This window comes from Intrasporangium sp. DVR (assembly GCF_040365325.1).
Classification (GTDB): Bacteria; Actinomycetota; Actinomycetes; order Actinomycetales; family Dermatophilaceae; genus Intrasporangium.
The window spans coordinates 113,333-219,755 of sequence record NZ_BAABZW010000015.1 but is presented as its reverse complement, the minus strand read 5'-3'; the positions used below and the strand labels follow the sequence as shown (position 1 = coordinate 219,755).

Annotated in this window: 94 protein-coding genes, 3 pseudogenes and 1 riboswitch (1 of these 98 only partly in view); of the genes and pseudogenes, 26 read left to right on the top strand and 71 right to left on the bottom strand. The window is 70.9% G+C overall.

Going from position 1 to position 106,423, the window contains the following annotated elements:
• On the top strand, window positions 1-604 hold a 604-nt coding region (locus ABWV20_RS12070), incomplete at its 5' end, for a peptidylprolyl isomerase (RefSeq protein ID WP_353355406.1).
• A 38-nt stretch (window positions 605-642) separates the two neighbouring features.
• Here ABWV20_RS12070 and ABWV20_RS12065 read toward each other — a convergent pair.
• A complete protein-coding gene (locus ABWV20_RS12065; protein WP_353355405.1) occupies window positions 643-1,149 on the bottom strand; it encodes an iron chaperone in 507 nt (168 codons plus the stop codon).
• Between the two features lie 178 nt (window positions 1,150-1,327).
• Here ABWV20_RS12065 and ABWV20_RS12060 point away from each other — a divergent pair, with 178 nt between their 5' ends.
• Window positions 1,328-2,143, top strand: coding sequence for a tyrosine-protein phosphatase (locus ABWV20_RS12060; protein WP_353355404.1), 816 nt, complete (start codon window positions 1,328-1,330; stop codon window positions 2,141-2,143).
• A gap of 145 nt (window positions 2,144-2,288) precedes the next feature.
• On the opposite strand, the gene lepA is transcribed toward ABWV20_RS12060, so the two are convergent.
• The gene (lepA, locus tag ABWV20_RS12055) at window positions 2,289-4,133 is read right to left on the bottom strand and encodes a translation elongation factor 4 (protein WP_353355403.1); all 1,845 of its coding nucleotides are present in this window, start codon (window positions 4,131-4,133) and stop codon (window positions 2,289-2,291) included.
• A gap of 288 nt (window positions 4,134-4,421) precedes the next feature.
• Between lepA and ABWV20_RS12050 the strand changes: the two genes are divergently transcribed.
• A complete protein-coding gene (locus ABWV20_RS12050) occupies window positions 4,422-4,775 on the top strand; it encodes a cupin domain-containing protein (RefSeq protein ID WP_353355402.1) in 354 nt (117 codons plus the stop codon).
• Window positions 4,776-4,852: 77 nt separating this feature from the next.
• On the opposite strand, the gene ABWV20_RS12045 is transcribed toward ABWV20_RS12050, so the two are convergent.
• The 3 genes from ABWV20_RS12045 to ABWV20_RS12035 all read right to left on the bottom strand — a co-directional run bounded on the left by ABWV20_RS12045 (window position 4,853) and on the right by ABWV20_RS12035 (window position 8,525).
• Window positions 4,853-5,890, bottom strand: coding sequence for an ABC transporter ATP-binding protein (locus ABWV20_RS12045; protein ID WP_353355401.1), 1,038 nt, complete (start codon window positions 5,888-5,890; stop codon window positions 4,853-4,855).
• Window positions 5,887-7,236 carry an ABC transporter permease gene (locus tag ABWV20_RS12040; RefSeq protein WP_353355400.1) on the bottom strand — a complete coding sequence of 450 codons (1,350 nt, stop codon included), beginning with the start codon at window positions 7,234-7,236 and terminating at the stop codon, window positions 5,887-5,889. Before ABWV20_RS12040 ends, ABWV20_RS12045 begins: the two co-directional genes overlap by 4 nt.
• Window positions 7,237-7,496: 260 nt before the next feature.
• Complete coding sequence (locus ABWV20_RS12035; RefSeq protein ID WP_353355399.1) at window positions 7,497-8,525, bottom strand: extracellular solute-binding protein; 1,029 nt, start codon at window positions 8,523-8,525, stop codon at window positions 7,497-7,499.
• Between the two features lie 189 nt (window positions 8,526-8,714).
• Between ABWV20_RS12035 and ABWV20_RS12030 the strand changes: the two genes are divergently transcribed.
• Window positions 8,715-9,221 (top strand): type II toxin-antitoxin system PemK/MazF family toxin, encoded by a 507-nt coding sequence (locus ABWV20_RS12030; protein WP_353355398.1) that lies wholly within the window; start codon window positions 8,715-8,717, stop codon window positions 9,219-9,221.
• A 96-nt stretch (window positions 9,222-9,317) separates the two neighbouring features.
• Here ABWV20_RS12030 and rpsT read toward each other — a convergent pair whose 3' ends face one another.
• The 3 genes from rpsT to ABWV20_RS12015 all read right to left on the bottom strand — a co-directional run bounded on the left by rpsT (window position 9,318) and on the right by ABWV20_RS12015 (window position 13,167).
• Window positions 9,318-9,578 (bottom strand): 30S ribosomal protein S20, encoded by a 261-nt coding sequence (gene rpsT / locus ABWV20_RS12025; RefSeq protein WP_353355397.1) that lies wholly within the window; start codon window positions 9,576-9,578, stop codon window positions 9,318-9,320.
• A gap of 213 nt (window positions 9,579-9,791) precedes the next feature.
• Window positions 9,792-10,751: a DNA polymerase III subunit delta gene (holA, locus tag ABWV20_RS12020; protein ID WP_353355396.1), complete on the bottom strand. Its 960-nt coding sequence runs from the start codon at window positions 10,749-10,751 to the stop codon at window positions 9,792-9,794.
• 175 nt (window positions 10,752-10,926) lie between these two features.
• Window positions 10,927-13,167 (bottom strand): ATP-dependent DNA helicase, encoded by a 2,241-nt coding sequence (locus ABWV20_RS12015; RefSeq protein WP_353355395.1) that lies wholly within the window; start codon window positions 13,165-13,167, stop codon window positions 10,927-10,929.
• A gap of 118 nt (window positions 13,168-13,285) precedes the next feature.
• Between ABWV20_RS12015 and ABWV20_RS12010 the strand changes: the two genes are divergently transcribed.
• Window positions 13,286-14,992: a formate--tetrahydrofolate ligase gene (locus tag ABWV20_RS12010; RefSeq protein WP_353355394.1), complete on the top strand. Its 1,707-nt coding sequence runs from the start codon at window positions 13,286-13,288 to the stop codon at window positions 14,990-14,992.
• A 149-nt stretch (window positions 14,993-15,141) separates the two neighbouring features.
• Here the strand turns inward: ABWV20_RS12010 and ABWV20_RS12005 are convergent, their stop codons facing one another.
• Window positions 15,142-16,185: a GNAT family N-acetyltransferase gene (locus tag ABWV20_RS12005; protein ID WP_353355393.1), complete on the bottom strand. Its 1,044-nt coding sequence runs from the start codon at window positions 16,183-16,185 to the stop codon at window positions 15,142-15,144.
• Between the two features lie 126 nt (window positions 16,186-16,311).
• On the bottom strand, window positions 16,312-17,799 hold the full coding sequence (gene hflX / locus ABWV20_RS12000; RefSeq protein WP_353355392.1) for a GTPase HflX: 1,488 nt from the start codon (window positions 17,797-17,799) through the stop codon (window positions 16,312-16,314).
• A 75-nt stretch (window positions 17,800-17,874) separates the two neighbouring features.
• Here hflX and ABWV20_RS11995 point away from each other — a divergent pair, with 75 nt between their 5' ends.
• Window positions 17,875-18,489: a class I SAM-dependent methyltransferase gene (locus tag ABWV20_RS11995; RefSeq protein ID WP_353355391.1), complete on the top strand. Its 615-nt coding sequence runs from the start codon at window positions 17,875-17,877 to the stop codon at window positions 18,487-18,489.
• Here ABWV20_RS11995 and ABWV20_RS11990 read toward each other — a convergent pair.
• From ABWV20_RS11990 to miaB, 7 genes are all read right to left on the bottom strand, one after another.
• Window positions 18,473-19,702, bottom strand: coding sequence for a cysteine desulfurase-like protein (locus ABWV20_RS11990; RefSeq protein ID WP_353355390.1), 1,230 nt, complete (start codon window positions 19,700-19,702; stop codon window positions 18,473-18,475). The genes ABWV20_RS11995 and ABWV20_RS11990 overlap by 17 nt on opposite strands.
• A gap of 78 nt (window positions 19,703-19,780) precedes the next feature.
• The gene (gene dapF / locus ABWV20_RS11985) at window positions 19,781-20,632 is read right to left on the bottom strand and encodes a diaminopimelate epimerase (protein WP_353355389.1); all 852 of its coding nucleotides are present in this window, start codon (window positions 20,630-20,632) and stop codon (window positions 19,781-19,783) included.
• 5 nt (window positions 20,633-20,637) lie between these two features.
• Window positions 20,638-22,404 carry a SulP family inorganic anion transporter gene (locus tag ABWV20_RS11980; protein WP_353355388.1) on the bottom strand — a complete coding sequence of 589 codons (1,767 nt, stop codon included), beginning with the start codon at window positions 22,402-22,404 and terminating at the stop codon, window positions 20,638-20,640.
• Entirely contained in the window at window positions 22,401-22,748 is a 348-nt protein-coding gene (locus tag ABWV20_RS11975; RefSeq protein ID WP_353355387.1) for an ArsR/SmtB family transcription factor, read from the bottom strand. The genes ABWV20_RS11980 and ABWV20_RS11975 overlap by 4 nt, the downstream gene beginning before the upstream one ends.
• A gap of 108 nt (window positions 22,749-22,856) precedes the next feature.
• Window positions 22,857-23,768 carry a tRNA (adenosine(37)-N6)-dimethylallyltransferase MiaA gene (gene miaA, locus ABWV20_RS11970; RefSeq protein WP_353355386.1) on the bottom strand — a complete coding sequence of 304 codons (912 nt, stop codon included), beginning with the start codon at window positions 23,766-23,768 and terminating at the stop codon, window positions 22,857-22,859.
• Window positions 23,765-24,415 carry a peptide deformylase gene (def, locus tag ABWV20_RS11965; protein WP_353355385.1) on the bottom strand — a complete coding sequence of 217 codons (651 nt, stop codon included), beginning with the start codon at window positions 24,413-24,415 and terminating at the stop codon, window positions 23,765-23,767. Before def ends, miaA begins: the two co-directional genes overlap by 4 nt.
• Before the next feature lie 150 nt (window positions 24,416-24,565).
• Entirely contained in the window at window positions 24,566-26,092 is a 1,527-nt protein-coding gene (miaB, locus tag ABWV20_RS11960) for a tRNA (N6-isopentenyl adenosine(37)-C2)-methylthiotransferase MiaB (protein ID WP_353355384.1), read from the bottom strand.
• 227 nt (window positions 26,093-26,319) lie between these two features.
• Between miaB and ABWV20_RS11955 the strand changes: the two genes are divergently transcribed.
• On the top strand, window positions 26,320-26,922 hold the full coding sequence (locus ABWV20_RS11955; RefSeq protein WP_353355383.1) for a YceI family protein: 603 nt from the start codon (window positions 26,320-26,322) through the stop codon (window positions 26,920-26,922).
• Between the two features lie 118 nt (window positions 26,923-27,040).
• Here ABWV20_RS11955 and ABWV20_RS11950 read toward each other — a convergent pair whose 3' ends face one another.
• The 6 genes and pseudogenes from ABWV20_RS11950 to ABWV20_RS11925 form a co-directional block, all read right to left on the bottom strand.
• Window positions 27,041-27,562 carry a regulatory protein RecX gene (locus ABWV20_RS11950; RefSeq protein WP_353355382.1) on the bottom strand — a complete coding sequence of 174 codons (522 nt, stop codon included), beginning with the start codon at window positions 27,560-27,562 and terminating at the stop codon, window positions 27,041-27,043.
• A 175-nt stretch (window positions 27,563-27,737) separates the two neighbouring features.
• Window positions 27,738-28,295, bottom strand: a pseudogene (locus ABWV20_RS11945) (intein-containing recombinase RecA); the annotation flags it as partial.
• Between the two features lie 111 nt (window positions 28,296-28,406).
• Window positions 28,407-29,276: pseudogene (locus ABWV20_RS11940) on the bottom strand (LAGLIDADG endonuclease); the annotation flags it as partial.
• Window positions 29,268-29,882 (bottom strand): annotated as a pseudogene (recA, locus tag ABWV20_RS11935) (recombinase RecA); the annotation flags it as partial. The pseudogenes recA and ABWV20_RS11940, both read right to left, overlap by 9 nt.
• A gap of 225 nt (window positions 29,883-30,107) precedes the next feature.
• Window positions 30,108-30,653, bottom strand: a complete 546-nt coding sequence (locus ABWV20_RS11930; RefSeq protein ID WP_353355381.1) for an O-acetyl-ADP-ribose deacetylase — start codon at window positions 30,651-30,653, stop codon at window positions 30,108-30,110.
• Window positions 30,650-30,904, bottom strand: coding sequence for a DUF3046 domain-containing protein (locus ABWV20_RS11925; protein ID WP_502901783.1), 255 nt, complete (start codon window positions 30,902-30,904; stop codon window positions 30,650-30,652). Before ABWV20_RS11925 ends, ABWV20_RS11930 begins: the two co-directional genes overlap by 4 nt.
• 148 nt (window positions 30,905-31,052) lie before the next feature.
• Here ABWV20_RS11925 and ABWV20_RS11920 point away from each other — a divergent pair, with 148 nt between their 5' ends.
• Window positions 31,053-32,630 (top strand): DUF3352 domain-containing protein, encoded by a 1,578-nt coding sequence (locus ABWV20_RS11920; protein WP_353355379.1) that lies wholly within the window; start codon window positions 31,053-31,055, stop codon window positions 32,628-32,630.
• A gap of 55 nt (window positions 32,631-32,685) precedes the next feature.
• Here ABWV20_RS11920 and ABWV20_RS11915 read toward each other — a convergent pair whose 3' ends face one another.
• The 4 genes from ABWV20_RS11915 to rimO are packed head-to-tail and all read right to left on the bottom strand — an operon-like array spanning window position 32,686 to window position 35,712.
• Window positions 32,686-32,982: a helix-turn-helix domain-containing protein gene (locus ABWV20_RS11915; protein WP_353355378.1), complete on the bottom strand. Its 297-nt coding sequence runs from the start codon at window positions 32,980-32,982 to the stop codon at window positions 32,686-32,688.
• Between the two features lie 54 nt (window positions 32,983-33,036).
• On the bottom strand, window positions 33,037-33,576 hold the full coding sequence (locus ABWV20_RS11910) for a CinA family protein (RefSeq protein WP_353355377.1): 540 nt from the start codon (window positions 33,574-33,576) through the stop codon (window positions 33,037-33,039).
• Window positions 33,577-33,583: 7 nt separating this feature from the next.
• Window positions 33,584-34,246 carry a CDP-diacylglycerol--glycerol-3-phosphate 3-phosphatidyltransferase gene (gene pgsA / locus ABWV20_RS11905; RefSeq protein ID WP_353355376.1) on the bottom strand — a complete coding sequence of 221 codons (663 nt, stop codon included), beginning with the start codon at window positions 34,244-34,246 and terminating at the stop codon, window positions 33,584-33,586.
• Entirely contained in the window at window positions 34,243-35,712 is a 1,470-nt protein-coding gene (rimO, locus tag ABWV20_RS11900; protein WP_353355375.1) for a 30S ribosomal protein S12 methylthiotransferase RimO, read from the bottom strand. The genes pgsA and rimO overlap by 4 nt, the downstream gene beginning before the upstream one ends.
• 37 nt (window positions 35,713-35,749) lie before the next feature.
• Here rimO and ABWV20_RS11895 point away from each other — a divergent pair, with 37 nt between their 5' ends.
• Window positions 35,750-36,943, top strand: a complete 1,194-nt coding sequence (locus tag ABWV20_RS11895) for a dipeptidase (RefSeq protein ID WP_353355374.1) — start codon at window positions 35,750-35,752, stop codon at window positions 36,941-36,943.
• A gap of 8 nt (window positions 36,944-36,951) precedes the next feature.
• On the opposite strand, the gene ABWV20_RS11890 is transcribed toward ABWV20_RS11895, so the two are convergent.
• Together ABWV20_RS11890 and ABWV20_RS11885 are read right to left on the bottom strand one after the other, a co-directional pair.
• Window positions 36,952-37,701, bottom strand: a complete 750-nt coding sequence (locus tag ABWV20_RS11890) for an ion channel (protein WP_353355373.1) — start codon at window positions 37,699-37,701, stop codon at window positions 36,952-36,954.
• 45 nt (window positions 37,702-37,746) lie between these two features.
• Window positions 37,747-40,740: a DNA translocase FtsK gene (locus tag ABWV20_RS11885; RefSeq protein WP_502901782.1), complete on the bottom strand. Its 2,994-nt coding sequence runs from the start codon at window positions 40,738-40,740 to the stop codon at window positions 37,747-37,749.
• A 187-nt stretch (window positions 40,741-40,927) separates the two neighbouring features.
• A riboswitch (SAM riboswitch) is annotated at window positions 40,928-41,054 on the top strand.
• 34 nt (window positions 41,055-41,088) lie between these two features.
• Between ABWV20_RS11885 and ABWV20_RS11880 the strand changes: the two genes are divergently transcribed.
• Window positions 41,089-42,531 carry an aminotransferase class V-fold PLP-dependent enzyme gene (locus tag ABWV20_RS11880; RefSeq protein ID WP_353355372.1) on the top strand — a complete coding sequence of 481 codons (1,443 nt, stop codon included), beginning with the start codon at window positions 41,089-41,091 and terminating at the stop codon, window positions 42,529-42,531.
• A gap of 19 nt (window positions 42,532-42,550) precedes the next feature.
• Here the strand turns inward: ABWV20_RS11880 and ABWV20_RS11875 are convergent, their stop codons facing one another.
• From ABWV20_RS11875 to paaA, 10 genes are all read right to left on the bottom strand, one after another.
• Window positions 42,551-43,561 carry an endonuclease/exonuclease/phosphatase family protein gene (locus ABWV20_RS11875; protein WP_353355371.1) on the bottom strand — a complete coding sequence of 337 codons (1,011 nt, stop codon included), beginning with the start codon at window positions 43,559-43,561 and terminating at the stop codon, window positions 42,551-42,553.
• Window positions 43,558-45,243: a ribonuclease J gene (locus ABWV20_RS11870; RefSeq protein ID WP_353355370.1), complete on the bottom strand. Its 1,686-nt coding sequence runs from the start codon at window positions 45,241-45,243 to the stop codon at window positions 43,558-43,560. The genes ABWV20_RS11875 and ABWV20_RS11870 overlap by 4 nt, the downstream gene beginning before the upstream one ends.
• A 108-nt stretch (window positions 45,244-45,351) precedes the next feature.
• Entirely contained in the window at window positions 45,352-46,236 is an 885-nt protein-coding gene (dapA, locus tag ABWV20_RS11865; protein ID WP_353355369.1) for a 4-hydroxy-tetrahydrodipicolinate synthase, read from the bottom strand.
• 179 nt (window positions 46,237-46,415) lie between these two features.
• A complete protein-coding gene (locus tag ABWV20_RS11860) occupies window positions 46,416-46,880 on the bottom strand; it encodes a dihydrofolate reductase (RefSeq protein ID WP_353355368.1) in 465 nt (154 codons plus the stop codon).
• A 63-nt stretch (window positions 46,881-46,943) separates the two neighbouring features.
• Window positions 46,944-47,759, bottom strand: coding sequence for a thymidylate synthase (locus ABWV20_RS11855; protein WP_353355367.1), 816 nt, complete (start codon window positions 47,757-47,759; stop codon window positions 46,944-46,946).
• 110 nt (window positions 47,760-47,869) lie between these two features.
• Window positions 47,870-48,991 carry a 1,2-phenylacetyl-CoA epoxidase subunit PaaE gene (paaE, locus tag ABWV20_RS11850; RefSeq protein WP_353355366.1) on the bottom strand — a complete coding sequence of 374 codons (1,122 nt, stop codon included), beginning with the start codon at window positions 48,989-48,991 and terminating at the stop codon, window positions 47,870-47,872.
• Window positions 48,992-49,495: a 1,2-phenylacetyl-CoA epoxidase subunit PaaD gene (paaD, locus tag ABWV20_RS11845; protein ID WP_353355365.1), complete on the bottom strand. Its 504-nt coding sequence runs from the start codon at window positions 49,493-49,495 to the stop codon at window positions 48,992-48,994.
• Between the two features lie 14 nt (window positions 49,496-49,509).
• Window positions 49,510-50,286, bottom strand: a complete 777-nt coding sequence (gene paaC / locus ABWV20_RS11840; protein WP_353355364.1) for a 1,2-phenylacetyl-CoA epoxidase subunit PaaC — start codon at window positions 50,284-50,286, stop codon at window positions 49,510-49,512.
• A complete protein-coding gene (gene paaB / locus ABWV20_RS11835; protein WP_353355363.1) occupies window positions 50,283-50,603 on the bottom strand; it encodes a 1,2-phenylacetyl-CoA epoxidase subunit PaaB in 321 nt (106 codons plus the stop codon). Before paaB ends, paaC begins: the two co-directional genes overlap by 4 nt.
• Complete coding sequence (paaA, locus tag ABWV20_RS11830) at window positions 50,600-51,655, bottom strand: 1,2-phenylacetyl-CoA epoxidase subunit PaaA (protein WP_353355362.1); 1,056 nt, start codon at window positions 51,653-51,655, stop codon at window positions 50,600-50,602. The genes paaB and paaA overlap by 4 nt, the downstream gene beginning before the upstream one ends.
• Before the next feature lie 80 nt (window positions 51,656-51,735).
• On the opposite strand from paaA, the gene ABWV20_RS11825 reads away from it, so the two are divergent.
• Genes ABWV20_RS11825 through ABWV20_RS11810 form a run of 4 tightly spaced genes read left to right on the top strand, consistent with a single transcriptional unit; the run spans window position 51,736 to window position 53,829 of the window.
• The gene (locus ABWV20_RS11825; protein ID WP_353355361.1) at window positions 51,736-52,356 is read left to right on the top strand and encodes a GNAT family N-acetyltransferase; all 621 of its coding nucleotides are present in this window, start codon (window positions 51,736-51,738) and stop codon (window positions 52,354-52,356) included.
• Entirely contained in the window at window positions 52,353-53,096 is a 744-nt protein-coding gene (locus ABWV20_RS11820) for an AzlC family ABC transporter permease (protein ID WP_353355360.1), read from the top strand. Before ABWV20_RS11825 ends, ABWV20_RS11820 begins: the two co-directional genes overlap by 4 nt.
• Window positions 53,093-53,407, top strand: a complete 315-nt coding sequence (locus tag ABWV20_RS11815) for an AzlD domain-containing protein (protein WP_353355359.1) — start codon at window positions 53,093-53,095, stop codon at window positions 53,405-53,407. The genes ABWV20_RS11820 and ABWV20_RS11815 overlap by 4 nt, the downstream gene beginning before the upstream one ends.
• Entirely contained in the window at window positions 53,407-53,829 is a 423-nt protein-coding gene (locus ABWV20_RS11810) for an MmcQ/YjbR family DNA-binding protein (RefSeq protein WP_353355358.1), read from the top strand. The genes ABWV20_RS11815 and ABWV20_RS11810 overlap by 1 nt, the downstream gene beginning before the upstream one ends.
• A gap of 132 nt (window positions 53,830-53,961) precedes the next feature.
• Here the strand turns inward: ABWV20_RS11810 and dapB are convergent, their stop codons facing one another.
• The 3 genes from dapB to rpsO all read right to left on the bottom strand — a co-directional run bounded on the left by dapB (window position 53,962) and on the right by rpsO (window position 57,623).
• On the bottom strand, window positions 53,962-54,726 hold the full coding sequence (gene dapB, locus ABWV20_RS11805; protein WP_353355357.1) for a 4-hydroxy-tetrahydrodipicolinate reductase: 765 nt from the start codon (window positions 54,724-54,726) through the stop codon (window positions 53,962-53,964).
• A 210-nt stretch (window positions 54,727-54,936) separates the two neighbouring features.
• Window positions 54,937-57,192, bottom strand: coding sequence for a polyribonucleotide nucleotidyltransferase (locus ABWV20_RS11800; protein WP_353355356.1), 2,256 nt, complete (start codon window positions 57,190-57,192; stop codon window positions 54,937-54,939).
• Between the two features lie 161 nt (window positions 57,193-57,353).
• Window positions 57,354-57,623 carry a 30S ribosomal protein S15 gene (rpsO, locus tag ABWV20_RS11795; protein ID WP_353355355.1) on the bottom strand — a complete coding sequence of 90 codons (270 nt, stop codon included), beginning with the start codon at window positions 57,621-57,623 and terminating at the stop codon, window positions 57,354-57,356.
• Between the two features lie 306 nt (window positions 57,624-57,929).
• Here rpsO and ABWV20_RS11790 point away from each other — a divergent pair, with 306 nt between their 5' ends.
• The 5 genes from ABWV20_RS11790 (at window position 57,930) to ABWV20_RS11770 (ending at window position 63,339) form a co-directional block, all read left to right on the top strand.
• Complete coding sequence (locus ABWV20_RS11790) at window positions 57,930-58,088, top strand: DUF6131 family protein (RefSeq protein WP_353355354.1); 159 nt, start codon at window positions 57,930-57,932, stop codon at window positions 58,086-58,088.
• Window positions 58,089-58,233: 145 nt separating this feature from the next.
• The gene (locus tag ABWV20_RS11785; protein ID WP_353355353.1) at window positions 58,234-58,707 is read left to right on the top strand and encodes an NAD(P)H-dependent oxidoreductase subunit E; all 474 of its coding nucleotides are present in this window, start codon (window positions 58,234-58,236) and stop codon (window positions 58,705-58,707) included.
• Complete coding sequence (locus tag ABWV20_RS11780) at window positions 58,704-60,251, top strand: NADH-ubiquinone oxidoreductase-F iron-sulfur binding region domain-containing protein (protein WP_353355352.1); 1,548 nt, start codon at window positions 58,704-58,706, stop codon at window positions 60,249-60,251. Before ABWV20_RS11785 ends, ABWV20_RS11780 begins: the two co-directional genes overlap by 4 nt.
• The gene (gene fdhF / locus ABWV20_RS11775; RefSeq protein ID WP_353355351.1) at window positions 60,248-63,085 is read left to right on the top strand and encodes a formate dehydrogenase subunit alpha; all 2,838 of its coding nucleotides are present in this window, start codon (window positions 60,248-60,250) and stop codon (window positions 63,083-63,085) included. The genes ABWV20_RS11780 and fdhF overlap by 4 nt, the downstream gene beginning before the upstream one ends.
• Entirely contained in the window at window positions 63,082-63,339 is a 258-nt protein-coding gene (locus ABWV20_RS11770; RefSeq protein ID WP_353355350.1) for a formate dehydrogenase subunit delta, read from the top strand. The genes fdhF and ABWV20_RS11770 overlap by 4 nt, the downstream gene beginning before the upstream one ends.
• A 99-nt stretch (window positions 63,340-63,438) precedes the next feature.
• On the opposite strand, the gene lpdA is transcribed toward ABWV20_RS11770, so the two are convergent.
• The 12 genes from lpdA to ileS all read right to left on the bottom strand — a co-directional run bounded on the left by lpdA (window position 63,439) and on the right by ileS (window position 77,263).
• Window positions 63,439-64,836, bottom strand: a complete 1,398-nt coding sequence (lpdA, locus tag ABWV20_RS11765; RefSeq protein WP_353355349.1) for a dihydrolipoyl dehydrogenase — start codon at window positions 64,834-64,836, stop codon at window positions 63,439-63,441.
• Window positions 64,837-64,913: 77 nt separating this feature from the next.
• A complete protein-coding gene (locus ABWV20_RS11760; protein WP_353355348.1) occupies window positions 64,914-66,047 on the bottom strand; it encodes an FUSC family protein in 1,134 nt (377 codons plus the stop codon).
• Window positions 66,048-66,072: 25 nt separating this feature from the next.
• Entirely contained in the window at window positions 66,073-68,037 is a 1,965-nt protein-coding gene (gene mrdA / locus ABWV20_RS11755; RefSeq protein ID WP_353355347.1) for a penicillin-binding protein 2, read from the bottom strand.
• A gap of 34 nt (window positions 68,038-68,071) precedes the next feature.
• The gene (locus tag ABWV20_RS11750) at window positions 68,072-68,572 is read right to left on the bottom strand and encodes a rod shape-determining protein MreD (protein WP_353355346.1); all 501 of its coding nucleotides are present in this window, start codon (window positions 68,570-68,572) and stop codon (window positions 68,072-68,074) included.
• Complete coding sequence (gene mreC / locus ABWV20_RS11745; RefSeq protein WP_353355345.1) at window positions 68,569-69,411, bottom strand: rod shape-determining protein MreC; 843 nt, start codon at window positions 69,409-69,411, stop codon at window positions 68,569-68,571. The genes ABWV20_RS11750 and mreC overlap by 4 nt, the downstream gene beginning before the upstream one ends.
• 7 nt (window positions 69,412-69,418) lie before the next feature.
• Window positions 69,419-70,453, bottom strand: coding sequence for a rod shape-determining protein (locus ABWV20_RS11740; protein ID WP_353355344.1), 1,035 nt, complete (start codon window positions 70,451-70,453; stop codon window positions 69,419-69,421).
• A 114-nt stretch (window positions 70,454-70,567) separates the two neighbouring features.
• Complete coding sequence (ndk, locus tag ABWV20_RS11735; RefSeq protein ID WP_353355343.1) at window positions 70,568-70,990, bottom strand: nucleoside-diphosphate kinase; 423 nt, start codon at window positions 70,988-70,990, stop codon at window positions 70,568-70,570.
• Entirely contained in the window at window positions 70,987-71,436 is a 450-nt protein-coding gene (locus tag ABWV20_RS11730) for a DUF4233 domain-containing protein (RefSeq protein WP_353355342.1), read from the bottom strand. The genes ndk and ABWV20_RS11730 overlap by 4 nt, the downstream gene beginning before the upstream one ends.
• Window positions 71,412-71,858: a hypothetical protein gene (locus ABWV20_RS11725; RefSeq protein ID WP_353355341.1), complete on the bottom strand. Its 447-nt coding sequence runs from the start codon at window positions 71,856-71,858 to the stop codon at window positions 71,412-71,414. The genes ABWV20_RS11730 and ABWV20_RS11725 overlap by 25 nt, the downstream gene beginning before the upstream one ends.
• 133 nt (window positions 71,859-71,991) lie before the next feature.
• Window positions 71,992-73,380 (bottom strand): bifunctional folylpolyglutamate synthase/dihydrofolate synthase, encoded by a 1,389-nt coding sequence (locus ABWV20_RS11720; RefSeq protein ID WP_353355340.1) that lies wholly within the window; start codon window positions 73,378-73,380, stop codon window positions 71,992-71,994.
• Entirely contained in the window at window positions 73,377-73,970 is a 594-nt protein-coding gene (locus tag ABWV20_RS11715) for a GNAT family N-acetyltransferase (RefSeq protein WP_353355339.1), read from the bottom strand. The genes ABWV20_RS11720 and ABWV20_RS11715 overlap by 4 nt, the downstream gene beginning before the upstream one ends.
• A complete protein-coding gene (gene ileS, locus ABWV20_RS11710; protein ID WP_353355338.1) occupies window positions 73,967-77,263 on the bottom strand; it encodes an isoleucine--tRNA ligase in 3,297 nt (1,098 codons plus the stop codon). The genes ABWV20_RS11715 and ileS overlap by 4 nt, the downstream gene beginning before the upstream one ends.
• A gap of 278 nt (window positions 77,264-77,541) precedes the next feature.
• Here ileS and ABWV20_RS11705 point away from each other — a divergent pair, with 278 nt between their 5' ends.
• From ABWV20_RS11705 to ABWV20_RS11690, 4 genes are all read left to right on the top strand, one after another.
• The gene (locus ABWV20_RS11705) at window positions 77,542-78,951 is read left to right on the top strand and encodes an FAD-binding oxidoreductase (RefSeq protein WP_353355337.1); all 1,410 of its coding nucleotides are present in this window, start codon (window positions 77,542-77,544) and stop codon (window positions 78,949-78,951) included.
• A gap of 13 nt (window positions 78,952-78,964) precedes the next feature.
• Window positions 78,965-79,507 carry an NUDIX hydrolase family protein gene (locus ABWV20_RS11700; RefSeq protein WP_353355336.1) on the top strand — a complete coding sequence of 181 codons (543 nt, stop codon included), beginning with the start codon at window positions 78,965-78,967 and terminating at the stop codon, window positions 79,505-79,507.
• Window positions 79,508-79,928: 421 nt separating this feature from the next.
• Window positions 79,929-81,788, top strand: coding sequence for a hemagglutinin (locus ABWV20_RS11695; RefSeq protein WP_353355335.1), 1,860 nt, complete (start codon window positions 79,929-79,931; stop codon window positions 81,786-81,788).
• 202 nt (window positions 81,789-81,990) lie between these two features.
• Complete coding sequence (locus tag ABWV20_RS11690; protein ID WP_353355334.1) at window positions 81,991-82,473, top strand: hypothetical protein; 483 nt, start codon at window positions 81,991-81,993, stop codon at window positions 82,471-82,473.
• 183 nt (window positions 82,474-82,656) lie between these two features.
• Here the strand turns inward: ABWV20_RS11690 and ABWV20_RS11685 are convergent, their stop codons facing one another.
• The 10 genes from ABWV20_RS11685 to rimP all read right to left on the bottom strand — a co-directional run bounded on the left by ABWV20_RS11685 (window position 82,657) and on the right by rimP (window position 95,821).
• A complete protein-coding gene (locus ABWV20_RS11685) occupies window positions 82,657-84,648 on the bottom strand; it encodes a TIGR03960 family B12-binding radical SAM protein (protein ID WP_353355333.1) in 1,992 nt (663 codons plus the stop codon).
• A 104-nt stretch (window positions 84,649-84,752) separates the two neighbouring features.
• Window positions 84,753-86,612, bottom strand: coding sequence for an AMP-dependent synthetase/ligase (locus ABWV20_RS11680; RefSeq protein ID WP_353355332.1), 1,860 nt, complete (start codon window positions 86,610-86,612; stop codon window positions 84,753-84,755).
• 139 nt (window positions 86,613-86,751) lie between these two features.
• Entirely contained in the window at window positions 86,752-87,843 is a 1,092-nt protein-coding gene (rodA, locus tag ABWV20_RS11675; protein WP_353355331.1) for a rod shape-determining protein RodA, read from the bottom strand.
• A gap of 74 nt (window positions 87,844-87,917) precedes the next feature.
• A complete protein-coding gene (locus tag ABWV20_RS11670) occupies window positions 87,918-88,889 on the bottom strand; it encodes a bifunctional riboflavin kinase/FAD synthetase (protein ID WP_353355330.1) in 972 nt (323 codons plus the stop codon).
• Window positions 88,890-88,938: 49 nt separating this feature from the next.
• The gene (truB, locus tag ABWV20_RS11665; RefSeq protein ID WP_353355329.1) at window positions 88,939-89,880 is read right to left on the bottom strand and encodes a tRNA pseudouridine(55) synthase TruB; all 942 of its coding nucleotides are present in this window, start codon (window positions 89,878-89,880) and stop codon (window positions 88,939-88,941) included.
• Window positions 89,877-90,389 (bottom strand): 30S ribosome-binding factor RbfA, encoded by a 513-nt coding sequence (gene rbfA, locus ABWV20_RS11660; protein ID WP_353355328.1) that lies wholly within the window; start codon window positions 90,387-90,389, stop codon window positions 89,877-89,879. Before rbfA ends, truB begins: the two co-directional genes overlap by 4 nt.
• A 253-nt stretch (window positions 90,390-90,642) precedes the next feature.
• Window positions 90,643-93,636: a translation initiation factor IF-2 gene (gene infB / locus ABWV20_RS11655; protein ID WP_353355327.1), complete on the bottom strand. Its 2,994-nt coding sequence runs from the start codon at window positions 93,634-93,636 to the stop codon at window positions 90,643-90,645.
• Between the two features lie 165 nt (window positions 93,637-93,801).
• On the bottom strand, window positions 93,802-94,062 hold the full coding sequence (locus ABWV20_RS11650) for a YlxR family protein (protein WP_353355407.1): 261 nt from the start codon (window positions 94,060-94,062) through the stop codon (window positions 93,802-93,804).
• Between the two features lie 149 nt (window positions 94,063-94,211).
• Complete coding sequence (gene nusA, locus ABWV20_RS11645) at window positions 94,212-95,228, bottom strand: transcription termination factor NusA (protein WP_353355326.1); 1,017 nt, start codon at window positions 95,226-95,228, stop codon at window positions 94,212-94,214.
• The gene (gene rimP, locus ABWV20_RS11640; RefSeq protein WP_353355325.1) at window positions 95,228-95,821 is read right to left on the bottom strand and encodes a ribosome maturation factor RimP; all 594 of its coding nucleotides are present in this window, start codon (window positions 95,819-95,821) and stop codon (window positions 95,228-95,230) included. The genes nusA and rimP overlap by 1 nt, the downstream gene beginning before the upstream one ends.
• 193 nt (window positions 95,822-96,014) lie before the next feature.
• Here rimP and ABWV20_RS11635 point away from each other — a divergent pair, with 193 nt between their 5' ends.
• Genes ABWV20_RS11635 through ABWV20_RS11625 form a run of 3 tightly spaced genes read left to right on the top strand, consistent with a single transcriptional unit; the run spans window position 96,015 to window position 99,936 of the window.
• On the top strand, window positions 96,015-96,971 hold the full coding sequence (locus ABWV20_RS11635; RefSeq protein WP_353355324.1) for a ferritin family protein: 957 nt from the start codon (window positions 96,015-96,017) through the stop codon (window positions 96,969-96,971).
• Entirely contained in the window at window positions 96,968-97,897 is a 930-nt protein-coding gene (locus ABWV20_RS11630) for an aminoglycoside phosphotransferase family protein (RefSeq protein ID WP_353355323.1), read from the top strand. The genes ABWV20_RS11635 and ABWV20_RS11630 overlap by 4 nt, the downstream gene beginning before the upstream one ends.
• A gap of 41 nt (window positions 97,898-97,938) precedes the next feature.
• Window positions 97,939-99,936: a thioredoxin domain-containing protein gene (locus tag ABWV20_RS11625; protein WP_353355322.1), complete on the top strand. Its 1,998-nt coding sequence runs from the start codon at window positions 97,939-97,941 to the stop codon at window positions 99,934-99,936.
• Window positions 99,937-99,945: 9 nt separating this feature from the next.
• Here ABWV20_RS11625 and ABWV20_RS11620 read toward each other — a convergent pair whose 3' ends face one another.
• The 7 genes from ABWV20_RS11620 to ABWV20_RS11590 form a co-directional block, all read right to left on the bottom strand.
• Window positions 99,946-100,731, bottom strand: a complete 786-nt coding sequence (locus ABWV20_RS11620; RefSeq protein ID WP_353355321.1) for an FAD:protein FMN transferase — start codon at window positions 100,729-100,731, stop codon at window positions 99,946-99,948.
• A gap of 11 nt (window positions 100,732-100,742) precedes the next feature.
• Window positions 100,743-101,255, bottom strand: a complete 513-nt coding sequence (locus ABWV20_RS11615; protein WP_353355320.1) for an FMN-binding protein — start codon at window positions 101,253-101,255, stop codon at window positions 100,743-100,745.
• Between the two features lie 22 nt (window positions 101,256-101,277).
• Window positions 101,278-102,714 (bottom strand): ferredoxin reductase family protein, encoded by a 1,437-nt coding sequence (locus ABWV20_RS11610; protein WP_353355319.1) that lies wholly within the window; start codon window positions 102,712-102,714, stop codon window positions 101,278-101,280.
• Window positions 102,715-102,811: 97 nt separating this feature from the next.
• Window positions 102,812-103,597, bottom strand: coding sequence for a TSUP family transporter (locus ABWV20_RS11605; RefSeq protein ID WP_353355318.1), 786 nt, complete (start codon window positions 103,595-103,597; stop codon window positions 102,812-102,814).
• A 13-nt stretch (window positions 103,598-103,610) separates the two neighbouring features.
• Window positions 103,611-104,330: an HAD family hydrolase gene (locus ABWV20_RS11600; RefSeq protein WP_353355317.1), complete on the bottom strand. Its 720-nt coding sequence runs from the start codon at window positions 104,328-104,330 to the stop codon at window positions 103,611-103,613.
• Window positions 104,327-106,093 (bottom strand): proline--tRNA ligase, encoded by a 1,767-nt coding sequence (locus ABWV20_RS11595; RefSeq protein ID WP_353355316.1) that lies wholly within the window; start codon window positions 106,091-106,093, stop codon window positions 104,327-104,329. Before ABWV20_RS11595 ends, ABWV20_RS11600 begins: the two co-directional genes overlap by 4 nt.
• A 124-nt stretch (window positions 106,094-106,217) precedes the next feature.
• On the bottom strand, window positions 106,218-106,423 hold the 3' end of the coding sequence (locus tag ABWV20_RS11590) for an RNA polymerase sigma-70 factor (protein ID WP_353355315.1). 670 nt of this gene lie beyond the right edge of the window; 206 of the gene's 876 nt are visible here — the last part of the coding sequence; the start codon falls outside the window, past its right edge; the stop codon is at window positions 106,218-106,220.

Here is a 106,423-nt window from a genome sequence, read left to right as displayed (position 1 = left end):
AATCCCACCCCGTGTCCAAGAACCGGGGGCAAGGCCCCCGCCACCGCCCGTACCGTCCACCCACCCGACGTTCGAGCGCGCCCCGGAACCTGCCTTGGCCGGTGGGCGAACCTGGCGGGCACTGATCGCCACGACCTGCGGCCCCGTCGAGGTGCTGCTCGACGGTCAGCGAGCCCCGGCCGGCGTCGCCTCGTTCATCGAGCTGGCGCGGGCCGGCTACTACGACGACAGCGTCTGCAACCGCCTCACGTCGCGCCTGGCACCGACCCGCTTCCTCCAGTGCGGCGACCCCACCGGTCGGCGCGGCGGCGACCCGGGCTACGGGCTGCCTCTGGAGAACGTCCCCGTTGACCGCCGCTATCCCGCCGGCACGGTGGCCATCGCACGCGGGCCGGAGGCGGACACCACGGCCGGGGAGTTCCTCTTCGTCTACGAAACGTTCACCGTCCCGCGCGGCGAACCGGTCTACTCGGTCATCGGCACGGTGGTGTCCGGGCACGCGGTGATCGCCGACATCGCGGCGATCGGGGGTGAGGACCACCTCTCGGACTGGTTCCCGTTCACGTCCATCAGCATCCGGTCGGTGACCGTTCTGCCGGACTGAGCCGGGTGAGGCCAACCCTGCAGCGACACACACGGGCCTCAGCCGGCAGCACGCCTCACGAGGTCGCTGATCCTGCGCTCCACGGCGGGGGTCAGCTTCGTCACGGCGAAGGACGTCGGCCACATCTCACCCTCGTCCAGCGCGGCAGCATCGTTGAAACCGAGCGTCGCGTAGCGGGCCTTGAACTTCGCGGCGTCCTGGAAGAAGACGAGCACCTTGCCGTCCTTGGCGTAGGCCGGCATGCCGTACCACGTGCGCGGAGTGAGGTTCGGTGCGGTCTCGGTGACGATGGCATGGATGCGTTCCGCGAGCACGCGGTCGGCCTCGGGCATCCCGGAAATCTTGCCCAACAGCTCGGCGAGGTCGTCCTCCTGCCCCGCGGCGCCGCTGCGCCGGCGCGAGGTCCGGACCTCCTTGGCGCGTTCCTTCATCGCCTCCCGCTCCTCAGCGGTGAAGCCGTCGGTGGCGCCGGCCCTGCTGGCAGCGGTGGTCTTCTTCGTCGTGCTCTTCGTCGTGGTCTGCTTGGTGGTCCTGTTCGTGGTCATGCTCTGCCTCCTCGGTGGACGAGTTGTCCTGCTGTGTGTCCATCCTGTCGAGGGCGCGCCCTTCCGTGCTTCTCCAGACCTGACCAGTCGTCGGACCCCCGCGTCAGCCGGAATGGGTCGTCACGCCCTGTCCGAGCGACGGTGCAGACCTGCCGTCGCCATCGCTTATCGTCGTCAGGTGCACGAACCCCACTGGATCGACCTCCCCGGAGTCGTCAACATGCGCGACGTCGGCGGGCTGCCGACGGAGAGCGGCGACGTCGTGCGGTTCCGGCGGCTGCTCAGGTCGGACAACCTCCAGGACCTTCCGGCGGCGTCGGTCGCGGCGCTCCTCGAGGAGTTCCGCCTCAGCGACGTCATCGACCTGCGCACTCACGTCGAGGTCGCCAAGGAAGGTGACGGGCCGCTCCGGGCCACTGCGGTCCGCCATCACCACCACTCCCTCTACCGGGAGGACAGCGACGAGTCGGGGATCCCCGCCGCGGAGCGGGCGCTCCCGTGGGAGAAGGACGAGGCCGAGGCCGGGGTCGATCGGGAGCGGCGCAACGGCCACCACCCGAGCCACGAGGAGTTCTGGTCCGAGCACTACCTCTCCTACCTCTCGGCCCGACCGGACTCGGTGCTCGCTGCCCTGCACGCCGTCGCCGCCAGCGAAGGGGCCGCCATCGTCCACTGCGCGGCGGGCAAGGACCGGACCGGCACCATCGTGGGGCTCGCCCTGAAGATCGTCGGCGTGCCCGACGAGCTCGTCATCGCCGACTTCGCGGCCTCGGCGCAGAAGGTGGCCGCGATCCTCGAGCGGCTCCGAGCGAGACCGGCCTACGCCGACAACCTCCGGCACAAGACCGTGGCCCAGCAGTCACCGACGACGGACACGATGCGGATGCTCCTCGGCGCGCTGCAGGCTCGGCACGGCGGTGTCCACGGTTGGTTGGCGAGCCAGGGCTGGACCGCGACCGACACGGAGCGGATGCGGCGCAAGCTCCTCGGCTGAGCGCCGCCCTGGCCCCGAGCCCGCTAGCGGTGGGAAGCCGGACAGGTGGTAGCCGACAGCACGCTCCACCCACGGCGCGAGGGCGCCGCTGGCGACGTGCTCGTGGTGCTCCGCGACGGCTCCGCACCACGCCCAGCCGCAGCCGCTACTTCTTGCCCTTCTCGCCGCCACCGTCGCTGGACAGCGCGGCGATGAAGGCCTCCTGCGGGACCTCGACGCGACCGACCATCTTCATCCGCTTCTTGCCTTCCTTCTGCTTCTCGAGCAGCTTGCGCTTGCGGCTGATGTCGCCGCCGTAGCACTTGGCGAGCACGTCCTTGCGGATCGCGCGGATGTTCTCGCGGGCGATGATCCGCGACCCGATGGCGGCCTGGATCGGCACCTCGAACTGCTGGCGGGGGATGAGCTCCTTGAGCTTGCTCGCCATCATCACGCCGTAGGCGTAGGCCTTGTCCTTGTGCACGATCGCCGAGAAGGCGTCGACGGACTCGCCCTGGAGCAGGATCTGCACCTTGACGAGGTCGGCCACCTGGTCGCCGTCGGGCTCGTAGTCCAGCGAGGCGTAGCCGCGGGTCCGGGACTTGAGCTGGTCGAAGAAGTCGAAGACGATCTCGGCGAGCGGCAGGGTGTAGCGCATCTCGACCCGGTCCTCGGACAGGTAGTCCATGCCGCGCAGCTGGCCCCGCTTCTGCTGGCAGAGCTCCATGATCGCGCCGACGAACTCGCTCGGCGCGAGGATGGTGGCGCGGACGATCGGCTCGCTCACCGAGGCGATCTTCCCCTCGGGGAACTCGCTCGGGTTGGTCACGTGGATCTGCTTGCCGTCCTCCATCACCACGTCGTAGACGACGTTGGGCTGCGTGGAGATGAGGTCGAGGTCGAACTCCCGCTCGAGCCGCTCGCGGACGATCTCGAGGTGGAGCAGGCCGAGGAAGCCGACACGGAAGCCGAACCCGAGCGCAGCCGACGTCTCCGGCTCGTAGACGAGCGCCGCGTCGTTGAGCTTGAGCTTGTCGAGCGCGTCGCGCAGGTCGGGGTAGTCGGACCCGTCGATCGGGTAGAGCCCGGAGAAGACCATCGGCTTGGGGTCGCGGTAGCCGCCGAGGTCCTGGCTGGCCGGCTTGCTCGCGTTGGTCACCGTGTCGCCGACCCTCGACTGGCGCACGTCCTTGACGCCGGTGATGAGGTAGCCGACCTCCCCCACGCCGAGGCCCTTCGAGGGGATCGGCTCGGGGCTGATGACCCCGATCTCGAGCAGCTCGTGCGTGGCCCGCGTCGACATCATCACGATCTTCTCGCGCGGGTTGAGGTTGCCGTCGACGACGCGGACGTAGGTGACGACACCACGGTACGTGTCGTAGACGGAGTCGAAGATCATCGCCCGGGCCGGGGCGTCCGCGTCCCCGACGGGGTGGGGGATCTGCGCGACGATCTGGTCGAGGAGCGGCTCGACGCCCTCGCCGGTCTTGCCGGAGACGCGCAGGCACTCCTCCGGCTCGACGCCGATGAGCTTGGCGAGCTCCTCCGCGTACTTCTCCGGCTGCGCGGCGGGCAGGTCGATCTTGTTGAGCACCGGGATGATCGTCAGGTCGTTCTCCATCGCCAGGTAGAGGTTGGCGAGGGTCTGCGCTTCGATCCCCTGGGCGGCGTCGACGAGCAGCACCGCTCCCTCACAGGCGGCGAGGCTGCGCGACACCTCGTAGGTGAAGTCGACGTGGCCCGGCGTGTCGATCATGTTGAGGGCGTAGGTCTGGCCCTGGCTCTCCCACGGCATGCGCACGGCCTGGCTCTTGATCGTGATGCCACGCTCGCGCTCGATGTCCATCCGGTCGAGGTACTGCGCCCGCATCGCCCGCGCGTCGACGACGCCGGTCAGCTGGAGCATCCGGTCGGCGAGGGTCGACTTGCCGTGGTCGATGTGGGCGATGATGCAGAAGTTGCGGAGCAGGTCCGGAGGCGTTGCGTGCGGTGCCAACGCGGAGCGGGCCATGGGCGACACGGTGGGGCGAACCTCGCTGGGTAGTGGGTGACGGTTCCGGGGTCAGGACAGTCTCCCATGGTTTGGCAGGCCGGTTTTCACGTATGCCGCTGGGCTCGCTCCCGCACGCGACTGCCCTCCCGCACGCTCCCCCGCTCCCCCAACACACCCGCTCACTGCGTGGTGGCTGCGGCTGCACCAGGGGTTTGCAGTCGACAAGCGGGTGTGTTGTGTCGAAATGCGGTGGAGCCGAACGACGTGGAGATGACACGCTGCCACGAACCCGACGGGAGGCACTCAATGGACACCCTGATCAGCCGGTCGGACGGCCGCGAGGACGGCGAGGAGTGGACCGAGAACTACGAGCGGTTGCCCGGCGGCGCCGGGATCTCCATCATCCTCGAGTCCACGACCCGGGAAGGGGCTGGGCCGAGGCTGCACCGGCATCCCTACGCGGAGACGTTCATCATCCGCCGTGGGTCAGCGACGTTCACGGTGGGCTCAGGGGCCGATGCTCGCCACGTCGTGGGCCGTGCCGGTCAGATCCTCGTCGTCCCGGCCGGCACCCCGCACTGCTTCAGGACCGGGCCGGACGGCTACGAGGCGGTGCACATCCACGCGAACGACGAGTTCGTCACCGAGTGGCTCGAGTGAGCAGCGGGCTTCGGACACACGGCGCCACGGCGCCACCGCGCCACCGCGCCATCGCGCCACCGCCGGCGCGACACCCGTCAGGCGGGGTAGACCAGCGCCGGGCCGATGACCCGGATCACGACGTCGTCGCCGCGCTGCAGCGGTGCCACGGTCCGGGCGAGAACCCGGATCGGGACGTCGCCGGACAGGACCGTCAGCCTGGCCAGGGCATCGTGCCCGAAGAAGCTGACGTCGTCGACGTGCGCCCCCTTCGCGCCCCGCTCCACCCGGGCGTCGACGCGGATCTGCTCGGGGCGGATCACGGCGACGACCGGCCCGTCCACGGGCAGCGAGGTGCCGTGGATCGGCAGCCGGCCGAGCACGGTGTCGACGGCGAGGCCCGACTTGGTGCCGGGCAGCTCGACGAGGTCGCCGACGAACCGGGCCACGTCGAGGTCGACGGGACGGTAGTAGACCTCCGTCGGGCTGCCGTGCATGACGAGACGGCCCTCATCCATCACGGCCACCGAGTCGGCCATCGACAGCGCCTCCTCCTGGTCGTGGGTCACGATGATCGCCGTCGCGTCGATGGTGCGCAGGACCTGGCTCACCTCGTCGCGGACCTGCGCTCTCAGGCCGGCGTCGAGGGCCGAGAACGGCTCGTCGAGCACGACGACGCGGGGGCTGGGGGCCAACGCCCGGGCCAGCGCAACCCGCTGCTGCTGTCCGCCGGAGAGCTGGTCGGGACGGCGCTTGCCGAGCCCGCCGAGGCCGACCAGCTCGAGCATCTCCTCGACGCGGGTGCGGCTGGGCCCGGAGCGGGGAAGGCCGTAGGCGATGTTTCCCGCGACATCGAGGTGCGGGAAGAGCGCGCCCTCCTGCGGGACGATCGCGACCCCACGTCGCTCCGGGGCGACCTGGGTGGTCTCGTCGACGACGGGCCGGCCGTCGATCTCGACCCGGCCCCGGTCGGGCCGCACGAAGCCGGCGACGATCCGCAGCAGGGTCGTCTTGCCGCAGCCGGACGGGCCCAGCACCGCGGTGAGCTCGCCGGACGACACGGTGAGGTCGACGTCGGCGAGCGCGGTGGTGGAGCCGAACGACTTCGACACCCCAGAGAGCTTTACTTCACTCACAGGTCCTCCGTAGCGGTGAATCGTCCCTGAGCCCGCATCAGCCACAGGGTGGGCAGCACGGCGAGGAGGACGAGGGCAAGGGCGTACGGGGCGGCAGCCGCGTACGCAGCGATGCCCGTCTCGGTCCAGAGACTCGTGGCCAGGGTGTTGGCCCCGGTGGGGCGCAGGAGCAGCGTGGCGGGCAGCTCCTTCATGATGGTCAGCATGACGAGGGCGGTGCCGGCTGCGATGCCCGGCGCGGCCACGGGGATCGTGATCCTCCGCAGCACGGTCAGGGGTGAGCTGCCGAGCGACCGCGCCACTTCCTCGATCCGGGGCGAGCTCATCGCCACGGCCCCCCGGACCGCGCCGAGCCCGGCCGGCAGGAAGAGCACGGCGTAGGCGATGAGCAGCAGGGGCGTGCGCTGGTAGATGGGCTGGGCCACCCGCACCCCGAAGAAGACGAGGGCGAGGGCCACGACGATGCCGGGGAGGGCGTGACCGGCCCAGGTCGCCGTCTCGACGACGGCGCTCGAGCGGCTGCGGTGTCGCGCCACGAGGACCCCGATCGGAACGGCCAGTGCCATGGTGGCCACCGCGCCGAGCACGGCGAGGAAGAGGGTGGTGCCGGTGCTGGTCAGCAACCGCTCCGTGTCGATCCCGGCCGAGAGCCCGGTCGCGAACCAGTAGAGCAGCGAGGCGACGGGGAAGGCGAGCGCGACGAGCAGGACGGCAACGACAGCCCCTGAGGCCACTGGTCCCCAGGCGCCGAGTGGGTGCGGCTCGGCTCGCCTGGCGACGCCGGACCCGACTCGAGTGTGCTCGACCGGCCGGCGGGTCCACCGCTCCCCCACGGCGATGATCACGGTGATGACGACGAGCAGGGTCGAGAGGACGGCGGCCGGCGTCCGGTCGAAGGTGGCGGTGTAGGAGGTGTGGATCACGCGGGTGAAGACGTCGTACTGGAGGATCGACACGGCACCGAAGTCGCTGAGCGTGTAGAGCGCGACGAGCAGCCCGCCTGAGGCAGCGGCCGGCCAGACCTGGCGGGCCGTGACGGCCCCGAAGGTGCGCCAGGCGGAGCGCCCGAGGCTGCGGGACACCTCCTCCTGAGCAGGGTCGACGGACCGCATCGCGGCGACCACGGGCAGGTAGACGTACGGGTAGGTGCACGCAGTGAGCACGATGGTCGCGCCGAGGAACCCGCGCGCCCACGGCGCAGCCGCGACCCAGGCGAACGCGGCCACGTAGCTCGGGATGGCGAGTGGCAGCGGCGCGAGGACGGCCAGCGTGCGGCGCCCCGGCAGCGCCGTCCGCGTGACGAGCGCGGCGAGCGCGATGCCGATGACGAGGCAGAGCCCGGTCACGACCGCGGCGAGACCGAGGCTGCGCCCGACGAGAGCGATCGTGCCGGGGCGGCTGAGGATCTCGAGGATGCGGCTGGGTCCGGCCTCGAGGGTGCGGACGAGCAGGTAGCCGAGCGGCAGGACGGCGAGGGCGGCTCCGGCGATCGCGGGCAGGACGAGCCACCATGGCGGACCGGCCTGGTCGCTCTCGCGGGTCGGGCGACGTGCGGGCGCACCGGCTGCCGTGGGGGCCGCCGGTGGCTCGGTCGTCGTCAGCTCGCTCAGGTCAGACCCACCTCGTTGAGCATGGCGAGCGTCGTCTCCAGGGAGTCGAGCTTGTTGAGGTCGATGCTCGACTTCTTGAGGTTCGCCAGGGGCGGAAGGTCGTGCTTGGAGGTGATGCCCGCGACCACGGGGTACTCGGCGGTCTCGTCGGCGAAGTACTTCTGGGCCTTCTCGGAGAGCAGGTAGGTGACCGCCTTGAGCGCGGCCGCCTTCTGGTCGGTGCCCTTGAGGATGCCGACGCCGGCGACGTTGATGAGGGCACCGGGGTCGTCCGCGCCCAGGTAGTGGATCTTGGCGGTGACGGCGTCGGCGCCCTTCTCCGCGACCCGCTCGTACCAGTAGTAGTGGTTGATCAGGCCCAGGGCGACCTCGCCCTTGTCGACTCCGTCGAGCACGAGAATGTTGTTGTCGTACTTGCGCGGCTCGTTCGCCTTGAACTTCGTCAGCCACTCCTTGGCGCCGTCCTCCCCCTTGGCGACCCGGAGCGCGGTGACGAAGGCGTGGAAGGACGCGTTGGCCGGCGCGTAACCGATCTTCCCCCGGTACTTGGGGTCGAGGACGGCGTCGACCGTGGTCATCTGCTCGACCTCCGGAGCCTGCTGCGGGTTGTAGGCGATGACGCGGGCGCGCGCCGAGGTGCCCACCCAGTGGCCGGCGGGGTCGGCGAAGCCGTCGATGACGAGGTCTCCGACCGCGGGGTCGAGCGACTCGAGCCGCCCTGCCTTGGCCAGCGCCCCGAGGGCCCCGGCGTCCTGGCTGAAGAAGAGGTCGGCCTTCGTCGCGTCGCCCTCCTCGAGCAGCTGCGCAGCCAGCTCGCTGGACCCGGCGTACCGCACGCCGACCTTGACGCCGGTCTCCTCGGCGAGGTCGTCGAGCAGGCCTTTGACGAGCGACTCGCTTCGTCCGCTGTAGATGACGAGGTCCGCGCCCTCGGTCGTGTCCGTCGGCCCGTCACTGCCGCAGGCCGCGGCGCCGAGGACGGCGACGGCGGCGAGGGAGGCGCTGAGGATTCGGCGAAGGCGCACGTGCTACTCCTGGCTGGGTCCAAGTTAGGTCAGACTTACCTTAGTGCACCGTAGGGAGTGGTCCGACACGCGTTCCTCCCCGTGGAACGTCGGTCACAGACGGTCGTATGCCGCCCGGCTGGCTGCCGGCCCACGGGTCGACGGGTGCATGGCGGGCCTCGCGAACACCCTCCTCACTACGGTGGGCCCATGCCGAACCACCTCTCGACCGCCCTCGACCGGATCACGACCGCCCTGCGCGGCCTGACGCGCCCCACGCTCCGTCGCCCCGCGCGCCAGGCGCCCGACGGCACCTATCGCGGCGACGCCACGACGCTCCCGGACACCACCTATTCACCGGCGGTCGACGGTGACCCCGACCCGGGCGAGATCGTGTGGGCGTGGGTGCCGTTCGAGGAGGACCACACGCGCGGCAAGGATCGACCGGTCCTGGTCATCGGGCGCGACGGCGATCTGCTCATCGGGCTGCAGCTGACGAGCCGGGACCACGACCGCGACGAGCACCAGGAGCGCATGGCTGGGCGCGAGTGGGTCGACATCGGGTCCGGCGCCTGGGACGGCCGGGGTCGCCCCAGCGAGGTCCGGGTCAACCGGCTGCTTCGTCTCGAGACGGACCAGGTGAGGCGAGAGGGGGCTGTGCTCCCCCGCGAGCGGTACGACGAGGTCATCGCGGCCGCCCGACGCCACTACAGCTGAGCGTCGGCGCCCCGCAGCTGCGGCGGAGGGTCGCCGGGACGCATCGAGCCCCTCACCCGGTCGGGTGAGGGGCTCGATGAGAGGTGCGGGGGCGCGTCAGAGCGACGCGGCCTTCTTGGCCATGGCAGCCTTCTTGTTGGCGGCCTGGTTCTTGTGGATGACGCCCTTGGAGACGGCCTTGTCGAGCTTCCTCGAGGCTGCCTTCAGGGCGTCGCTGGCGGCGTCCTTGTCACCGGAGGCCGCGGCCTCACGGAACTTGCGGACCCAGGTGCGAAGCTCGCTCTTGACCGCCTTGTTGCGCTCGGTGCGCTTCTGGTTGGTCTTGATGCGCTTGAGCTGCGACTTGATGTTTGCCACGTGACGTTCTTTCTTGGTCGGGATGGTTGCCGTTAGAGGGCGGCAAAGCTGCTCGGGACCGGGCGTGGGGCACCCTTGCGTGAGCGGCTCTGGATGGTGCATGCATGCGCGCACGACCTGAGCGCGCACGCAAGGACCAAAGTTACCAGCGGCGTGGTCCGCGCTCCAAACCCGGGAGCGCAGTCCAGCGCAGTCGTATGCCGCTGGGCCGGCTCAGTGGGCGGCGCGGGCTCGGGTGATGGTGAGGATCGCCCGCTCGACCGCGTAGACCGGGTCGCGGCCGCCGCCCTTGACCTCGTAGTCCGCCGCGGCCACGGCCTGCAGGGCGACCGCGAGCCCGTCCCCGGTCCAGTGGGCGACGGCGCGTCGGGCCCGGTCGACCTGCCAGGGCGCGAGGCCGAGGGTCTTGGCCAGCTGCGCCGAGCTGCCCCGTCCGGCGGAACCGACCTTGATCAGCTGACGCAGCTGGGAAGCGAGCACGGCGACGATGGGCACCGGATCGACCCCCGTGGCGATGGCGTGACGCAGCAACCGCAGCGCCTCTCCCGCCTGACCCGCGACTGCCGCGTCGGCGACCCGGAAGCCCGAGGCCTCGACCTTGCCGCCGTGGTAGGTGTCGACGACCGCGTCGTCGACAGTGCCCTCCGTGTCGGCGACCAGCTGGGCGCAGGCCGCTGCGAGCTCGCGGACGTCCTTGCCGACGGCCTCGACGAGCGCGCGCACGCCCTCGGTCGTGATCCGTCGGCGCGCCCGGGCGAACTCCTTCATGACGAAGTCGGACTTGTCGCGGTCGCTCTTGATGGCGGGGCACTCGATCACCTCGGCGCCGAGCTTCTTCATCGTGTCGAGGACCTTCTTGCCCTTCGCGCCGCCGCCATGGGCCACGACGAGCGAGATGTCGTCGAGCGGGGCGCCGAGCAGGGACAGCAGGTCGAGCTGGAGCTCGTCGGGTGCCTCGTGCAGGCCCCGGACGATGATGCACGTGGCGCCCCCGAAGAGCGACGGGCTGGCGTGGAGCACGAGGGAGCCCGGCTCATAGCCCGCGGCGTCGACGCGGATGACGTCGGCCCCCGCCGCCCGGCCCGCCGCCACCAGGCCGGCGATCGCGCGCTCGACGAGCACCTCCTCGGGCCCGGTGACGAGGACGAGCGAGGGAAGGGCCGGGTCCGTCATGGGTCAACCCTGCCACGAGCATCCGACACCGGCACCCCTGCTGCCCTCAACTCGAGTGGCCCCATCATCCACACGGGCTCAGGTGCACACCCGGGCCACTCGAGTCGCCCTGCTGGAACGGCCCCGCGCCGGCACGCGTCCCGGGTGTGGACACCCGGGCCACTCGAGTGGGTGCTCAGTCGAAGAGCTGGCCCGTGGCGAGGGTGAGGCCGAGCTGGCCGGCCCGCGCCGCGATGGTGGCCTCGGGCAGCTCGAAGTGCTCGACGAGCTCCTCGAGCAGCATCCCGGCGTCGGCGGCGTCGCGCAGCTCGTCGTCCTGGTCGTTCGTCCAGGCATGACCGCGGGTCACGGCGTTGCGGGCAGAGTCGGCCGCGGGCGGGTCCGTCGCGACCGGCCGGGGGTGCTCGGTCCCGTCGCGGTCGGTGCGTGCGCCGGCCAGTGACCGGAGCGCAGGTTCCTCCACCGGGACGGGGTCGGGGGCGGTCTCGTCCAGTCGGGCGAGCGCGGCGAGCACCATCGACCGGTCCGTCGTCGGCCAGAAGGGGGGCAGTGAGCGTTGCAGGAACCCGGCGTAGCGCGCGGTCATCATCCGGGAGTCGAGGAAGGCGACGACGCCCCGGTCGTCGCCGCGGCGGACCAGGCGGCCGGCTCCCTGGGCGAGACGGAGGGCAGCGTGCGTCGCCGACACCGCCATGAACCCGTTGCCCCCCATCCGCGCGATGGCCTGCGACCGCGCAGAGGCGAGGGGGTCGTCCGGCCGGGGGAAGGGGATCCGGTCGATGACGACGAGCTGGCAGGAGGAGCCGGGAACGTCGACGCCCTGCCACAGGGTGAGTGTGCCGAAGAGGCAGGTGCGTGGGTCCCGCGCGAACTGTCGCACCAGCGTCGAGATCTGGTCCTCGCCCTGGCACAGCACCGGGAAGTCGTCCCCGAGGCGAGCCCGCATGATCTCCGCCGCGGTCTGGGCGGCCCGCATCGAGGAGAACAGGCCGAGGGTCCGCCCGCCGGCCGCCCTGACGAGCTGTTCGATCTCGTCGAGGCTCTCGTCGCTGGCCCCGTCGCGCCCCGGCGGAGGGAGGTGGGCAGCCACGTAGGCGATCGCCTGCCGGCGGTAGTCGAAGGGACTGCCGACGTCGAGGCCCTGCCAGGCCGGCGCTGACTCCCCGCGCAGACCGATCGTGCCGGCGACGGCGTCGAACGTGCCGCCGAGCTCGAGCGTGGCGGAGGTCAGGATCACGGTCCGGTCGCTGAAGACCTTGTCGCGCACGAGGGCGGCGACGCTCATCGGGGCCACCCGCAGGACCGGCCCGCGCCGCTGGTCGTGGGCGAGCCACACGACGTCGAGCTCGCGCTCCTCCAGGATCCGCTCGGCGTTCTCGTGGACCTCGTCCACGGCGGCCCTCGCCACCTGCCGCGCGCCGTCGACGTCCTGCCCCGGGGCCGGCTTGAGATCGGACTGCACCGTGCGGGCCGTGTCCCGGATCCGGGAGAGGGCGAGCGCCACCGAGTCGGGCAACCCGAGGAGTCGGCCGTCCTCGATCGGCTCGAGGGCAGCCGAGAGCACCTCACCTGCCTCCTCGAGCGGCTGGGTGTTCTCCGACAGGCGGCCCGCCTTCTTGGCGGCGGCCAGCACCATGGCGCCCGTGAGCTCGTCGGTGATGGTCGCCGTCACCCGGTCGACCAGCTCGTGGGCCTCGTCGATGACGAGGACATCGTGCTCCGGAAGCATCTGGCGGCCCTCGAAGGCGTCGATCGCCATGAAGGAGTGGTTGGTGACGATGACGTCGACGTCCTTGGCCGACTCGCGGGCGCGCTCCACGAAGCAGTCGGCGACGAAGGGACACTTGCCGCCCAGGCACTCAGGGGCCGACACCGACACCTGACGCCAAGCCCGCTCGGTCACGCCGGGCACGAGCTCTTCGCGGTCGCCGGAGTCGGTCTCCGAGGCCCACTCACGCAGTCGGACGACCTCCTGCCCGAGCCGCCCGGCACCTGCGTCCACCTGCCCGACGGAGAGGAGCCCGTCCTCCTCGTCCGGGAAGCCGCCCTCGATCTTGTTGAGGCACACGTAGTTGCGACGGCCCTTGACGAGGGCGTAGCTGGGGCGTCGGCCGAGCAGCGGCTCGAGGGCAGCCGCGACTCGGGGCATGTCCCGGTCGACGATCTGCGCCTGGAGCGCCAGCGTCGCCGTGGCGACGACCGCCGGCTTGCCGGTCTGCTGGGCGTGCGCGACAGCGGGGACCAGGTAGGCGAGCGACTTGCCGGTGCCGGTGCCCGCCTGCACAAGGAGGTGCTCGTCGCCCTCGATGGCAGCGGCGACGGCCCGAGCCATCTGGACCTGGCCGGGCCGCTCGCTGCCGCCCACGGCGGTGACGGCAGCGTGGAGGAGCTCGTCGAGCGAGGGTGCCGGGGCCATTGGGTCAGGGTATGCCGACGCTCGCCGACCCCGCCTCCGAGTACCCCCGGCCTTGTGGACGACGTGGGGTGGGGCACCTTCCGCACACTCGTCGGGGCCGGTGGGGTTGGATGCCACCATGGACACAACGTCGTTCCCCACAGACCTCGACATCGCCTCTGCAGCGACCCTGCAGCCGATGGACGAGATCGCCGCCCAGCTCGGCATCGGCCCCGACCACCTCGAGCCGTATGGCCGCGACGTCGCGAAGATCGACCTCGCGTTCCTCGACGAGCCGACCCAGCGGCATACGGCCAAGTACGTCGTCGTCACCGCGGTGACCCCGACGCCTCTGGGTGAGGGCAAGACGACCACGTCGGTCGGTCTCGCCCAGGGCCTCCAACGCCTCGGCAAGCGAGCCGTCGTCGCGCTGCGGCAGCCCTCCATGGGCCCGACGTTCGGCATCAAGGGCGGCGCCGCGGGTGGCGGCTACAGCCAGGTGGTGCCGATGGAGCGCCTCAACATGCACCTCACCGGTGACTTCCACGCCGTCACGGCCGCCCACAACCTGCTCGCGGCCATGATCGACAACCACCTGCATCACGGGAACGCCCTCGGCATCGACGTCCGCAACATCACGTGGCGCCGCGTCCTCGACGTCAACGACCGCTCGCTGCGCAACGTCGTCGTCGGCCTCGGCGCCCGCGAGGACGGCGTGACCCGCGAGACGGGCTTCGACATCACCGCCGCGAGCGAGATCATGGTGCTGCTCACGCTGGCCAAGTCGCTGGCCGACCTGCGGGAGCGCCTGGGTCGCATCGTCATCGGCTACACGTCCGACGGTCAGAGCGTCACCGCCGAGGACCTCGGCGCAGCAGGGGCGATGGCCGCGATGCTCAAGGACGCGATCAAGCCCAACCTGCTGCAGACCCTCGAGGGCGGGCCGGCGATCATCCACTGCGGCCCGTTCGGCAACATCGCGACCGGCACGTCGTCGGTGACGGCGGACCTCATCGCCATGCAGGGCAGCGACTACGCCATCACCGAGGCCGGCTTCGGCGCGGACATGGGAGCGGAGCGGTTCTTCAACGTCAAGTGCCGGGTGAGCGGCCTCAAGCCCGACGTGGCCGTCATCGTCGTCACCGTCCGGGCGCTGAAGGCGCACTCGGGCAACTACGTGATCAAGCCCGGCAAGCCCCTGCCCCCCGGTCTGCTGGAGGAGAACCCGACCGACGTCGAGGCCGGCCTGCCCAATCTGCGCAAGCACATCGAGATCGTCCGACGGTTCGGCGTCCAGCCGGTCGTCGCGATCAACGCCTTCCCCCAGGACCACGACTCGGAGCACGCCGTCATCCGCAGGTACTGCAACGGCATCGGGGTGCGGACGGCCGTGAGCCGGCACGTGGCCGAGGGCGGAGCCGGCGCCCGTGAGCTGGCCGAGGTGGTCATGGAGGCTGCCCACGAGCCCACGAGCTTCGAGTTCCTCTACCCGCTCGACCTGCCGCTCGAGCAGAAGATCGAGGCGGTGGCCACCCAGATCTACGGCGCCGACGGCATCGACGTCAGCCCCGCGGCAGCTCGCGCCCTCAAGGACTACGAACGCCTCGGCTTCGGCGGCCTGCCCGTGGTGATCGCCAAGACGCACCTGTCCATCTCGTCCGACCCGAGCCTCAAGGGTGCACCACGCGGGTGGCGCATGCCCGTGCGGGAGGTCAGGGCGGCGGTCGGGGCCGGCTACGTCTACGCGATCTGCGGCGAGATGCGCACCATGCCGGGGCTGTCGGCGTCGCCCAACGCCCAGCGGATCGACGTCGGCCCGGACGGGAACATCACTGGCCTCAGCTGACCGGGGCGGCCAGCCGTTGTCGTCGGACGGCCGTTGCTTCCCGCGCACACCGTCCGGCGGGGTGGGCGCAGCACGGGCGCTCGACTCGGCCCGGGCAGGCGCGACCAACGGTCGTTCGGCGCCGACGTAGCAGCGGCGCAGGCAGGACGTCAGGTCCGGCCGTCCGGGAGCAGCGGCCGGCCGTCGACCCGGCGTGCCATGAGGACGTCGTCGCGGAACTCGTCCTCCCCGACGCGGATCGCCCCCGGGACCCGGCCCACCTCGGTCCAGCCGGCGCGTGCATAGAAGTCGCCGAGCCCGAGCCCGCTCCGGTAGTCGAGGAGCAGCAGCCCGATCCCCGGCAGCTCCCGACGCGCGACGCCGACCATCCCGGCGAGCAGGAGCGCCCCCCAGTTGCGGCCCCGGCCGTCCGGGTCGACCATCAACCGCTTCAGGGTGGCGACGTGGTCGAAGCCGGGATGCCCGGTGTGCTCCCAGAAGCCGAAGCCGAGCAGCCGGCCGTCCGGTGAGCGCAGGCAGACAAGGGTGGCGAGCCCCCGGCGGATCAGGTCGACGTGCTGCTGGAGGGCCGCTTCGACGCGCTCGCGCGCAGCCCCCGGCAGGAAGCCGACCGCGCCCCCGGCGTCGTTGACCCGGCACCAGAGGTCCACGACCTCGTCGGGCGCGACGTCGGGCGCTGCCACGACACGGACCCGCGGCAGCTCGAGCACGACGTCCGGCTCGTCCTCCGGGAAGCTCGGGTGGTCCGCGCGCCAGACCTCGACGAGCCCCGCGGCCAGGGCGGTCGCGCACGAGGCCTGGTTCACGGGCGCGACGACGGCCCGCACCGGCAGGTCCGGGCGGCATTCCGCGGCCCAGCAGGCGAGTCCCCGGGCGAGCTCACGGCCGAGCCCCCGGCCGTGGACCTCCGGCTGCAACCGGTAGTAGAGGTTGAGGTGCGGCTCGCCCGAGTGCCCCGCGACCCGCAGCCCGGCCCAGCCGACCACCTCGCCCGTGTCCCGCTCGACGACCGGACCGTAGCCGACGCCGTCGCCGTTCCAGCGATCGACGACCGCGAGGAACTGGTCGACGCACTCCTGTTCGGTCGCCATCGCGGCCGGCTTGTGGACGTAGGTGCGAGGATCGGTGTGCAGGCGGACGTAGTGCGTCAGGTCCTCGGCGCCCGGTCGGCGCAGCCGGAGCCGCCGCGTCACCAGCCAGGTGTCTCCCCCGGTCACCGGGCCGCCGGCTGGGTCGGGCCCGTCAAGGGAGTGCGGCAGGCGGCCCATCCAGCCGTATGCCGCCGAGCTGGCTCAGCGGCATACGCAACCCGGGTGGGGTCAGGCGACAACGTAGTCGGACAGGTCGGCCTCGACGGCAGGCGTGACGCGGGCGCGCATCCGGGTGCCGTCGGCGACGTGCTCGCTCTCGAGGATCTCGCCCTCGTCGTGGATGCGTGAGATGAGGTCGCCGCGGTGGTACGGCACGAGGACGTCGACCTCGATGTCGGGCTTCGGCAGCTCGCGCGCGATGAGGTCGATCAGCTCCTGGATGCCGGCTCCGGTGCGCGCCGACACGGCGATCGAGTGCTTCTCGTGGCGACGGATCCGGTCGAGCACGTCAGGGTCGGCGATGTCCGCCTTGTTGACGACGATGACCTCCTTGACGTCGGTCGCGTCGACCTCCGCGAGGACGCCCCGGACGGCGGTGATCTGCCCCTCTGGATCCGGGTGGGAGCCGTCGACGACGTGCAGGAGCAGGTCGGCGTCGCCCACCTCCTCGAGCGTCGAGCGGAAGGCCTCGACCAGGTGGGTCGGCAGCGACCGGACGAACCCGACGGTGTCGGTCAGGGTGAACTCCCGCCCGTCGGTCGTCTCCGAGCGGCGGACCGTCGTGTCGAGGGTCGCGAAGAGCTGGTTCTCGACCAGGACGCCAGCGCCGGTGAGCCGGTTGAGCAGCGACGACTTGCCCGCGTTGGTGTAGCCGGCGATGGCCACGCTCGGGACTCCGCCCTTCTTGCGGGTCGAGCGCTTGGTGTCGCGGTGCGTCTTCATCTCGGCGATCTCGCGGCGCAGCTTGGCCATGCGGGTGTTGATCCGGCGCCGGTCGAGCTCGATCTTCGTCTCACCCGGACCACGCGAGCCCATGCCCTGGCCGCCGGCTGCCTGGCCACCGGCCTGGCGCGACATCGACTCACCCCAGCCACGCAGGCGCGGCAGGAGGTACTGGAGCTGGGCGAGCTCGACCTGGGCCTTGCCCTCGCGGCTCTTGGCGTGCTGGGCGAAGATGTCGAGGATCAGCGCGGTGCGGTCGATGACCTTGACCTTGACGACGTCCTCGAGCGCGCGACGCTGGCTGGGAGCGAGCTCGTCGTCGGCGATCACGGTGTCGGCGCCCTCGTCGATGACGATGTCGCGCAGCTCGATCGCCTTGCCCTTGCCGAGGTAGGTCGCGGGGTCGGGTCGCTGCCGGCGCTGGATCACCCCTGCGAGCACGTCGGAGCCAGCGGTCTCGGCGAGGGCGGCGAGCTCACGCAGGGAGTTCTCCGCGTCCGCCGCGGTGCCCTCGCTCCAGACCTTGGCGAGCACGACCCGCTCGAGACGAAGCTGCCGGTACTCGACCTCGGTGATGTCCTCGAGCTCGGTGGACAGGCCGGTGACCCGGCGGAGGGCGGCACGCTCCTCGCGGTCGAGCTGGTCGCCGTCATAGAGACCGTATGCCGCTGGGTCGGCTTCCAGCGTCTCGTCGGCCAGCGCTTCGGCGCGGGTCGCGAGCAGGTCGTCGGCTGCGGATGGCTTGATGCTGTGGCTTCGATTCATGTTCTTCATAGGTTCCCACTCCCTCAACAACGCAGGCCACACATTTGTGCCCGCGCGTCGAGGCCACCGCTACGGTGGCCGGTGATGAGCGAGCGCCCAGACCACTACTTCACCGCCGAGCCGGCCTCCCCGGAGGAGCGACAGCACATCCGGGTCCGGGTGGATGGCCGAGAGCTGACCTTGACGACAGCACGCGGTGTCTACTCCCCCGACCGGCTCGATCCGGGCACCGCCGTGCTCATCGCCGGGGCACCTGACCCGAGCCCGACGGGACAGCTGCTCGACCTCGGCTGCGGCTGGGGCCCACTGTCCATCGCGCTCGCCCTGCGCTCTCCGGAGGCGCACGTCTGGGGCGTCGACGTCAACCGACGAGCGTTGCAGCTCGCCGCGCTCAACGCGGCCGCAGCAGGAGCGGACAACGTCACGTTCTGCGAGCCGGACGACGTGCCCGGTGAGCTGCGCTTCGACACGATCTGGTCGAACCCGCCCATCCACGTGGGCAAGGCGGCGCTCCATGCGCTGCTCGGCCGGTGGTTGCCTCGGCTGGCCCCGGACGGTCTCGCCCACCTCGTCGTCCAGAAGCACCTCGGCTCGGACTCCCTGCAGAAGTGGATCAACGCCCAGGACTGGGGCCTCGCCTGCACCAGGCTCTCGTCGTCCAAGGCGTTCCGGATCCTCGAGGTCAGACGATCGCGGTGAGGGCCTCGATGAGCCGGTCGACGTCCTCGTCGTCGGTGTAGGGAGCCAGGCCGGTGCGCACCCCGCCTCCGTCGCCGAGACCGAGGCGCCGCGAGCACTCGACGGCGTAGAAGTTGCTCGCCGGTGCGTTGATGCCCTTGTCGGCCAGCGCCTGCCGCACCTCCTGCGGGTCCTTGCCCTCGACGGTGAAGAGGAGGGTCGGGGTGCGCCGGGCGGCGTTGCTGTAGAGCCGGACCCCGGGAAGCGCGCGGGTCGCCTCCTCGAGCCTCGACCCGAGCCGGTCCTCGTGCTCCGCCAACGCGGCGAGGCTGGTGGTGAGCCGGGCGCGCCGGTCGCGCGATGCCGCACCGTGGCTGCCCTCCTCATCAGAGTCGACGGTGGCCAGCCCGGCCAGGAACTCGACCGCGGCCGTGGTCCCCGCCATGAGCTCGTAGGGCAGGGTGCCCAGCTCGAACCGCTCGGGCACTGAGTCGCTGGACGGCAGCAGCTTGTCCATGGCGAGGGTCCCCAGGAGCGCGGGGTCCGCCGCGACGACCCCGCAGTGCGGTCCGAGGAACTTGTAGGGCGAGCAGGACCAGAAGTCAGCCCCCAGGCCGGGCCGGTCGACGAGGACGTGCGCGGTCGCGTGGACCCCGTCGACCCAGTAGAGCGCTCCGGCTTCGTGCACCGCCTCCGCGATCCCCGCGACGTCGGGACGCGTGCCGATGAGGTTCGACGCCGCGGTGGTCGCCACGAGACGCGTCCGGTCGGACAGCTGCGCCGCCACCGCCTCGACGGGCAGCTCACCGGTCGCCGGGTCGAAGTCCACCCATCGCACGGCGGCCCCGACCGCCTCCGCCGCCTGGACCCACGGCCGGATGTTGGAGTCGTGGTCGAGGCGCGTGACGACGACTTCGTCGCCGGGCCGCCACGTCTTCGCCAGCGCTCGCGACAGGTCGTAGGTGAGGGCGGTGGCGCTGCGGCCGAAGACGATCCCGGCAGGGTCGGTGTGGAGCAGGTCGCCGAGCGCTGCTCGGCAGTCGGCGACGATCTGCTCGGCGCGTCGCTCGGCGGGCGTGACGGTCCCACGGTTGGCGACCGCGGAGATCATCGTGTCGTGGACGGCCCGCGCCACGGTGTCCGGCACCTGGCTGCCGCCCGGGCCGTCGAAGTGGGCTGCACCCTCGCGCAGGGCCGGAAAGTGGGATCGCACCGCCGCGACGTCATAGCTCATGGGGCCATGATCACAGACCGGTCCGCTGCGCCAGGGGCCGGCTCGGAGGTCGGCTGGGAGGTCGGCTGGGAGGTCGGCTCAGAGCCCCACGTCGCCGTCCGCGACGAGCTCGGCGGGCCCGGACAGCTCCACGCGGTTGCCGGGCAGCGGTGTCACGGTGAGGGTGCCGCCGGGCACGTCGACGCGCCAAGGCATCAGGTCCTCGACGCCCGACCAGAACCGGGTGGCCAGTGCCGCCGCCGCGGCTCCCGTGCCGCAGGAGCGGGTCTCCCCCACACCTCGCTCGTGCACCCGCATGGCGATGTGGGCCGGCCCGATCGTCTTGACGAACTCGACGTTGATCCCCGCCGGCTGGTCCGGTTGCACCTCGGGCGGAGCGGTCAGGTCGAGGTTCTCCAGCTCGATCCCGTCGGGGAGCATGACGACCGCGTGGGGGTTGCCCAGATCGAGGGTGAGCGCCGGGACCGGCTTGCCGTGGCGCGGCCGCACCATGATGTCGAACCCGTCGCGCCGGGCGCCCTGCTCGTCGCCGTAGCGCCACGGGCCGAGGTCGACGGCGAAGCCCTCAGGCACGACCCGGACGTGCTTGACGCCGGCTCGCGTCGCGATGTCGAACGAGTCCCCGTGGACCAGTCCCTCGCGCACGAGGAAGGAGGCGAACACCCGCGTGCCGTTGCCGCACATCTCGGCCATCGACCCGTCGGCGTTGCGGTAGTCCATGAACCACTCGGCCGTGTCAGCCTGCGCCCGCACGCTGTCCTCGGTCGCGTGGCGCGTCGGGACGACCCGGATGACACCGTCCCCACCGATCCCGGCGCGCCGGTCAGCGAGACGCTGCACCTGTGCCGGAGTCAGCTCCAGCGTGCCCTCTGGGTCCGGCACGAGGACGAAGTCGTTCTCGGTGCCGTGGCCCTTCGTGAAGCGCGTCATGTCCGTCATTGTGCTGCATGCCGAACGGAGGATGACCCGCCCCCGCGAGGCCCCGTCTCGGCCGTGTCCTCCGTGGCCTCCGGAGCGGGGTCGTGGGCGACTCGCCCGGCATGGAGTCGGGCATGGCCGATCGCCTCGGGTGTCGTCGCGAAGAGGTGTCGCTCGTGGGCGAGCTGTTCGTGCACTCCGAGCTGTCGGAGGACCTGCTCGTGCTCCGTCCTGACGCCGGAGAGGAGGACGGTGATGCCCCTCGCCTCGAGACGGGACACGGTGTCGGCGAGGACCGTGGCACCGGTCGCGTCGATGACGGTGACCCGCGACATGCGCAGCACGACGACGCGGACGTCACTGACGTTGGCCAGCTCGAGGAGGAAGTCGTGAGCCGCGGCGAAGAAGAGGGGCCCGTCGATGCGGTAGGCGACGATGTGCTCGTCGAGGAGGGCGCGCTCCTCGTCGACGTGGTCGCCCTCGTCGAGTGGCACCTGGTCGAGGCGGGCCGAGCGCGACGTCTGCTGGAGGGCGAAGAACCCGGCGACGACGAGGCCGATGAGGACGGCGACGACCAGGTCGGTCAGCACGGTGGCGAGGCCCGTGATGACCAGCACCACGGCGTCGCCCCTGGTGGAGCGCAGCAGGGCGCCGAGGCTGGAGAACCTCACCATCTGCACCGCGGTGGCGATGAGCACGCCGGCGAGTGCGGCGACCGGGATCATCGCGACCCAGCGCGCCGCCACGAGAACGACGACGAGCAGGACCACTGCATGGGTCACCGAAGCGAGTCGCGAGGCTGCTCCCGAGCGGACGTTGACGGCGGTCCGTGCGATGGCGGCGGTGGCCGGGATCCCGCCGAAGAGGGGCGCGACGAGGTTCGCGAGGCCCTGCCCGACGAGCTCGCGGTCGGGGTCGTGTCGCTGTCCGACGCTCATGCCGTCCGCAACCGTGGCGGACAGCAGGCTCTCGAGCGCAGCAAGGGCGGCGACGGCCACTGCGGGGAGGATGAGGCTGTCGAGCATGGCCGGCTCGATGCCGGGGAAGGCCGGCGCGGGCAGTCCGGCCGGGATGGTGCCGATGTCCTCGAGGTCGAGGCGCATCGTGGAGTTCGCGACCGTGGCCACGGCCACGATGACGAGGGCCCAGGGCACCCCGGGCCGCAGCCGGGCGAGCAGCAGGATGCCGGCGACGACCCCGAACGCCACGACGACCGGTGCCGCGTCCGGCCGGTGGATCCACTCGACGATGGCTGCGCTGGCGAGCCCCAGGACCTTCTCTCCCTCGACGTGCTGGCCCAGCGCAGCGGGCACCTGCTGGAGCCCGATGATCGCGGCGATCCCGAGGGTGAAGCCCTCGACCACTGGCACCGGCACGTATCGGATGAACCGTCCGGCTCCGAACCAGCCCAGCCCGACGAGGATGAGGCCGGCGAGCAGACCCACGAAGAGCACGCCGCTGGCACCGTGCGTCGCGATGATCGGGACCAGGACGACCGTCATGGCGCCGGTCGGCCCGCTCACCTGCACTCGGCTGCCTCCGAACACCGCTGCCAGCGCACCGGCGACGACGGCGGTCACCAGACCCGCCGTCGCGCCCATCCCGGAGCTGACACCGAAGCCGAGCGCCAGCGGCAGCGCCACGAGGCCGACCATGAGCCCGGCCGGGAGGTCGCGGCGGGGCCGGACGCTGGTCCAGTCCGACCGCTTCGGCGCGAGCTGGCGAAGCCTCCGCCACGCCGCCACGGGGAGTCCGGGTGGGGCTTCCGTCGTGGAGGTGCTCATGAGGTCGCCGACCCCGAGGGAGCCCCCGTGAGCTCCGACTCGAGCTCACCCTGTGCGGCGAGGACCGCAGACAGGATGCTGCGAGCGGCAAGGAGCAGGTCGCGCACCTCCGGGACGCTGACCGAGTAGACGACCTCGCTCCCGACCCGGGTGGAGGTCACCAGCGCAGTCCGGCGCAGGACCGCCAGCTGCTGGGAGAGGTTGCTCGGCTCGATGGCGATCTCCTCGAGGAGCTCGTGGACGGCATGGTCTCGCTCCGAGAGCAGCTCGAGGATACGAATCCGCGCCGGATGCCCGAGGGTCTTGAAGAACTCCGCCTTCGCCTGGTAGAGCGGCACACCCACGGCTGGACCCACTTCCTTCGGCGCACCGGCACGACGTGACAACTTGATGACTTGAACAACTTATCAAGTCAAGGTGGTGCGCGCGGCGCGGTCTCATTCCGTGACATCTCAGCTCAGCAGCGCAAGCGCATGCTCGACGGAGACGCCCGAGGTGGCATCCAGCCAGCGGATCCGCGGGTCGGGCCGGAACCAGCTCTCCTGGCGACGGGCAAAGCGGCGGGTCGCCCGGGCGGTCTCGGCGATGGCCTCCGGCTCGGAGAGATCCCCGTCCAGGACCGCGATCGCCTGGGCGTAGCCGATGGCACGACTCGCCGTGAACCCGTTGCGCAGGCCCAACGGAAGGAGCCCCTCGACCTCCGCGCGCAGACCGGTGCGCCACATCTGGTCGACCCGTGCGCCGATCCGCTCGGCGAGGACCGCCCGGTCGACGTCGAGCCCGATGACGGTGGTCGGCTCGATGTACTCGCGGGTGGGCATGGTCGCACTGAAGGGCCGCCCGGTCAGCTCGATGACCTCGAGGGCGCGGACGATCCGGCGGACGTTGGCCGGCTGGATCCGTGCGGCTGCGCTCGGGTCCGAGGCCAGCAGCAGCCGGTACATGCCGTCCGCCCCGACCTCGTCGGCCCGCTCCTCGAGCCGGCGGCGCACCGCCGGGTCGGTCGGCGGGATCTCGAGCCGGTCGAGGGCCGCCCGGACGTAGAGGCCGGAGCCGCCGACGAGGATGGGCACGCGCCCCCGGCCGCGGATGGCGGCGATGTCGGCACGGGCCGCCGTCTGGTAGGCGGCGACACTGGCCTCCTCCGTGACGTCGAGGACGTCGAGCTGGTGGTGCGGGATGCCTCGTCGCTCCGCGAGCGACAGCTTGGCGGTGCCGATGTCCATGCCCCGGTAGAGCTGCATGGCATCGGCGTTGACGACCTCTCCCCCCAGGCGTTGCGCCAGGTCGACGCCGAGGCCGCTCTTGCCGGTCGCCGTGGCACCGACGACCGCGATGATCGGAAGGTCGGCCGCAGCCGTCACATGCCCTCACTGTGCGCGTGCTGAGGGTGCTCGTGACCGGATCCACCGGCCGCGCTGTCGGCCTGGTCGACCTCGTCGTGGCCGAACGGGTCCGGGTCGACGCCGGGCAGCCAGGTGTGCCCGGGCCTTCCCCAGCCGTTGCGCTTGACTGCCTTGCGCGCCTTCTTGGCCTGACGGTCGTCGAGACGGTCGACGTAGAGCGTGCCGTTGAGGTGGTCGTACTCGTGCTGCATGCACCGGGCGAACCAGCCCGTCGCATCGAACTCGACACGGTTCTGGTCGAGGTCGAACCCGACGACGTGGGCCTTCTCGGCCCGCTTGAGCGGGAACGACTCCCCCGGCACGGACAGACAACCCTCGGTCTCCTCACGAGGATCGGGGCGCTCCTGGGGGATGCGGGACGTCGTGACCGTGGGGTTGATGATGTGTCCCTGAGCCGGCACGCCGTCCTCGTTGTCCATCTTCCAGATGAAGACCCGCAGACCCACGCCGATCTGCGGCGCCGCAAGGCCCACTCCGTTGGCCGCGTCGTTCGTCTCGTACATGTCCTCGACGAGCCGACGCAGCCCGTCGTCGAACTCGGTCACGAGCGCGGCGGAGCGGTGCAGGACCGGCTCACCGGTGATCACTATGGGTCGAACGGCCATGCGCAGCATCCAAGCACACCCATCGAGAGAGCAGTTCGCGACAAACTCCCCCATCGAGAGAGCAGTTCGCGACGACGCGGCACGTCGCGAACTGCTCCTTCGATCGGGGGCGAGCCCAGCGGCATACGGGCTCGTCTCTGGAAAGAGCGGCTAGCGGACGCCCGCGGGAGCCGCGCAGGCGGACTGGCTGGGAGCCTGGGCGGGGCGGCCGATGGTCGGGATGCCGAGGCTCACCTTCGGCTTGCCGCTGCTGCCGGGGTCGGCCTGCAGGGCCGCCCAGGCGTCACCGCCACGGGTCCGCCGGATGGTGTACGTGCCACCTCGGATGCCCGAGTCGGCGACGAGGTGGTGCGGAGCGCCATAGGTGACCGCGACGGTGACGACATCGCCCGGCCGGGGCACCTCGCCCCCCTCGGGAACCGCGAAGTGAACGAGTCGGTTGTCCCGCGCTCGCCCCGACATCCGCTGGGTCTCGGCGTCCTTGCGCCCCTCGGACGGGGCGACGAGGACCTCGACCTCGCGGCCCTCCAGCCGGCGGTTCTCGGCCCAGCTGACCTCCTCCTGGAGGGCGATGAGCCGGTCGAAACGCTCCTGGACGACCGCCTTGGGCACCTGGTCCGGCATCGTTGCGGCGGGCGTGCCGGCTCGGATGGAGTACTGGAAGGTGAACGCGCTCGAGAACCGGGCCTCGCGCACCACGTCGAGCGTCCCCTGGAAGTCCTCCTCCGTCTCCCCCGGGAAGCCGACGATGATGTCGGTCGTGATCGCCGCCTCCGGGATGTGCTCACGGACGGTGTCGAGGATGCCGAGGAACCGGGCGCTGCGGTAGGAGCGGCGCATCTCCTTCAGGACGCGGTCCGAGCCCGACTGCAGCGGCATGTGGAGGCTGGGCATGACGTTGGGCGTCTCCGCCATGGCCAGGATGACGTCGTCGGTGAACGCGGCCGGGTGCGGACTGGTGAAGCGGACCCGCTCGAGCCCCTCGATCTCGCCACAGGCCCGGAGCAGCTTGCCGAAGGCGAGCCGGTCGCCGAACTCCACCCCGTAGGTGTTGACGTTCTGGCCGAGGAGTGTGATCTCGACGACGCCTTGGGAGACGAGCGCCTCGACCTCCGCAAGGATCTCCCCCGGCCGCCGGTCCTGCTCCCGGCCGCGCAGGCTCGGGACGATGCAGAACGTGCACGTGTTGTTGCAGCCGACCGAGATGGACACCCACCCGCTGTAGGCGGAGTCGCGGCGCGTCGGCAGGGTGGACGGGAAGGTCTCGAGGCTCTCGAGAATCTCCACCTCGGCCCGCTTGTTGTGGGCCGCCCGGTCGAGCAGGGCCGGCAGGGACCCGATGTTGTGCGTGCCGAAGACGACGTCGACCCACGGGGCCCGGTCCACGATGGTGCCGCGGTCCTTCTGGGCCATGCAGCCGCCGACCGCGATCTGCATGTCGGGGTTGCGCACCTTGGCCTGGCGGAGCTGCCCGAGATTGCCGTAGAGCTTGTTGTCTGCGTTCTCACGGACGGCGCAGGTGTTGAACACAACGACGTCGGCGACCTCCGGCCGGTCGTGGGCGGGCACGCTGGCGAGGTCGACGTATCCCGCCGTCTCGAGCAGGCCGGCAAGGCGCTCGCTGTCGTGGACGTTCATCTGACAGCCGTGCGTCCGCACGTCGTACGTCTTGGCCATGGTCCTCTCCGTGGTCTGAGCCGCCGGCTCGCGTCTGTCGCCGGGACAGCACCCAAGAGTACGTCGTCCGGGGCGCATCGCCGCACGTCGCGGGGCCGTCGGCGCCTGTCCCCGCGCGGCCCCGTCACGGCGGGAAGAATCCCTCGTAACGCGGATACTTGACAATTCAAACGAAGTCCTGCATCCTAGTTATTGAAAGTTAAACCAACTACCTCAAAGGACTGATCATGGGACTGTTCAACCGCACCAAGGACGAGGCCGCACAGGTCGTCGCCACCCCCGCCGCCGACATCGCCGGTGACTACACCATCGACCCGAGCCACACCCGCATCGGCTTCTCCGCCCGGCACGCCATGGTGACCAAGGTCCGCGGCAACTTCGAGGACTTCGAGGGCTCGGCCCACGTCGACACCGTCACCCCCGCCAACTCCTCGGTCAAGGTCGTCATCAAGGCCGCCTCGGTCACGACGCACAACGAGCAGCGCGACGGCCACCTCAAGACCCCCGACTTCTTCGACGTCGAGAACTACCCGGAGATCACCTTCACCTCCACCAACGTCGAGCGCAACGGCTCCGAGTGGGTCATCACCGGTGACCTGAGCATCAACGCCGTCACCAAGCCCGTCAGCATCCCCTTCGAGGAGACCGGCACCGCGATCGACCCGTTCGGCAACAAGCGCGTCGGCTTCGAGGGCGAGACCACCATCGACCGCACCGACTGGGGCCTGACGTTCAACGCCGCCCTGGAGACCGGTGGCGTCCTCGTCAGCGAGAAGGTCAAGCTCGAGTTCGACATCTCGGCCATCGCCCTGGTCCCGTCCCAGGCCTGAGCGACCCGAATGCCCGAGAGGGGGTGGGGACCACCTGGTCCCCACCCCCTCTTTGCATCCGTCCGGGTGCGTCGGCGCGTCAGCCGTATGCCGCTGAGCTGAGTCGCGCAGCCGACGCTCAGTCCCGCTGGTGCTCGGGAGCGTCGTTGACGGCGTCACGGATCACCGGCCAGGCGACGTCCCCGGAGTAGCCCTTGCGGGCGAGCATCCCAGCGAGGCGTCGGGCCTGCACGTCAGGCGCCAAACCAGTCATGGTGCGCAGCTTCTTGGCGACGAGCTGCTCCGCCTTGGCGCGCTCGTCGTCCGCACCCACCTGGCCGAGCGCCTGGTCCGCGATCTCGGGGTCGATGCCCTGTCGGCGCAGCTCGTGTGCCAACCCCTTGCGCGCCAGGCCCTTGCCCTCCTGCCTGGAGCGGACCAGCAGCTCCGCATAGGCCTCGTCGTCGACGAGACCGACCTCGGTCAGGCGATCGAGCACTCGCGCGGCGACCTCGGGGTCACAGCCCCGCTGGCTGAGCTTGCGTTCGAGCTGGGCCCGGCTTCGCGGTGCCATCGACAGCTGGCGCAGCACGATGGCGCGGGCCACCGCCTCGGGGTCAGGCTCGTCACCGGTCCGTTGCGGATCCTCCGGTGGAGGCATCCACGAACGACGCCCCTCCGGGGATGGAACCCGGGCCCCGGGCTCGGATTCCGCTGCGCCGGGGCCCTGCCGTCCACTGGTCCGCGCCGCAGCCAGGCCCTCGGCTTGGGCGAGGAGAGCGGCGGCGCGGGCCAGCTTGTGATCGTGACTCTCGTCCGACATGACCAGTCAGGACTCAGAACTCGACGGGCACGTCCGCGACCTCAGCAGGCTGGTCGACCCGCGGACCGACGCCGAGCTTCTCCTTGACCTTCTTCTCGATCTCGTCGGCGAGGTCCGGGTTGTCGCGCAGGAAGTTGCGGGCGTTCTCCTTGCCCTGGCCGAGCTGGTCGCCGTCGTAGGTGTACCAGGCACCCGCCTTGCGGATGAACCCGTGCTCGACGCCCATGTCGATCAAGCCACCCTCGCGCGAGATGCCGTGGCCGTAGAGGATGTCGAACTCGGCCTGCTTGAAGGGCGGGGAGACCTTGTTCTTGACGACCTTGACGCGCGTGCGGTTGCCGACCGGGTCCGTGCCGTCCTTGAGGGTCTCGATGCGGCGGACGTCGAGACGGACCGATGCATAGAACTTGAGTGCCTTGCCACCGGTGGTCGTCTCGGGACTGTTGTGAACCATCACACCGTCGACGAAGTAGTTGTGCGTGCCCTCGACCTCGATGTCGAAGCGGTGCATGGACCCCGTCCTCGGCTTCACCCGAACGTCCAGCACCTGGGCCGGCAGGAGGACCTGCGTGGGCTCGACGAACTCCGGCTCCACAGCGAACTGGCCCCGGAAACGCGGAAGCAGCTTGTCCTCCATGGACGCGTGGACGTAGGGCGCGACGATCTCCTGGAAGCGCGTGGAGCCGGCGGTCGACATCTGCAGCACGGCCTGTTGGCGGGCACCCCCGAGCGACACCTGTGCCTCGACGCCGTGCACATCGCGAAGGAGCTCGACGAGCCGCTCGCGGCTGCCCTCGCTCAGCGCCTCGACGCAGATCTCGATGCGGTCGCCGCGGTCGCTGCCGCCGGCCGCCGGAGCCTGGGTGCCCGTGGACCTGTGGGCGAAGCTCCCGTCATCCATGTACCAGATGGCCAGGGCCAGCGGTGTGAGCTGCTTGATGACGTCATGGGTCAGGTGCTTCTTGCCATCGCCCCAGTAGATGACGTCGCGGATCTCGCCGAGCTCCGGGAGGGACGAGAGGTCGACATGGACTGAGCCGTCGGGGCGCTCGGTGCGGGTTTGGCCGATGTTGCCGAAGAGCGACGCCTTCCAGTCGAGGTAGGCCACCTGCGCCGTGCCGTGCCCCATCCGGTACCGAACGTCGTGCCGACCCCGACGACTGGGTGCCAGGTGTCCGTCGCCCATGAGTCCTCCGAGGACGACCTGCCACTGCTGCCCGCTGAGGCGCGCCGTCTCGTCGACCATGACCCGGTCGCCGGCGATGATGTCCCCGGCCTCCCGCCACCCGCCAGGGGTGCGAATGAGGTGGTTCTCCGTCGCGGCGAACTGGGAGGGCCCGTTGCCTCCGGACGTGTCGACGGTGAACTGGAGGAACCGCTCGGTCACGCCGTTGTCGAACCAGTTCGTCACGGGTCGGGCAACGATCTCGTTGGTCTGCGGGTCGTACGTGCGGACCTCGACTGGCAGCTTCTGGTTGACGATCCGCCCGATCTTCTCCGTCGAGCCGTCGGCCAGGGTGACCCGGGTGCCGTAGCTGAAGCACCCGAACATGACGCCGATCTTCTCGCGGAGCTGGTTGATGAAGATCGCTGTCGTGCCAGTGGTGTTCAGCGCTCCGGTCAGCTTCCGGAGGGCCTGGCTCATGAGGCGGGCCTGGAGCCCGACGTGGCTGTCGCCCATCTCGCCCTCGATCTCGGCGCGGGGCACGAGCGCGGCGACGGAGTCGATGACGATGATGTCGAGGGCGCCGGAGCGGATCAGCATGTCCGCGATCTCGAGCGCCTGCTCGCCCGTGTCTGGCTGCGACACGAGCAGGGCGTCGGTGTCGACGCCGAGCTTCTTCGCATAGTCCGGGTCGAGCGCGTGCTCGGCGTCGATGAAGGCGGCGATGCCGCCCGCCTTCTGTGCGTTGGCGACCGCGTGCAGCGCCACCGTCGTCTTTCCACTGCTCTCAGGTCCGTAGATCTCGACGACTCGACCGCGCGGCAGGCCGCCGATCCCGAGCGCGACGTCGAGCGCGATCGAACCGGTCGGGATGACCTCGATGGGTGGCCGGATGTCGTCGCCGAGGCGCATGACGGCTCCCTTGCCGAAGTTCTTCTCGATCTGTCCCATCACCGAGGAGAGGGCTTTGTCCTTGTCCTGCACCGAAGCCATGTCGGTCACCTATCTGCCGTCTCTGCTGCGGTCGTCTACCTTCGACCTGCAGCCACGGCTCGTGTCGATCGCGCTGTCAGGTCAGACGTTAGGCGCGGGCACCGACATCGGGATGTTCCACGAGACGACCTGTGGACGACGTCGAGCGTGGTGCTCCACCTGTGGACAGGCTACCGAACACGTGTTCGACGGTGGGATCGACACGCCGCTGGCCCACCGGATCCCTCAGCCGTCCTGCCTGAGGCTGTCCAACGCCGAGTGGAAGGCCGCATACGCATCGTCGCCGAAGAGCCAGAAGCGCGCCCGGCGGACCGCGGGCTGCGCCCTCATGGCCGCCGCCACCGACCGGATCGCGATCGGGGCTGCCTGCTCCAGCGGGTACCCGTAGATGCCGCACGAGATCGCCGGGAGCGCGACCACGGCGCAGCCCGCCTGGCCAGCCAGCTCGATGCTGCGCCGGTAGCACGAGGCGAGCAGGGCGGCCTCGCCGGCATCCCCGCCACGCCACACCGGCCCGACCGCATAGATGACGTGACGGACGGGCAGGCGCCCCGCACCCGTGATCTTCGCGTCCCCCGTGTCGCAGCCTCCGAGGATCCGGCATTCGGCGAGCAGCTCGGGTCCGGCGGCTCGGTGGATCGCGCCGTCCACCCCACCTCCGCCGAGGAGGGACCGGTTGGCCGCGTTGACGATGGCGTCCGCCTCCGCGTCGGTCGTGATGTCGCCGCGCACGAGCTCGATGCCGTATGCCGCTGGGTTCGTCACCGTCACGACCTCCCTCCCAGCTGGCCTCCCTGCGCTCCCCGCGCGACCCGGTTGTCGCGTCCGAGCCGACGCTCGGCGGGAACGTCCATGTCGCTGCACAGTGCTTCCCAGACCGCTCGTGGCGGCTCCCCCTGCTCCAGGGCCTCCTGCACGGTGCGACCGCCGAGGGCGCCGAGCACGTGGTCCCTCGCCAGGGTGGCGGCGTAGTCCTCGCCGAACTCGTCGTTCATCAAGGTCCAGAAATGGCTCATCCGCACTCCCTGAGTGTGCCATCCGGGACCGGGACCGGCGTCCGGCAGCAGTGGCCGGACCGTTATCGCGGATCTCTGGGGACGCGGGTCAGCCGAGCGGTATCGTCGGCCCCGCACCGCGGATCGCGGCTCGCTTCAACACAGGGGAACGATCATGACCCAGCCGACCGACGGCCACCCAGCTGACAGCGACGGACGCGGGACGGGCAGCGGCCCGGTCGAGTTCACCGATGTGCCCAGCCCGTCCGGCCGGTCCGAGGTGGAGCAGCCTGCCTCCCGCCCCCGCAGCCGGGCCCTGCTCGTGGGGGGCGTGGCCACCGTCCTGCTCCTCGGGGTCGGCGGCGCCCTCGCGGTCCAGCAGCTGAGCAGCGGCGGCCCCCAGCCGGCGGAGGTCCTGCCCGGTGACACCTTCGGCTACGTCCAGGTGGACATCGACCCGTCCGCCGGGCAGAAGCTCGCCGCAGTCCGCTTCCTGGCCAAGGTTCCCGAGATCAAGCAGCTCGAGTCAGGGGACGCGCGACAGAAGCTGTGGGAGCTTGCCGTCGCGCAGTCCGACGATGCCTGCGTCAAGGCCTTCGACTATGCGCGGGACATCGCTCCCTGGCTCGGCGACCGTGTCGGGTTCGGCTTCCGGCCCGGCGGGACGCCGGAACAGCCCAACGTCGTCATCGCGCTCCAGGCGTCGGACGTGGATCGGGCGCTCTCGACCCTCGACCGGCTGACCGCCTGCGGCGCCGGGGGCGACGACGTGGACCTTCGCACCAAGGACGGTTACGTCATTCTGGCCAGGCGCGGCCAGGGCGATGCGACACTGGCGGCCACCGACCAGGGGACCCTCGCGCAGAACGCCTCGTTCACCAGTGACATGGAGGCCCTCGGGGAGCAGGGGGTCGCCGCCACGTGGTGGGACCTCGGGGCCGCGATCAAGGAGTTCGCCGGGAACATTCCCGCGGCCGAGCTGCCGAGTCTGCCGCCCACCGTCCAGGGTCGGATGGCGGCCGCACTGCGCTTCGACCCCGGCTACGCCGAGATCGCCGGCATCGCCCGCGCTGTCGGGGGCTCCCAGTCACTCCAGCCGGTCGACGGCGCCGCCGACGCGCTGGTCGGCCTGCCGGATGACACCATCGCCGCCCTCCACGTCTCGGGTGGAGCCGCTCAGCTCGAGCAGGCCTGGCCCGAGCTCGAGAAGCAGCTCAACGACGCCGCCTCGGCCAGCGGCATGGACGACACGATCGGCGCCCTCGAGGACGAGCTCGGCCTCTCCCTGCCGGACGACCTCAAGGCGCTGTTCGGAACCTCGTTCACCGTGAGCGTTCCGGACCAGGACTTCGGGCAGACGACCCCGGCCATCGGCGCCACGGTGGTCACCGACCATGCCCAGCGCGCCGAGGAGGTCGTGACGACGATCGAGGAGGCGAGCGGTGCCGCCGGCTTCTTGACGAAGCAGGTCGACGGCAACCGCCTCTACCTGTCGACCACGCGCGACTACGCCGCTCGGCTCAAGGCCGGTGGGCGGCTGGGCGACTCGGCTGCCTTCACGGCGGCACTCGGAGAGGGCGCGGGCGCCGACTACGCCGTGTACGTCGACCTCGACCGGCTCGAGGCGCTGTACCTGGACGAGGTCGAGGGCGAGGCCCGGGCGGCTGTCGAGGCAATGCGGTCCGTCGGCATGTCCTCGACGGTGACCGGGGTCGGCGAGGCGGAGTTCTCCTTGCGCGTCGTCGCGAACTGAGGCGCCAGCACCCAGCCGGCGCCGGAGTCAGGCCGCCGTCGTCAGGCGGCCGTAGTCAGGCGGCGGACGCCGCGACGACGTCCGCAGGGACGGGCAGCGCAACGGTGGGAGCGAGACCCTCGGACTCCGCCATCCGGCTGGAGACGTCGATGAGGACCTGGGACAGGGGCAGGTCGAGGGCGCTGCAGATGGACGCGAGCAGCTCGGAGGATGCCTCCTTCTCGCCGCGCTCGACCTCGCTGAGGTAGCCGAGGGAGACGGACGCCGAGGCCGAGACCTCCCGGAGAGTGCGTCCCTGCGCGCGCCGACGCTCCCGGAGAACATCTCCGAGCTCACGTCGCAACAGGGCCATGCCGTCCTCCTTCGGTCGCCGTGTCCGGGCTCAAGCTCTGCGTTGCCTCTGGTCCTACCGTACCCCGTGCCTCTCTGGACGGTGCAGGGGTTTGCCGGTCATCACCTCGAGGGCCAGCCCCAGGGCGGCGTCGACGGCGGCTCGTCGGATCTCCGGACGTGTCCCCTTCAACCGCAGCGCCCGGGACTCTGTTCCCGTCGGGCCCGCCACGGCGACGTGGACGGTCCCCGCCGGCTTGCCCTCGGCTGGACCGGGGCCGGCGACACCCGTCGTGGCGATGCCCCAGGTCGCACCCAGTCGCTCCCGCGCCCCTTCTGCCATGGCCCGGGCGACGCGCGCGTCGACCGTCCCGGCCTCGGCCAGGAGCGTGTCGGGAACGCCGAGGAGCGCCGCCTTGAGATCGGCTGCGTAAGCCACGACGCCGCCCCGCAGGACGAGCGACGCACCAGGGGTGTCGGCGATGGTCGCGGCGACCAGTCCGGCGGTGAGCGACTCGGCACACGCCACGGTCTGTCCCAGCACCGTGAGGTGAGAGACGAGGAGCCCTGAGTCCGTCGGCGCGTCGGCCGCTGGGGGCTCTGCCGGGACGGTCATCGCGACCTCATGGCAGGCCGTCCGACCGGTTGGCTGACCGGGCAGCGCGCCGGAGGCGGGTGCGTTCGCTGGTCTCGCGCAGGTGCAGGGCCTGGAAGACGTAGTCGACCCCGGAGACGACGGTGACGACGAGGGCGGCGGCGAGGACTCCGTGGGCGAGCCAGGTCCACACCTCGGCGAGCGGGAACGCCCACAACGGCAGGGTGAGCGCACCCAACGTGAAGGTCTGGAGCATCGTCTTCAACTTGCCGCCCCGACCGGCCGGTAGGACCCCGTGCCGAATGACGATGAACCGCAGCAGGGTGATCCCGATCTCCCGGACGAGGATGACGATGGTGACCCACCACCAGATGAGTCCGAGCGCGGAGAGGCCGATGAAGGCGGTCCCGGTGAGCGCCTTGTCGGCGATCGGGTCGGCGACCTTCCCGAAGTTCGTGATCTGGCCGTTACGGCGCGCGAGGCGGCCGTCGATGCCGTCGGTCACGGCAGCGAGCACGAAGACCACCCAGGCCCAGAAGCGCCACCAGGGATGGGTGCCGCCGTCGTAGAAGAGCAGGACCGCGTAGACCGGCACGAGGAGGAAGCGCAGCACCGTCAGGGCGTTGGGCACGTTCCAGTCCGTCGGGCGCGGCGAAGGGCCCTCGCCGTGCGGCAGCAGCGGCTCGGTCATCGGGCCTCCGCGACGAGGTCGATGCCCTCGGTCGCCACGACGACGGCGCGCACGAGGTCGCCGACGCCGGCCTGCTGCCCTGGAGCCGGGAGGACGTAGGTCACACCGTCGACGTCGGGCCCCTGGAAGGGCGCACGCCCGACGAGTCGCCCGTCCTCCTCGTCGATCTCCTCGACGAGCACCTCGACGACCTCACCGACTCGCTCCTCCGCGCGCTGCGCGTTGAGCTCCTCGACGAGGCGGGTGAGTCGGTCGAGCCGGGCCGTGATGACCTCCGGCGCGAGCTTCTCCCCGAACGACTCGGCCTCGGTGCCGTCCTCGTCGGAGTAGCCGAACACTCCGACGACGTCGAGTCGGGCCTCGGTGAGGAAGGCCTCGAGCTCAGCCACGTCGGACTCGGTCTCCCCGGGAAAGCCGACGATGACGTTGCATCGGATCCCGGCCTCCGGGGCGCTCGCTCGGACCCTGGCGACGAGGTCGAGGAAGGCCGGTCGAGACCCGAAACGACGCATCCGCCGCAGCACCGGCTCGGCAGCGTGCTGGAACGAGATGTCGTAGTAGGGGACGACCCCAGGGGTCCGCGCCATCGCCTCGAGAAGGCCGGGCCGGATCTCGGCGGGCTGCAGGTAGCTGACCCGCACCCGCTCGATGCCCTCGATCTCGGTCAGCTCGGGCAGGAGCTTCTCGAGGAGGGCGAGGTCACCGAGGTCCTTGCCGTAGGAGGTGGAGTTCTCCGAGACGAGGAACAGCTCCTTGACCCCCTGGGTGGCGAGCCAGCGCGCCTCCGCGAGCACGTCGGCCGGTCGACGGGAGACGAAGGCACCGCGAAACATCGGGATGGCACAGAACGAGCAGCGACGGTCACAACCGGAGGCGATCTTGAGCGGCGCCCATGGGCGCCCGTCGAGACGCGCGCGCACCACCCGGGGACCGCTGGCTGGAGCAGGACCCAGCTGCGCGGCATACGGCTCCGGGGTGTGGCCGTGCCCCGGGAGGGCCACCCTCGTGGCCTCCTCCTGGCGTGCTGCGGGAGTGAGCGGCAGGAGGCGCCGCCGGTCCCCCGGCGTGTGGCTCGGCACGTGGCCGCCCGCCAGGATGGTCTGCAGGTGCGCCGACATGTCCTGGTACGAGTCGAAGCCGAGCACGGCGTCGGCCTCGGGCAGCTGCTCGGCGAGGTCCTTGCCGTATCGCTCCGCCAGGCAGCCCACCGCGACGACGGCCTGGGTGCGGCCGTCCTCCTTGAGGTCGGACGCCTCCAGGAGCGCGTCGATCGAGTCCTTCTTCGCCTGCTCCACGAAGCCGCAGGTGTTGACGACGGCCACGTCCGCCTCGGCGGCGTCGTCGACGAGGGTCCACCCCTCCGCCTGGAGCCGACCGGCGAGCTCCTCCGAGTCGACCTCGTTGCGGGTGCACCCCAGGGTGACGAGGGCGACGCTGCGAGTCGCGGCCGGAGGGGGTGGGGTCATGCGACCCACTCTAGAGGGGGCGGTGTTCAATGACTGAATGCCCGAGTCCCTCTCCCATGCGCGCGCCCTGCTCGCCGAGCACCCTCTCGTGGACGGCCACAACGACCTGCCGTGGGAGGCGCGGGTCCAGGTCGGCTACGACTTCGACCGCCTCGACCTGCGCGCTCGGGTGGCATCGACCGTGACCGACCTCCCCCGTCTCCGGGCAGGTGGGGTGGGCGCCCAGTTCTGGTCGGTCTTCGTGCCGAGCACGCTCCAGGGCGACGCGGCGGTGACCGCGACTCTCGAGCAGGTGGACGGGGTCCACCGGATGATCAGGACGTATGCCGCTGAGCTGGCTCTCGCGCGGACCGCAGAGGACATCGACGTGGCCGGGTCGAACGGCCGCATCGCCTCCCTTCTGGGCGCGGAGGGCGGCCACTCGATCGGGTGCTCCCTGGCCACCCTGCGGGCCCTCTTCGCGCTCGGCGTCCGCTACCTGACGCTGACCCACAACGACAAAGTCCCGTGGGCCGACTCGGCCACCGACGTGCCGGCCGTCGGCGGCCTGACGGAGTTCGGCCGGGAGGTCGTCCGGGAGATGAACCGGCTGGGCATGATGGTCGACCTCAGCCACGTGGCACCCTCGACGATGCGCGCGGCCCTCGAGGTGAGCGAGGCACCGGTGATCTTCAGCCACTCCTCGGCCCGGGCGGTCTGCGACACCCCGCGCAACGTGCCTGACGACGTGCTGGAGCGGCTGCGGGACGGCGGCGGCGTCTGCATGGTGACCTTCGTGCCGGACTTCGTCTCCCCGGCCGTCGCCGAGTGGCGGACCGAGGCGGCGGCAGCCGCGGCGGAGCTGGGGGTCGACCCCAAGGACTGGGTGGCGTTCAAGGCCTTTGCCGCCACCTATGCCGAGCGGCACCCCAGACCGGCCGCCACGATCGGCGACGTCGTGGCGCACCTCGAGCACGTCCGCGAGGTCGCCGGGATCGACCACGTCGGCATCGGCGGGGACTACGACGGGACGGACACCTATCCGACCGGGCTCGAGGACGTCAGCGCCTACCCCCGCCTCGTCTCGGCGCTCGTCGACCGGACGTGGTCGGACTCCGACCTGGCCCGGCTGCTGCGGGGCAACACGCTGCGCGTCATGCGGGACGTCGAGGCCGTCGCCCGCGACCTGCAGACCACCCGCGCGCCGAGCCTGCGGACCATCGCCGAGCTCGACGGCTCGCCATCGGCCTGAGCCCGGCCTCAGCTCTGCCGGAACCGGGCGATGGTCAGCCCGACGAGGCGAGCCACCACGAGGGCGACGTAGAGCATCCCGGAGATCTGCTGGAGCAGGACGAACGATCTCGTGTGCGGCGTGACCGCGACGATGTCGGACAGCCCGGTAGAGGTCATCGTGGTGATCGACAGGTAGAGCAATTCGAACCAGGTGCGAGTGCCCGGCACCACCTCACCGTAGATCGTGAACGAGTGCGGCCAGATGAACTGGATCGCGAGGTAGAGGTACGCGTAGGCCCAGGCGAGCACGGTGAACGTCGCCCCGGTCGCGAGCAGCTCGTCGCGGGTGACCCAGTTGTCGGCGAACATGTACCGCAGCAGCGCATAGCCCGTGTAGAAGTAGAACGCGGCGTGGAGCAGCGCGGACCAGAAGACCAGGACGTCGTTCTCCGGCCAGATCGACTCACCGATGGTCATGAGAACGACCGGCCCGCCGAGGAGGACGGACACCCACGTCAGCGCCGGGGTCGCACGCACCGCACGCACCGCGAGGAACAGCACGAGCAGGCCGACGAGACCGAAGGCCGCGTGACCGACCTGCTGGAACTCGCCGAGCTCCAGCGTCTGGAGGAACGGGTAGGACACGAGGGCGAGCAGCTGCACCACCAGCAGGACCCCGGACGGCGTCTCGACGATGATGCGCCGCCACCGGTCCAGGCGCCTCGGGGGTCCGGCCCGCCGCGGGGACGACGGCCACAGCTCCAGCGATGCAGTCACGCTCGGGACTCTACCTGCGCGGCCCAGTGCGCCGTCTGCCGTCGATCACCAGCGCTCCTCGCGCCGGTCCGTCAGCTGCCAGGCGTCCTCTGACTCCTCGTCCTCGTCGGCCTCGGTGACCACGGGAGTCAGGTCGCCGGGCTGCCACGCCGCGACCGGCACGGCCGCCGTCGCGTCGACGTCCTCGCCGTGGGCGCGGCGCTCGCCCCGCTGGGCGACGATGGCCGCCGTCCGCACCGGCGCACTCTCGGGCGCCCCGTCACCGTATGCCGCTGGGCTCGCTCCCTCGTCGACCGGACCTTCGAGGATGGTCGGGTCCGCGCTGAACGGCGCGGGCTCGGCCGGGGCCCCGGCGCTCTCGACCGGCTCGACCAGTCCCGAGGCGTCGATGGGATCGCCCGGGTCGTTCGGGTGGGGCACGTCCTCCCCGCGCAGCAGGGCCAGCGTCTGCTCGAGGTCCTCGGGCCGGACCAGCACGTCCCGGGCCTTGGAGCCCTCGCTCGGGCCGACGACGCCGCGCGACTCCAGCAGGTCCATCAGGCGGCCCGCCTTGGCGAAGCCGACCCGCAGCTTGCGCTGGAGCATCGAGGTCGAGCCGAACTGCGTCGTGACGACGAGCTCGGTGGCCTGCAGCAGCACGTCGAGGTCGTCGCCGATGTCGTCGTCGACCTGCTTCTTGGGCTGGGCGACGGTGATGTTCTCGACGTAGTTGGGCTTGAGCTGGGTCGTCACGAACTTGACGACCTCGTGGATCTCCGACTCGTTGACCCAGGCGCCCTGCACGCGCATCGGCTTGCTCGCGCCCATGGGCAGGAAGAGCGCGTCGCCCTGGCCGATGAGCTTCTCTGCGCCCGGCTGGTCGAGGACGACACGCGAGTCGGCCAGCGAGCTCGTCGCGAAGGCCATGCGCGAGGGCACGTTCGCCTTGATGAGACCGGTCACGACATCGACGGAGGGTCGCTGTGTCGCGAGGACGAGGTGGATTCCGGCGGCACGGGCGAGCTGGGTGATCCGGACGACGGACTCCTCGACGTCGCGGGGGGCCACCATCATCAGGTCCGCGAGCTCGTCGACGACGACGAGGAGGTAGGGGTAGGTCGTCAGCTGGCGCTCGGACCCGGGGAGTGGCTTGACCTTCCCCGCCCGCACTGCCTTGTTGAAGTCGTCGACGTGCTTGAAGCCGAAGGCCGCCAGGTCGTCGTAGCGCTGGTCCATCTCGCGCACGACCCACTGGAGCGCCTCCGCGGCCTTCTTCGGGCTGGTGATGATCGGCGTGATGAGGTGCGGGATGCCTTCGTACGCGGTGAGCTCGACGCGCTTCGGGTCGACGAGGACGAGGCGGACCTCCTCCGGCGTCGCCCGCATGAGGATCGAGGTGATCATCGAGTTGACGAAGCTCGACTTGCCGGAGCCGGTCGCGCCGGCGACGAGCAGGTGGGGCATCTTGGCGAGGTTGGCGATGACGTAGGCGCCCTCGACGTCCTTGCCGACGCCCATGACCATGGGGTGCTCGTTGCTCCGGGCCGTCTGGCTCCGCAGCACGTCGCCGAGGGCGACGTTCTCCCGGTCGGCGTTGGGGATCTCGATGCCGATGGCGCTCTTGCCGGGGATGGGGCTGAGGATGCGGACGTCGGCCGACGCGACGGCGTAGGCGATGTTCTTGGAGAGGGCGGTGACGCGCTCCACCTTGGTGCCCGATCCGAGCTCGACCTCGTAGCGGGTCACGGTGGGCCCGCGGGTGAAGCCGGTCACCGCTGCGTCGATGTCGAACTGGTCGAAGACGTGGGTCAGCGACTCGACGACCTTGTCGTTGGTGTGGCTGCGGGTCTTGTGCGGGGCCCCGTGAGCCAGGATCGCGTGGTCCGGGAGGCGGTAGGTGACGTTGCCCTCGAGCGAGAGCTGCTCGACCCGGGACGGGATGGGCGAGGTGGGAGGCGGCACCAGCTCCGGCTTGGGCCCGACGCGGGCCGTGTCGGGGGCGCCGTGGGTCCGTGGGTCGGTGGCGTCGATGGCCTGGGTGCTCGCGGACGTGCCGGCCGGACGTGGGGCCAGGACACCGGGCGGCGTCGGCCGCTTCTCCCCGGGGCGCAGGCGCGTGGTCGGCTCGTCCTCCGCCTCCCGGACCGCGGCCTGCCGGAAGGCCTCGTCGCCGTCCCGCTCGCTGAGGTCGACGGCCTTGCGGCGGCTCCTCCTTGCGGGCCCTCCCTCGGCGTCCTCGGCAGGCTCGCCGCCGTCCGCCTCGTGCGGTCGGTGCAGGACGAGGTCGCGCAGCTGGCGGAGACGGTGCGGGATGTGGTTGACCGGCGTTGCGGTGATCACCAGGAGGCCGAAGGTGCCGAGCAGGATGAGGATGGCGATCGCGCCGTACCTGGACACGGCCGCGTCCAGCGGGCTGGAGGCGAGGAACCCGATGATGCCGCCGGCGGCGCGCATTCCTTCAGCGCCGTCAGGGGGGTTGGGGATGCCGTCACTGACGTGGGCCAGCCCGCACGCGGCGAAGGTCAGCGTGACGGTGCCGACGATGATGCGGTTGGTCGCTGCCTCGTCCTCAGGTGCTCGAAGGACTCGCAGACCAAGCAGGAGCAGGACGAGCGGAACGGCGTAGGCGATGCGGCCGAAGGTCCCCGCGACGACGGCGTGGACGCCGTCGCCGAAGACCCCGTCGACCCCCCACCACTCGCGCGCGGCGACGATGATGGCGAGCGCGATGAGGGTGAAGCCGACACCGTCCCGGCGGTGCTCGGGCTCGAGGTCGCGGGCGCTGGCGCCGACTCGTCGGACGGCTCCCCCGGCGACGTGCGACACCCCCATCCAGGTGTTGCGCACGGCTCGGATCGGCAGTGGCAGGCCGCCGCCCCTGGCCCTGCCCCGGGTCGCGGGACGTTTGGTCCCGCGGGCGCCACCGCGGCTCGCGGCCGGGCGTGCGGCGGCCTTGCCGCGGGTCGCGGCACCACTGCTCGTCCCCGACGCCGCCCTCGTCGTGGCCGACGAACCGGAGGACGAAGCAGGGCGCGCGCTGCTGGACCGACGTGTCGCCATGGTCGCACGGTACGACACCTGACCCCCTGAACTCACGCGTCACACGCGCAACACCCTCCTTTTGCTCCGATCCGACCCGCCGAGCGGCCTGGGACGAGGAGCGAGCCCAGCGGCATACGTCTCAGATGACGACACGGGCCCCGTGCCCGGTGGACAGCGGCGGGGGCGGCTCCCTATCTTCGTGTCAGGTCATGAGCGCCAGCGTCAAGCCCCGGCTCGCTGGCCAGCAACCCTCCTCCGCGGCGGGGTGCTCCGGGTGACGACCAGGCCGTCCTCGCCACGTTCGTGGTGTCGAGGCGCGGCAAGCGCGGACCTGCACCCGGCGGGTCCCCCGACCGAGGAGCCCCCATGTCAGTCCTCCCCCGTACCAGCGCGGCCCACGCCCGTTCCCTGGCGGCCGGCGCCACGGAGTGCGGAGCCGGCGCACCGCACCCGTTCGCCACCCGCACCCGTGCCGTCTCCGCCCCGTCGTCGGTGGCGCTGCCGGCGGTCGTCGGCGCCGGCCTCGTCGTGCCCACTCTCTCGGGGGCGACGACCTACGCCAACCTCGACCACGCTGCGTCCACCCCGGCCCTGGTCGCGGTCAAGGAGGCCGTCGACCGCGCCCTCGAGACCTACGCCTCGGTGCACCGCGGCGCCGGCTACGCGTCTCGTCTGACGAGCGCCTGGTACGAGCAGGCTCGCGCCGAGGTTGCAGCCTTCGTCGGCGCGCGTCCGGGTGACGCCGTCGTCTTCACCCGGACGACGACGGACTCCTGGGCCGTGCTGTCCGCTGCCCTGCCGGAGACGGCCACCGTGTTCGTCTTCGCGTCGGAGCACCACTCGACCCTGCTGCCATGGGGAGAGAACCGCACGGTGCGTCTGCCCGTCCCGCGCAGCATCGCGGAGGCGCACAGCGCGCTCTCCGAGGCACTCTCCGGGGAACTCTCCGGGACACTCTCCGGGCACGGCGACGGACCGCGCCTCGTCGTCATCACCGCCGCCTCCAACGTCACCGGCGAGGTGTGGCCGGTCGAGGAGCTCACCCGGTTGGCCCACCGGCACGGGGCCCGCGTCGCGGTCGATGCCGCGCAGCTCTCGGCGCACCGCCGGATCGACCTCGCCGCGTCCGACGTCGACTACATCGCCTTCTCCGGACACAAGACCTATGCGCCCTTCGGCACCGGCGTCCTGGCCGGGCGCTCCGACTGGCTCGACGCCGGCGAGCCCTACCTGCGCGGCGGTGGTGCGACCCGCGCCGTCGCCGAGGACGGGACGACGTGGGCGACCGGCGCAGCCCGCCACGAGGGCGGCAGCCCCAACGTCATCGGTGCCATCGCGCTCGCGGCAGCCTGCGCCACCATCGCCGGCAACCGGGCCGCCATCGAGGGCCACGAGACGCGCCTGCTCGCTCGGCTCCGCGACGGGCTGCGTTCGATCGACGGCGTCGAGGAGCTGTCCATCTTCGACGAAGCACATGACCGGGTCGGCGTCGTCGCGTTCACGGTGCGTGGCTTCGACTCGTCTCTGGTCTCGCAGGTCCTGTCCGTGGAGCACGGCATCGGCGTGCGGGACGGTCGGTTCTGCGCGCACCTGCTCGTCGACGACCTGCTCTCTGGATCGGCCGAGCACGCCACCGCGGTGCGGGCCAGCATCGGGCTCGGGTCGACTCGCGAGGGCGTGGACCGGCTCATCGGCGCCCTGCGCGAGCTCGTCGAGGCCGGGCCGGCCGCGACGTGGACCCACGGCGAGTCGGGATGGGTCGTGGACGGGGACGACCCGCGCGACGGGGACGCCGTTCGCCCCTGGTGACCCGGCCCGGAGCGCCGCGTCAGGAGTCTGATCCCGGGACGGCATAGGCGGCCCAGACGATGGCGTGGTCCGTGCCGTGGACCGCGACCTGCCCGGCCTCGACCACCCTGAGCCCCCGGCTCAGGAGGTGGTCGAGCTGGATGTAGGGAGGCAACCGCCGGCCGACGACGGGCCACGTGCGCACCCACCCCAGACCAGCCACCTGGTGCGCGTCGTCGAGGCCGGCCGCGGCGTGGCGGAACGACGGATGCCCAGGGCCCGCGTTGAAGTCGCCCGCGAGCAGGAGCGGCTCGTCCGGGTCCTGCCGGTCGCGCCACGTGGCGAGAGCCCGGAGTCCGGCGCGCCACTCCTGCGTGTCGCCGGACAGCGGGGCAGTGACGTGGACCGCCTTGACCCGCACGGACGTGCCGCTGACGTCGACGACGACCTCGGGTTGAAGGCTCGGCGTGTGGGCGTCGACCGGGTCGTCGCCGGTCGTCTCCGTCAGGGGAAATCGCGAGAAGATCACCGTGCCGGTGGAGGAGTCCGGCCGTGGCTCGCCGACCTGCTCGATGAACCAGCCGTCCAGCCCTGCCCCCTCCAGCGCCGCCAGGGCGTCGGGAGTGATCTCGGTGGCGACGAGCACGTCCACCAGGCGCGCCCGCACCGCATCGGCCACCTGGTCGGGATCAGCCCGCCCGTAGGAGAGGTTGGCCGCCATGACGGTGAGGTCGCGGGGAGCGTCAGGTGAGGTGTGCGCGAACCAGCCGGGCAACGCGATCGAGGCCGCCACCGCGACCGCCGCCCCGATGGGGAGCAGCAGCCACCAGCGCCTCAGCAGCGCTGTGGCGACGAGGAGCAGGAGCAGGCCGATCGCGACGAAAGGCCCGCCGGTCTGGAGGATGACGACCGGTTGTGCCGTGGAGTCGACCCAGCGAGCGGCTCCGACGGCGACCAGGCCGACGAGGACCACGGCGATGCCGAGGTCGGTTCCGGCCGCCCTGACCGGCCGTCGCCGCCACCAGGGCCGGTGGCGCTCGGTCCCCGTCACGCCTGCAGGACGACCGGGATGATCATCGGGCGACGGCGGATCTTGCCGCCGACCCAGGAACCGACGGCCCGCCGGATGACCTGCTGCAGCTGCTGGTCGTCGCGGACACCGTTGGCGACGGCCTCCTCGATGGCCCGCTCGACCTTGGGGATCACCTGCTGGAAGATCTCCTCGCTCTCGACGAAGCCGCGTGCGGTGATCTCCGGACCCGAGGCGATCTTGCCGGTCGCTGCGTCGAGGACGACGATGCACGTGATGAAGCCCTCGTCCCGCAGGATGCGACGGTCCTTGAGGAGCGCCTCGTCGGTGCCGCCGATGTTGGTGCCGTCGACGTAGATGTAGCCACAGTCCACGACCCCGGTGATCGAGGCGTGCCCGTCGACGAGGTCGACGACGACGCCGTCCTCGGCGAGCACGACGTTGCGCTCAGGAACACCCGTCTGGATGGCCAGCTGCGCGTTGGCGAACATGTGCCGCCACTCACCGTGCACCGGCATGACGTTGCGGGGCCGGACGATGTTGTAGCAGTAGAGCAGCTCGCCGGCGCTCGCGTGCCCCGAGACGTGCACCTTGGCGTTGCCCTTGTGGACGACGGCGGCGCCGAGTCGCATGAGGCCGTTGATGACCCGGTAGACGGCGTTCTCGTTGCCCGGGATGAGGCTGCTCGCGAGCAGGACCGTGTCCCCGGGACCGACGTTGATGCGATGGTCGCCGTTGGCCATCCGGGACAGGGCGGCCATCGGCTCCCCCTGGGAACCGGTGCTGATCAGCACGAGCTCGTCGTCGCGCAGGTCGCCGAGCCGCTTGATGTCGACGAGGATGCCGTCGGGGACGTGGAGGTAGCCGAGGTCGGCGGCGATCCCCATGTTGCGGATCATCGAGCGGCCGACGAAGGCGACCTTGCGGCCCGCCTTCGCCGCGGCGTCGAGGACCTGCTGCACCCGGTGGACGTGGCTGCTGAAGCAGGCGACGATGATCCGGCGCTGGGCATGCCGGAAGACCTTGTCGATCGCCGGTGCGATCTCGAGCTCCGGGGTGGTGAACCCGGGCATGTCGGCGTTGGTGGAGTCGGTCAGGAAGAGGTCGACGCCCTCCTCGCCCAGCCGGGCGAAGGCTCGGAGGTCGGTGATCCGCCCGTCGAGCGGCAACTGGTCCATCTTGAAGTCGCCGGTGTGGAGCAGGGTCCCCGCCTCGGTGCGCACGAAGACGGCGAGGGCGTCGGGGATGGAGTGGTTCACCGCGACGAACTCGAGGTCGAAGGCGCCGACCCGCTCACGCTGGCCCTCGCGCACGGCCAGGGTGAACGGCCGGATCCGATGCTCCTTGAGCTTCGCCTCGACGAGCGCGAGGGTCAGGGTGGACCCGATGAGCGGGATGTCGCCCTTGAGCCGGAGCAGGTAGGGCACGGCGCCGATGTGGTCCTCGTGGCCGTGGGTCAGGACGATGGCCTCGACGTCGTCGAGGCGGTCCTGCACGTAGGAGAAGTCGGGCAGGATGAGGTCGACACCGGGGTGGTGGTCCTCGGGAAAGAGCACGCCGCAGTCGACGATGAGCAGCCGACCCTTCGTCTCGAGCACGGTCATGTTGCGACCGATCTCGCCGAGTCCGCCCAGGGCGACGACCCTCAGTCCGTTCTCGGGAAGTGGCGGCGGGGTGGTCAGCTCGGGGTGGGGATGGCTCACAGGGTTCCTGTCGGTGGGCTCGTCTGGACTGGCTGTGGTGCAGGTCGGTGTGGTGCAGGTCGGTGTGGTGCAGGTCGGTGTGGGGCAGGTGGTGCGATGACGGAGGGGTCAGGCGACGGTCGCGAGCGCGGCCCGGATCTGCTCGCGCTGCTCGTCGGACGCCTCGACGAGGGGCAGCCGGACGGTGCCGGACGCGATGATCCCCTGCTCGGCGAGGGCGGCCTTGGCCATGATGGCGCCCTGCGTGACGTACATGACGGCGTCGACCATCGCGTGGAGCAAGCGGTGGATCGCGCGGGCGTCGTCCCAGCGGCCCTCGAGCACGGCATCGGCCATCCGCCGATACACCGCGGGGCAGGTCTGCGAGGTGACGCCGACGAAGCCCACGGCTCCGTTGCCGAAGTGGGCGAGGTTCATGGCGTCGTCTCCGGAGTACCAGTCGAGGCCGGTCTGCTCCATCAGCTGGCTGGCGAGCCACAGCTCGCCTCTGGCGTCCTTGACGGCGACGATGCGGTCGTGCTCGGCGATCCGCAGGTAGGTCTCGCGGGCGATCGCGATGCCGGACCGGCCGGGGATGTCATAGACCATGACGGGCAGGTCGCTCGCGTCGGCGAGGGCGAGGAAGTGCGCCACGAGACCGGCCTGCGGTGGCTTGTTGTAGTACGGCGTGACGGCCAGGACCGCGTGGGCCCCGACCTTCTCCGCCATCCGGACGGCCTCGACGCTCTTGGCCGTGTCGTTGCTGCCGGCACCGGCCACGATGACGGCCCGGTCCCCGACTGCGCCGATGACCGCACGGAGCAGCTCCTCCTTCTCGGCGGCCGTCGTCGTCGGGGACTCCCCCGTCGTGCCGGACACGACGATGCCGTCATGCCCCTCGTCGACGAGGTGGGTCGCCAACCGCTGCGCGGAGTCGAGGTCGACTGATCCATCCGCCCGCATCGGGGTCACCATCGCCGAGAGGACACGTCCGAGCCGGGGTGCGTCTGCCATGGCCCAAGGTTAGCGCCCGGTCCCGGTCGTTCCGGCGCACGCCCACGACCGGCCCGGACAGAGAGCGAGGCACTACTCGCTCGGGGGTCCGAGTAGTGCCTCGCCACCTCTTCCATCGCACGGCGGGAGCTGGCGTTACACGGCCTCGGCCCGTTTTCTGCCCTCGACCTTCCGGCGGGTCAGCGACGGAGGTAGGTGACCCACGAGAAGCCGTCGTGGTCCTCGCGCTCGGTCTCCGCCCACTGCTCTCGGTCGATCTCGGGGAAGGTGACCGAGCCCTCCGGGGACTGGTCCACCTCGGTGATGACGAGGCGAGCGGCATACGGCATCGCCTCCCGGTAGACCTCTCCCCCACCGACGACGAACACCTCGTCGGCCGGCCCGGCCAGGCTCAGCGCCTCGGCGAGCGAGTGAGCGGTCTCGACCCCGGGGTGTTGCCACTCGGGCTGGCGGGTCACGACGATGCTCCGCCGACCGGGGAGCACGCCCATGGTCTCGAACGTGCGCCGGCCCATGATCATCGGGTGGCCCATCGTGGTGCGTTTGAAGAACTTGAGGTCGTCGGAGAGGTGCCAGGGCATCGTGGACCCGTCGCCGATCACGCCGTTGCGGCCGACGGCCGCGATCATCGTCACGTTCGTCATGGAGCCACTGTGTCAGGTCCGCGCCTCACCGTCTCGCGGCCAGCGCGCCGGCTCCGCGCCGGGTCACACCGCGATGGGCGCCTTGATGCCGGGGTCTGCGACGTAGTCGACGAGCTCGAAGTCGTCGAGGTCGAACTCGTCGATGTCCGTCTTGCCGGGGGTGATCCGCATCGTCGGCAGCGGGTGCGGCGTGCGGGTCAGCTGGAGCCGGGCCTGGTCGAGGTGGTTGAGGTAGAGGTGCGCGTCCCCGAGCGTGTGGACGAACTCACCCGGGTCGAGGTCGGTCAGCTGCGCCACCATCTGGGTGAGCAGGGCGTAGCTGGCGATGTTGAACGGCACGCCGAGGAAGATGTCGGCGCTGCGCTGGTAGAGCTGGCACGAGAGCCGGCGGCGCGCTCCCGGCTCGGTCGCCGGGTGGACGTAGAACTGGAAGAGGGTGTGGCAGGGCGGCAGGGCCATGTCGTCGACGTCGGCGACGTTCCACGCCGAGACGATGTGCCGCCGGGAGTCGGGGTTGGTGCGGATCTGCTCGATGACCTTGGCGATCTGGTCGACCCGACGTCCGTCGGGCGTCGGCCAGGAGCGCCACTGGTATCCGTAGATCGGCCCGAGGTTGCCGTTGTCGTCGGCCCACTCGTCCCAGATGGAGATGCCTCGCTCCTGCAGCCACCGGACGTTGGTGTCACCGCGCAGGAACCACAGCAGCTCGCCGATGATCGAGCGCAGGTGCAGGCGCTTGGTCGTCATGGCCGGGAAGCCGTCGGCGAGGTCGAAGCGCATCTGGTGCCCGAAGACGCTCAGGGTGCCCGTCCCGGTCCGGTCGGACTTCTCCTGGCCGGTGGTCAGGACGTGGTCGAGGAGGTCGAGGTACTGCCGCACAGCCGCAGCCTAGCCGTGAGCCCGGCCTCTGGGCGCGAGGCCGCGCTGGGTCCTGGTGGCGGCTGGGTGCGCGGCGTCCGGTGACCCGGAGCCGCCCCCGCAGCACCGGTTCAGGCGTCGTAGTCGAGCGAGACCTGCTCCGTGACCGGGTGGCTCTGGCACGCGAGCACGATGCCGGCCTCGACCTCCTCCGGCTCGAGCGCATAGTTGCGGTCCATCCGCACCTCCCCCGACACGAGCCGCGCCCTGCAGGTGCCGCAGACGCCGTTGGTGCACGAGTAGGGGGCGTCGGGCCGCACCCGCAGCGTGGCGTCGAGGATGCTCTCCTCTCGGCTCGGCATCGGGATCACCGTGGTCCGGCCGTCGAGGTTGACCGTGACGGTGGCCTCCGGGGGCGCCGCTTCGTCGACGACCACCTTGCGCCTCGGCTCGGTGCCGTCGTCGATGTGGAAGATCTCGTGGTGGATGTGGTGCGGGTCCACTCCCCGCTCCTTGAGCAGGGCCTCGGCGCCGGTCACGAGGCCGAAGGGGCCGCAGAGGTACCACTCGTCCACCGAGCCGATCGGGACCAGGACGGCGAAGATCCGCTCGAGCCGATCCGGGTCGAGCCGACCGCTGAACAGCTCGACGTCCTGCGTCTCCCGCGAGAGCACGTTCACGAGGTGGAACCGCCCGGGGAAGCGGTTCTTCAGGTCCTCGAGCTCCTCGAGGAACATGATCGAGCTCGTCTTCCGGTTGCCGTAGAGGAGCGTCGCCCGGGATACGGGCTCCTCCTCCAACGCCGTCGTCAGCAGCGACATGACCGGGGTGATGCCCGATCCGGCGGCGATGGCGACGTGGTGGCGGGCCGCGGCCGGCTGGGTGGCACAGGTGAAGCTGCCGAGCGGCGTCATCACGTCGAGCACGTCCCCGGGTGCGACGACCTCGTTGAGCCAGGTCGACATCCGGCCCTCGGGCACGCGCGCGGCAGCCACCCGGAGCGAGCCGGTGGCGGACGCCGTGCCCCGGGACTGACAGATCGAGTACGACTGGCGCACCTCCTCGCCGTTGAGCACGGCCCGGATCGTCAGGTGCTGCCCCGGCTCGAAGCGGTACTCGTCGGCGAGCTCCGGCGGCACGGTGAAGGTGAGGGCCACGGACTCGTCGGTGAGGCGCTCGACGTCGGAGACGGTCAGCTCGTGGAAGCGTGCCCGATGGCGGGCGGGGGCGCCCTCGGTGGTCAGGTCGGTCATTCAGATGGCCTTGAACTCGTCGAAGGGCTCCCGACACGCATTGCAGCGGCGCAGGGCCTTGCACGCGGTCGAGCCGAAGTGGGCGATCTCGGCGGTGTCGTCCGAGCCACAGTGGGGACAGGCGACGACGTGCCGCTGCAGCTGGACGGGGACCGGGCCGCGACGCTGCGACTCGCCCTCGGCCCGGCCCGGCGGGGCGATGCCGAAGCGGGCCAGCTCGGCCCGGCCGCGGTCGGTCATCCAGTCGGTCGTCCATGCCGGTGACAGCCGGGTGCGGACGTCCGCCCGGTAGCCGTGGGCCTGCGCCTCCCACCGGATGCGATCGGTGATCGCCTCCATGGCGGGACAGCCGGAGTAGGTCGGCGTGATGGTGGCGACGAGGGACCGCGTGGAGTCGTCGACCTCGACGTCGCGCAGGATGCCGAGGTCGAGGATCGTGATCACGGGGATCTCCGGATCAGGGATCTCGGAGATCGCCTCCGTCACAGCCGTTCTCGTCGACATGGTCAGCACCGCGCTCACCACGTGGCGCCGGGGTGGGAGCGCGCGATGTGCTGCATCTCGGCGAGCAGGTAGCCCATCGGCCTGGAGTGCACGCCTGCTCGACCGCCGCGCGCTCGCCAGGTCGGCTCATCCGGCAGCGTCAGGGTCGCCTGCTCGGCGACGGCGCCGACCCACCCGACGACCCGGTCATGGAGCGACGAGGGCAGGACACCCACCCCGGCGCTCGCGGCCGCCACCGAGGCGTCGTCGTCGTGGAAGAGCTCGGACAGGTAGGGCAGGGCCCAGTCCAGGCCCGCCTGCATCCGCTGGTGGGACTCCTCGGTGCCGTCCCCCAGCCGCACGACCCACTGGGCCGCGTGGTCGACGTGGTAGCGCACCTCCTTGAGCGCCTTGCCCGCCACGCCCGCGAGGAGGGCGTCGCTGGAAGCGAGCAGAGCGGCATACAGCTCTCTCTGGTATGCGGAGAACCACAGCAGTCGCGCCATCTCGCGCCCGAAGTCGCCCCGCTCCTGCTCGACGAGGTGGACGTTGCGCCAGTCGCGCTCGTCGCGCATCATCGCGAAGTCGTCCTCGCTGCGCCCGGTGCCGTCGAGCGAGCCGACGTGCGGGTAGAGGGCCCTCGCCTGTCCCAGCAGGTCGAGGGCGATGTTGCCGAGCGCCATGTCCTCCTCGAGCTGAGGGGCGTTGGTCATCCACTCCCCCAGCCGCTGCGCGTAGACCATGGCGTCATCGGCCAGACCCAGGACGTATGCCGCTGGGTTGCCTTGCGCTGCAGGCGCGCTGGCGCTCACAGGTACTCCACGTCCTCGGGCACCTCGTAGAACGAGGGGTGTCGGTAGACCTTGTCGGCCGCCGGGTCGAAGAAGGAGTCCTTCTCCTCCGGACTGCTCGCGACGATGTCGGAGGCTCGGACGACCCACAGGGAGACGCCCTCCTGTCGGCGTGTGTAGAGGTCCCGACCGTTGCGCAGCGCCATCTGCGCGTCAGGGGCGTGGAGCGAGCCGACGTGGACGTGGGAGAGCCCACGCTTGCCACGGACGAACACCTCCCAGAGCGGCCAGCTCCTCTCGCTCGCCCTGTCGGCGGGCTTCTCCGGGTGCGCAGTCACGCGGCTCCTCTCGTCTCGTGGCTCTCGTGCTTGGCGGCATAGGCGTTGGCGGCCTCACGCACCCAGGCGCCCTCCTCGTGGGCGCGGCGCCGCTGGGTGATGCGCTCGGCGTTGCACGGACCGTCACCGCGCAGGACGCGCCAGAACTCGTCCCAGTCGATCGGCCCGAAGTCGTAGTGGCCCCGCTCCTCGTTCCACCTGAGGTCAGGGTCCGGGAGGACGATGCCGAGCTTCTCCGCCTGCGGCACCATCATGTCGACGAACTTCTGGCGCAGGTCGTCGTTGGAGAAGCGCTTGATGCCCCATGCCATCGACTGCTCGGTGTGTGAGGACTTGGGGGCCGCGCCGGCGGTGTCGGCGGTGTCGGGCGGGCCGAACATCATCAGCGACGGCCACCACCACCGGTTGGCGGCGTCCTGGGCCATCGCCTGCTGCGCCTCGGTGCCGCGCATGAGGTTCCAGAGGATCTCGAAACCCTGCCGCTGGTGGAAGCTCTCCTCCTTGCAGACGCGGATCATCGCGCGGGCGTAGGGCCCGTAGGAGCACCGGCACAGCGGGACCTGGTTCATGATCGCGGCGCCGTCGACGAGCCAGCCGATGGCCCCGCAGTCGGCCCAGGTCAGCGTCGGGTAGTTGAAGATCGAGGAGTACTTCTGCTTGCCGTTGTGGAGCCGGTCGAGCAGTTCGGCGCGGTCGATGCCGAGCGTCTCGGCGGCGCTGTAGAGGTAGAGCCCGTGGCCGGCCTCGTCCTGGACCTTGGCGATGAGGATCGCCTTGCGGCGCAGCGAGGGCGCCCGGGTGATCCAGTTGCCCTCGGGCTGCATGCCGATGATCTCGGAGTGGGCGTGCTGGGCGATCTGCCGGATCAGTGTCTGGCGGTACTCCTCCGGCATCGCGTCCCGCGGCTCGATCCGCTGGTCGGCGGCGATGAGGGCATCGAAGTCACCTCCGACCTGCTCGCGTCGGTCCTCGTGCGCGAGTGCCTCGTCGAAGGCGCCCGTCTCGGCCGCGTTCAACGGCTCGTTCGGGTCGATGACGTCATTGCCATACATGCGTCCAGTATGCGAGATGCACACCAGTCCCGCCAAAGTGGCCCCTCCGGCCGGGGCGAGCCGCCTGAGACGATGCCGGAGTGAGCCAACCGCCCGACCCGCCCCACGACCACTCCCACGATCACTCCCACTCGCACCCGCACGATGACGGTCCCGGCCCCCTCGCCGACGCCAGCGTCCGCGTCGCGCGCGCCTCGGACGCCCCCGCGGTCGGCTTCGTCCAGGCGGTCGTCTTCCGGGAGGCGTATGCCGCTGAGCTCCCTTCCGAGGTGACCGCGCAGTTCCAGCCGCAGGCCTTCGCGAGCGCATGGCGCACGGCGCTCGAGGGCGATGCGTCCCGTGACGGGGTGCTGCTCGTCGCCTGCGCGGGCGAGCAGGTCGTCGGCTTCGCGGCCGTCGGGGCGTCCGACGACCCCGACGCCGATGAGGGAACCGCCGAGCTGCTCGTCCTCGGCGTGCATCCTGAGGCACGCCGGCAGGGCCATGGCTCGCGCCTGCTCCACGCCGTCGTCGACACGGCGCGAGCGCGCGGCAGGGACCGGCTCACGGCGTGGCTGCTTGCGTCCGCAGAGCAGCCGCGGGCCTTCCTCGTCGCTGCCGGCATGGCCCCTGACGGGGCGCATCGTGAGCGCGTCATCGGCAGGGAGGACGAGACCGCCACCGAGGTCCGCCTGTCGGCGTTGCTCGAGGAGAACCCGTGACCGCTGGGGGCCTCCCGACCGAGGAGCGGCGGGTCGTCGTCAAGGAGGCGTTGTCCGTCGGGATCGCCACGGGCGCCTACGGCATCAGCTTCGGCGCCCTCGGGGTCGCCTCCGGTCTGGACGTGTGGCAGACCTGCGCGCTCTCCCTGCTGATGTTCACAGGGGGGTCGCAGTTCGCCTTCATCGGCATCGTGTCGGCCGGGTTGCACGCGGCCCCTGCAGCGATCGCCGCCTCCTCCCTGCTCGGCATCCGCAACGGCCTCTACGCCCTCGAGCTGACCCAGCTGCTCGGGGTGCGCGGGGCGCGGCGGCTCGCGGCGGCCCACATCACCATCGACGAGTCGACGGCGGTGGCGGTGTCCCAGTCCCACGTCAAGGCGGCACGCCTCGGCTTCTGGCTCACCGGGGTGACGGTCTTCGCGTTGTGGAACCTCACCACCCTCGTCGGCGCCCTCGTCGGCAACGCCCTCGGGGACCCGAGGGCCTGGGGTCTGGACGCCGCGGCCTGCGCGGCCTTCACGGCGTTGCTCTGGCCCCGGCTGAAGAGCCGGGACGCCGTCGCGATCGCGGTCGTCGCCGCGGTCGTCGCGGTCCTCCTCGCTCCGGCCACGCCGCCCGGGGTCCCCGTCATCGTCGCCGCGCTGGCCGCCTTCATCGCCTGGCGGCGGCCCCGTCAGGCGGCGCAGGGTGCCGAGGTCGAAGTGCCCGGCGACACGACGGAGTCGGAGGTGCAGCCATGACCATGTGGGCGGCGGTGCTCATCGCGACAGCGATCGCGTTCGGGCTGAAGCTGGCCGGCTACCTCGTGCCGGCTGACCTGCTGGCCGAGCCGCACGTCAAGCGCGTCACCGCCGCGTTGCCGATCGCCCTGCTCGCCGCATTGGTCGCCATCCAGACGCTCACGGGCCAAGGGGGCGCCTGGACCTTGGACGCGCGTCTGGCGGCGGTTGCCGTCGCCATCGTGGCGCTGCTGCTGCGGGCACCGTTCATCGTCGTCGTCGTCCTCGGGGCTGCGACGGCCGGCGGCCTGCGGGCTCTCGGCTGGGCCTGATGGCGGACGCCGACGACGTCCGGCGGCTCGCGGTGTCGCTCCCGCACGTCGAGGAGATCGACAGCGAGGGCTTCGACTTCCGCGTCGGCAACAAGGGGTTCGTCTGGTCCTATCCCGAGCGCGTCCCGGGCCGGCGACGGGTCATTCGGACCGACATCGCGGTGCTCTTCGTCGGCGACGAGGCCGAGAAGCAGGCGCTGCTGCTCGGGGAACCGGAGCTCTTCTTCACGACGCCGGCGTACGACGGCTGGCCACTCGTCATGCTGCGTCTCGAGGCGGTCGATGTCGACCGGCTGGCGGAGCTCGTCTCCGATGCGTGGCGGATGCGCGCGCCCGCCGAGCTGCTCGGTGACACCGCACCGGAGGCCCGGGACACCTCGGGGCGGCCCCGCCCAGAGGCGGACGGTCCACGCTCACGCTGAGAGGGTCCTGCCCAGTGACCGGGTCGGCTGGCCGTCGTCCGTCATCGACGGGGCCGCAGTGGTCGGGTTCGTCACCCTCCGGCCAGAGAGGACCCCGCTTCACCCTGCCCACGTGACAGGAACACCTACGTGTCAGTCGAGGCCGAGGTACTTCTCCAGGCCCACCGTGAGGCCCGGGTGGTCGGCCACCGCGCGGACCGCGGCGATGACGCCCGGCATGAAGGAAGCGCGCTCGAAGGAGTCGTGCCGGATGGTCAGCTGCTCGCCGACGTTGCCGAAGAGCACCTCCTGGTGGGCGACGAGCCCACGCAGCCGAACCGAATGAACCCGGATGCCGCTGAGCTCAGCTCCGCGAGCGCCGTCGGGATCGTGCGTGGTGGCGTCGGGCACCGACGGGAGCCCGGCCTCCTCACGAGCGGTGGCGATCAGGCCCGCAGTCCGGGCGGCGGTGCCGGAGGGCGCGTCGACCTTGTTCGGGTGGTGCAGCTCGATGACCTCGACCGACTCGAAGTACGGAGCGGCCTTGGCGGCGAACGACATCATCAGGAGAGCACCGATGGCGAAGTTCGGAGCGATGAGCACCCCGACTCCGGTGCCGGAGCTCGAGGGCGGCGCGGCATCGAGCTGGTCCTTCAGTGCAGAGAGCCGGGCGTCGTCCCACCCGGTGGTCCCGACGACGACGTGGATGCCTCGCTCGACGCAGTGCGCGACGTTGCCCGGCGACGCGGCGGGAACGGTCAGCTCGACCGCGACGTCGGCGCCGGCGAGGTCGCCGAGGTCGTCACCGGAGCCATAGGCGCCGACCAGCCGCAGCCCGTCCGCCGCCTCGACCGCCCTGACCGCCTCTGATCCCATCCGGCCGCTCGCACCGATCACCGCCACCTTGATGTCCGTCACGACCCAAACCCTATCGACGGCCACCCAGAGAGCACGTCGCGTGTCGCGAACTGCTCTCTCGATCGAGTGGGTGGGTGGGTGGGTGGGTGGGTGGGTGGCTGGGTGTCGCGAACGGCTCTCTCGATCGGGAGCGAGCCCAGCGGCATACGGTCACAAGGGTGTGGCCCGCCACCCACGAGGGGCGACGGGCCACGAACCTGTGCTGGACGATCAGGCGTCAGCCGGGGCCTCGGCCTGCTCGGCGTTGTCGGACGCGCCGTCCGACTGCTCGCCCTCGGGCAGGACCGCGGCGAGCGAGAGCTTGCCGCGCGGGTCGATCTCCTTGAGCTCGACCTGGATCTTCTGACCGACCTTGACGACGTCGTCGACGTTGTCGATCCGCTTGCCGCCGACGAGCTTGCGCACCTCGGAGATGTGCAGCAGGCCGTCCTTGCCGGGCAGGAGCGAGACGAACGCGCCGAACGTCGTCGTCTTGACCACCGTGCCGAGGAAGCGCTCGCCGACCTCGGGCATCGTCGGGTTGGCGATCGCGTTGATCGCCGCCCGCGCCGCCTCGGCCGACGGGCCGTCGACCGCGCCGATGAAGACCGTGCCGTCGTCCTCGATGGAGATGTCGGCGCCCGTGTCGTCCTGGATCTGGTTGATCATCTTGCCCTTCGGGCCGATGACCTCACCGATCTTGTCGACCGGCACCTTGACCGTGATGATCCGAGGAGCGAACGGGCTCATCTCGTCGGGCACGTCGATGGCCTCGGCCATGACGTCCAGGATGTGCAGGCGAGCGTCGCGCGCCTGGGTCAACGCGCCGGCGAGGACGTTCGCCGGGATGCCGTCGAGCTTGGTGTCGAGCTGGATCGCGGTGACGAACTCCTTGGTGCCGGCGACCTTGAAGTCCATGTCGCCGAAGGCGTCCTCCGCGCCGAGGATGTCGGTCAGCGCGGCGTACTGCGTCTCACCGTCGACCTCGTCGGACACGAGACCCATCGCGATGCCCGCGACCGGGGCGCGCAGCGGCACGCCGGCGTTGAGCAGCGACAGCGTCGAGGCGCACACCGAGCCCATCGACGTCGAGCCGTTGGAGCCGAGGGCCTCGGACACCTGACGGATCGCGTAGGGGAACTCCTCACGCGTCGGCAGCACCGGCATCAGGGCGCGCTCCGCGAGGGCACCGTGGCCGATCTCGCGACGCTTCGGCGAGCCGACCCGGCCCGTCTCACCCGTGCTGTAGGGCGGGAAGTTGTAGTTGTGCATGTAGCGCTTGCGCGTCTGCGGCGACAGCGTGTCGAGCTGCTGCTCCATCTTGAGCATGTTGAGCGTCGTGACACCCATGATCTGGGTCTCGCCCCGCTCGAAGATCGCCGAGCCGTGCACGCGCGGCAGCACCTCGACCTCGGCGCCGAGGGCGCGGATGTCGGCGAGGCCACGGCCGTCGATGCGGACCTTGTCGCGCAGGATGCGCTGGCGGACCAGCTTCTTCTGCAGCGCGCGGAACGAAGCCGAGACCTCCTTCTCGCGACCGTCGAACTGCTCGGCGAGCTGGGCCTTGACGGAGGCCTTGAGCTCGTCCAGCCGACCCTCGCGCTCGGCCTTGCCCGCGATCGTCAGCGCGGCGGCGGTGTCGTCGGAGACGGCGGCCTCGACCGCGGCGTAGACGTCGTCCTCGTAGTCGAGGAAGACCGGGAAGTCCTCGACTGGCTTGGCGGCCTTCGCCGCGAGCTCGGACTGGGCCTCACAGAGGGCCTTGATGAACTTCTTGCTCGCCTCGAGCCCTTCGGCGACGACCTCCTCGGTCGGCGCCTGCTTCCCCTCGTTCTTGACGAGGTTCCAGGTGGAGTCGGTGGACTCCGCCTCGACCATCATGATCGCGACGTCGTCGCCACCGGGACCAGACACGACGCGGCCGGCGACGACCATGTCGAAGACCGACCGCTCGATGTCCGAGAAGTTCGGGAACGCGACCCACTGGCCGTCGATGAGCGAGACCCGCACACCGCCGATGGGGCCGGAGAAGGGCAGGCCGGAGATCTGCGTCGAGGCGCTCGCGGCGTTGATGGCGAGCACGTCGTACTGGTGGTCGGGGTTCAGGGCGAACACCGTGATGATGACCTGGACCTCGTTGCGCAGCCCCTTCTTGAAGGTCGGGCGCAGCGGCCGGTCGATGAGCCGGCAGGTGAGGATCGCGTCGGTGGTCGGGCGGCCCTCGCGGCGGAAGAACGAGCCGGGGATGCGGCCGATGGAGTACATCCGCTCCTCGACGTCAACGGTGAGGGGGAAGAAGTCGAACTGGTCCTTGGGCGTCTTGCCCGCGGACGTCGTCGACATGATCATCGTGTCCTCGTCGAGGTACGCGACGACGGCTCCGCCGGCCTGCTTGGCCAGGCGTCCGGTCTCGAACCGGATCTTGCGGGTGCCGAAGCTGCCGTTGTCGATGACGGCTTCGGTGAAGGTGATGTCTGGACCCTCCATGTAATGGGCCCTCGCTTTCTTTCTCTCTTCGTGCCCACGCACATCGTCGTTGTGTGCGGGGTTTTCCATCCGGTGCGGCTCCCGGCGACGGGGCCGGGTCGCCTCACCTACGACGAAAGGCGGTCACCGCAGGACTGCGGTGACCGCCTTTCGTCACGTGTTCATCGACGCAGGCCGAGTCGCTTGATCAGCGCACGGTAGCGCTCGATGTCGGTCGCCTCGAGGTAGCGCAGCATGCGCTTGCGGCGGCCGACGAGCAGCAGGAGACCACGACGGCTGTGGTGGTCGTGCTTGTGGGTCCGAGCGTGCTCGGTGAGGTCCTTGATGCGCTGCGTCAGCATCGCGATCTGCACCTCGGGGGAGCCGGTGTCGCCGTCCTTCGTGGCGTACTCGGCCATGATCTGCTTCTTCACGTCAGCTTCCAATGGCATGGACGACCGACTCCTTCTCTTCTCGTTGCGCGGTGCACCAGGGCATGTCCACCTGGGCGCTCTCTCTCCGCGGCCGGTCAAACGGCATCGCCAAGCCTAACAGCGGGCCTCCCACCTGCCCTAATCGTCGCCGGTCGCCCCGTCGCCCGTGGGCACGAGGCGGGCTCCGCCCGGCCGTCGGACGCGGTGACGGCCGGGCGCGCCGGGTTGGCCACGGGAGGGTGGAAGTGACGCTGTTTGTATGCGTGAGGGCGCGGGTACGTGGACGGTGCTCGGGGCACCAATTCAAAAGGAGCGAAGCGCCACATGATCATCCTCGGACTCATCCTGCTGCTCATCGGCTTGCTCGTTAAGAGTCTCAGCATCCTCGCTACGATCGGGGTCATCCTGATCGTGATCGGTGTGATCCTCTGGATCCTCGGGGCCACTGGCCGTGCAGTCGGTGGTCGGAAGTTCTGGTACTAACAGCTCGCACATCGACGTGGAGACGCCCCCGCTCCGGCGGGGGCGTCTCCATGTCCCGCGTCGTGGCGCACCGAGCACCGGGGGCCCCGGTGCCATTTGGTCCGGACCTTCATAGACTCAGGAGGAACCCAACGACGGGAGCACGATGACGCACGCGACGAGCCCGGAGAGCGGGCTGGACCTCCGACGGACCGAGACGGTGCGCCGGCTCAGCGAGCAGCACGCCACGGACCGAGGTGCCCTCATGGTCGTCCTCCACGCGGTCATGACCGAGCTGGGTCACATCGAGCGTCAGGACGTGGAGACCATTGCCGATGTGCTCAACCTGTCGATGGCCGACGTCCACGGCGTCGTGTCCTTCTACAAGGACTTCCGCACCGAGCCCGCGCCCGCACACACCGTGCAGCTGTGTCGGGCGGAGGCCTGCCAGGCCGTGGGGGCCGAGCGGCTGCACGCCGAGGCACGCGAGCAGTTCGCTGAGCGCGACGACGTCGAGGTCGACGAGGTCTTCTGCCTGGGCAACTGCGCCCTCGGCCCGTCGGGGATGGTCGACGGGCGACTGCACGGGAGGCTCTCGCGCGAACGACTGCTCGCCCTGAGTGAGGAGTGGGTCCGATGACTGCTCCCATGAGCGACGCTCGCACTACCGTCTACGTCCCCGCGGACTCCAGCGCCGTCGCGGTCGGGGCGGACGCCGTGGCTGAGGCCTTGGCCGCCCACGACGGGGTTCGCGTCGTCCGCACCGGGTCGCGCGGGATGCTGTGGCTCGAGCCGCTCGTCGAGGTCGAGGGCCCGCAGGGTCGCGTCGGCTACCCCAACGTGACTCCGGGCGTCGTCGCAGGACTCCTCGCCGAGGGGATGCTGTCGGGAGCAGACGTCGGTGCGTGCATCGGCGTCGTCGACGAGCACCCCTGGCTGGCCCGGCAGCGACGGGTGTCGTTCCGCAGGGTCGGGGTCATCGAGCCGACCAGCATCGGCGAGTTCGAGGCCCACGGCGGTTGGCTCGGGCTGCGCCGTACCCTCGAGCTGGACCCCTCCGAGGTGGTCGAGGAGGTCACCGCATCCGGCTTGCGCGGCCGTGGCGGCGCCGGCTTCCCCACGGGCATCAAGTGGCGGACGGTCCTCGACGCGTCGGCCGACGTCAAGTTCGTGTGCTGCAACCTCGACGAGGGCGACAGCGGCACCTTCGCCGATCGGATGCTGGCAGAGGGTGACCCCTTCACCCTGATCGAGGGAATGCTCATCGCGGCCCACGCCGTCGGCGCACGCGAGGGCTACATCTACTGCCGGTCCGAGTACCCTGCTGCGGCCGCGACGCTCCGCCGGGCCATCGACGTCGCCTACGCCCACGGCTGGCTCGGTGAGCGCATCCAGGGCAGCGACCTGACCTTCGACCTGTTCGTCCGCCTCGGCGCCGGCGCCTACATCTGCGGCGAGGAGACCTCGATGCTCGAGTCGCTCGAGGGTCGGCGTGGCGAGGTGCGGGCCAAGCCGCCCATCCCGGCCATCGAAGGTCTCTTCGGCCGGCCCACGGTGGTCAACAACGTGCTCACCTTCGCCGCCGTGCCGATGATCCTCGCTGACGGCGGCGCGGCCTACGCTGCCCTGGGATCTGGGCGCTCCCGCGGGACGCAGGTCTTCCAGCTTGCTGGCAACATCCGCCAGGGCGGCATCGTCGAGACGGACTTCGGGGTATCCCTGCGTGAGCTCGTGGAGGACTTCGGGGGCGGCACCCTTTCCGGGCGCCCTCTCCGCGCCGTGCAGGTCGGCGGTCCCCTGGGCGCCTACCTGCCTGAGCACGCCCTCGACGTCGCGATGGACTACGAAGCGCTCCTGGAGGCCGGCGGCATGCTGGGGCACGGCGGGGTGGTCGTCTTCGACGACACCTTCGACGCGGCCCGGATGGCTCGCTTCGCGATGGAGTTCTGCGCCAAGGAGTCGTGCGGCAAGTGCACGCCGTGCCGGGTCGGGTCGCAGCGCGGCGTCGAGACGATCGACCGGATCATCGCCGGCTCGGAACGGGACCGGAACCTGCTGCTCCTCGACGACCTGTGCACGACGATGACCAAGGGCTCCCTGTGCGCCATGGGCGGCCTCACCCCGATGCCCGTGCAGAGCGCGATCCGACACTTCGCGGAGGACTTCGACAGGAGGACCTCATGACCACCTTCCTCACCCCGCAGACGTACTCCCCCGAGCCGGACCTCGGCACGCCTCCGGTGCCGGGCACCCGCTCGGCACGTGTCGTCATCGACGGTGTGGCGGTCGACGTGGCCCCCGGGACCTCCGTGCTCCGCGCGGCGAAGGAGGCCGGGATCGAGATCCCCAAGCTCTGCGCCACCGACACCCTCAAGGCGTTTGGATCGTGCCGGCTCTGCGTCGTCGAGATCGACGGGGCCAAGGGAACCCCCGCCTCGTGCACGACGCCGTGCGCCGACGGCATGGTCGTCTCCACCCAGAGCGAGCAGGTGCGCCAGGTGCGACGGGGCGTCATGGAGCTCTACCTCTCGGACCACCCTGCCGACTGTCCAGGCTGCGCCCGCGGCAACTGCGAGATGCAGGGACTGGCTCGGGAGGTCGGCGTGGCCGAGGTCCGTTACGGGCTGGGCGGAGCCAACCACCTGTCCGACCAAGCGGACGAGTCGAACCCCTACTTCACCTACGACCCGAAGGCGTGCATCGTCTGCTCCCGGTGTGTCCGCGCCTGCGCCGAGACCCAGGGCACCTTCGCCCTCACGGTGGAGGGTCGCGGGTTCGACTCGCGCATCTCCGCGAGTGGGGCACCGAGCTTCCTCGAGTCCGAGTGCGTCTCCTGCGGCGCCTGCGTCCAGGCCTGCCCCACCGACGCCCTCACGGAGAAGTCGGTCATCGAGCTCGGCATGCCGACCCGGTCGGTCGACACGACCTGCGCCTACTGCGGCGTCGGCTGCTCCTTCCGGGCCGAGGTGCAGGGCAGCGGTGACCACACCCGCGTCGTGCGGATGATGCCCAGCAAGGCGGGTGGGGCCAACGAGGGTCACTCCTGCGTCAAGGGACGGTTCGCCTACGGCTACGCGTCCCACCGCGACCGTCAGCTGGAGCCGATGGTGCGCGACACGATCCACGACCGGTGGCGCACTGCTTCCTGGGACGAGGCCATCGCGCGAATCGCTGATGGCTTCAAGGACATCCAGAGCCGACACGGGATCGGCTCGGTGGGCGGCATCTCGTCGTCGCGCTGCACCAACGAAGAGGTGTACGTCGTCCAGAAGATGGTCCGGGCCGCCTTCCGCAACAACAACATCGACACGTGTGCGCGCGTGTGCCACTCCCCCACCGGCTACGGCCTGAACCAGACCTTCGGCACCTCGGCCGGCACCCAGGACTTCAAGTCGGTCGACGACTGTGACGTCATGCTGCTCATCGGGGCCAACCCGACGGACGCGCACCCCGTCTTCGCGTCGAGGATGAAGCGGCGGCTGCGCGAGGGTGCCCGGATCATCGTCGCCGACCCGCGGCGCATCGACCTGGTCCGCTCGCCCCATGTCGAGGCCAGCCACCATCTGCCGCTGCTCCCCGGCAGCAACGTCGCCTTCATCAACGCGATGGCTCACACCATCGTGACCGAGGGACTGCACGACGAGCCGTTCATGCGCGCTCGCTGTGAGAACGTCGACGAGTACCTCGAGTTCATCGCCGGCGAGGAGAACTCCCCCGAGGCGACAGCAGGAGCCACCGGCCTCGACCCCGCCCAGGTCCGTGCGGCCGCACGGCTCTACGCAGCCGGTCCGAACTCCGCGATCTACTACGGCCTCGGAGTCACCGAGCACAGCCAGGGCTCGACCATGGTCATGGGCATGGCCAACCTCGCCATGCTCACCGGCAACATCGGCCGGGAGGGAGTCGGGGTCAACCCCTTGCGCGGCCAGAACAACGTGCAGGGCTCCTGCGACATGGGCTCCTTCCCACATGAGCTGCCTGGCTACCGCCACATCGGCCTCGACGACGTGCGCGGCATCTACGAGTCGCTGTGGGGCCTGGCCCTCGACCCGGAGCCTGGCCTGCGGATCCCCAACATGTTCGACGCCGCCATCGGCGGCACGTTCAAGGGCCTGTTCGTCCACGGTGAGGACATTGCGCAGTCCGACCCCAACCTCAACCACGTCCGCGAAGCCCTGACCTCGATGGAGCTCGTCGTGGTGCAGGACCTGTTCCTCAACGAGACGGCGAAGTACGCCCACGTCTTCCTGCCGGGCACGTCCTTCCTCGAGAAGGACGGCACGTTCACCAACGCCGAGCGGCGCCTCAACCGCGTGCGGCCCGTGCTGCCGCCCCGGACGGGCAAGCACGAGTGGCAGATCGTCTGCGACATCGCCACGGCGATGGGCTTCCCGATGTCCTACCCCGATGCGGCGGCGATCATGGACGAGATCGCCGCGACCACACCGACGTTCGCCGGCGTGTCGTTCGCCCGCCTCGACGCCGAGGGAAGCATGCAGTGGCCCGTCAACGACAGGGCACCGCACGGGACCCCGACCATGCACGTCGACGAGTTCGTCCGCGGCAAGGGCAAGCTCATTCCCACCGTCTACGTGCCCACGACCGAGACGACGAGTCGTCGCTACCCGCTCATCCTCACCACGGGGCGGATCCTGACGCAGTACAACGTCGGCGCGCAGACCCGCCGCACCGCCAACGAGACCTGGCACCCCGAGGACGTCCTCGAGATCCACCCCGCCGACGCCGAGGTCCGCGGCATCCACACCGGCGACCGGGTCGAGCTGACGAGCCGGGTCGGCACGACGAGCCTGCACGCCCTCGTGTCCGAGCGGATGCAGCCCGGAGTGGTCTACACGACCTTCCACCACCCGGTGACCGGGGCCAACGTCGTCACCACGGAGAACTCCGACTGGGCGACGAACTGCCCGGAGTACAAGGTGACGGCCGTGCAGGTCGGTGTCGCGAATGCCGGCGACGAGGCAGTCGCCCAGGCTGCCGAAGCAGTGGGGTCGCGGTGAGCGCCGGACTGCCCCCGGAGATCCGCCTGGGCAACGACATCGCCCGCGCGATGCGCCACCTGCCCGCCGACGAGGCAGCCACCGCGGTCGCGACACACGTGAAGAAGTTCTGGGAACCACGGATGCGACGGGCTCTCGCCGAACGGGTTCGGGCCGGCGACACGCGCCTCGACCCACTCCTCGTCACCGCCACCCTGGCGTACCTCGACGACCAGGTCGACCGAGCCGAGGTGGCCGAGCCGTCCGGCGGCTGAATGCCGGCGGAGTGCACACGCGACGCTGGGCTCGGCCCCGCTCTGACGTGACGTCGGAGCGGGGCCGAGCCCAGCGGCATACGGCCGAATCGTCTGGAGTCAGAGGTTGATCATGTGGCCGACGATGCCCTCGACGGCCTCCTTCATCGCCTCGCTGAGGGTCGGGTGGGCGAAGACGTTGCGGGCCACCTCGTCGGCGGTGAGGTCCCACTGCTGCGCCAGGGTCAGCGCAGGGAGCAGCTCGGTCACCTCAGGGCCGATCATGTGGGCGCCGAGGAGCTCGTTGTGCTCTGCGTCCGCGACGATCTTGACGAAGCCGACGCCCTCGGCCATCCCACGGGCCTTGCCGTTCGCAGAGAACGGGAAGCTCGCCGTCTTGACGTTGTAGCCCTTCTCCTTGGCCTGCGCCTCGGAGTAGCCGAAGGACGCGATCTGGGGCTGGCAGAACGTCGCCCGCGGGATCATGTCGTAGTTGAGCTCCATCGTCTCGGCATCGCCGATCGTCTCGGAGGCCACGACGCCCATGGCCTCGGCGGTGTGCGCCAGCATGAGCTTGCCGGTCACGTCGCCGATGGCGTAGACGCTCGGAACGCTGGTGCGGCACCGTCCGTCGACCTCGATGGCTCCGCGGTCGCTCATCTTCAGACCGAGGCTCTCGAGGCCGTAGCCCTCGGTCCGGGGCGCGAAGCCGAACGCCGCGAGGAACTTGTCCGCCTCGAGGACCTGCTCGTCGCCCCCGGCGGCCGGCTTCACCGTGACGCGGACGCCGGAGCCGGTGTCCTCGACGTTCTGGACGGCCGTCGAGAGCATGACCTTCACGCCGAGCTTCTTGTACTGCTTGAACAGCTCCTTCGACACGTCCGCGTCCTCGGTCGGGACCATCCGGTCGAGGAACTCGACGATGGTCACGTCGACGCCGAAGTTCTTGAGGACGTAGGCGAACTCGACACCGATCGCGCCGGAGCCGCCGATGATGATCGAGCTGGGAAGGGTGGCGTCGAGGATCTGCTCCTCGTAGGTGACGACGTTGGTGCTCACCTGCATCCCGGGAAGCATGCGCACCACGGCACCGGTGGCGATGATGAGGGTGTCGAAGCTGATCGAGCGCGTGGAGCCGTCGTTGAGCGCGACGTCCATCGAGGTGGCGCTGGTGATCGTGCCCCAGCCGTCGACCTCCTCGATCTTGTTCTTCTTCATCAGGTAGTGGACGCCCTTGGCGCTCGCCTCCGCGACGCTGCGGCTGCGCGCGTGCGTCGTCCCGAAGGACATCGTCGCGTCACCTTCGATGCCGAAGGTCTTCTTCTCGTGCGTGATGATGTGCGCGATCTCCGCGTTGCGCAGCAGCGCCTTGCTGGGGATGCAGCCGACGTTGAGGCAGACACCACCCCAGTACTGCTTCTCAACGACGGCAACCTTCTTGCCGAGCTGGGCCGCGCGGATTGCCGCGACGTAGCCTCCGGGTCCGGCACCGAGCACAACGACATCGAAATCAGCCATGGGCGACAGCCTATCGGGGCGCATCTGGCGACCACGGTCCTGTCCGCCAACGGCACGAGACCCGGCGGCGCCGGGGCTCAGTCGCGGGGGCGCTCTCGCGGCAGGGCGGCGATCGCCTCGTCGACGTCGAGCCCGGTGACCTGCAGCAGGTCGACGACGACCGAGCGCAGCTGGGCGAGCACGGTCTCGGTGACGAGGTTGTCGGTGCGGGGCAGGTGCGAGGTCGCGACCGCCACACCGAGCACCGCCTTGCGGCCGATCTCGGGGCTCGCGTTCTCGGCGAGCGCCCGCGCGATGACCTCGGCCGAGTCGGCCAGCTCGTCGATGGCGTCTCGGTAGCCCGGGGGCAGCTGCTCCCCGCGCCCGACCACCACGGTGACCTTGCGCACCAGGACACGGGTGCTGCGCATGGCGAGGTCGAGCGGGTCGATCAGGTCCGCCATCTTCCGCACGCCGACGGCCTGGCGTCGCGAGAACGGCGAGCTGTGCAGCACGGAGAGCCCTTCGTCCGCCGCCGTGCGCAGCTCGCGCAACAGCGTCTCGGTCTCTCGCGCGGAGGCGAGGACCTCGGCGGCGGCCTCGACGTCTCCGTCCCGGACGCTTGCCGCCGCGCGCCGGAGCAGCTCACTGATCTTGCGGGCCACCTCGGCCGCCGCCACCCGCGGCCGTCGCAGCGGCGCCTGCGGAGCCACCGTTGCGGCGACGAGGGCCACACCGCCGCCGACGAGCGCGTCGGTCCACCGGACGAAGGCCTGCCCCGGGGTCGGGGCGAGCGCCGCGACGACGATTCCCTGGACTGCTGCCTGCGTGACGAGGATCGGTCCGCCACCGACCAGCAGCGCGAGCGTCATCGCGACCAGCACGACGACGGCAATCTGCCACCCGCCGGTGCCAGCGACGCTGACGAAGACGTCCGCCGTGAAGACACCGACCGCGACGCCGACCGCGACCTCCACGACCCTGCGCAGCCGTTGGCCGTAGGAGATGCCGAGACAGACGACCGCGACGATGGGGGCGAAGAACGGGGTCGGATGGGCCAGCACGTCGCTCGCGACCCACCAGGCGGCGCCCGCGGCGAGCGCGCACTGGAGCACCAGGAAGAGGCGAGAGCGCAGGCGGCCCACGCGTGTCGACAGCCCCACCCGGCTGCGGTCCCACGCCCGGTCCAGGGCGTCGAGGACCCGGGTATCAGATCTCAGGTAGTCGTCCACATGACCATCCTCCGGGAGTCGGACATCACCGGTCGCGGCGGAGCGCATCGAAGATATCGCGCACGGCCGGCGCGGCGACGCGAGAGCCCGAGCCCCCCTGGCTGATCACGACGACCACGGCGTACCTGGGCCGAGTCGTCGGGCCGAAGCCGGCGAACCACGCCGTCGCCTCCTCCCCGAAGACCTCGCCCGTGCCGGTCTTGCCCGCCACGGGGTAGGCCCCCTGCGGGAAGCCGGAGAACGCCGACCCCGCCGACCCCCCGGGCCGGGTCACGTCCGCCAGGGCCCGCCGGACATACGCGAGGACGGTGCGCGACACGGGGACGCGACTCACCGCCCGCGGCGGGATGTGTGTGACCACGCCGGCGCTGGAACGGAACCCGGCGGCGACCTGTGGCTGCCAGACGGTGCCGCCGTTGGCGACGGCGGCGAAGACGACGGCCATCTGGATCGGTGTGACGGCGAGGTCGCCCTGGCCGATCGACAGGTTGACGGCGTCGCCGGCGCGGTACTGGTAGCCGCTGGAGCAGTTCTCCTTGGCCAGCCGGGTGAGATAGGCCGCGCGCTCCCGGTCGCCGCGCCGGAGCTCGGGGTAGCCCGTCCGGGCACGTCGGCAGGTCTGCTCCCTCGTCGCCTCCCAGTAGTCGCGTTTCCATCGACGGTCCGGGATCGTGCCGGTCACCTCACCGGGCAGGTCCACTCCGGTCGCTCGGCCGAGTCCGAAGGAGCGGGCCATGGCCACGAACGGGTCGACCCGCGTCACCGGCGCGGAGATGCCCCCTTGCGCCACCCAGGAGCGGTGGGCGAGCCGGTAGAAGACGGTGTCGCACGAGACCACCAGCGCGCGGTGCAGGTCGATCGGCCCGTAGCCCCTCGACTCGTAGTTGTTGAACACGTGGTCGCCGATGCGGTAGCTCGGGGTGCAGTTGTACCTGCCGCTGAGGGAGGCCCCGGCGGAGACGGCGGCGGGCACCGAGATGACCTTGAAGGTCGATGCGGGTGGGTAGGTCTCGGCGATGACTCGGGAGCGGAGCGCGGCCCCGGCCTTCTCGCTCGTCAGGCGGCGCAGCTCGTCGGCCGTGATCCCGCCGACGAACAGTCCCGGGTCGTAGGTCGGGTGGCTGGCCGCCGCGACGATGGCGCCGGTCGTCACGTCCATCACGACCGCAGCGCCGGAGTCCGCGGTGTGTCCTTGGGCGCGAGCGCGGCTCACGGCTCTGGCGAGGGCCCGTTCGGTGGACCCCTGAATGTCGGCGTCGATGTGGGTCAGCAGGTCGAGCCCGGGTGTCGGCGGCACCGACGACAGGGTGGCCGTGACGGCTCCGCGCGGGTCGATGGAGACCGTGGTGCGACCGTTCGTGCCGCGCAGCTGCTCGTCGTACGCTGCCTCGAGCCCTGCCCGCCCGAGCAGGTCCTCGTCGTCGATCGAGCCTGCGCTCGCCTGTACCTCCGCGGCGGTGGGACGCGCCACGTAGCCGACGAGGTGGGCGGCGGAGAGGCCGCGTGCGAGCGGATGGTCGCGGGAGGGCTCGGCCGCCACCCCGATCCCCGGGAAGGCCTCCGGACGCTCGAGCAGGCTGAGCGCCCGACGGGGCTCGACGTCCGTGGCGAGCGGGATGGGGACGTACGGTGAGCCGTTGAAGCAGGCTGGTGCGGCTGGGGCGCCGGTCGTCCCGCACAGCATGGTCTTGCCCCACAGGTCCGCGAACGGCCTCCGCAGAGCTGTGGCCACCGCGGCGACGAGCGACCGCCCACCGTCGGGCGCGTCCAGCAGGACCGACCTGGGGACAGTGACCGTGGTGGTGTAGCGGTTGGTGACGAGTTCGCGGCCGTCGCGGTCGAGGATCGACCCCCGGGTCGCGTGCTCGGTGACGACTCGAGTGGTCAGGCCGGCCGCCGCCTGCGCGGAGGGCGGACCCTCGATGAGCTGCACGTGCCCGAGGCGGCCCACCAGCAGCACGAAGAGCGAGCCGAGGAGCGCGACCGACACCCACCCCCCACTGTGACGTCCGGATCGCCGCATGTCAGCCGAGCCGCCTGCGCACCAGGGCGCGGTCGACGGCCAGCATGGCCGGGACGACGACCACCCCGACGACAAGGGTGGCGGCCAACGTCGTGCCGGCCGCCACCGGGTCGACGGCGCCCTCCGCCGCGACAGCCGACGCAGCCCGGCCCGCGAGGACGACCACGGACGCGGCCCCGAGAGCCGCCACGGGCCTGGTCAGCGATCCCGCGGAGGTCCGCCGGAACGCCCCCGCCACGGCGCCGGCGAGCATCAGGGTCACCGCGACCAGGCCGAGCGGCGCACCCACCGGGGGCACCAGCTCGAGCACCCAGCCGGCCGCGATCCCGACGAGGGCCCCGTGGAGCGGACCGCGAAGGACCGCGCTCGCCACGACTCCGATGAGCACGAGGTCAGGCACGAAGGGAGCCGGCACCCCGAGCCGGGGCAGCAACGTCGTCATCACCAGCGCGGCGCCGAGGACGTAGCCCGCGCGAAGGATCCCGAGCAGCGAGAGCCTCATCCCGCCTCAGCCACCTGTCCCGCGCCCTCGCCGACGACGGGGCGCGGCTCGGCCCGCGGATCCGGGAGGAGCACGGCGACGACGTCGACGGTCTCACGGTCGACGGCCGGCGCCACGCGTCCCGTCACCGTGTCGCGGCCGGGAGTGGTCTGCACGGAGACCACGCGGCCGACGGTGATCCCCGCGGCGTACGGGCGGCCGCCGACGCTGCCGAGGGTCCTCACGACGTCACCGACGCCGGGAACACCGGGCTGCGCCATCGAGAGCGCAAGGTGCGTGGGGTCGTCTGCTCCCCCACCGGCGGGGACCGGCGCCACCGTGCCCAGCAGTCCTCGCTCCCCGATCCGGACGGCCACGACGGACTGCGCGGCACCGAGCAGCTGGACGTCGCTGGTCCACGGGGAGACGGAGACCACCCGTCCGACGAGGCCGGCAGCGTTGACGACCGTCGAGTTGACGGCGACGCCGTCCTGCGCGCCGACGTCGAGGGTCAAGGATCTTCCTCCGACACCGCTCATCTCGGTGGCGACGACCTGCCCGATGACCGCGGTCCGGCGCGTCATCGCGCCCGCCCCGACGAGCTCCTTCGTCTGTCTCAGCACCTCGACCTCGCGCGCGAGGCGGTCGGTCTCGGTGCGCAGTCGAGCGTTCTCGGCGGCCAGCTCGGCCACGTCGTCGGGACGGACCCCGGCCAGGAACCGCTGTGCGGGGCCGACCACGGTCCCGGACGCCGATCGGACGGCGTCTGCAGCCGGATGGCCCGCCAGGTCGCCCACCAGGAGGGCGAGGGTCGCGACGAGGAGAAGTCCGAAGAGGCGGCGCTTGGACTGGTGCGACATGGTGGCGTCAGTGCCTGTGGTTGACCGCGAGGACGCGCTCGAGGCTCGAGAACTCGTCGACGCACTGGCCGGCCCCGCGGACCGAGGCGTCGAGCGGGTCGGCGGCCACAACCACCGGCACACCGAGCTCGTGGCGCATCCGCTCGTCGAGTCCGCGCAGCAGTGCTCCACCCCCGGTCACGGTGATGCCGCGGTCGAGGATGTCGCCGGCGAGCTCTGGCGGGCACACGTCAAGCGTCGCGCGGACCAGGTCGATGACCTGCAGGATCGGCCCCTCGATGGCGCGGCGCACCTCGGCAGAGCCGATCTCGACGCTCTTGGGCAGCCCGGTCACGAGGTCGCGTCCCCGCACGCGCGTCGTCAGCTCCTGGCGCAGGGGAAACACGGAGCCGACGGCCAGCTTGATCTCCTCGGCGCTGCTCTCCCCGAGCAGCAGTGAGTACTCGGACTTGACGTGGCTGATCAGGGCAGCATCCACCTCGTCCCCGGCGACTCGGATCGTCGCGGACGTGACGATGCCGCCGAGGCTGATGACGGCCACGTCGGTGGTTCCCCCACCGATGTCGACCACCATGCTGGCGGCCGTCTCGTGGACCGGCAGGCCGGCGCCGATGGCCGCAGCCATCGGCTCCTCGATGAGGTAGACCCGGCGGGCGCCACACCGGAGGGCGGCGTCCTCGAGGGCGCGGCGTTCGACCCCCGTCACCTCGCTGGGCACGCAGAGGACCATGCGCGGCCGGGCGACGCGCGAGGTGCGGACCCGGTCGACGAACAGCCGCAGCATCAGCTCGGCCTCGTCGGCATCGGACACGACGCCGTCCCGCAGGGGCCGCACCGCCCGGATGGTCCCCGGCGCGCGGCCGAGCATCTCCTTGGCCTGCGTCCCGGCCGCGACCAGCCGGCCCGAGTGGACCTCCACAGCGACGACGGACGGCTCGTTGAGCACGATCCCGCGTCCGCGGGCGTGGATGAGGGTGTTGGCGGTCCCGAGGTCGATCGCCAGATCACGCCCGAGGGGGCGCAGTCCGGGGATCGGGCTCATACCGGGATTGTGCCCCGTGCCGGTGCCAGGATCGTGGACCTCGAGGTCGAGGGCCTCGCGGTGTCCCGCTCGCCCTGCCCGCGCCGCTCGCCCCGTTCCCGCTCGGCCCGGTGGTCAGAGCCCGGGGAACCAGATGGCGATCTCCCGCGCGGCGGACTCGGTGGAGTCGGAGCCGTGGACGATGTTCTGCTGGACCTTGAGCCCCCAGTCCCGGCCGAGGTCGCCACGGATGGTGCCGGGTGCCGCGTCGGTGGGGTTGGTGGCACCCGCCAGGGAGCGGAAGCCCTTGACGCAGTCCTGGCCCTCGATGACGGCGGCCGCCACTGGTCCGGAGCTCATGAACTCGACGAGCGGCTCGTAGAACGGCTTCCCCTCGTGCTCGGCGTAGTGCGCAGCCAGCTGCTCGACGGTCGGCGTCAGGATGGACAGGGCGACGAGGGTGTAGCCCTTTGCCTCGATGCGGCGCAGGACCTCACCGGTGAGGCCGCGCTGGAAACCGTCGGGCTTGACGAGGACGAGGGAGCGTTCGATGGTCACTCGCCAACCCTATCGACGCCGTCGCCGCCCGCCTCACGGGCTGCCTGGGCCTCGACGATCCGGCCGCCCAGGATGAGGCAGGTCACCCAGAGCACGAGGAAGATGACGCCGACGACGACCATGGCCGGCACGATGAGCGCGCTGGCGAGGGTCAGCGCCTGGACGAGCCAGCCGATGGTCACGCCGTACGGTCGTCGCAGCAGTCCGGCCGCGACGACGCTGAGCAGGGCCAGGGCCGAGCCGACGAGCAGGTAGGTGGTCGACCGGGCCGAGTCGGGGCCGGTCGCTGCCAGGGCGCGGGCGACGAGGGCGCCGAAGAAGACGCTGATGGACTGACCGACGAGAACAGTGGCGAGCATGCGCCAGGTGAACGTGCCGGTGGTCCCGTAGAAGGCCAGACGGTGCATCCGCAGATCGGTCCTCAGTAGTCCTGCGTCGTGTCCCACGAGCGGATGATCGCCTGCGCCTCGGAGTCGCTGGCCCCGGTCGCCTCGGCGTAGAGGGCCATCGCGTCCTCGCGACGGTCGGCGAGGACGAGCTCGCTGATGCGCGTGCGTGCCTCGGCGGTCAGCCTGCCCTCGGTCCAGGATGCCGCGGCGTCCCTGACCCCGGGTCCTTGTCCGGGCACGAACCACGAGTCGACGGCTCGCTTGGCGTCGGGAAGTGGGGCTCCGGTCGCCTCGCGGTAGATCTTGACGGCGTTGATCTTGTGCCCGGCGCTGATCTCGTGGCTGATCTTGGTGCGCACCGCGTCGGTCAGGCCGACGTAGCGCTGCTCGCCGTCGCGTCGACCGAAGATGCGCCCGTAGAGAACGGCGATGACCACGACGACGGCCAGGATGACGACCAGCTTCACGACGGGGTGCATGGCGCACAGACTACGTGGCGTCGACCGGCCGCCAAACCCGTGTCCGTATGCCGCTGGGCTCGCTCCGGAGGCGACGTGCCTCCCAGCCCTCCCGCACTGTGGCGCGCCCGGTTCGCACCCGGCTCGGAGCGCGTCACACGTCGGTGATGCCGAGCAGCAACCGGACCTCGCCGGCGGTGATGACCGAACCGGTGACGATGACGCCGCCGCCGAGGCCCTCCTCCTCGGCCAGGGCGATCGCGCGGTCGAGGGCGTCGGGAAGGCTGCGCTCCACGGTGACCCTGGAGTCGCCGAAGATCTCGGCGGCGAGCGCGCCGAGCTTGGCGGGAGCCATGGCCCGGGGCGACGAGCTGCGCGTGATGACGATGTGGTCGAGCCTCGGCTCGAGCGTTTCGAGGATCGCTGTTGCGTCCTTGTCGGCCACGATGCCGACCAGTCCGACGAGCCGGGTGAAGGCGAAGGCCTCGTCCAGGGCCGCGACGAGCGCTCGGGCCCCGTGCGGGTTGTGTGCGGCGTCGACGAGGACGGTGGGTGATCGGCGGACCACTTCGAGGCGACCCGGCGAGGTCATCCGGGCCACCGCCGCCGAGAGGATCTCCGCGTCGAGCGCTTGCTCGCCGCCACCGAGGAAGCTCTCGACGGCGGCGACCGCGATGGCGAGGTTGCTCGCCTGGTGGGCGCCGTGCAGCGGCAGGAAAAGGTCTGGGTAGTCCCCGGCCAGGCCGCGGATGCTGACCTGCTGGCCGCCGAGGGCGACCTCGCGCGAGAGCACGCCGAAGCTGTCGCCCTCGAGTCGCAGCGGTGAGCCGACCTCCGCAGCCCGCTCAGCGAGGACGGCCGCGGCGTCAGGGTCCTGCATTCCGGAGACCGTGACGGATCCGGCCTTGATGATCCCGCTCTTCTCGTGAGCGATGTCGACGACGTCGTCGCCGAGCAGGTGGGTGTGGTCGAGATCGATCGGCGTGACGACGGCGACGCTCCCGTCGGCGACGTTGGTCGCGTCCCAGGAGCCGCCGAGCCCGACCTCGACGATGGCCACGTCGACCGGCGCGTCCGCGAAGGCCGCGAAGGCGATGGCGACGAGGACCTCGAAGAAGTTCATCCGTCGGCCGCCGGAGGCGAGGGACCTGGCATCGACGAGCTCGATGAGCGGGGCGACGTCCTCATAGGCGGCGATGAACTTGTCCCGAGGAATCGGCTTGCCGGACAGGCTGATCCGCTCGCGGAGGTCATGCAGGTGCGGTGAGGTGAAGCGCCCGGTGGACAGGCCGGTCTCCGTGAGGATCGCGTCGATCATCCGGCTCGTCGACGTCTTGCCGTTGGTGCCCGTGAGGTGGATGACGAGATACGTCTTCTGCGGGTCGCCGGCGAGCTCCATGACTGCGGCGATCCGCTCGAGGGACGGACCGATGTCGTTCTCGGGGGCGCGCGCGAGGATGGCCTCCTCGATCTCGCGCATGCGCTTCATCTCCTCGAGGTTGCGCGCCGCCTGCTCGGCGGCACCGTCGGGCCGACTGGTCATCGGTGCTCCCCCTCGGGGGTGTCGTCGCTGGTGACGGTCTCGTCGAAGCCGTCCTCGTGCCCGAGCTCCCGGACCATCCACACGGTGTCGGGCAACCCCGAGCCGGACGGTTCACGGTGGGTCTCGATGAAGCCGTGCGCGCGGTGGAACCGCTCGGCGTAGGCGTTGCCGTCGGGGTAGGCGACGGTGATCCGGGTGTGTCCCGTCTCCCGGGCCCGGTCGACGACGGCGTCCATCAGGGCGGAACCGACCCCACGGCCGTGGTGCTCCGGCAGCACGTAGAGCTTCCACAGGACGAACCCGTCATCCTGGGTCCCGAACGCCGCCATCCCGACCACGGTGCCCTGCAGCTCGGCCACCAGGGTGCGCCCCTGGCGGATGGAGGCTGCGACGACATCGGTCGTCCACCACTTGGCCAGGCCCATGGCCACGTAGTCGAGGCCGGCGATGGGCTCGTGGATCAGCGGCCAGGTGCGGTGCCCGATGCTGAGGACCGCGTCGAGGTCGTTGCCCTCGGCGGTGCGCACGACGATGTCCGCAGAGCTGGCTCCGGCGGAGTCGGGGATGTCGGTCGCCTCCATGTCGGTCATGCCTTGGCCACCACGATCGTTGCCGGGAAGCCGTCACCCACGGTCACGGTGGTCCCGACGCCGTCGTTGAGCGGGTGGTCGGGGCCGGCTGAGGCGAACTGGGTGGCCAGGGTCTCCGCGACCAGCAGGTCGCGGTGGGTGACAGTGGCCTCGAAGACCTCGGGGGATCCCTGGATCGTGAGGCTGATCCGGTCGCTGACGTGCAGGCCCGAGTCGCGGCGCGCCTGCTGGACGGCACGCACGAGGTCCCGGGCCACACCCTCGGTGGCGAGCTCGGCGGTGACGTGGGTGTCGAGGACGATGAAGCCGCCGCCGGGCAGCATCGCTGTGGCAGCCGGCGCAGGGGTGGCAGCGGTGGCAGCCGTGGCGTCGGCCCCGGCCTCCCCCGCCACGACGGTCTCGAGCGTGTACTCACCCTCGACGAGCGCGAGGCCCCCTGAGGTGACGACGCCCTCCGGGGTCACCGACCAGTCGCCGCTCTTGCTGCCGCGGATCGCGGCCTGGACGTCCTTGCCGAGCCGGGGACCGGCGGCGCGCGCGTTGACGGTCAGGCGCTGGGTGACACCGAAGTCGGCCTGGCTGGCCGTCTCGACGTCGACGAAAGTGATCCCCTTGACGTTGAGCTCGTCCTGGATGATCGAGCGGAACGGCTCGAGCTTGCCGGGCTCGGGGACGACCACGGTCAGGCCGGTGAGCGGCAGCCTGGCCCGAAGCGCCTTGGCCTTGCGCAGGCTGGACCCGACCGAGCAGACCTCGCGCGCCCGGTCCATGGCCAGGACCAGCTCGTGGTCGGCGGGCAGCTCCTCGGCGTCGGGATAGTCGGTCAGGTGCACCGACCGCTCGCCCGTGAGGCCCCGCCAGATCTCCTCGGTCGTGAGGGGCAGGAGCGGCGCGATGGCGCGGGTGACCGTCTCGAGCGCGGTCCACAACGTGTCGAACGCCGCGAGCGACTCCTCCGTCTCGCCACCCCAGAACCGGTCCCGCGAGCGGCGGATATACCAGTTGGTGAGGACGTCGAGGAAGGAGCGCATCGTGTCGCACGCCGCCGCGATCTCGTAGTCGTCGAGCTCCTCGGTCATCTCGGCGACGAACTCGCGCACCTTGGCCAGGAGGTACCGGTCGAGGACGTCCGTCGACTCGGTCGACCGCTTGGCCTCGTAGCCGGCGCCCCCGCGGGCCGTGTTGGCGTAGAGCGCGAAGAACGACCAGGCGTTCCACAGCGGGATCATCACCTGGCGGACGCCGTCGCGGATGCCGGGCTCGGTGACGACGAGGTTCCCCCCGCGCAGGATCGGCGAGGACATCAGGAACCACCGCATCGCGTCGGCGCCGTCGCGGTTGAAGACCTCGGTCACGTCGGGGTAGTTCTGCAGGGACTTGCTCATCTTCTGGCCGTCGGAGCCGAGGACGATGCCGTGGCTGATGCAGGACTTGAACGCGGGCCGGTCGAAGAGGGCGGTGGCGAGGACGTGGAGCGTGTAGAACCAGCCCCGGGTCTGGCCGATGTACTCGACGATGAAGTCCCCTGGGAAGTGGTGCTCGAACCACTCGGCGTTCTCGAACGGGTAGTGCACCTGGGCGAAGCTCATCGACCCGGAGTCGAACCACACGTCGAGGACGTCCTCGACGCGGCGCATGGTCGACTGCCCCGTCGGGTCGTCTGGGTTGGGGCGCGTCAGCGAGTCGATGAAGGGCCGGTGCAGGTCGGTCACCTCGACGCCGAAGTCACGCTCGAGCTCCTCGAACGACCCGTAGACGTCGATCCGCGGGTACGCCGGGTTGTCGGACCTCCACACCGGGATCGGGCTGCCCCAGAAGCGGTTTCGCGAGATGGACCAGTCCCTCGCATTGGCCAGCCACTTGCCGAACTGGCCGTCCTTGATGTGCGACGGCGTCCAGGCGATCTCCTGGTTCAGCTCGAGCATCCGCTCCTTGATCTTGGTCACCTCGACGAACCACGAGGAGACGGCCATGTAGATGAGCGGTTCCCGGCAGCGCCAGCAGTGCGGGTAGCTGTGGTCGTAGGTCTCGCGGCGGAGCAGGACCGTGCCCTCCGTGGTGCTGCCCATCTCCCCCTCGCCGCGGGTCCGGGCCTTGAGGTGGTCGACGATGTGGGCGTTCGCGTCGAAGACGTGCATGCCCTCGTATTCGGCGATGGGGTGGGTGAAACGCCCGTCCGGCCCCACCGGCACGACCACGTCGATGCCGAAGGCGTCGGTGAGCACCTTGTCCTCCTCACCGAAGGCGGAGGCGATGTGGACCAGGCCGGTGCCGTCCTCGGTCGTGACGTAGTCCGCGGGCAGGACGACGTGGCCCTTGGGATGGCCGAGGTAGTAGCTGAAGGGCGGCGTGTAGCTGCGACCGACGAGCTCCGACCCCTTGAGCCGCTGGACCACGCGGTCGCCGGCGTCGTCACCGAGCTCTCGCGTGTAGGACCCGAGCCGGGCCTCGGCGATGACGTAGCGCTCCGTGGTCCCGCTGAACTCGGACTCGACGACGACGTAGTCGATGTCGGGGTGGACGGCCATCGCGATGTTGGACGGCACGGTCCACGGGGTCGTCGTCCAGACGAGCGCCAGCTCACCCGTCTCCAGGCGGTAGCCGATCGTGACCGCGGGGTCCTGGCGCATCTTGTAGACGTCGTCGTCCATCCGCAGCTCGTGGTTGGACAGCGGCGTCTGGTCGTTCCAGCAGTAGGGCAGGACGCGGAAGCCCTCGTAGACCAGGCCCTTGTCGTAGAGCGTCTTGAACGCCCAGATGACCGACTCCATGTAGCCCGGCTCGAGCGTCTTGTAGTCGTGGTCGAAGTCGACCCACCGGGCCTGCCGGGTCACGTACTCCCGCCACTCCCCCGTGTACTTGAGCACCGACGAGCGGCAGGCGTCATTGAACGTGTCGATGCCGAGGTCGAGGATGTCCTGCTTGGTCTTGAGCCCGAGCTGGCGCTGCGCCTCGAGCTCGGCGGGCAGGCCGTGGGTGTCCCAGCCGAACCGGCGCTCGACGCGGCGGCCTCGCATCGTCTGGTAGCGCGGCACGATGTCCTTGACGTACCCGGTGAGCAGGTGGCCGTAGTGGGGCAGTCCGTTGGCGAAGGGGGGCCCGTCGTAGAACACGAACTCGTTGGCGCCGTTCTCACCGGCCGCGCGGTTCTCGACGGAGGCGATGAAGGTGCCGTCCTCGTCCCAGTACTTCAGGACGCGCTCCTCGATCTCGGGGAAGCGCGGGCTCGAGGGGACGCCGGCCCTGCTCGTGGCCGTGCCGGACGGATCGGTGCTGACCTTCGGATACACCATGGGTCGTGGTCTCCTGCTGCTGCGTGGCTTGGGACTGCTCGTGTCTGTCGTTCACGAGGACGACATCGCCATCCGGCTCCGCCGCGGTACCACCCCGCTTGCCGCGGACCGCACGGCTCACGGGAAGCGAGCCCAGCGGCATACGACCACTCTTGTCCAGGCTGTGACGGGCCCACCCGTCCGGGTCTAGTGAGCCCCAGCCGGGCCGGGACCGTTCTTCCGGAGGCTCGCCGCTGATGACGGCTCAAACGCCTGTGCGCCAAGTCTAGCCTGTGAGCGTGGCCACCTTCCCACGCAGCGTGCAGTCCCGGGTCGTGACGGACGATGACGTCAAGCGGACGTATGCCGCTGACGCCGGCCCCGCGCCCAGGGAACCTGCGCGTGACGTGCCCTCCGACTACACGGTCGTGCGGGCCCGTGACGTGGCCGACGTGGTCGCGGTGCTCGAGCACGCGCAGGCCACCGGCACCCCGGTGGTGCCCCAGGGAGCGCGAACGTCACGGGTGGGCGGGGCGCGGGCCACGGAGGGGTGCATCGTGCTCAACGTCGAGGCGCTGGACGCCATCGAGACGGTGGACCCGCTCGAGGGCATCGCCGTCGTCGGCCCGGGCGTCGTCAACGCGGCACTCAAGGCCGCCGCTGCGGAGGCGGGCCTCTTCTACGGGCCCGACCCGGCCTCGACGGCGACGTGCACCATCGGCGGCAACGTGGCCACGAACGCTGGTGGTCTGTGCTGCCTCAAGTACGGCGTGACCGCGGACTGGGTGCAGGCCCTCGACGTGGTCCTGCCCGGCGGCGAGGTCATGCGGACCGGGCACCGGACAGCCAAGGGCGTCACCGGCTACGACCTGACCGGCCTCCTGGTCGGGTCGGAAGGGACGCTCGGCGTGGTGACGCGCGTCGTGACCCGGCTGGTGCCCGCACCCGACCCGGCACTGACGGCGCTCGCGACGTTCGGGTCGCTCGATGCCGCCGTGCGGGGTGTGGCGGCGCTCCGGCTCGACCGGCACCGTCCGTCGCTGCTCGAGATCCTCGACCGCGTGAGCATCACGGCGGTGCAGGCGTTCGGCGACTACGGCTTCCCTGCGGACGCGGCGGCGGTGCTGCTCGTCCAGTCCGACCGGCCTGGTCATGCCGGTGAGGACGTCGCGCGCTACGGCGAGGTGCTGACGGCGGCCGGGGCGCTCGAGGTCGCGGTGGCCGAGGACCGCCAGGAGGCGGATCTGCTGCTCCAGGGTCGGCGCGTGCTCAGCACCGCCGTGGAGGCGCTGGGCGCGCGAATCGCCGAGGACGTCTGCGTGCCGATCGGCCGGCTCGGGGACTACGTGCGGGGGGCCGCCGAGGTGTCCGAGCGCTTCGGCGTGCCGATCCCGGTGAGCGGCCACGCCGGCGACGGCAACCTCCACCCGTCGATCGTCTACCCCCACGGGGACGACGAGGCCCGACGGCGGGCCTGGGGTGCCTTCGACGAGCTGATGCGCCTGGGGCTCTCGCTCGGCGGGACCGTCGCCGGGGAGCACGGGATCGGCTCGGTCAAGCGGCGCTGGCTCGTCGAGGAGGTCGGGGTCCGCGAGATCCAGCGGCAGCGCGCGATCAAGGCAGTCTTCGACCCCTCGGGGATCATGAACCCCGAAGCAGTCTTCGGCGGGGCACGCCGCCCGGTGGGGACCGACCGGCCGGGCAACTGATAGGAAGAACGACATGGACGACCTGACCGACGTCGAGACGACTGCTGCCTGGCTCAGCCGGGAGGAGCTCGACAGCGCCCGAGAGCGCCTGCCGATCCTCTACGTCCACGCCGTGCCCGTGCGGGTCGACGACCGTGGCATCGTCACGCGCATCGCCCTGCTCCTCCGGGCGGACGACGAGGGCGGCATCGGTCAGGAGGTCGTCGGAGGCCGCGTCCTCTACCACGAGAAGATCCGCGACGCCCTCGCCCGGCACATCGAGAACGACCTCGGCCCCGTCGCCCTCCCCCGCATCCCCGTCTCACCCCATCCGATCGCCGTCGCGCAGTTCTTCCCGACGCCCGGAGTCACGCCGTACCACGACCCGCGGCAGCACGCCGTGTCCCTCGTCTACATCGTGGCCGTCATGGGTGACTGCCGGCCGCAGCAGGACGCCCTCGACCTGTCCTGGGTCACGCCCGAGGAGGCCGCGGACATGTCGATGCGCGGCGAGATGTCCGGCTCGCACGGGGTCCTCGTGCGCCAGGCGCTGGCCCACATCGGGTTCCCCGTCTGATCCCGGACGCACCCACCATTTCGCCAAAGTCCCTCAATCTCAGGGCATTTCAGCGTTCTTCCCCCGACTTTTCGGACCTTCTTCACCGCTTTCTGGATTCGTGATGTGGGTCACCTCAGCCTGAGTAGCGTCGGGGACGAGCTCGGTTGAGACTGTGCACGACGCCACAGATGATCCGCAGCCCGGGGGACACTACAGACCACAGGGTGGGGCCGCGTCGCAACAAACTTGCCGAGTTCACCGTTCAGCGCCCGTGCGAGGGGCCGGGCGAATCAACCGCAACGGAGAACTCAACATGAATAGTTCATTCAGTTCCAGGGGCCGGCCCAACCGAGGCCGACACGAACAGCCGACCACCCGTCGCCGGTGGCTCGCGGTGTTGGCCGCTCTCGGCCTACCACTCGCGGTCCTCGCTGCGCCGATGGCGCAGGCGGGCACGACGCCCCCGGCGCCGGCCATCATCATCGACGGGGTGGTGCCCGACGGTTCGGCCGGACAAATCAACTTGTCCGATCCATCGGGCAACGAGAAGGAGCTCGGCCCGCTCAACTCGAACACCACGAAGATCGGCGTGATCCACAATGACGTCGTGCCGACGCTCGGCTTCACGAACCCCAACGGCCAGGTCGACCTCAAGACCGCGTGGCTCAACACCGCCAAGGACACCCCGGACGGCGACGACTGGATCTACTTCGCGTGGGAACGCGACGCCAACAGTGGTAGTGGCTTCATCGCCTACGAGTTCATGAAGAACGAGGAGCCCGCGGCTTGCCTCAACTACGACCCCACTGACGCAACGATCGTGGCGGGATGCAACCCATGGGCGAACCGTACCGATGGTGACTTCATGATCCTCTGGGACCAGCAAGGCGGCAGCAAGAAGCTCTGGCTGCGCACCTGGTCAGGCACCGCACCCGACCTCGTGCTCAGCGCTCCGATCGAGATACCCTCCAACTACGGTCGGGCCGAGTACAGCCCAGACGGCTATCGGGGCGAGGCTGCGGTCAACATCACGGATGTCATCTACGGTGGCACCCCTCGATGCCTCGCCTTCGCGAACATCATCCCCAGCACGGTGACCGGCAACTCGGACACGGCTGACTACAAGGACACGATCCTCAGGAACGGCTTCACCCTGAGCAACTGCACGACGACGACGACCACAACCCCCAAGCTGGCGGACGGCACGTCCAACGTCCCGACGGCCGGCACGTCAATCACCACGAACGGCGTGGTTGAGGTCAAGGACTCTGCGGTCATCTCACTGTCCGGAGGGTCGGCTACACCGGGTGGCACGATCGACTTCACCCTCTGCAAGGCCAGCAACACGGCCAACGCCGACTGTGACACCGGGACTGGTGCGGTGTCGGTGCTCGTCGATGACGACAAGGCCGTCACCGGCAGCGCGTACCCCGTGACCGTGGTGTCCTCGAGCGCGTGGATCACTGCGGCGGGACGGTACTGCTGGCAGGCCGAGTACACCGGCGTTCCAAGTGCCGGGATCGGCGGCTCAAGTGACGTCACCAAGGGCGAGTGCTTCCTCGTGAACCCCGTCGACCCGACGCTGTCGACCACGGCTGGGCCGGACGTCGTCTTGGGTACTGCAGTGACCGACTCGGCTGCTCTCGGTGGCACCGCCCCGAAGCCGACAGCCTCGGTCATCCACACCACCGCACCGGCCCCCGCAACCCGGACGCCGGCCGGCGGCACCATCACCTTCAAGCTGTACGGCCCGAGCAGCAGCAGCTGCGGCAGCCTGGTCTTCACCTCGACGGCGGTGAGCGTGTCGGGCAACAACACCTACAACAGCCCCACATACACGCCTACTGCGGCCGGTGACTACCACTGGGTTGCGGTCTACACGGGCGACTCGCCGAACACCAACGGCAAGACGCACAACGCGACCTGCACGGACACGGGTGAGGACGTCACGGTCACGACCGTCGCCTCGTCGCTGACGAGTGCGCAGACGTGGGTTCCGAGCGACTCGGTGACGGTCTCGGCGCCGGCTGGCGGGAACCTCGCCGGCACGGTGTCGTTCGACTTCTACACCAACGGCACCTGCGCTGGCACCGCGGTCTACACGACGACCGAGCCGGTCTCCGGCGCCTCGCCGCAGACCGTCTTGTCGGGGAACGCTCCGGCCCAGACGGCTACCGGTTCGTTCTCGTGGAAGGTGAGCTACACCAGCACCAACGCGGCACAGCGCAACGTCCCGGCGAGCTGCCACGAGACGTCGGCGCTCACCGTCACCAACGGCGGGACGATCTCGAGCCCGTGACCTGAATGAAGTCTCTGGTGGCCCGACCGGGGGGACGGTCGGGCCACCGGGACCTTTCCGGACAAAGGCGCCCAGTTACCTGGGGTGCCGTATCTGGCCGGGTGATTCCGGCCTCTTCAGCACCGATGCGATCACCCGAACGCATCGGGTCGGCCCGACAAGGGGAGTCGGGCACCTCCACACACAACAAAGGGAACCAACCATGAAGTACCTGAAGTCGCTGCTCGTCGCGAGCATCGCGTTCGTCGTGGCCGTCGTCATGGCCAACCCGGCCGCCGCGGTCGCCGCGAAGTTCCACAGCGCAAGCGGCAGCGTCAACAACGCCGGAGCCCTCGTCGTCAGCTTCGACGAGCGGGGTCTCGGCAACGACAACATCGACTACACGCTCACCGCCGACGCCACGGCGCTCTACGCCTGCATCAACGGCGGCGGCAACCACCCCAAGGCCGCCAACAAGGAGGCCTTCGAGGGCTCGGTCAGCGGTGGCGGAAGCTTCGAGCCGAAGAACGGCCGGGTCGTCGCCGACCTGACCGCCGGCCCGCTGCTGGCCCCGCAGTTCCAGTGCCCGAGCGGTCAGAAGCGAGTCCTGGCCGCGGTCACCTACACCCACATCGTCCTGACTGACACCACCAACGGGACGAGCACCGACGTCGCGGACACCTCGCGCGTCTTCTTCAACGTCTGAGTCTCCTCAGACCACCCTCCACACCGCGTGGGCCCGGCGAACTCCAGCTGCCGGGCCCACGCCAATACCCACAACACACCCGCTCACCGACTGCGGGCGTCTTCTGCAGGCGCCACCATCGGTCGGTAAGCGGGTGTGTTGCGGGGTGAGGAGGCGGGGGCCCGGCTGGGGCAGGTTCTCGGGTCAGTGCTGGTGCTCGAGCATCTGCTCGCGCCCCGACCCCAGCACCGTCAGCGGCAGCAGCCGCTTGCCGGTCGGGCCGATCTCGATCTGCGTGCCCATCTGCGGGCACACGCCGCAGTCGAAGCACGGCGTCCAGCGGCAGTCGTCGACCTCACGCTCGTCGAGGGCCTCCTGCCAGTCCTCCCACAGCCAGTCCTTGTCGAGACCGGAGTCGAGGTGGTCCCACGGCAGCACTTCGTTCTGGTCGCGCTCACGCGTCGTGTACCAGGCGACGTCGACGGGCTCGTCCGCTAGCGCCCGCTCCGCAGCGGCCATCCAGCGCTCGTAGGAGAAGTGCTCGCTCCAGCCGTCGAACCGGCCGCCGGCGCGCCACACCTCCTCGATGACCTTGCCGACCCGGCGGTCACCGCGCGACAGCAGGCCCTCGATGATGCCGGGCTGCCCGTCGTGGTAGCGGAACCCGATCGACGACCCGTAGCGCTTGTCGGCCCGGATCGCCTCGCGCAGCTTGAGCAGCCGTGCGTCGGTCTCCTCCGCGCCGAGCTGGGCCGCCCACTGGAAGGGGGTGTGCGGCTTCGGCACGAACCCGCCGATCGAGACGGTGCAGCGGATGTCGCGCCGCCCGGAGACCCGTCGTCCGGTCTCGATGACCTTCGTGGCGAGCTCGGCGATCTGGAGCACGTCCTCGTCGGTCTCGGTGGGCAGGCCGCACATGAAGTAGAGCTTGACCTGCCGCCAGCCGGCGCCGTAGGCCGCGGCGACCGTGTTGATGAGGTCCTCCTCGGACACCATCTTGTTGATGACGCGCCGGATCCGCTCGGAGCCGCCCTCCGGGGCGAAGGTGAGCCCCGACCGCCGGCCGTTGCGGGTCAGCTCGTTGGCCAGGTCGATGTTGAACGCGTCGACGCGCGTGGACGGCAGGGACAGCCCGGTCTGCGTCCCCTCGTAGCGGTCCGCGAGACCCTTCGTCAGGTCGGCGATCTCGGAGTGGTCGGCAGAGGAGAGCGACAGCAGGCCGACCTCCTCGAAGCCGGTCGCCGCGAGCCCGCGCTCGACCATCTCGCCGATGCCCGTGATCGACCGTTCGCGCACGGGACGCGTGATCATGCCCGCCTGGCAGAACCGGCAGCCCCTCGTGCACCCGCGGAAGATCTCCACGGACATCCGCTCGTGGACCGACTCGGCGAGCGGCACGAGCGGTTGCTTCGGGTAGGGCCACGCGTCGAGGTCCATGACGGTGTGCTTGGCCACGCGCCACGGCACGCCCGGCGCGTCGGCTGCGGGCGCCACCCGCTGGATCCGCCCGTCGGGCAGGTAGGACACGTCGTAGAAGGCCGGCACGTAGACGTTGCCCGTCCGGGCGAGGCGCAGGAGCAGCTCGCGCCGCCCACCCGGCCGTCCGGCCGCCTTCCACTCCCCCACGATGTCGGTGATCGCGAGGACCGCCTGCTCGCCGTCGCCGATGACGGCCGCATCGATGAAGTCGGCGATCGCCTCCGGGTTGAAGGCCGCGTGGCCGCCCGCGACGACGATGGGGTGGTCGAGGCCGCGGTCGACCGAGTGCAACGGGATGCCCGCCAGGTCGAGGGCGGTCAGCAGGTTGGTGTAGCCCAGCTCGGTGGAGAACGAGACGCCGAACAGGTCGAAGTCACCCACAGCGCGGTGCCCGTCGACAGTGAACTGCGGGAGCCCCGCTTCACGGAGCGCGCCCTCCATGTCGGGCCACACGGCGTAGGTGCGCTCGGCCAAGGCGTCCGGTCGTTCGTTGATGACCTCGTAGAGGATCATGACGCCCTGGTTGGGCACCCCCACCTCGTAGGCGTCGGGGTACATCAGCGCCCAGCGCGTCGTCAGCTCCTCGCCGGACGGGCCGTGCCCACCGACGTTCCATTCCTTGACGGTCGAGTTGAGCTCACCGCCGACGTACTGGATGGGTTTGCTGACCCGCTCCAGCAGGGGCTCGAGGGCGTTGAACAGGGACTCACCGGGCATCGGACCATGGTACGTGACCGTCGAGGGCGCACTTCGCGCTCACGTCATGCCGTATGCCGCTGGGCTCGGCAGGCGCGAAGTGCGCGCTCGACGGGGTGGCCGGCTCAGTCCTCCTGGTAGAGGGCCTCGAGCTGGTCCTTGTACTTGTCGACGACGGCCCGTCGGCGCAGCTTCATGCTCGGGGTCAGGTCGCCCATCTCGACCGTCAGGTCGTGGTCGAGGATGGTGAAGTTCTTGATCGTCTCCCACCGGTTGAGGCTGTCGTTGAGCCGGTCGACGTAGCCCTGGACCAGCTCACGGGCGGCGTCGGAGGTGACGATCTCGGCGTAGGACTTCCCGGCCATCCCGTTCTGGGCCGCCCACGGCGTGATCTGGTCCGGGTCGAGCGTGACGAGAGCCGTGGCGTAGTTGTGCCCGGCGCCGTGGACGAGGAACTGGCTGACGTAGACGCACATGCCCTTGAACTTCGCCTCGATCTCCGCCGGTGCGATGTACTTGCCGCCCGAGGTCTTGAAGAAGTCCTTCTTGCGGTCCGTGACGAAGACGAAACCGCGCTCGTCGATGCGGCCGATGTCCCCGGTGTGGAACCAGCCGTCCTCGTCGATCACCTCGGCCGTCGCCTCCGGCTGGTTGTGATATCCCCTCATCACGCCCGGCCCCTTGACGAGGATCTCGCCGTCGTCGGCGATCTTGACGTCGGTGCCCGGCATCGGCCATCCCACGGAACCGTAGGCGTAGCAGCCCGCCTTCGGCTGGTTGACCGTGGTGCCCGAGGAGGTCTCGGTGAGGCCGTAGCCCTCGACGAGGAGCAAGCCCACCGAACCGAACCACTTGGCCACCTCGGCGTTGAGGGGCGCGGAGCCGCTGATCATGAAACGGACCCGGCCGCCGAAGCGCTCCTGGATCTTGTGCAGGACGAGCTTGGTGGCGAGCCGGTGACGGCGCGCGAGCCCTGCCGAGGGGGTCTCGCCCCGCTCGAGGACGTCGCGCATCTCGGCACCCACCTTGAGCGCCCAGTCGATCAGCCTCTTCTTGACACCGGTCTCCTGCGCGAGCATGAGGGCGACCCGCCCCCGGGCCTTCTCGTAGATACGGGGAGGGCCGGCCATGAAGGTCGGCTTGATGATCGCCATGTTGTCGACGATCCGGTCGAGCCGACCATCGACCGCGGTCGGGAACCCGATCTGGAGGCCGAGGGCGAGGAGCATCTTGCCGAAGACGTGCGAGAGCGGGAGCCAGAGGAACTGCAGGTCGTCCTCGGTGACGGCTCCCATGGCCTGGATCAGCGCGCCCTCGTAGACGACGCTGTCCTGCACGAGGCGAACGCCCTTGGGCCGGCCGGTCGTGCCCGAGGTGTAGATCACGATGGCGAGGCTCTCGGGACCGAGCTGGTCGATGCGCGAGTCCACGGCGTCGGGGGTCGAGGCGAGGAGCTCGCGTCCCTTGGCCGCCAGCTCGTCGGTCGTGATCACCCAGCCGTCGTGGCTCGCCGCGCCGGACATGACGACGACCTGCCTGACGTGCGGGATCTCGTCTCGGCGCTCCGCGAGCTTGGCCACCTGCACGGCGTCCTCGGCGAAGACGATCGCGCTCCCGGAGTCGGTGAGGATGTAGGCGACGTCGTCAGCGATCGTCGTGGGATAGACCGTCGTCGTGGCTCCCCCGGCGCAGACGATCGCGAGGTCGGCGAGGACCCACTGCAGGCTCGTGGTGGAGGCGATCGCGACCCGGTCCTCGAGCCCGACCCCGAGACTGATCAGGCCGGCTGCCCACTGCTGGACGACGTCGTGGGTCTGACGCCACGTGAGGGTGGTGAGTTCGTCGCCACCATCCTTGAAGTAGAGGTAGGCCGGGCGGTCCGGGGTGGCTTGGACCCGGTTGCGGAAGAGGGCGCCCACGCTCGGGGCCCGGTTGTCGAGGACGGCCTGGTCGACCTGGCGGTCGGCCACGGACTGCAGGGGCATGCTGACTCCTTCGTCACAACCGCGGCGGCCCGTCCTCGGCGACGGCGGACATACCGCGTTGACCGGGATGATGCCGCATCCGGGCCGAAAGGTCACGAGGTCCGCGCTGATCGGCACCACACCGTGACCCGCGAGTAACTTAGCCGCTCCTCCGGGGCGCCGCGGTAGCCGCCTCCGAGACGTTCCCGACGATGCCGACCGCGAGCCACGCGGCGATCATCGACGACCCGCCGTAGGACAGGAACGGCAACGGCAGTCCGGTGACCGGCAGCAGCCCGAGGTTCATGCCGACGTTCTCGATCGCCTGTGCTCCCAGCCAGACGCCGATGCCCGTGCTGACGAGCCGACCGAAGGTGTCCGCCCGGCGTGCCACGACGAGCGCTCGCAGGACGATGAACCCGAGCAGCACGATGATGCCGGCCGCACCGAGGAACCCGAGCTCCTCCCCCGCGACGGAGAAGATGAAGTCGGACTCCTGGAAGGGGATGCGCCCTGCCTGTGTCTGTTTCCCCGCGAAGAGGCCCTGGCCGTCCAGCCCACCCGACGAGATCGCGATCCGCACCTGCCGCGTCTGGTAGCCGATGCCCTGGGGGTCGAGGGAGGGGTCGAGGAAGGCCCGGAGCCGGTCGCGTTGGTACGGGCTGAGGAGCGGGGTCGCGAACGCTGCGACGACCGTGGCTGCGCCGGCCACTGCCACTGCGATGGTCCACACCAACGGCGCGCCCGCCGAGGCGATGACCGCGATGGACATCGCCACGAGGACCAGCGCAGAGCCCAGGTCCGGCTGGGCGAGGACGAGCAGGACGGGCACACCCGCCAGCAGCCAGGCCAGGGCGATGTCGCGGTGGCGCTGCCGCTCCCCCCGGTCCGCCCGCTCGGCCAGCAGCATCCCGAGACCGACCACCAGCGCGACCTTCATCAGCTCCGACGGCTGCAGGCTGAACCCCCCGGGCAGCCCGATCCACGACCGAGACCCGTTGACCTGCCTGCCCAGGGGCGACAGGACGGCTACGAGCCCGGCCAGTGCGGCGGCGTAGACGAACGGCGCGGCGGCGCGCAGGAGCCGGCCGTCGACCCGGGTGACGACCGCGGCCAGCCCCATGCCGACGATCGCGGCCACCGCCTGCTTGAGGGCCACAGCGGCCCCGCTCTCGGCCCGGGTGGCCGACCAGACGAGGACGATGCCGATGACCGTGAGACCAGTCGCCCCGATCAAGAGGCCAAGGTCCATCCGCAGCCACCGCGGTGACACCGTCCGCGCCGGCCCTCGGGAGGCCGGGCTCGGGCGCCGACCGCGAGAGGGTCCTAGGCGGGCACGGTCGCGGACAGGATCTCGCGGCACCTGGCGACGTCCTCACGCATCTGGGTGACGAGCGCCTCGATCGACTCGAACCTCAGCGTGGGGCGCAGGTGGGAGACGAAGTCCATGGCGACGCGCTCGCCGTAGAGGTCGAGGTCGGTCCGGTCCAGGACGTAGGCCTCGACGCGGCGCTGGTGACCGTCGAAGGTGGGGTTGGTGCCGACCGAGACCGCGGCGGGGAGGGTGCGGTCCACGGCGTCTGGCTCGAGGTCGAGCCGGATGAGCCACCCGGCATAGACGCCGTCGCTGGGGACGAGGCCCTCGTGGTCCTGGGACAGGTTGGCGGTCGGGAAGCCGAGCTCGCGGCCGCGGTGGTCGCCGTGGACGACGGTCCCGGTGACCCGGTGGGGGCGACCGAGGATCTCGGAGGCGTGGGTGACCTTGCCGTCCAGGATCTCGGCACGCAGCTGGGTCGAGCTCCAGCGCCGACCCTCAGGGGCAGCCTCGCCGATGTCCTCGAGGGCGATGACGTCGAAGCCGTGCTTGTCACCGAGCTGGGTGAGCGTGCCGACGTCCCCGGAGTTGCGCACTCCGAAGCGGGTGTCCTTGCCGACGACGACGGCCACGGCCCGCAAGCCGTCCACGAACGTCGCCTCGACGAACTCCTCAGGCGTCTGCTGGGCGAACTCGCGGGTGAAGTGCAGGACGAGCACCGCACCGAGGCCCACGGACTCAAGGGCGTCGAGCCGCTGCTCGAGCGACATCACGCTGGCCGGGGCCCGCTCGGGATAGAGCACGGCGATCGGGTGCGGGTCGAACGTCACGGCGACCGGTGTCGCTCCCCGCTCGCGGGCCTCCCGGACGACCCGCCCGAGCACCTCTCGATGCCCCCGGTGCACGCCGTCGAAGTTGCCGAGCGTGACAACCGTGGGCCCGAGATCCGACGGGATGTCCTCCAGGGCGTACCAGCGCTGCACGCGGACCACTGTAGTAGCCGTGGCCTCTGGTCCCTGCCGCCACCCGCCGTCAGCCGGCCGGGGCGAAGACGACGCGGGCCTTGGCGGTGCCTCGCGTCTCGTCCAGGACGGCCACCAGGCGACCGTCCGGGGCGATGGCGGCGACCGCTTCGGACCGGACGCCACCGCTCGGGATGCGCTGTCCGTGTCCGATGCTGCGGGCCTCCTCAGCGGAGACCTCGTGGACCGGCAGCTGGGCCCGCGCCGCGTCGGCCAGGGAGACGATCGGAAGGGCGGCGCCGCCACCTGACTCGGCCAGCGCCGCGAGCTCGTCGAGTGGCCTCGCCATCCCCAGGTCTAACCGGCCGACCCGGGTCCGGCGCAGGGCGGTCAGGTGGCCGCCGACACCGAGCGCGTCGCCGAGGTCTCGGGCGAGAGCGCGCACGTAGGTGCCGGACGAGACCTCGACCTCGACGTCCACGTCGACGACGCGGAGCGCGCCCCCATCCGGCAGATCCGCCGTGGTCGGGGTCACCGAGACGACGTCGAAGCGAGCCACGGTGACCGGTCGCGGCGGGAGGTCGACCTCGCCGCCCTTGCGGACCGTGGCGTAGCTGCGTTCACCGGCGACCTTGATCGCGCTGACCGCGCTCGGCACCTGCATGATCTCGCCGGTGAGAGCCGCCACGGCGTCCGCCAGGCGCGCCGCGAAAGTGGAGTCGTCAGCCACTCCCACGGCCGAGGTCGGCTCGCCCTCGGCATCGTCGGTGACCGTCGCCTGGCCGAGCCGGATGGTCGCGGTGTACTCCTTGTCGCACCCCACGAGGAAGGTGAGCAGCTTGGTGCCCTTCTCCACGCCGAGGACGAGCACACCGGTCGCCATCGGGTCGAGCGTGCCGGCATGACCGACGCGACGGGTCCCGCAGAGGCGGCGCGCCCGGGCGACCACGTCGTGACTGGTCCACCCGGCCGGCTTGTCGACGACGAGCAGGCCGCTCGCTGGTGCCGTCACCGAGCCTCGACGTCGACGTCGGCGTCCTCGTCGACATCCTCGTCGACATCCACGTCGACATCCACGTCGACATCCTCGGTGTCGATGCGGTCGGCCGGCTTCTTGTACGGGTCCGGCTCGCCGGCATGCTTCGCGTTGGCCGCCGCGCGGGCGAGCTCCTCATCGCGGGCGCGGGTCTGCGCCACGAGGTCCTCGAGGTGCGCGGCGCCTTCGGGCAGTGCGTCGGCGATGAACTCGAGCGACGGAGTGAGCCGGATGCCGATCTGCCTGCCGACGGCGGAGCGGATCCTGCCCTTGTTGGCCTCGAGGACGGCCGTGGTCGCCTTGCGCTCCTCGTCCGAGCCGAAGACGGTGTAGAACACCGAGGCGTGCTGCAGGTCACCGGTCACCCGGGCATCGGTGATCGTCACGAAGCCGAGGCGCTCGTCCTTGAGACGGAACTCGAGGTACTCCGCGACGATGACCTTGATCCGATCGGCAATCTTGCGGGCGCGAGCTGGGTCAGCCATTGCTCCTACCTCGTTTCTTCTCGAATGGGTCACGGCTGCGGGACCGCACCGCCGCACATCCACGGCGGTCAATCACGGGCGTCAGGCCGCGTACCCACCCTAACCTTGGCGGAACGCAGGACACCGCAACCGTTGCGCGCCGGGCAGCGTGAGCCGGCCCGGCGGCATACGGACACTTCGGGTGCGACCTCGGAGGGCCACCTCCGCTCGGGCTGTCAGCCCTCCCGGAGTGGTGGCCCCCCGACGCGCACGGTCAGGCGCGCGGCTTCTCGCGCATTTCGTAGGTGGCGATGAGGTCACCGATCTGCAGGTCGTTGAACGACCCGAGGTTGATGCCGCACTCGTAGCCCTCGCGGACCTCGGTGACATCGTCCTTGAACCGGCGCAGGCCCGCGATCTCGACGTTCTCGGAGATCACGACACCGTTGCGGGTGATCCGCGACCTCGAGCCACGCTTGATCTCGCCGCTGCGGACGATCGAGCCGGCGATGTTGCCGAACTTGCTCGAACGGAAGATCTCGCGGATCTCCGCCGTGCCGAGCTCGACCTCCTCGAACTCCGGCTTGAGCATGCCCTTGAGCGCTGCCTCGACCTCGTCGATCGCCTGGTAGATGACCGAGTAGTAGCGGATCTCGACGCCCTCGCGCTCGGCGTAGTCGGCGTTCTGGCCCTCGGCCCGGACGTTGTAGCCGATGATGATCGCGTTGGAGGCCATCGCGAGGTTGATGTTGTTCATCGTGATGGCACCGACACCGCGGTCGATGATGCGCAGGTCGACCTCGTCGCCGACGTCGATCTTGAGCAGCGCGTCCTCGAGCGCCTCGACGGAACCCGACACGTCACCCTTGAGGATGAGGTTGAGGGTCTCCACCTTGCCCGCCGCGAGGGCCTCGTTGAGGTCCTCGAGCGAGATGCGCTTGCGGGCCTTGGCCAGGCTGGCCTGGCGGTCCGCGGCTTCACGCTTCTCGGCGATCTGGCGAGCCGTCCGGTCGTCCGGTGCCACGACGAACGTGTCACCGGCGCGCGGGACCGAGCTCAGGCCGAGGACCTGAACCGGCCTGGACGGGCCGGCCTCGCTGACGTTCTTGCCGTGCTCGTCGAGCATGGCTCGGACGCGGCCGTAGGCCGAACCGGTGACGATGGCGTCACCGACCCGCAGCGTGCCGGTCTGGACGAGCACCGTCGCGGTGGCACCGCGGCCACGGTCGAGGTTGGCCTCGATCGCGACACCGCGAGCCTCGCGCTCCGGGTTGGCGCGCAGGTCGAGAGCGGCGTCCGCGGTGAGCAGGACCGCCTCGAGCAGGCCGTCGATGTTGACGCCCTGCTTCGCCGAGACGTCGACGAACATCGTGTCGCCGCCGTACTCCTCGGCGACGAGGTTGTACTCCGTCAGCTGCTGGCGGATCTTGGACGGGTTGGCGCCCTCGACGTCGATCTTGTTGACCGCGACGACGATCGGCACGTCCGCCGCCTGGGCGTGGTTGAGCGCCTCGATCGTCTGCGGCATCACGCCGTCGTCGGCCGCGACCACGAGGATCGCGATGTCGGTCACCTTGGCACCACGGGCACGCATGGCGGTGAACGCCTCGTGACCCGGGGTGTCGATGAAGGTGATCGGACGCTCGGTGCCCTCGTGCATCTTGCGGACCTGGTAGGCACCGATGTGCTGGGTGATGCCACCGGCCTCGCCTGCTGCGACGTCCTCGTTGCGGATCGCGTCGAGCAGTCGCGTCTTGCCGTGGTCGACGTGACCCATCACGGTGACCACCGGCGGACGAGCCTCGAGGTCGGCGTCGTCCTCGCCCGCGATACCGGTCTCGAGATCGATGTTGAAGGAGTCGAAGAGCTCGCGCTCCTCCTCCTCCGGGGAGACGACCTGGACGTCATAGCCGAGCTCGACGCCGAGGAGCTTGAAGGTGTCCTCGTCGAGCGACTGGGTCGCGGTCGCCATCTCACCGAGGTGGAACAGCACGGTGACGAGCGATGCCGGGTTGGCGTTGATCTTGTCGGCGAAGTCCGTCAGCGACGAGCCGCGACGCACGCGGATCACGGTCGAGCCGTCGCCCCGGGGGACGGTGACGCCACCGATCGACGGCGCCTGCATCTGCTCGAACTCCTGGCGCTTGGCGCGCTTGGACTTGCGCCCACGGACCGGACGGCCACCGCCGCGGCCGAAAGCGCCCTGCGTGCCACCGCGGCCACCGGGGCCGCCACCACGGGGACCGCCACCGAAGCCACCACGGCTCGGTCCACCGGGAGCGCCGGTGCCGGCGCCTCCCCCGGGCCCGAAGCCACCACGGCCTCCGGGTCGGCCGGGACCGCCACCGGGGCCTCCGGGGCCACCTGCGGGTCGCTGGCCGGGACGGCCGATGGTGCTGCGCTCCGGCATCATGCCGGGGCTCGGACGCGGACCACCCGGACGGGGGGCCGGTCGCGGGCCTGCGCCACCCGGACCACCGGGACGCGGGCCGCCGGCGGGTGCGCCGGGCCGGGGGCCACCGGGCCGCTGCTGCGGACGTGGCATGCCCTGGCTCGGGCTGAAGGGGTTGTTGCCCGGGCGCGGACCGGCGTCACCGGGACGCTGCCGGGTCTGGCCCATGCCCTGGCTCGGCGCGAACGGGTTGTTGCCGGGGCGGGGCGTGCTCGGCCGTGGAGCCGGACGCGGTCCGGGCGTGGGACCGCCGCCTCGGGCAGCCGGAGCAGCCGGAGCAGCCGGGGCAGCGGGACGCCCGGGGGCGGGGGCCGCGGGTCGGGCCGAGGGGGTGGACGTCGCCGCGGGGGCGGGCTGGGCGGCCGGGGCTGCGGGGGCCTGCCGTGCGGCCGGCGCCGTGGTGGTCGTGGTGGCCGCTGGGGCGGCGGGCGACGTCGTCGGCGCCGGAGCGGCAGGCGCGGCCGGGCGGCTCGGCGCCGGTCCCGGTCGGCTCGCCGTCGACGCGGGTGCGCCCGGCGCAGCACTCCGAGCCGCTGGGGCGGAGGGGGTGGCCGGTGTGCCCGGCGTGCCTGTCCTCGGGGCGGTGGGGGCGGCGCCAGAGGGCGCAGCCGTGCTGGCGGTCCTCGCGGACGCCTTGGAGTCACCGCCGGAACGGAGCTCCGACGGGAACGTCTCCTTGATCTTGCGAACGACGGGGGGCTCGATGGTCGACGACGCCGACCTCACGAACTCTCCCTGGCTCTTGAGGTGTGCAAGCAGAACCTTGCTCTCGACTCCGAGCTCTTTGGCGAGCTCGTAGACCCGGACCTTGGCCACATTTCTCCTGTCTCGGTCCGGACCTGACAGGAGGCCGAACCATGGGTTATTGCTGGGGCTTGCTCATCGCTGAGGACTCATCGGAGGCTCATAGCGTTTGACCCGCCTTGGTTCGTTGATGTGGTGCACGACCGCCGGGCGGCGGCCGATCTGGGAAATCGTTGCCTACGGGTGGTGGACCCCGAGGTGCTGTGCGACCGCGCTCACGTCGACCGGGGCCTGCAGGCGCAGGGCACGTCCGAACGCCTTGCGGCGCACTGCCAGCTCGAGACATTCGGGTCGCGGGTGCAGCCACGCACCACGTCCCGGCATCCGGTGTCTCGGGTCGGGACGGAGGTGAACCGGAGTGCTTCCCGGTGCATCCACGTCCGTCGCCGCGACCACTCGCAGCAGAGCCGACCAGCTATCCGTTCCTCGACATCCCACACAGGTGCGGGACGGCTCGGCGCGGAGTCCAGTCCGGTCGGCCACAGAACAGTCTAACCCGTATGCCGCTGGGCTCGGTCCCGGGGTCCGCGCAGTCGCGCTCGTCCCCACCTCCACCCCGTGCGACACCGGCACCGGGTGCGGCGCGGTCAGGAGTGCGCGGCCGGGGCCTCGATGTCCGGGCGGATGTCGATCCGCCAGCCAGTCAGCTTGGCGGCGAGCCGGGCGTTCTGGCCCTCCTTGCCGATGGCCAGACTGAGCTGGTAGTCGGGGACGGTGACCCTGGCGGTGCGCGCGGCGGCGTCGACGATCTCGACGGACTGGACGCGGGCCGGGGACAACGCCGCGGCGACGAACACGGCAGGGTCCTCGGAGTAGTCGACGATGTCGATCTTCTCGCCACGCAGCTCGGTCATCACGGCGCGCACCCGGGCGCCCATCGGGCCGATGCACGCACCCTTGGCGTTGACGCCGGGCACCTTGGAGTGGACCGCGATCTTGGTGCGGTGTCCCGCCTCGCGGGCCAGCGCAGCGATCTCCACGGTGCCGTCGGCGATCTCGGGCACCTCGAACTTGAACAGGGTGCGGACGAGGTTGGGGTGGGTCCGGGACAGCCCGACCTGCGGGCCGCGGGGACCGCGCTTGACGCTGACGACGTAGCAGCGCAGCCGTTCACCGTGGACGTAACGCTCCCCGGGGACCTGCTCGGCCAGCGGCAGGATGCCCTCGACGCTGCCGAAGTCGACGAGGACGTTGCGCGGGTCCTGGCTCTGCTGGATGACGCCGGAGATGACATCGCCCTCACGGCCCTTGAAGTCGCCGAGGATCTGCTCGTCCTCCAGATCACGCAGGCGCTGGACGATGACCTGACGTGCGGTCGACGCGGCGATCCGGCCGAACCCCTCGGGGGTGTCGTCGAACTCCGGGCCCGGCTCACCTCGCTGCGGTCGCTCGCCCTCCTCGGTGGGCAGGAGCTCGCCCTCCTCGCGCGCCCAGACGATGACGTGTCCCGTCTTGCGGTCGAGCTCGACCCGCGCGGTCCGGTAGCTGCCCTCGGTCCGGTGGTAGGCGACGAGGAGGGCCTGCTCGATCGCGGGGATGAGCACGTCGAGGCTGATGCCCCGCTCCCGCTCGAGCGCCCGGAGTGCGGCCAGGTCGATGTCCATCAGTTCTCCTCCTCCGGGCCGGTCGCGCCGGCCTGCGTGTCTGCCTCGTCACTGCTGCGGTCGGCTCGCGGGCGGGCTGCCTCAGCCTCGGCCCGCTTGAACTCCACCTGCACGGTCCCCCGGTGAACCGCGTCGAGCTCGATCGTCTCGACGCGCGCCGCCACCTTCTTCGTCGCCGGGACCTGGACGGTCAGGCGGTCGGTGCCCACCTCGCCGAGCCGGCCGGTGACGGAGCCGCCGTCGTGGACGACCTCGACGAGCCGTCCGACCTGTCGCCGGAAGTCGTCGCGCGACCGTAGTGGTCGCCCGACGCCCGGAGAGCTGACCTCGAGGACGTAGGGCGCCTGCCCCATCACGTCGGAGTCGTCGAGCCGGTTGCCGACGACGCGGGTCGCGTCGGCGACGTCGTCGAGGGACATCGGCGGGACGGGGCTGGACGTGTCGGCGGGGTCGAGATCGGCGATGTCGGTGTCCACGAGGACACGGACCAGCCGCCGCTTCCCCGCCTGGTTGACGGTCACGTCCTCGACGACGAGCCCGAGCGGCGCGAGAGCGGGCTCGATGGTGGCTCTGATCTGCTCGGCCGTGCTCATCGCCGTCACCTCCTGCTCTTCTCGAATTCCGGCCCGCGCCATCTCGGATGGGGGCCGCGTGAACCTACTCTAACCGTGCGGCACGGTCGCCGCAGACCACGACGACGCCGGCACCTGCTCCTCCAGCGCGTCGGCGTGCCGGGGCGGCTCGCGGTGCGCGAAACCCCGACCCGCCCGTGGGAGGATCGGACCCATGAGTGGCGACACCCGGACACGCGGGTCCCGGGTGCCGCTGCAGCGCGCAGTTCCGCCCCGCCGGCTGCTCCTCATCGGCGGCGGCGCCGCAGTGCTCGCACTCCTTGTCGATCGCGGCCTGCGCCTCGACCTCCCGCAACCGCCTCCCCCGGTTCCGACGCGTCGTCCGGCACCAGACGAGGCGCTTCTCGTGGCGGTCGTCCGCGACCTCGACGACGTGCTCCGGCGGTGGCCGCGGGCGACGCAGCCGCGTGCCCTCAAGCAGGTCCGCGCCCTGGTGACGGACCAGCGTCGCGTCCTCGTCGGGCGGCTCACGAACGATGGGGTCCCGACGGAGCAGATCACCACTCCCGTCTCGACGGTCAAGCGGCTGACGCCAGCGCGACTCGCGGACCGACTCGCCACCGTGCCCGGGGAGCACGTGACGGCGACGACGAGCGCGACCGAGGAAGGCCGGGAGCTGCTGACAGCGGCATACGGCGGCTTACTCGCCGGCGCCGGGCTCCTCGGCGAGGACGTCATGCCCTCCTCTTCCTCCTCTTCCTCCTCCTCCTCTTCCTCCTCCGGGACGCCGGTGCGGGCTGATCTCGCTGAGCGGACGTCGCCGCTCGTCTATGCCTTCGAGGTCGTCGCTGCCCAGTCAGCGGAAGGGCAGCGACGGCGCGCGCTCGCCGCCCTCGAGCGGCTGCGTGCGCTCGAGCGGGTCGTCGGGCGGGCCGAGGCGTCGATCGGGTGGTCGTTGCCCTTTCCGGTGACCGATGCGCGCAGCGCCGACCGACTGGGAGACCTGGTCCTGGCCCGAGCGCTGGCCGCCTGGAGCGAGGTCCTGCCGGCCGCCCCGTCGGCGGACGCCATCGACGACGTGTCTCGTTGGCTCGCGGTGGTCCAGCTCGCGGCAGCCGACTGGGGGCGGGATCCTGCGGCGTTCCCGGGGATGGGGCAGCCGGGCCGGTGATCGACCTCATCCCCCTGCATTTCGCCCATCACATCGCGGGCGTCGAGGCCGACGGCTACGTCTCGGGCGAGGAGTGGCTGCAGCACCTCCCGGGCCTGCTCCGGGACCTGCTGGCCGAGTGGGAGCTCGAGCCGATCGGGCGGAGCATGAGCGGGCACTGCTCAGTGGTCGTCCCCGTGCGGCTCCTCGGGCCGGGCCGCGGGTCGGTCGGTGTGGCGGGCGATGCCGTCCTCAAGGTCTCGTGGCCGCATCCGGAGGCGGCGACCGAGGCCCTCGCGTTGCAGACCTGGAACGGCCACGGCGCGGCACGACTGGTCCGCGCGGACCCGTCCCGGTTCGCGCTGCTCCTCGAGCGCCTCGACACCCGTGACCTCTCGTCGGTCGACGTCGACGAGGCATGCAGGGTCATCGGGCAGCTCCTGACCACCCTGCGACGTCCGCCGCACCCCCGCGTCCCCCGGCTCGTCGACTACGCCGCCCGACAGGCCGACGAGCTGCGCACTGCGCCGTCGGTCATCCCCCGCCGCTACCTCGACCAGGCCGCCGCCCTGGCCCGCGAGCTCGTGGCCCGGCCCCCCGCGGAGGAACGGCTGCTGCACACGGACCTCCACTACGCGAACGTCCTCGGAGGCCGGCGGTCACCGTGGCTGGCGATCGACCCCAAGCCGATGGTCGGCGACCCCGCGTTCGAGGTCGCGCCTGCCCTCTGGAACCGGGCCGAGGAGCTGGGCACCGGTTCGCAGGTGCGGTGGTCGCTGCGACGCCGCCTGGAGATCATCTGTGAGCACGCGGGGATCGACGAGGGACGTGCCCGGGCCTGGACGATCGTCCGCGAGGCCGACAACGCCCTCGAGGTCGCCGGCGACCCGACGGCCCGCGACCGCATCAGCCTCGCAGTCATGATCATCAAGGCGATGAACGACTGACCGGGCCCGCCCGACCGCCCACCAGGTGGCAGGGTGGATGGATGAGCAACCGACTCGCCGCGGCCACCAGCCCCTACCTGCTCCAGCACCGGGACAACCCGGTCCACTGGCAGGAGTGGGGAGAGGCGGCCTTCGCCGAGGCCCGCCAACGCAACGTCCCTGTGCTCCTGTCGGTGGGCTATGCCGCGTGTCACTGGTGCCACGTCATGGCCCACGAGTCGTTCGAGGACGAGGCCGTCGCCCGGGAGCTGAACGACCGCTTCGTGTCCGTCAAGGTCGACCGCGAGGAGCGGCCCGACATCGACGCGGTCTACATGGCGGCGGTCACCGCGACGACCGGACACGGCGGGTGGCCGATGACGTGCTTCCTCACCCCTGAGGGCGCGCCGTTCTTCTGCGGCACCTACTTCCCGCGCGACCACTTCCTGCGGGTGCTCGCAGCCATCGACGAGGCCTGGCGCACCCGCGAGGACGAGGTCCGCGCCTCCGGGCTGCACATCACCAGCGCCCTCCGCGAGGGGCTGGCCAGCCCCGAGCCGTATGCCGCCGGGCTCGCTGACCTCGATCGTGCCGTGACGCTGTTGTCGGGTCAGTTCGACTCGGCCGCAGGTGGTTTCGGTGGTGCGCCGAAGTTCCCGCCGTCGATGGTGCTCGAGTTCCTGCTGCGGCACCACGCGCGAACCGGGGACGATGTCTCCTTGGCCATGGCGGACCGGACCCTGGAGGCGATGGCGCGGAGCGGGATGTACGACCAGGTCGGCGGCGGGTTCGCCCGCTACTCGGTCGACGCGAAGTGGGTCGTGCCGCACTTCGAGAAGATGCTCTACGACAACGCGCTGCTGCTGCGGGCCTATGCGCACTGGTGGCGAGTCGGCCGGAACCCCCTCGCGGAGAAGGTGGTGCGCGAGACCGCGGAGTTTCTGCTGGCCGAGCTGCGCACCTCCGAGGGCGGGTTCGCGTCGTCGCTCGACGCCGACACGCAGGGCGTCGAGGGCCTGACCTACGTGTGGACGCCGGCGCAGCTTGCGGAGGTGCTGGGCGAGGACGACGGCGCCCGGGCGGCCCGCCTCTTCTCGGTGACGGCGGGCGGCTCGTTCGAGCACGGCTCGTCGACCCTGCAGCTGCTCAGCGACCCGGACGACCCCCACGACCCGGAGTGGTTCAGGGACGTGCGGACCCGCTTGGCGCAGGCGCGGGCGCAGCGGCCCCAGCCGGGCCGGGACGACAAGGTCGTGACCTCGTGGAACGGGCTCGCCATCGCCGCCCTCGCGGAGGCCGGGGCCATCTTCGACGAGCCTGCCTGGGTCGCCGCTGCCGCGACCACCGCCAACCTCGTCCTCGACCTGCACGTCGTGGACGGTGACCTGCGGCGAGCCTCCCGAGACGGTCGGGTCGGTGCAGCCGCCGGCGTGGCGGACGACTACGGCAACCTGGCCGAGGGGCTCCTGGCGCTGCACCAGACGACCGGTGAAGCGCGGTGGCTCACCGTGGCGTCACACCTGCTCGCCCAGGCGCGGGACCGCTTCTCCGCCGAGGACGGCGGATTCCACGACACCGCCTCGGACTCGGAGCAGCTGTTCCTGCGGCCGAGGAGCGGGGCCGACAACGCAGAGCCGTCCGGCCAGTCCTCCATCGCCGTCGCTCTCATCACGCTCGGCGCACTGACCGGGGACCCCGACTTCATCGAGGCGGGACGTCGCGGTATCGACGCCGGCATGGGGCTCGCACGCCGGGAGCCGCGCTTCGGCGGGTGGACCCTGGCCGGTGCGGAGGCTCTCGCCGCAGGTCCCGTGCAGGTCGCGGTGGTCGGGAGCGGCCCTGAGGCCGAGGCCCTGGCCCGCACGACCCGCCTCGCCACGAGCCCGGGACTCGTCATGGTCCACGGAGCTCCGGACACGCCCGGGGTCCCCCTGCTCGAGGGCCGCCCTCTCGTGGGAGGTCACCCAGCCGCATACGTCTGCCGTGGTTTCGTCTGCGACCGCCCGGTGACGACGACCGATGAGCTGTCAGCGGCGCTGTCCCCGACCCCCGCTCGCTGACGGGACGGGTCAGAGGGCGGTCGACAGGTAGTCGGGCGCCGACAGGGCGAACACCTCCCTGGCGCGCTCTCCCCCGACGAAGAGCGCCGTCGCCCAGATGTCGGCCCACAGCAGGGTCGGTCCGACGACCGTCACAGAGCCGGGCCGCCCGACGTGCCGGCCCGTCGCCGGGTCATAGAGGTGCGCACCTCGCGCGGCGGTGCCGGATGTGGCGACGGCACCGTGCGTCATGGCCACGGTGGTCGCGATCGACGCCCGGTCCCGGGGGTCCTCGATGCCGACCCGCCAGGAGAGCGCGCCCGGACCTGACAACGGCAGGTCCGCGTGGGCGCCGATGAGGAGGTCGCCCCCGGCGTTGATGCAGTAGGAGGTCCCGGGCAGCGTGGCCAGCTCGTGCGCCGCCAGGTCGACGGCCCACCCCTTGACGAGGCCTGTGGGGTCGAAGGCGAGATCACCCTCCGGCGTGGGCAGGACCGTCGTGAAGGCGCCCCCCGTCCGCCGCTCCGCACGCTGCCCCAGGGCCAGGGCCTCGCGGACGAAGGGGCTGCACTCGTCGAGCGTCACCTCTCCGCGCCGCAGGCGGATGACGTCGCTGTCCTGCCGGTACGTCGAGAAGACGACGTCCATGCCGGCCAGGGTGGAGTAGGCGCCCGCCACAGCGCGAGCGGCGTGCGGGCCGCCCACGTCCAGCCCGCGCAGGTGGATGCTCACCGGCATCCCCATCACCTGCTCCACCCAGGCTCTGCGGCCGACCGCAGCGGACCTCGACGGGGTCGTGCGCGTCGTCATCGTCATCGTTCCGGTCCTCACAGGTTCGCCTGGTCGATGGCCGACTGGAGTGAGGTCGTGTAGCCCTCCCAGGTCACGGTCGCGCCGGAGACGACATCGATGTCTGCCGACTGGGCGTCGACGACCTCGGAGTTGTAGACCGGCACGGCGCGGGAGTTGATCATCTGGTCATGCCGGTCCCGCATCGGTGCCTGGACCGCGTCCGCGGACGTGATCGTCCCGTCCTCCACGGTGATCTGCACCTGGACGACGCCGAACCGGGTCATCACCTCGTCGCCGGTGTAGGTCCCAGGTGAGGTCGGGGAGCTGGCTGCTGAGGAGGAGGAACCCCCCGACGAGTCCGACGCAGCTCCCGACGCGGCGCCCGACACGGCGCCCGACATGGCGCCCGACACGGCGGACTGCTGGCTCGACACGACCTGTCTGGTCTCCGCAGCGGCCGTCACGTCCGTCGGTCGCGACGTGGAGTAGCTGAAGAGCAGGACGAGCGCGGTGAGGGTGCTCATCGCCCAGAGGGTGATGCGTCGCATGAGGATCTCCTTCGTGGTCGGGTCAGTAGGCGAAGCGCTCGTGGTGGATCGCCTCGGCTGGGACCCCTGCCGCGCGCGCGGCGCGGATGACGTGATCCATCCACTCGGGGGTGCCGCAGACGTACACGTCGCGTTCGGCGATGTCGGGGGCGAGCGTCCGGAGCGCCTCGGCGTCCCCGAGGTGAGCGGCAGGCTCCGGGAGCCAGCTCGCGCGGCTCCTCGCCCGCGGGCCGAGGACGGAGACCACCTCGGCGCCCTTGGTCCGCGCGAGCGCGGCGAGCTCGTCGCCGAGCACGAGGTCGTCCGCTCCGGTCGCGCGGTAGACGAGGACGGCCCGGCCGGGCCCGGCCGGCAGCTCCTCGAGGAGGGCACGCAGGGGCGTCATCCCGATCCCGGCTCCGACGAGCAGGTACTTGTCACGGACCGCGACACCCGCGTGGAGGCGTCCGTAGGGCCCTTCGACGAGCACCTTGGTGCCGGGTGTCAACGTCGGCAGTCGCCTCGACGAGTCACCGACCAGCTTCGCGGTGAGCCGCAGGGTCCGGCCATCGGGCGCCGCAGAGAGCGAGTACGGGTTCGCTCGCGTCCAGCCGGGGGACCCGAGGAAGCGCCACTGGAAGAACTGGCCGCCACGCGCCGGCAACCGCTCGAGGTCGCGGCCCTCGACGACGACGGAGACGACGTCGGGCGACTCCGCGACCACCTCACGGACGACGAGCGCGTGACGGCGGGAGCGGATGAGCGGGAGGACGACACGGAAGGCGACGACGGAGGCGAGCACAGCGGCATACAGCCCCCACCAGAACACCGTCGCGAGCGAGCTGGCGCGGAAGTCCTGCCCCGTCCACAGCTGGTGCGGCAGCGCCAGCCCGGCGCCGAGGTAGGCGTAGAGGTGGAGCAGGTGCCACGACTCGTAGCGCAACCGGGCGCGGGCACGCCGGATGGAGGTCACCACCACCATGACGAGCGCCAGGCTGCCGGCGAGCGCCAGGAGCATGCCCGGGGAGCCCAGGACCTCGTCGACGAAGGTCGCGAGGACCCCGGCCCCAACGCCCACCGCGTAGCCGACGATCGTCAGCACGATGTGGGCGAGCATGAGGGAGAACGACGTGAACCCGACGAGGCGGTGCACCCGAGCGAGCTCGTCCTGCCCCCAGGCCTGCTCCACAACGGGGATCCGTGCCATGAGGGCGACCTGGATGAGGATGAGAACCGAGGCCTCAAGCCCCGCGAGTCGGCCGAGGCTCGTCACCGCATCCGCTGCCGAACCGAGCAGGCCAGTCTCGCCCAGCGCCCCACCACCGACCCACAGACCGACGACGAAGAGAACCAGCGCCCAGGCCGCCGCCGCGGTCCCGTCCCGCCACCATCGCGGCGTCGATCGTCGCAGCCGAAGCCGTATGCCGCTGGGCTCGGTCCGCGTGAGGGACGTCGGCTGCGGCGTGGTTGAGGTCGTCATGGCCCCAACCTCGCCGGGACGCCTGTGCTGTCACTGTGGACGCGTCATGGCGTCGGTGTGAACGGTCCCGAGCTCTGCGGGGCCCTCGCGGCCTGGCTCAGGCCCACCACCCGAGGAGGCTGCCCCCGATCCGGACGATGAAGGCCGAGACGATCACGACGAACACGGCGCGGACGAAGCCGCTCCCCCGGGCCACGGCCGTGCGGGCCCCCACGTAGCCGCCGAGGATGTTGCCCACCGCCATGAGGAGACCGACCTGCCAGACGACGTGGCCGAGCGGAGCGAAGACGGTCAGGGCCCCGAGGTTCGTCGCGAAGTTCGCGATCTTGGCCTTGGCGCTCGCCTCGAGGAACGCGTATCCGAGCAGGCCGACGAGCGCGAAGACGAGGAGCGAGCCGGTGCCCGGTCCGAGGGCTCCGTCGTAGACGCCGATGACGAAGCCGGTGAGCATGGCGAGGACGACGTGCTTGTGGCCGTGGAAGCGCTTGAGCGACTCGCGGCCGAGGTCGGGCCGGAAGAGTGTGTAGGCGCCGACCACGACGAGCAGGACGAGGATGATCGGGTTGAAGGCGGACTTGGGGATGTGCAGCCCGATCACGGCCCCGCCGATCGCACCGACGTAGGCGACCGCGGCCATCGGCAGCGCCGTGCGCAGGTCCGCGCCGACCCGCCGGAAGTAGGTCACCGAGCTCGTCGCCGTGCCGAAGATCGAGCTCAGCTTGTTGGTGGCGAGCAGCTGTGCCGGGGTCGCACCGGGCAGGCCGAGCAGGAGCGCGGGGAGCTGGATGAGGCCGCCCCCGCCCACGACGGCGTCGATCCAGCCGGCCGCGAACGCGGCGAGGCCGAGCAGGGCGAGGACGGTGGGGGTCAGGTCGGCCGGCACGAGGCCCGCACGCTCAGGGAAGGTTCCACGCGGCGACGATCGTCTCGATGTGCGCGAGCTCGTGGGCGACGGCGTCCGGCGTGGCCTCGTGGGAGACCTGCTGCTCGACCGGGATCGTCGAGTGCGGGATCCAGATGGCGCGCATCCCCACCTGCTGCGGGCCGTGCACGTCCTCGTAGGACCGGTCCCCGACGTAGGCGCAGTCCGTGGGAGCCACGCCGAGGGACTCGGCGGCATGGGCGAAGATCTCCGCGCGCGGCTTCACCCACGGGACCTCACTGGAGTAGACGTCCGCGTCGATGAGGTCCAGGACGCCGTCCCGCTCGAAGATCGCTCGGTGGTAGTCGCGGTCCCAGATCGTGTTGGAGAGCAACCCGATCTGGATCCCCTGGGCGCGCAGGCCCTCCCAGAGAGGCCCGATCGCCGGGTGGGTCAGGGTGTGCGGCTCCCAGAAGTCGCGGTAGGACGCCGTGCCCGCCTCGGTCCGCGCATCGCCGTGCGCCAGCCCGCACGACTCGAGGATGTCGTGCAGACGCGCACTCAGCCCCTCGGTCCGGCCACGCGCCCACGCGAGGTCCTCAGCGGCATACAGCCTGCTCGCGAGGTCGTCGCGCGCACATGCCACCGTGCCCGCCCCGTCGGCGAAGGCGGTCCACTGGGCGCGGAGGTCGACCGTGTGCCACGGCGTGATGGTCCCGCCCCAGTCGAAGATGACCGCCTTCACCGGTGTCACGACGGGCGCACCTCCGCGAGGACGGCCTCGACGATGCCGTCGAGCGCCACTTCGCGCCGCTCGCCCGACCGGCGGTCCTTGATCTCGACCTTGCCGTCGGCGAGGCCGCGGCCGACGACGATGATCGTCGGCACACCGATGAGCTCCGAGTCCTTGAACTTGACGCCCGGGCTGACCCCACGACGGTCGTCGACGATGCAGGTCAGGCCCTGGGCCTCGAGGTCGCGGGCGATGTCATCGGCGGCGGTGAAGAGCGGCTGGTCCTTTCCGGCGGCGACGATGTGGACGTCGGCGGGCGCCAGCTCACGCGGCCAGATGATCCCGGAGTCGTCGTAGTTGCCCTCGACGACGCAGGCGACGGCGCGGGACACGCCGACGCCGTAGGAGCCCATGACAACCGTGGTCAGCTTGCCGTTCTGGTCGAGCACCCGCAGGTCCAGGGCCTCCGCGTACTTCTTGCCGAGCTGGAAGACATGGCCCATCTCGATGCCACGCGCGCCCTCGAGGACGTGGTCGCAGTTGGGGCAGGGGTCGCCGAAGCGCACCTCGGCGGCCTCGATCGTCCCGTCGCCCTCGAAGTCACGGCCGGCGACGAGGTCGATGACGTGCTTGCCGGGCTCGTTGGCGCCGGTCACCCAGCGGGTGCCGGGTGCGATCCGCGGGTCGAGCAGGAAGCGGATGCCCGTCGTCCCCTCCAGCCCCAGCGCACCGGGGCCGATGTAGCCCTTGACGAGCGCGGGGTTGGCGGCGAAGTCCTTCTCGTCGAAGGCCTCCACCGTGGCGGGCTCGACCTGGGCGCCGAGCCGCTTCTCGTCGACCTCCCGGTCGCCGGGGACGCCGATGGCGAGGGGCTCACGCGTGCCGTCGGGGTGGACGAGCATGACGACGACGTTCTTGAGGGTGTCGCCGGCGGTCCAGGGCCGGTCGTCGCGGGGGTAGTGCGCGTTGAGGTGGTCGACGAGCGTCTCGATCGTCGGCGTGCCGGGGGTGTCCTCGGCGTGGGCGGCGGGCACGCCGTCCCAGCTGACCGGCTCGGGCGCGGGCACGCGCACGGCCTCGACGTTGGCCGCGTAGCCGCAGCTCGGGCAGTGGACGTAGGTGTCCTCGCCGACCTCGGCGGTGGCGAGGAACTCCTCGCTCTTGGACCCGCCCATCGCGCCGGCCATCGCCTCGACGATGACGTAGTGGAAGCCGAGGCGGTCGAAGATCCGCACGTAGGCGTCCCGGTGCGCCTGGTAGCTCTTGTCGAGGCCCGCCTCGTCGATGTCGAACGAGTAGCTGTCCTTCATGACGAACTCGCGGCCCCGAAGGAGCCCGGCCCGCGGACGCGCCTCGTCGCGGTACTTGGTCTGGATCTGGTAGATCGACAGCGGAAGGTCCTTGTAGGACGAGTAGAGGTCCTTGACGGTGAGGGTGAACATCTCCTCGTGGGTCGGGCCCAGAAGATGGTCGGCGCCCTTGCGGTCCTGGAGCCGGAAGATGTTGTCGCCGTACTCGGTCCACCGACCGCTCGCGTCGAAGGGCTCGCGGGGCAGCAGTGCCGGGAAGAGCAGCTCCTGGGCGCCGATCGCGTCCATCTCCTCGCGCACGATGCGCTCGACGTTGCGCAGCACCCGCAGACCCAGGGGCAGCCACGTGTAGACGCCGGGGCTGACGCGGCGGATGTAGCCGGCCCGGACGAGGAGCCGGTGGCTCGGGACCTCAGCGTCCGCCGGGTCCTCACGCAGGGTGCGCAGGAACAGGGACGACATGTGCAGGACCACGGGCGGGCTCCTCGGCAGATGGGCAGGGACTTCGACCCCGGAAGGATATCTGCCGTATGCCGCTGGGCTCGCCCGCGTTTCCTCCTGACCACCGACGGTGGCTCGGTGCTCTGCCCGCGGCGGGCTACCGGGCCACCGTGGCCTCCGCGTCGAAACGCTCGAGCTTGTCCGGGTTGGCGATTGAGTAGATCCGCGTGATGCGGCCGTTCTCGACCGACACGGACAGCACCGCGGCGGTCGCACCGTCGACCTCGACGACGGCTCCGGGCCCGCCGTTGACCCAGACCGGCCGGGCCACGGGGTGCACGCCGAACTTCTCCATCCCGCCGG

Excerpts from the sequence above, each read along its gene's own strand:
- ABWV20_RS12065 (WP_353355405.1), bottom strand. The coding sequence starts at position 1,149 with ATGACCACGAACAGGACCACCAAGCAGACCACGACGAAGAGCACGACG.
- lepA (WP_353355403.1), bottom strand. The coding sequence starts at position 4,133 with ATGGCCCGCTCCGCGTTGGCACCGCACGCAACGCCTCCGGACCTGCTC.
- ABWV20_RS12050 (WP_353355402.1), top strand. The coding sequence starts at position 4,422 with ATGGACACCCTGATCAGCCGGTCGGACGGCCGCGAGGACGGCGAGGAG.
- ABWV20_RS12030 (WP_353355398.1), top strand. The coding sequence starts at position 8,715 with ATGCCGAACCACCTCTCGACCGCCCTCGACCGGATCACGACCGCCCTG.
- holA (WP_353355396.1), bottom strand. The coding sequence starts at position 10,751 with ATGACGGACCCGGCCCTTCCCTCGCTCGTCCTCGTCACCGGGCCCGAG.
- ABWV20_RS12015 (WP_353355395.1), bottom strand. The coding sequence starts at position 13,167 with ATGGCCCCGGCACCCTCGCTCGACGAGCTCCTCCACGCTGCCGTCACC.
- ABWV20_RS12010 (WP_353355394.1), top strand. The coding sequence starts at position 13,286 with ATGGACACAACGTCGTTCCCCACAGACCTCGACATCGCCTCTGCAGCG.
- hflX (WP_353355392.1), bottom strand. The coding sequence starts at position 17,799 with ATGAAGAACATGAATCGAAGCCACAGCATCAAGCCATCCGCAGCCGAC.
- ABWV20_RS11995 (WP_353355391.1), top strand. The coding sequence starts at position 17,875 with ATGAGCGAGCGCCCAGACCACTACTTCACCGCCGAGCCGGCCTCCCCG.
- ABWV20_RS11990 (WP_353355390.1), bottom strand. The coding sequence starts at position 19,702 with ATGAGCTATGACGTCGCGGCGGTGCGATCCCACTTTCCGGCCCTGCGC.
- dapF (WP_353355389.1), bottom strand. The coding sequence starts at position 20,632 with ATGACGCGCTTCACGAAGGGCCACGGCACCGAGAACGACTTCGTCCTC.
- ABWV20_RS11980 (WP_353355388.1), bottom strand. The coding sequence starts at position 22,404 with ATGAGCACCTCCACGACGGAAGCCCCACCCGGACTCCCCGTGGCGGCG.
- def (WP_353355385.1), bottom strand. The coding sequence starts at position 24,415 with ATGGCCGTTCGACCCATAGTGATCACCGGTGAGCCGGTCCTGCACCGC.
- miaB (WP_353355384.1), bottom strand. The coding sequence starts at position 26,092 with ATGGCCAAGACGTACGACGTGCGGACGCACGGCTGTCAGATGAACGTC.
- ABWV20_RS11955 (WP_353355383.1), top strand. The coding sequence starts at position 26,320 with ATGGGACTGTTCAACCGCACCAAGGACGAGGCCGCACAGGTCGTCGCC.
- ABWV20_RS11950 (WP_353355382.1), bottom strand. The coding sequence starts at position 27,562 with ATGCCTCCACCGGAGGATCCGCAACGGACCGGTGACGAGCCTGACCCC.
- ABWV20_RS11920 (WP_353355379.1), top strand. The coding sequence starts at position 31,053 with ATGACCCAGCCGACCGACGGCCACCCAGCTGACAGCGACGGACGCGGG.
- ABWV20_RS11915 (WP_353355378.1), bottom strand. The coding sequence starts at position 32,982 with ATGGCCCTGTTGCGACGTGAGCTCGGAGATGTTCTCCGGGAGCGTCGG.
- ABWV20_RS11910 (WP_353355377.1), bottom strand. The coding sequence starts at position 33,576 with ATGACCGTCCCGGCAGAGCCCCCAGCGGCCGACGCGCCGACGGACTCA.
- pgsA (WP_353355376.1), bottom strand. The coding sequence starts at position 34,246 with ATGACCGAGCCGCTGCTGCCGCACGGCGAGGGCCCTTCGCCGCGCCCG.
- rimO (WP_353355375.1), bottom strand. The coding sequence starts at position 35,712 with ATGACCCCACCCCCTCCGGCCGCGACTCGCAGCGTCGCCCTCGTCACC.
- ABWV20_RS11895 (WP_353355374.1), top strand. The coding sequence starts at position 35,750 with ATGCCCGAGTCCCTCTCCCATGCGCGCGCCCTGCTCGCCGAGCACCCT.
- ABWV20_RS11885 (WP_502901782.1), bottom strand. The coding sequence starts at position 40,740 with ATGGCGACACGTCGGTCCAGCAGCGCGCGCCCTGCTTCGTCCTCCGGT.
- ABWV20_RS11880 (WP_353355372.1), top strand. The coding sequence starts at position 41,089 with ATGTCAGTCCTCCCCCGTACCAGCGCGGCCCACGCCCGTTCCCTGGCG.
- dapA (WP_353355369.1), bottom strand. The coding sequence starts at position 46,236 with ATGGCAGACGCACCCCGGCTCGGACGTGTCCTCTCGGCGATGGTGACC.
- ABWV20_RS11860 (WP_353355368.1), bottom strand. The coding sequence starts at position 46,880 with ATGACGAACGTGACGATGATCGCGGCCGTCGGCCGCAACGGCGTGATC.
- paaE (WP_353355366.1), bottom strand. The coding sequence starts at position 48,991 with ATGACCGACCTGACCACCGAGGGCGCCCCCGCCCGCCATCGGGCACGC.
- paaD (WP_353355365.1), bottom strand. The coding sequence starts at position 49,495 with ATGTCGACGAGAACGGCTGTGACGGAGGCGATCTCCGAGATCCCTGAT.
- paaA (WP_353355362.1), bottom strand. The coding sequence starts at position 51,655 with ATGTATGGCAATGACGTCATCGACCCGAACGAGCCGTTGAACGCGGCC.
- ABWV20_RS11815 (WP_353355359.1), top strand. The coding sequence starts at position 53,093 with ATGACCATGTGGGCGGCGGTGCTCATCGCGACAGCGATCGCGTTCGGG.
- ABWV20_RS11810 (WP_353355358.1), top strand. The coding sequence starts at position 53,407 with ATGGCGGACGCCGACGACGTCCGGCGGCTCGCGGTGTCGCTCCCGCAC.
- ABWV20_RS11800 (WP_353355356.1), bottom strand. The coding sequence starts at position 57,192 with ATGGAGGGTCCAGACATCACCTTCACCGAAGCCGTCATCGACAACGGC.
- rpsO (WP_353355355.1), bottom strand. The coding sequence starts at position 57,623 with ATGCCATTGGAAGCTGACGTGAAGAAGCAGATCATGGCCGAGTACGCC.
- ABWV20_RS11790 (WP_353355354.1), top strand. The coding sequence starts at position 57,930 with ATGATCATCCTCGGACTCATCCTGCTGCTCATCGGCTTGCTCGTTAAG.
- ABWV20_RS11785 (WP_353355353.1), top strand. The coding sequence starts at position 58,234 with ATGACGCACGCGACGAGCCCGGAGAGCGGGCTGGACCTCCGACGGACC.
- ABWV20_RS11780 (WP_353355352.1), top strand. The coding sequence starts at position 58,704 with ATGACTGCTCCCATGAGCGACGCTCGCACTACCGTCTACGTCCCCGCG.
- fdhF (WP_353355351.1), top strand. The coding sequence starts at position 60,248 with ATGACCACCTTCCTCACCCCGCAGACGTACTCCCCCGAGCCGGACCTC.
- lpdA (WP_353355349.1), bottom strand. The coding sequence starts at position 64,836 with ATGGCTGATTTCGATGTCGTTGTGCTCGGTGCCGGACCCGGAGGCTAC.
- ABWV20_RS11750 (WP_353355346.1), bottom strand. The coding sequence starts at position 68,572 with ATGAGGCTCTCGCTGCTCGGGATCCTTCGCGCGGGCTACGTCCTCGGC.
- mreC (WP_353355345.1), bottom strand. The coding sequence starts at position 69,411 with ATGTCGCACCAGTCCAAGCGCCGCCTCTTCGGACTTCTCCTCGTCGCG.
- ABWV20_RS11740 (WP_353355344.1), bottom strand. The coding sequence starts at position 70,453 with ATGAGCCCGATCCCCGGACTGCGCCCCCTCGGGCGTGATCTGGCGATC.
- ABWV20_RS11725 (WP_353355341.1), bottom strand. The coding sequence starts at position 71,858 with ATGCACCCCGTCGTGAAGCTGGTCGTCATCCTGGCCGTCGTCGTGGTC.
- ABWV20_RS11720 (WP_353355340.1), bottom strand. The coding sequence starts at position 73,380 with ATGACCAGTCGGCCCGACGGTGCCGCCGAGCAGGCGGCGCGCAACCTC.
- ABWV20_RS11715 (WP_353355339.1), bottom strand. The coding sequence starts at position 73,970 with ATGACCGACATGGAGGCGACCGACATCCCCGACTCCGCCGGAGCCAGC.
- ileS (WP_353355338.1), bottom strand. The coding sequence starts at position 77,263 with ATGGTGTATCCGAAGGTCAGCACCGATCCGTCCGGCACGGCCACGAGC.
- ABWV20_RS11700 (WP_353355336.1), top strand. The coding sequence starts at position 78,965 with ATGGACGACCTGACCGACGTCGAGACGACTGCTGCCTGGCTCAGCCGG.
- ABWV20_RS11695 (WP_353355335.1), top strand. The coding sequence starts at position 79,929 with ATGGCGCAGGCGGGCACGACGCCCCCGGCGCCGGCCATCATCATCGAC.
- ABWV20_RS11690 (WP_353355334.1), top strand. The coding sequence starts at position 81,991 with ATGAAGTACCTGAAGTCGCTGCTCGTCGCGAGCATCGCGTTCGTCGTG.
- ABWV20_RS11685 (WP_353355333.1), bottom strand. The coding sequence starts at position 84,648 with ATGCCCGGTGAGTCCCTGTTCAACGCCCTCGAGCCCCTGCTGGAGCGG.
- ABWV20_RS11680 (WP_353355332.1), bottom strand. The coding sequence starts at position 86,612 with ATGCCCCTGCAGTCCGTGGCCGACCGCCAGGTCGACCAGGCCGTCCTC.
- rodA (WP_353355331.1), bottom strand. The coding sequence starts at position 87,843 with ATGGACCTTGGCCTCTTGATCGGGGCGACTGGTCTCACGGTCATCGGC.
- rbfA (WP_353355328.1), bottom strand. The coding sequence starts at position 90,389 with ATGGCTGACCCAGCTCGCGCCCGCAAGATTGCCGATCGGATCAAGGTC.
- nusA (WP_353355326.1), bottom strand. The coding sequence starts at position 95,228 with ATGGACATCGACCTGGCCGCACTCCGGGCGCTCGAGCGGGAGCGGGGC.
- rimP (WP_353355325.1), bottom strand. The coding sequence starts at position 95,821 with ATGAGCACGGCCGAGCAGATCAGAGCCACCATCGAGCCCGCTCTCGCG.
- ABWV20_RS11635 (WP_353355324.1), top strand. The coding sequence starts at position 96,015 with ATGAGTGGCGACACCCGGACACGCGGGTCCCGGGTGCCGCTGCAGCGC.
- ABWV20_RS11625 (WP_353355322.1), top strand. The coding sequence starts at position 97,939 with ATGAGCAACCGACTCGCCGCGGCCACCAGCCCCTACCTGCTCCAGCAC.
- ABWV20_RS11620 (WP_353355321.1), bottom strand. The coding sequence starts at position 100,731 with ATGACGATGACGACGCGCACGACCCCGTCGAGGTCCGCTGCGGTCGGC.
- ABWV20_RS11615 (WP_353355320.1), bottom strand. The coding sequence starts at position 101,255 with ATGCGACGCATCACCCTCTGGGCGATGAGCACCCTCACCGCGCTCGTC.
- ABWV20_RS11610 (WP_353355319.1), bottom strand. The coding sequence starts at position 102,714 with ATGACGACCTCAACCACGCCGCAGCCGACGTCCCTCACGCGGACCGAG.